Consider the following 115,343-nt stretch of genomic DNA (forward strand, 5'->3'; position numbering starts at 1 on the left):
AGTTGCCTTGCTCTATTTTGGCCTTCAGGAGCCGAAAACTCCCCTCGAACATAAACGTACTAATCCCATTAAACGAGAGAATTTGAGGCGGCTGGGTAGAGCTTGCTGGTGGGTGATTGGCCTTGGTGCAGTGTTCACGCTTGCCCGGTTTAGCGAGGCTTTTCTCGTCCTTCGTGCGCAGCAGTCGGGCGTTCCTCTGGCCCTTATTCCGCTGGTGATGGTGGTCATGAACGTACTCTATTCCCTTTCCGCTTACCCTTTTGGCAAACTTTCTGATGGCATGAGCCACACCCGGCTTCTGCAGTGGGGGCTAATGGTGCTGATTGTTGCAGATATTGTTCTGGCACTGAGCAGCCACTGGATGGGGGTCATTTTAGGCGTCGCGCTTTGGGGAATACATATGGGTATGACCCAGGGACTACTGGCGGCAATGATCGCTAAAACCGCACCGTCCGATCTGCGCGGTACGGCTTTCGGTATTTTTAGTCTGGTCAGCGGCGTAGGATTGTTAATCGCCAGCGTGGGAGCCGGCGCGATATGGGAAACGTTTGGCGCGGAATATACGTTTTATGCCGGAGCGGTGATTTGTCTGACTACGCTTGTGTATCTGCGCAAAACGCCGGACGAGGCGAAATAAAAAAACCAGCCATCAGGCTGGTTTTCAATATGTTTTTGGTCGGCACGAGAGGATTTGAACCTCCGACCCCCGACACCCCATGACGGTGCGCTACCAGGCTGCGCTACGTGCCGACGCATAAAAAGAATACTACTCGATTCCGTTTTGAATGCAAGGGAATCTGTCGCTAACTGGTTTATTATTAATCAGTTAGCGATGAAGCGCTTCTCATCCGTCAGGACCTGCAGCAGCAGGCTCAGCTGCGGTTTCTGGTCTTTCAACCGTTCACCCTGCAGATTATACGTCTGATAATTCCCGTTGCTGTTCAGCACCAGCGTCAGCTTCGGCGTGGTCACCACCAGCGTATTATTCCCTGCCGCCGTCACCCAGCTGTGGCGGCGCGCGGCGCTGAAGAGATCCTGCCCCTGCGAATACTCGTTTGCTGGCGTGCTGACGTGCAGCAGGCGTTGCATCAGGGTGGTCATCACATCTTTATGCTCGGTGAGCATATTGATGCGCTGCGCCGGGGTGCCTGGCCAGTGGATCACCAGCGGAACCTGCAGATTCGGGCGAGACCAGCTCATACTCTTCGTCTCGTCACCTAGCGGGATGCCATGGCCCGCGGTCACGATCACCACGGTGTTGTCCAGCTTGCCCGACTCGCGAAGCGCGTCAAGCACGCGGCCTATCTGCGCATCAACATCGCCAGCCGCGCGGCCGTAGCGGCGCGCAAAGTCACTCTTATTGCTGTTGGCAAGCGTTGTGCCGTTAAAGGCAACCCATGAGAACCAGCGATTATCTTCCTGGGCGTAGCGCTGCAGCCAGTTTATCCATTGGCTGGCGGTCTGCGCGTCGGACTGATTTTGCGCCGTCGGCAGTGAGAAATCGGACAGCAGCGCCTGACGGTAAAGCGGGCTGTTAAAGCCATCGGAGGAGAACAACCCTAACTGATAGCCTTGCTGATTCAGCCCGGTGATCAGCGCCGCAGGCGTGCGGGTAGACAGTACGCCGTCCATGTAGCCGGCTGAAATGCCATAGAAGAGGCCAAAGATGCCCGCATCGGTGGTGTTACCGGAACTCATATGCTGAGTAAACGAGACGTTCTGACTCGCGAAAGCGGCCAGCGCCGGCATCTGCTTCTCGAAACGGGAATAGTTCAGGCCATCGACGGTGATCAGCAGGACGTTTTGCCCGCGCCCCATATCGCGGTAGTTCAGGTCGCTGAGAGGATACTGAACGCTGACGGCTTCCGGATTACCCTGCTCGATAAGACGGCGCTGGTACTCCTGCGCATCGAGCAGGCCGTGTTTCTCGAGGAAGCGACGGGCCGTCATCGGGTACGAGAGCGGCAGGTTCGCGCGCTGCATGGTAATAGGGCGATAGAAGTTCGCATCCGCCCAGATATACATGATGTGCGAACTGATAAAGGAGACGAAAAAGAGCGCGGCGACGGGCTTCGCATAATGGCGTCGCCGGGTCAGGCTGCGGAGCTTTTGCCAGCTCCAGGTGGCGAACAGCATCTCAATCAGCAGGATCACCGGGACGCTGATAAACATCAGCTGCCAGTCACGGGCCGTTTCGTTCTGGTCGGGGTTAATCACCAGTTCCCAGACGATGGGGTTGAGGTGCAGGTGGAAGCGGGTGAACACTTCACTGTCGATAAGCAGCAGCGTCATCCCCACCGTCGCAAGGATGGCGGACAAGAACCGCATCAGACGCTGCGACATGACGATAAACGTCAAGGGGAACAGGATCAGCAGATAGGTGGCGAAAACCAAAAAGCTAAAGTGACCGACAACGCTTATCCAGGAGTAGATACGCCCGGTTAGCGTTGTTGGCCAGTCTGCGACAAACAGATAACGACAGCCAATGACCGTCGCCAGCAGAATGTTGAACAGGGCAAACCAGTGCCCCCAGCTGACCATCTGGGAGACTTTTTCACGGTAGCGCTGACGATTCGTCACCATAAACTGTTGTTCGTATCCCTTAATGGGCCGGGTCGTTGCTGACGGACGACTGTAAAGCCTGGGCGAAAGATTTTGCGATCGCCTGACGCTGAGCCGGAGCAACGCTGGTATTAATCAGGTTGGTGACCATATTTCCCAAAACCATCAGGGAGAGATCGGTCGGCGTTTTATGTTTTTCCAGTACGTTGACCAGCTCACTGAGCAGTTGTTCAACGTGTTCATCACTGTAGCGGGAATGTTGTGGCATAAATCAAAATCAGTTTGTTGATGAAAGGGCAACATATTACCGTAGCAACAGCTTTTTTTCCCCTTTTTTATCTGTTGTTGCACACATGTCCTGGTGGTGGTTGAATACCGCCCGGTCTAAAAGGAGAGTTTATCATGAGTCTGGAAATCAACCAGATTGCCTTGCACCAGCTTATCAAGCGTGATGAGCAAACCCTTGAAGTGGTGCTGCGCGATTCGTTACTGGAACCCACGGCGACCGTGGTGGAGATGATGGCAGAGCTGCATCGCGTCTACAGTGCCAAAAATAAAGCCTATGGCCTGTTCAGCGAAGAGAGTGAACTGGCCGATAGCCTGCGCCTGCAGCGTCAGGGCGAAGAGGATTTCCTGGCGTTTAGCCGCGCCGCCACCGGGCGTCTGCGCGACGAGCTGGCGAAATATCCGTTCGCCGACGGCGGGATCGTGCTGTTCTGCCACTATCGCTACCTGGCGGTCGAGTATCTGCTGGTTACCGTGCTGAATAACTTAAGCAGCATGCGTGTGAACGAGCAGCTGGATATCAGCTCAACGCATTATCTGGATATCAACCATGCGGATATCGTGGCGCGTATTGATTTGACCGAATGGGAAACCAACCCGGAGTCGACCCGCTACCTGACTTTCCTGAAAGGGCGCGTGGGCCGCAAAGTGGCGGATTTCTTTATGGATTTCCTCGGTGCCAGCGAAGGTCTTAACGCCAAAGCGCAGAACAAAGGGCTTCTCCAGGCGGTTGACGACTTCACGGCTGAAGCGCAGCTCGATAAATCTGAGCGCCAGACCGTGCGCCAGCAGGTTTACAGCTACTGCAACGAACAGCTGCAGGCAGGGGAGGAGATCGAGCTGGAGTCCCTGTCAAAAGAGCTGGCGGGCGTCAGCGAAGTCAGCTTCCAGGAATTCACCGCGGAGAAAGGCTATGAGCTTGAAGAGAGCTTCCCGGCGGATCGCAGTACGCTGCGTCAGTTAACCAAGTTTGCCGGCAGCGGCGGTGGGTTAACCATCAATTTTGACGCGATGTTGCTGGGTGAGCGCATCTTCTGGGATCCGGCCACCGATACGCTGACCATTAAAGGTACGCCGCCGAACCTGCGCGATCAGCTTCAGCGCCGCACCTCAGGTGGGAAATAACAGCCATAAAAAAACCCCGCAGAAGCGGGGTTTTTTTTCGACGTGTTTGCGATTACGCGCGAACGAAGTCGATGTGAGACAGTTTTGGCTTGAACGGGTGACGCTGAACAGCCTGAACTTTCACTTTTTCTTCTTTACCGCCAACAACGATGGTCAGAACTTCGCTGTAGAATTCAGCTTTGGTCTGCAGGTTCCAAAGTTTGTCGTGATCCAGTTCGATTGCAACTGGAGCAGCTTCGCCACCGTAAACGATAGCCGGGAACTTGTTAGCGTTACGCAGGCGGCGGCTCGCACCCTTACCCTGCACGTTACGTACTTCTGCTTCGATAGTGAACATTGATTTCTCTCTGTATTTAAAACCCTGCTACAGGCGACCCAGCAGCAGGTGAGTGTTCTGCCTCACGGATGTGAAGCGGGCGGCATTTTATACTCAAATGCCCCTCACATCAATGAAAAGTCCCGCTAACCGCGCAATTCGTTGGCGCGACGGAAGCGACCTTCGTAGTCAAAAAGTTTCTCGCGCACCTGCCAGAACTGGCCTTTCTTACGGGCGACGACAAAATCCGGATGGCGCAATAACACCTGCTGACGCACGATATCGGCTACGGTAATCCAGCGCAGGGGCACGCCTGGCGTGCGGGTATGCGGGCGGATAAACAGCTGTTCGAAGGCCATTCGCTGGGCAGGCGTCTGGACGCGGAAGCGCTCGCTGACGTCCGCCCCGTCTTCGTCGTAATAGGTGATTTTCAACCACTCACCTTTTTCATCGGCGCCGGGCTGCAGTGCCATGCCGGAACAGCGCAGCACCAGGGCATCTTTCAGCTTTAGCGCCGCTTTCAGCATGTCGTCCGGGTCAACCAGCACCGTGTCGCATTCCCGGCAGCGGCGAGCGGCAATGTCGTTTTCGGCGTTGCACTGCGGGCAGTTTTTGAACCGGAAGCGGAAATCGCACTGCTCGCGTTGCCCGTCATCATCTTCAAACCAGCCCTGACAGCGGCGGCCAAAGTGTTCGATCAGCGTACCGTCGGCGGTGGTTTTCCCCCAGAAGGTGTTGGCAAACCCGCAGGCAGGGCAAAAGACCTGTACGGGCACGTTGTCGCTTTTCCCTTTTGGCGCGCCGACCTCAGGCGTATAGAGATCGTGCGGGTTACCGGCATAATCCAGAATCAGGCAGTCGGTTTTTCCCGGGGCCAGGCGCAGGCCGCGGCCAACAATTTGTTGATACAGACTGACCGATTCGGTCGGGCGCAAAATGGCGATCAGGTCGACGTGCGGGGCGTCAAAGCCGGTGGTCAATACCGACACGTTTACCAGATAGCGGAACTGCTGGGCTTTAAAGGCGTCAATCAGGCCGTCGCGCTCCGGGCCGGGCGTTTCGCCGGTGATTAACGCCGCGTCACCGGCGGGCAATAATCCGGTGATTTCTCGCGCGTGCTCAACGGTGGCGGCAAAGATCATCACCCCTTTGCGCGTCGCGGCGAACTCCTCAATCTGGCTGATGATATGCGGCGTAATACGCTTTTGCTTTTTCAGCTCCTGGTTGAGATCCGCTTCGCTGAATAAGCCGTTGCTCTGCGCCTGCAGACGGCTGAAATCGTACTGCACCACCGGCATATCCAGCCGTTCAGGCGGCGTCAGGTAGCCATGTTTGATCATGTAGCGCAGCGGAAGTTCGTAAATGCAGTCGCTAAACAGGGCCTTGTCATCGCCGCGTACCATGCCGTGATAATGGTAGCGATAGATCCAGCCTTTCCCCAGGCGAAACGGGGTCGCCGTCAGGCCCAGCAGGCGCAGGTGAGGGTTCACCGCTTTCAGGTGAGCCAGGATTTGCTGATACTGGCTGTCGTCGTCATCGCTGATGCGGTGACACTCGTCAACAATCAGCAGCGAAAATTCGCTGCGAAACAGGTCCAGATTGCGCGCCACCGACTGCACGCTGCCGAAGACCACTTTGCCGTGGCTCTCTTTGCGCTTCAGCCCGGCGGCGAAGATATCGGCTTCCAGCCCAAGCGCACAATACTTGGCGTGGTTTTGCGCGACGAGCTCTTTGACGTGCGCCAGCACCAGCACGCGACCGCGAGCCAGACGCGCCAGTTCGGCGATGACAAGGCTTTTGCCTGCGCCGGTCGGGAGCACAATCGCCGCTGGCTCGCGATGTTTACGGAACCAGGCGAGGGTGGCGTCAACGGCTTCCTGCTGATAGGGACGAAGTGTAAAAGTCATGGGGTCTCGGTTTCGTTATTCCGCACATAGTATGCCACGAAACTTTTTCCCTTGAGTGGCGCAACCAGACCATTATACTGAACCGTTCCAGACTGCTTCTTTTTTCGGACCTGTTGTCCGACTTCCAGCACCATTAAGGCTAAAAAGATTTCATGCGACTTGATAAGTTTATCGCTCAGCAACTCGGCGTAAGCCGCGCTATTGCCGGGCGCGAAATTCGCGCCAGCCGCGTTACCGTGGATGGCGACATTGTGAGAGACAGCGCGTTCAAACTGCAACCTGACCATCAGGTGGAGTATGACGGCAATCCGCTGACCCAGCAGCACGGTCCGCGCTACTTCATGCTGAATAAGCCGGAAGGCTACGTCTGCTCAACGGAAGATCCCGATCACCCGACGGTGCTCTATTTCCTCGACGAACCGGTGGCGCACAAGCTGCACGCCGCAGGCCGCCTCGACATCGACACCACGGGTCTGGTGCTGATGACCGACGACGGGCAGTGGTCGCATCGCATTACTTCCCCGCGTCACCACTGCGAGAAAACCTATCTGGTCACGCTGGAGTCGCCGGTGTCGGATGACACGGCAGAGCAATTCACGAAAGGCGTTCAGCTGCATAATGAAAAAGATCTGACCAAACCCGCCGTGCTTGAGGTGATCACGCCGACGGAGGTCCGTCTGACCATCAGCGAAGGGCGCTACCATCAGGTGAAACGTATGTTTGCCGCGGTGGGGAACCACGTTGTTGGCCTGCATCGTGAGCGGATTGGTGCGATCGAACTCGATCCCGACCTGGCGCCAGGCGAATATCGCCCGTTAACGGAAGAAGAGATCGCCAGCGTCGGTCTGCCTTCGCACTAATTTCAGGAGAGCTCTGTGACCACCAGGCCACACTCGTCGTTCAAAATCGTCTTCATTCTTGGCCTGCTGGCCATGCTGATGCCGCTGTCTATTGATATGTACCTGCCCGCGCTGCCGGTCATTTCCGCGCAGTTTGGCGTTCCGGCGGGCAGCGCGCAGATGACGCTCAGCACCTATATTCTCGGCTTTGCCCTCGGCCAGCTGTTTTATGGCCCGATGGCGGACAGCCTTGGACGCAAGCCCGTTATTCTGGGCGGGACGCTGGTCTTTGCAGCCGCAGCGGTTGCCTGTGCGCTGGCGCAGACCATCGATCATCTGATTATCATGCGCTTCTTCCACGGTCTGGCGGCGGCAGCGGCAAGCGTGGTGATTAACGCCCTGATGCGCGATATTTACCCGAAAGAAGAGTTCTCCCGCATGATGTCGTTCGTGATGCTGGTGACGACGATTGCGCCGCTGGTGGCCCCGATGGCCGGTGGTGCGGTGCTGGTGTGGTTTAGCTGGCATGTGATTTTCTGGATCTTGGCCCTGGCCGCGCTGCTGGCCTCGGCGATGATCTTCTTCTTTATTGATGAAACGCTTCCCGTCGAGCGCCGCCAGAAATTCCACATCCGAACCACAATAGGCAACTTTGCCTCGCTGTTTCGCCACAAGCGCGTGCTCAGCTACATGCTGGCAAGCGGGTTCAGCTTTGCCGGGATGTTCTCCTTCCTGAGCGCCGGGCCGTTTGTCTACATTGAACTGAATCACGTTTCGCCGCAGCACTTCGGCTACTATTTCGCGCTTAACATCGTCTTCCTGTTCATCATGACCATCATCAACAGCCGTTTTGTCCGGCGGGTGGGGGCGCTGAACATGTTCCGCGCCGGGCTGTGGATCCAGTTTGTGATGGCTATCTGGCTGGTGGTGAGCGCGTTTCTGGGCGTGGGCTTCTGGGCGCTGGTGGTCGGCGTAGCGGCCTTTGTCGGCTGCGTGTCGATGGTGTCATCTAATGCGATGGCGGTGATCCTGGATGAGTTTCCGCATATGGCGGGCACCGCCTCTTCCCTGGCGGGGACGTTCCGCTTCGGCATCGGCGCTATCGTTGGGGCGTTGCTTTCAATGGCTACATTTACGACGGCATGGCCCATGCTGTGGGCGATGGCTTTTTGCGCAACCAGCTCGATACTCTTCTATCTTTACGCCAGTCGACCGCGAAAAGCGGCCCACTAAAATACAGAGAAGGCCCGACAGGGCCTTTTTTGTTGATGCATATCAACCAAACCCCCGTTCGTTTATTCCGTGTTTGTTTATTTTATGTAAAATCTATTTATGTAAAAAGTCACATCATTGTATTCAAAAAGGTTGAGTTAGATCGCAGAAACGGGTACATATAGCGCCGACGCGAGCCTGGATATCGATAAAAAAGCGCTGAATAGTGCAGGCTGGCGATGATGTGTTACTATAAATGTAAATAAATTGTGAAGTAAATTTTGCTTCCGGGGAACGAACGTGAATACATTACAACTCTCCATTGTCCATCGCTTGCCCCAGAGCTATCGCTGGTCGGCGGGTTTTGCAGGTTCGAAAGTTGAACCGATTCCGCAAAGCGTCGCGGGCTGTGAAAACTGCCTGGTGGCACTCAAGCTGCTGAGCCCGAGCGACGAAAATGCATGGCGGGTGATGGAGCGTCTCAGTCAGGCCCTGACGGATATCGAAGTGGACAGCTCCGTGCTGGAGTGTGAAGGTGAGCCGTGCCTGTTCGTGAAGAGCCAGGACGAGTTTGCCGCCACCTGCCGTCTGAAGAATTTTGGCGTTGCCATCGCGGAGCCTTTCTCCGGCCAGTACCCGTTCTGACCGCTAGTCTGCCGACAACAGCTGGCGCGTGTAGCGCTGCGTTGGCGCGCTAAATACGCGCTGGCACTCTCCCTGCTCGACCACTTCTCCCTGTCGCAACACAATCACCTGATGGCATAGCGCCCGCACCACCTGAAGATCGTGGCTGATAAAGATATAGGCCAGCCGGTGTTTTTCCTGAAGCCCTTTCAGCAGCGCCAGGATCTGCGCCTGAACGGTTCTGTCCAGCGACGACGTTGGTTCATCCAGAATAATCAGCTCCGGCTTCAGGATCAGCGCGCGGGCAATGGCGATACGCTGGCGCTGCCCGCCGGAGAATTCAGCCGGATAGCGGTGGCGCGTCCCGGCATCTAAGCCCACTTCGGCCATCACCCGCATAACTTCCTCCTCGCGCTGCTGAGCGCTCAGGCCGGGCTGATGCACGCGCAGACCTTCCTCGATAATCTGTAACACGCTAAGCCGTGGGTTAAGCGAAGAGTTGGGATCCTGAAACACCACCTGCATGCGGGGCCGCACGGGCAGCATCTGGCGGCGGTTCCAGCGGTGCAGCGGCATATCGTCAAAGAGGATCTCGCCCTGCGAGGCAATTAAGCGCAGCAGCGCCAGACCGGTGGTGCTTTTGCCGGAACCGGATTCGCCCACCAGCCCCAGGGATTCTCCCGGGCGCAGCGAGAAGCGGATGTTTTTCAGCACCGGATTCTGGTCGACGATGCGCCGCAGAATACCTTTGCGGATCGGGAACGAGACGGACAAATCCTCAACGCGCAGCAGCGGTGTGCTGTCAGCCGCGAGCGGAACCGGGTCGCCGGAGGGTTCGCTGTCGAGCAAACGCTGCGTATAGGGGTGCTGCGGCGCGCTCAGCAGCGTGGACGCGCTATTCTGTTCAACGCATCGTCCGTTTTGCATCACCGCGACGCTGTCGGCCAGCTTTCTCACAATGCTCAGGTTGTGCGTGATAAACAGCAGGCTCATGTTCAGCTCGTCACGCAGTTCCCGCAGCAGCGTCAGTATTTGCGCCTGTACCGTCACGTCCAGCGCCGTTGTGGGCTCGTCGGCAATCAACAGCTCGGGTCGCGTGAGCAGGGCCATAGCGATCATCACGCGCTGTCGTTCGCCGCCGGAGAGCTGGTGCGGAAAATCATTCAGCCGTTTGGCCGCATTGCGTATGCCCGTTCGTTCCAGACAGTCCAGAATTTCTCCCCGCGCGGCCTCTTTGCGCATCCCCCGGTGCAGGGAGAGCACTTCATAGAGCTGTTTCTCGAGGCTGTGCAGCGGGTTGAGGGAAACCATCGGCTCCTGGAAGATCATCGCGATTTTGTTGCCGCGAATGCCGCGCAGGGTATGTTCGTCGGCATGCAGCAGCGAGCTGCCGTGAAACAGAATATCCCCTTGCGGGTAGCTCACCGGCGGAGACGGCAACAGGCGCAGGATGGAGAGTGCCGAAACGCTCTTGCCTGAACCCGACTCGCCCACCAGGGCCAGCGTTTCACCGGGCTGGATCTGCAGCGACAGGTCGGTGACCACGGTGCGCGTCTCGTCCTGCTTAGAAAAAGCAATCGACAGGTTATCAATACTGAGAAGAGGCTGGGTCATTTTATACCGCCTTGTTCGGATCGAAGGCATCGCGCACGGCTTCGCCAATAAAAATCAGCAGCGACAGCAGCACGGCCACGGAAAGAAAGGCGGCGATGCCTAACCACGGCGCCTGCAGGTTGTTCTTACCCTGCAGCAGCAGTTCGCCGAGCGACGGGGAACCCAGCGGTAGCCCGAAACCAAGAAAATCCAGTGAGGTGAGGGTGGTGATGGAGCTGCACAGAATAAACGGCAGGAAAGTGAGCGTTGCCACGACCGCGTTGGGCAGCATGTGGCGGAAGATGATCCCCCGGTCGCTCACGCCAAGCGCCTGCGCGGCGCGAATGTAGTCGAAATTGCGGGTGCGCAGGAACTCCGCGCGCACCACGCCCACCAGCGCCATCCAGCCGAACAGGACGGTGATGCCTAACAGCCACCAGAAGCCGGGCTGCACCACGCTGGAAAGCAGGATGATCAGAAACAGCGTTGGCATGCCTGACCAGACTTCAATAACCCGCTGACCCCACAGGTCGATTTTCCCGCCGTAGTAGCCCTGAACGGCGCCCGCCACGACGCCCATTACGCTTGAGAAGATCGTCAGCATCAGCCCAAAGAGAAGAGAAATTCGCGTGCCATACAGGATGCGCGCCAGCACGTCGCCGCCGTTAGCATCCGTTCCCAGCCAGTTCTGCGCGGAGGGCGGGGAAGGGAAGGGCGTCGTGGTGGCGAAGTTAATGCTGTTTGCGCCAAAGCGTACCGGCGCCCAGAGCGCCCAGCCGTGCTGCTCAATCTGCTGGCGAAGCCACGGATCCTGATACTCCGCCGGTGTTGCAAACGGGCCGCCAAAGTCGCTTTCGCTGTAACTGGCGATAACCGGCACGTACCAGCGGTCGTTAAAATGCACCAGCAACGGCTTGTCGTTGGCGATCAGCTCCGAACACATGCTTAAGGCAAACAGCACGGCAAAAATCCACAGCGACCAGTAGCCGCGGCGGTTGTGGCGAAAGCGGGCCCAGCGGGCCTGGTTGACGGGGCTTAAACGCGGCATCAGCGGCCCTCAAAATCAATTCGGGGATCGACCAGCGTATAGCTGATATCACTGATGATATTCAGCAGCAGGCCAATCAGGGTGAAAATATAAAGTGTGCCAAACATCACCGGATAATCGCGCGAAACGGTAGCCTCATAGCCCAGCAGCCCCAGGCCGTTGAGCGAGAACATCACCTCTATCAGCAGCGAGCCGGTAAAAAACATGCCGATGAACGTGGCCGGAAATCCGGCGATCACCAGCAGCATGGCGTTGCGGAACACGTGTTTCCACATGATCTGCTTCTCGCTTACGCCCTTGGCGCGGGCAGTCACGACGTACTGCTTACGAATTTCATCGAGAAAGGCGTTTTTGGTCAACATGGTCAGGGCCGCAAACCCGCCGATGACCGTGGCCAGCACCGGCAGCGTGATATGCCAGAGATAGTCGGTGATTTTCTGATACCACGGCAGGGAGCTGAAATCGGCGGAGACCAGCCCCCGCAGCGGGAAGAGGTCGAAATAGCTTCCCCCGGCAAAAAAGACAATCAGCAGGACGGCAAACAGAAACGCCGGTATGGCGTAGCCGATAATGATGAACGTGCTGCTCCAGATATCAAACCGGCTGCCGTTATACACCGCTTTGCGGATCCCGAGCGGTATAGAGACCAGATAGATAATCAGCGTTCCCCACAGCCCCAGCGTTATCGAAACCGGCAGGCTTTGCTTGATCAGCGTTAATACTGACGCACTGCGAAACAGGCTATCGCCAAAATCAAAGCGGATGTAATCCCAGAGCATCTTGAAATAGCGTTCGTGAATCGGTTTGTCAAAGCCGTAGCGGCGGGTGATCTCGGCGATCACCTCCGGATCCAGCCCGCGTCCGCCGCGATAATGGCTTTCGCTGATATTCCCTACGCCGGTTCGCGCATGGCTCGCGCCCATCCCTTCACCGCCGCCGCCGGGCATGCCGCCGCTGTTGCCAAATTCAATGGCGGCAATCGCCTGATCGACCGGGCCGCCGGGGGCGATTTGCACGATAAAAAAGTTAATCGTGATGATGGCCCACAGGGTGGGGATGACCAGCAGAAGACGGCGGAGAAGATAGGCACCCATGATGATTCCTTATCGCCGCTCAGCGGGAAGTCTGGCGGCTTTGTTAACGTCATACCACCAGGTATCAAAGCCCAGGGAGTAGACAGGGCGCACGGCAGGCACGGAGAACTTGTCCCAGCGCGCAAGGCGATCTTCGCCCATATACCACATCGGCAGCATGTAGTAGTTCCAGGTCAGGACCCTGTCGAGGGCGCGCCCGAGCGGCAGGAGCTTTTCTTTATCCCCCTGCGCCGCCACTATTTTCGCAATCAGCACGTCAATTGCCGGGCTTTTTACCCCCGGCGCATTGTAGGAGGAGTCAATGTAGCTGGAGGCCCAGGAGATTTGCAGGTCCGAGCTGGGCCACGGCTGCGCGGGCCACAGGCGCTGCATCATGTCGTAATCACGGCTGCGCATGCGGCTGGTGATCTGCGCGTTATCGACCTGGCGAATGTTCATGGTCACGCCCAGCCGCTCAAGGTTGTGCTTAAACGGCAGTACCCACTGATCGTTGCCCCCGGACGAGAGCAGCAGCTCAAAGCTGAGAGGCTTGCCCGTTTTGGCATCCACACGCTTTTGATTTTTCAGGTGCCAGCCCGCGTCATCCAGCAGCTTGCTGGCTTTCAGCAGGTTGTCGCGGTCGTAACCGTCACCGTTCGACGCGGGCGGCTGAAACACGGTGGTGAACACCTGCGGCTGCAGCTCCGCTTTCAGCGGCGCCAGCAGTGCCAGCTCGTCGGCTTTCGGGTAATCGCGCGCTGCGTATTCGGTGTTCTGAAAGTAGCTGTTCGCACGGCTGTAAGCCCCGTAAAACAGCGCTTTGTTCATCCACTCAAAATCAAAGGCCAGGGAAATGGCTTCGCGCACCCGGCGGTCATTAAATACCGGACGCTGAATATTAAACGCCAGCCAGCGGGTGTCCTGGGCAGACTCATTTTTGTGCTCGTCTTTGACGATATAGCCTTTGGCGAAATTTTTGCCGATATAGCGGGTCGCCCAGTTTTTGGCGCTGCTTTCTACGCGTAAATCGAAGGCGCCGGCTTTGAACGCTTCAAACGCCACGTTATCGTCGAGGTAGTAATCATAGCGAAGGGTGTCGAAATTCCAGCGCCCGCGGTTTACCGGCAGGTTGGCCGCCCAGTAGTCCTTAACGCGAGAGTAAACGACATATTGCCCCATGCGCCAGTCGGTGATGCGGTATGGGCCGCCTGCCAGCGGCGGCGTGGAAAGCGGGTCGCTTAGCTTATGATTTTTCCAGAACGATTCCGGCATCACCGGCAGCGAGAACAGGCTGAGCATGTTTTCTTTGTTCGGTTCGCTCAGCTCGATGCGCACGGTGAGCGGCGCGATGGCTCTGACGGAAGCCCCTTTATACACGATGCGGAACTGGGGGACGCCTTCGGTCATGAATTTATGGAAGGTGAACGCGACGTCGCTGGCCTTCACCGGCGTACCGTCGTGAAAACGCGCCCGCGGATTCAGCGAGATTTCCGCCCAGGCGAAGTTATCGGCGTAACGCACGTTCTCGGCAATCAGCGGATAATAGCTGCCGGGCTCATCATCCGAGGTGACGAAGAGCGTATCGTAAAGCGATTCCGTTCGCGCGGCCGCCACGCCGCGCAGGGCGAAGCGGTTGAAGTTGTCGAATGTTCCCGTGGCGGAAAGCGTGACCTTTCCGCCCTTCGGCGCGGCAGGGTTAACGTAATCGAAGTGCGTAAAATTGACCGCATATTTCGGCTCGCCAATCACCGCGAAGGCGATATTTTCTTTGATGGCCTGCGCCTGGCTGGACAGGCTCGTTAGTGCCAACATCAGCAACATGAAGCGCATAAGCATCTCGCGGCGGCTCCCTCTTTTACAGACCGGCTCGGTTAAGCTGAATAATAAGTGACGTCACGGGCAATGTGAAATTAATCACCCTCGGGCGAAATATCAGGCCGCCATTCGCGGAACTGCGCCAGCGGCATCGGGCGGCTAATCCAGTATCCCTGCAGGAAATTAACGCCGTGTTCGCGCAGCCAGGCGGCCTGTTCCGGCGTTTCCACCCCTTCGGCGACGGTCGACATATTCAGTCGTCTTGCCAGCGTCAGGACGGCATCCAGCACCGGCGACGTCACGGTCTCAGTGCCAATCGCATTAACAAAGCCGCGGTCAATCTTGAGGTAGTCCATGGTGAAATGCTCAAGATAAATCAGCGCGCTGTGGCCGGTGCCAAAATCATCAATGGCTATCTCAAACCCTTCGTTATGCAGCCATTCGAAAAGGCTGTTGGCTTCCCGATGATTGAGCATGTCGCGCTCGGTAATTTCCAGCACGATCTGGAAGTAATCCTGCGGCAGTAGCGCTTTGAAGGTGCGCATATCGTCTTTGAAGCTTTCCGCATGCAGATGCCCCGGCGCAATGTTGATGCCCACCTTTGCTCCCGGAGGTAACAGCGTTTGTAACACGGGCGCATCGTGAATGATAAGGTCAAAGAGATGCAGCGTCAGCGGGACAATCAGCTTCTGCGCTTCGGCAAAGTTGATAAACGCGTCCGGCGGAATTTCCCCCATTGTCGGGTGTTTCCAGCGCATCAGCGCTTCAAGCCCGGTCATCTGGAGCGATTTAGCATCGACGACGGGCTGATAAACCACATAAAACTGACCACGCTTAATGGCGCTTAAAATCTCTTTACCCGGGTTGAGGCGAATGCTGAGGATATAGTAGTTGAGCGATCCGGCACAAATGCCGCATACCAGCCCGAAGAACAGGGCGTAGAGAATTTCATCGCTGGTCCAGGCGTCAGCATACAGGTTGATGGTCAGGGGCACATCTTTCAGCGTCGCGGTACGGGCCGGCGTTTCATGTAGATCATGCGCAAGGACCAGCGTGCTGGAGCGCGTTGACAGCGCATGGTCGCCAATAATGATGGCAATACCGGCAAATTCGTCCTGGCGCGCGGTGTAGAGCAGGTAAGGCGTCAGATTGAGGTTCACCGAGGTAAATACGCCGCCGTCCTTCACTAGCGGGTTACGGTACCAGATGGCAATCGCGGGCTTGTTGGGCAACATCGGGGTGCCGGGAAGTAATGCCATATCAATCTGTTTGTCGATGTGCAGCTCGGGGATCAGCTCCTCCATGGGGACATTCATCGGCCCCGTGGCAGAAGAGCAGAACGCCATTTTGTCTCTGACCAGCAGGAATGCGCGAACGTTAACGCTAAAGGCAGCGCGCGAGGTAAGTTCCTGATTGACGTCGTGGCAGTTGTTTAACGTGAGCGGCTGGAGCACATCGATAGAATTTTTTAACTCATCGAAGTAGCTCTCCATATAGATGCTCACATCGTGGATCAGGGTGTCGAATTTGACTTCCCGCTTGTGGTAGCTCCAGAAAAATTGCAACGAACCCAGGAGCAGGGCGGCGATCAGGCCTGTGATGATGCTGAGGATCAGTATTTTGCGATTGCTGGAGAAATAGCGGGTGAACATAGACGTCGTGATTCCTGAAATGCCGCTGGATGTATTCAGTGTAACGGGCAAAAAAAAAACACTGCCGAAGCAGTGCTTTTTTTCATCATATCGTCAGCCAAGGGATAACCAACGATACAATAGTCATATTAACTGCGGGTCAGTACGCGGCGTGCTTCGTTGTAGCGCTTCTTCCAGTACGGTTCATTCATGCTGGAAATGGTCACACCGCTGCTGGTGGAGGCATGTACAAACTGGTCATTACCAATGTAGATGCCAACATGTCGACCTGTAGAACCGGCACGGAACAGGACTAAATCACCGGTGCGCAGTTTGGTACGTGAAATCGACTTGCCCATCTCCTGCTGTTCATAGGTTGAACGCGGAAGATCTAACCCAAATTGCTCACGGAAAGTACGCTGTACAAAACCGGAACAATCAATACCTGTTTTTGTGCTGCCGCCAAGGCGATAGCGCACGCCTTTCCAGTCAGCATACTGGTCCATAATGCGGGACTTCACGTCCAGATTACGTACCATATTTTCAAATTCATCCTGAGAGGCTTGCAGTGACGAGGAATCTTCCATTCCCACAACACGCGTCTCAGGATGCATATTCTTTGCGGTGTTCGATGTACTACATGCAGACAACAGTACCGCGACTGCTATCGCCGGGATCCCCCGTAAGATATATCTCAGAAACGGTTGAGATTTGACCATTTTGTTTATTATCCCTTGAAGTCCTTAACGACAAATATCGTTATAAAAATGCCAAACGTGACGAGACTAATTATCTGTTCACATTGAGACAATTCTTTCTGGTCACATTTGTGGCACAGCGCACAAAATTATTCGCCAGTGAAATAATTATCTCTATGGGGCAAAACGAGTTCGAGATTAACCGATTGCCTGGGGTATTGCGAGAAAAAAAAGCCTTTTTTTTATAAGAAAATGTGATACAGAAAGTAAAAACATAGAATTGCTCAAAATAGCGACGGATCCGCTGCGCCAGTATGCAATTGCTTCATTTTTATCATGAATATGATGACGAGAATATGACAGTGGGGAAAGATCGCGGCGAGAACGCTATCAGGGATCATGTCGATCCCTGATAGCTCACGTTAATTTAGGTTAGTTATTTGTTTAATTATTGTTGCGCTCTGCCGGGAAGATAGCGATCGAACAGCGCTATTATCCTGTCGCTCAGTGGGGTCATTAAACACCACGGCAGCGCAATCAGCGCCACGGAGAGCGAACCGACGGCAATATCGGTAAACCAGTGAGCGCCAATCATTACGCGCGGGAAGGCAAAAACCACAAAAATAATCAGGGCTATGGCAAAGGCTTTTCTGCCAAAATAGCGAAGCATAATTGCGGAAAAAATAAGCAGCATCATACCGTGATCGCCGGGGAAACTGTCCTTCGACGCATCTTTTGTTGGAATATGCAGCAGTTCGCTGACGCGATAAATATCGGTGAAGAATAGCGTTGGGCTTGAGCGCTTAACCGGAATAATCGCGGTTGCCAGCTGGTTAATGGCGACGGCAAACAGCAGCATTACCAGACCGATAATGAGAATACGCCGACGCCCGGCTTTATCCTCTTTCAGCCAGAAAGAGAGCATCAGGCAGCCCATGGCCAGCAGCGAGAAGCCGTCGAAGGCGCGGTTGTTGGTAATTGCCACCAGCCACAGGAACGCGTTGCTCTTCACCAGCTCCTGGTTGAAGAAGTGAAAAATGGCAGAATCCAGCGGGAACCAGAAACCATGATCCGCCGGGATATACCAGGAGAAGAAAAGCGCCAGACCGGCGACATTAAGCAGTAATATCAGGGGAAATCGAGTTGTCATAACGTTCTGCATAGAGTGAAAACTGGGGCAACGTTAGCCGCCCGAACTTAAACGAATCCTCAACAGGCTGGACTGGAGGGCATTCCAGTCGGCGTTAACCGCACTAATTAACTCTATTCGGCTGTCAGGCGGCGCCACATTCTGCGTTTCAATAAAGAAATCGTCACCCTGACGGTTGATCCGCACCAGCCCGTCTGGGGTGCGCATGATCCCTTTCACGCGATCGACGGGAGCAAGTCGGGCCCACTCCAGGATCCCGATGGTGTCGAAAACGGTTTCAGCATCAAATATCCATCCGCAGGCCTGATATCCCTGGCCGCTGTTCAGGTTACGACGCCAGCGCTGATGTTCCGGCAGGCTGAGAGCGGCTAAACCCTGCTTAACCGGATGACTGTGCGAATGAGCCGCACTGGCAGGCAGCTCGGTGAGGTTCAGACGAGGAAGATCAAGCAGGGCGCTATCAATATTCCCCTGTGTGGTCTGCACCCGCGTGCGGTTGCCGCCGAAATGTTGCCACCACGCGTCCAGCGCGGCCTGGCTTTCAGCCGTGGCGCGATCTGCTTTATTCGCGACAATAACGTCAGCCGAGGCGAGCTGATCGCGGAAGTTCTCATTGGCCACCGCTTTGTCATCCAGAAGCTGACGCGGATCGAGCAGACACAGGGTGGCGCGCAGGTCGATCCACGGCTCGTAAACCGGGGCGGTCAGTAAATCGAGGATCTGCTTCGGATGGCCCAGCCCGGTGGGCTCAATCAGCAGGCGGTCGGGTTTGCCCTGACGCAGCAGCGTATTGAGCCCGACCTGCATCGGCAGGCCATTGACGCAGCACATGCACCCGCCGGGGATCTCTTTAATCATCGCGCCGCTGGATGACAGTAACGCGCCGTCAATGCCTACCTCGCCAAATTCATTGACCAGCACGGCCCATTTCTCGGCAGGATCTTTATTCGCCAGCAGGTGGAGAATTGAGGTGGTTTTACCGCTGCCGAGAAAACCGGTGATGAGGTTGGTTTTGGTCACGTGCGCTCCAGATGAGGATTGTGATGCTATAACACTAATCTCTCTATCCTGGCGAAAAACGTGACCGGTGAGAAGGGGGAGGGCGAACGGAGGCTTCATCCGTTCGCGTTAAGCGCAATAATCGTTAAATATTTAACGTCTCAATAACAGCCTGACGCGCGCCGTGGCGGGTGATGCGCTGGTATGCCTGGCTGACAGCCTCCACAAACGCGCTGTTTTGCGCGAGATCGTGACCAAAGACCTCGCTCAGCCCCAGCAGGGCGTTAACGCGGTCGGCGTCGCTGCTGGCATTGACCATCGTGCGAATTTTATCGCTGAGGGGATCGCGAACATCAATCGCATTGCCATGGTCGTCGGTACCGCTGACGTAGCGTATCCAGCCGGCCACGCCCAGAGCCAGCAGCGACCACGGTGTTTTTCGCTCGAGATGAACGCGGATCCCGTCCAGCATTCTTTGTGGAAGCTTCTGGCTACCGTCCATCGCGATTTGCCAGGTCCGATGCTGAAGTGCCGGGTTGGCAAAGCGCTCGAGCAGGCTATCGGCGTAGGCGGTGAGGTCGACATCCTTAATGCGTAATGTGGGCGCCTGCTCGTCCAGCATCAGCCGACGGGCGGCTTCGCGGAACGCAGCGTCCTCCATGCATTCATTAATATGGGCGTAGCCCGCGAGGTACCCCAGATACGCCAGGAAAGAGTGGCTGCCGTTGAGCATGCGCAATTTCATCTGCTCCCAGGGCAGAACATCCTGCACCATCTGAACGCCCGCGACTTCCCACTCCGGACGGCCGGCAATAAAATTATCTTCCACCACCCACTGAATAAACGGTTCACAGCTGATGGCGCACGGATCTTCAACGCCGAGCGCGTCGGTAATTTCCGCCAGCGAGGCTTCCGTCGCGGCGGGAACAATTCTGTCGACCATCGTCCCCGGGAAGCTTACGTGGCTGTCAATCCATTCAGACAGCGCTGCGGAACGCTTTTGCGCCATGCCCAGTACCGCGTTTTTCACCACGTGCCCGTTATCAGGGATATTGTCGCAGGAGAGCACGGTAAACGCAGGCAAGCCGCGCTCGCGGCGGCGGTGAAGCGCTTCGACCAGGATCCCGGGTGCGGAATGCGGCTCTGAGGGGTTTTCAAGGTCATGGATTATCCGGGCGTTGTGCAGATCGAGTTTCCCCGTAGCGGGATCGATGCAATAGCCTTTCTCCGTGATGGTGAGCGACACAATTGCGACCTGAGGCTCGCAAAATTTCTCAATAATGGCGGGCAGAGAGTCCAGCTTTGCGTTAAGGCATTCATGGACGGCACCGACGATAATCGCCTCATTGCCTTCTGCCCCTTTCTCCAGCACGGTGAACAGATGATCCTGCGCGCGCAGCTGGCTCATCAGCACGTCGCCGCTGAAAAGACTAATCTCACAAATACCCCAGTCGCCGCCTTTTTCATTAAGCACCCGGTTTGTTAACAATGCCTGGTGCGCACGGTGAAACGCGCCAAAGCCAAAATGGACGATGCGGGAGCGCAGTTGCTGACGATCGTAGCGAGGCTGATGAACCCGGGCAGGAAGGGCGGTGGAGGCAATTGTCTTCATGAGATACACACCTGATTAACCATTAATTAACAATGCCAGTGTAAAGTTATATGACAGCAAATAAAATTGGTGAGCCGTAAATATCCCCGTTCTGTGAGTTTGATCAATCAATGTGTGGCGGTATGTTGACCCTTAGCGGTAAACATGTATGGTAGTCGTCATTGCAGTAACGCATATTGGTATAACAACTTAAGAGGGTGAGGCAATGGAACAAACCTGGCGTTGGTACGGGCCGAACGATCCGGTTTCTCTTGATGATGTGCGTCAGGCAGGCGCAACGGGTGTCGTCACGGCGCTGCATCATATTCCAAACGGTCAGGTATGGCCGGTTGAAGAAATTCAACAGCGTCAGGCGCTGCTGGCGGAGAAGGGGTTAACCTGGTCTGTGGTAGAGAGCATCCCGGTTCACGAAGACATCAAAACCCATTCCGGGGAGTACCAGACCTGGATTGCTAACTATCAGCAGAGCATTCGCAACCTGGCGGCCTGCGGCATTGATACGGTTTGCTATAACTTCATGCCTATCCTCGACTGGACGCGTACCGACCTTGAATATCAGATGCCGGACGGCTCGAAAGCCCTGCGTTTCGACCAAATCGCCTTTGCGGCGTTTGAGCTGCACATTCTGAAACGCTCCGGCGCCGAAGCGGATTACACCGCGGAAGAGCAGCAGCAGGCGCTCGCGTGGTTTAACGCCGCCAGTGACGCAGACATCGAAAAGCTGACCCGTAATATTATTGCGGGCCTGCCGGGGGCGGAAGAGGGGTATACGCTGGATCAGTTCCGCGCGCGCCTGGCGGAATACGGCGATATTGATAAGCAGCAGCTGCGTGAAAACATGGCGTACTTCCTGCGCGCTATCGTGCCGGTTGCTGAAGAGGCAGGCGTACGCCTCGCGGTACACCCGGACGATCCACCGCGTCCTATCCTCGGCCTGCCGCGCATTGTTTCCACTATTGAAGATATGCAGTGGCTGAAAGAGACGGTAAACAGCATCTATAACGGCTTTACTATGTGTACCGGCTCCTACGGCGTGCGTGCGGATAACGACCTGGTGCGGATGATTGAAACCTTTGGCGATCGCATTCACTTTACGCACTTGCGTGCGACCTGCCGCGAAGAGAACCCAAAAACCTTCCACGAGGCGGCGCACCTGGGCGGCGATGTGAACATGGTAGCGGTGGTAGACGCCATTCTGGCGGAAGAGGCGCGTCGCAAGCAGGCGGGCGATGTGCGTCCTATTCCATTCCGTCCGGATCACGGCCACCAGATGCTGGACGATCTGCGTAAGAAAACCAACCCGGGCTATTCGGCGATTGGCCGTCTTAAAGGGATGGCGGAAGTGCGCGGCGTCGAGCTGGCGCTGAAGATGACGAAGTATCCGGAGCTTCTGTAAGCGCTGTTGCCCGGTGGCGCCGCTTACCGGGCCTATAAAAAAACCGGCCTGAGAGCCGGTTTTTGTGTTTTTGCAGGTCAGGTAAGGCGAAGCCGCCACCCGACAAACGCCGCAATCAGTCAGCGCGACCCATATAGCGTTTTTCTTCGATATGGATGCGGATTTTCTCGCCAGCGGAGAGGTATTCCGGCACCTGCACAACCAGGCCGGTGGTCAGGGTAGCCGGTTTGTTGCGCGCACTTGCGGATGCGCCTTTGATGCCGGGTGCGGTTTCCACGATTTCCAGATCGACAGTCTGTGGCAGCTCCAGCGCCAGCAGCACGCCGTCCCAGGTCAGAACCTGCATGTCAGGCATGCCGCCTTCAGGGATGAACAGCAACTCTTCTTCAATCTGATCTTTGGTAAAGATGTACGGGGTGTAATCTTCTTTGTCCATGAACACGTATTCGTTGCCGTCGATGTAGGAGAAATCAACGTAGCGACGGGTCAGGGTCACGGTATCGACGATATCGTCACCTTTAAAGCGCTCTTCCACCTTCAGGCCGGTACGCACATCGGCGAAACGCATTTTATACAGCGTTGCTGCACCACGGGCGCTGGGTGCCTGAATGTCGATATCTTTCACAATCAGCAGTTTGCCGTTGTAATTCAGCACCATACCTTTCTTAATTTCGTTCGCTCTTGGCATTGCAGTAATCCTGTTTACGGGAGGTAAAAAATATCGCGCCAAATTACTCGCGCGCGGCCTTTCAGGCAAGAGGAATTCGTGGCTTTTGCTATCAATACGCAAAAGGTGTTACTGTGCGCGCGATGCCCGACTGCGCGGGCGATCGTCAGCGAAAGAGAGCATTTATGGATTGTCGTCCCGATTGTGGCGCGTGCTGTACTGCACCGTCCATTTCAAGCCCCATTCCAGGAATGCCGGAGGGCAAGCCTGCCAATACCCGCTGCGTTCAGCTCTCGGAAACGAACCTGTGCATGATCTTTGGCTCACCGCTGCGCCCGAAAGTCTGCTCCGGGCTTCAGCCCACGGCCGAAATGTGTGGCAGCACGCGAGGGCAGGCGATGACGTACCTTCTTGAGCTGGAAGCGCTCACCGCGCCCTAAACGTCTTTAATCCTCGCCAGACAGCCGATCGTCAGCGTGCACATCACCAGCGCAATCCAGAACACCGTGTGATAGTTCCAGATTTCTGCAACGACACCGGCCATTGAGCCCGCGATAATCCAGCCCACGCGGGTGGTATTAGTATAAAGGGTGGTGGCAGAGCCTGCCTGACCCGGCATCAGATCCTGGAAATAGAGCATCCCTATCCCGGCGAGAATGCCTATATAAATGGCGTTCAGCAGCTGTAAAGCCAGCAACAGCCCCGGCGTATGTACCGTCAGCATACCGATATAAAACAGCAGACCGGCGATGGCGGCGATGCGCATTAAAAAACGCTTTCCGAAGCGCTTTGCGTAATAGCCCGCAATGAGCATCGTCGGGATCTCAAGCCCGGCAGCGGTGCCCATCATGATGCCCGCCAGCTTCTCCGACAGGTGCAGTTCATCAATAATAAACAGCGGCATATTGATGATATACAGGCTGTTGGTGCCCCACATCAGCGTGCAGATAGCAAACAGGAGCAGGGCATCGCGGCGGTTGCGGCGCGGCGCTTCCAGCACGCCCGTTGCCACTTTCGGCTCTTTGCGCATGGACGGCAGGAAGAACCACACCAGCGCGCCGCACACCACAAACGCGACGGCCGCGCTCAGGTACATCACCGTAAAGCCAAAACCCATCGCCAGCGCGTAGGCCAGCGGCGGGCCAATCACCCACGCCAGCGACACCTGAGCGCGCAGGAGAGAGCTGAACATCACCGCTTCACGTCCGGTATGGTCGGCGTGTTCGCGGGCAAGGGCGAACAGCTGAGGGTTCGCCGTTGAGCCAAAGCTGCTCAGGAATACCCCGACGAAGAGCAGAATGAAATAGTTGCGGTTCCAGGCAAACAGAACGCAGGCCATGACCCCCAGCAGACAGCAGAAAACGATCAGGCTTTTACGATCGCCTTTTCTGTCGGAGCGTCCCGCCAGAAACTGGCTGACCAGGATGCCGATGATGGCGCTTCCGGTAAAAAAGAAGCCGACCATTGCCGGACGAACGTGAACCTCATTTGTCAGGAATAAGCTTAATGTCGGCGTCTGTAACGCACCGGCAATGCCCGTGAAGAAGGCAACAACCAGGAACGCCGCGGAGGTCAAATCAAAGGGCTTCGGCGAGACGGCCGCAGGGGTGTTATGCATGTTTTATAATTAGCGAGTAGCAGAGAGGGGCGGAGTTTACGCCGTCAGCTAAAAAATAAACAGTGGGCGCGGTCAATGATGCCACGAAAAATCAAAATAGCATTTCAACTTACGTCCCACCTGGCTGACCTTAGCTGAAACTGTATTGCTGAACTTCAGCAAAATTCAGCTGAACGAAGAAGAAATGTGCTGTATCTCTAAATTCTGAGATCGGAAATACGAGTTTACTTGCAAGACATTGCAGAAAGCGCAAGACTTTTTGAAACGTTTCAGCGCTATCTTGTTTTAACAAACGGAGCAGGCTAGCGCATTTTTTCTCATTAAAGCTGAAACGATTCAAGTTCAGCAGGAGTGGAGAACCATGTTCCAGTTATCTGTTCAGGATATCCACCCGGGCGCTCAGGCCGGGGATAAAGAAGAGGCTATTCGCCAGGTTGCCGCTGCGCTTGTGCAGGCGGGTAACGTCGCGGACGGCTATGTAAACGGCATGCTGGCCCGCGAGCAGCAGACCTCAACCTTCCTCGGCAATGGCATTGCCATTCCGCACGGCACAACCGACACCCGCGATCAGGTGCTGAAAACCGGCGTTAAGGTTTATCAGTTCCCGCAGGGCGTGCTCTGGGGCGACGGTCAGGTGGCGTATGTGGCTATCGGTATCGCGGCCAGCAGCGACGAACACTTAGGCCTGCTGCGTCAGCTGACGCATGTCCTGAGCGATGACGATGTGGCTGAACAGCTGAAGTCCGCGACCACGGCTGAAGAGCTGCGCGCCCTGCTGATGGGCGAAAAACAGAGCGAAGCGCTGAAGCTGGATAATGAAACGCTGACGCTGGACGTGGTTGCCTCCGATCTGGTAACGCTGCAGGCGCTGAACGCGGGTCGTCTGAAAGAAGCCGGCGCGGCGGATGCCACGTTTGTGACGCGCGTGATTAACGATAAGCCGTTGAATCTGGGTCAGGGTATCTGGCTGAACGACAGTGCTGAAGGCAACCTGCGCAGCGCTATCGCCGTGAGCCGCGCGGCTAATGCGTTTGACGTAGAAGGCGAGCGCGCGGCCATGCTGGTGACCGTGGCAATGAACGATGAGCAGCCGGTTTCCGTGCTGAAGCGTCTTGGCGATCTGCTGCTGAACAACAAAGCTGAAAAACTGCTGAACGCTGATGCCTCCACCGTGCTGGCACTGCTGACCAGTGATGATGCGCCGACCGAAGACGTGCAGACCGCGGAGTTCGTGGTACGCAACGAGCACGGCCTGCATGCCCGTCCGGGCACCATGCTGGTGAATACCATTAAACAATTCGAGAGCGAGATTACCGTGGCGAATCTGGATGGCACGGGCAAACCGGCCAACGGCCGTAGTCTGATGAAAGTTGTCGCGCTGGGCGTGAAGAAAGGCCACCGTCTGCGTTTCACCGCGCAGGGTGCTGATGCTGAACAGGCGCTGAAAGCGATTGGCGACGCCATCGCGGCAGGTCTGGGGGAGGGCGCATAATGAGCAGACGTGTTGCGACTATTACGCTGAACCCGGCTTATGACCTGGTAGGATTTTGCCCGGAAATTGAGCGCGGCGAAGTCAACCTCGTGCGTACCACCGGCCTGCATGCTGCGGGCAAAGGGATTAACGTCGCGAAAGTGCTCAAGGATCTCGGTATCGACGTCACCGTGGGTGGATTCCTCGGTAAAGATAACCAGGATGGTTTCCAGCAGCTGTTCAGCGAGCTGGGCATTGCCAACCGTTTTCAGGTTGTTCAGGGCCGTACCCGCATCAACGTCAAGCTGACGGAGAAAGACGGTGAAGTGACCGATCTTAACTTCTCTGGCTTCGAAGTGACGCCGTCTGACTGGGAGCGTTTTGTTAACGACTCTCTGACCTGGCTTGGTCAGTTTGACATGGTCTGCGTCAGCGGCAGCCTGCCGTCCGGCGTGAGCCCGGAAGCGTTTACCGACTGGATGACGCGCCTGCGCAGCCAGTGCCCGTGCATTATTTTTGACAGCAGCCGCGACGCGCTGGTTGCCGGTCTGAAAGCCTCGCCGTGGCTGGTGAAGCCGAATCGCCGCGAGCTGGAGATCTGGGCGGGTCGTAAGCTGCCGGAATTAAAAGATGTGATTGACGCTGCCCATGCGCTGCGCGAGCAGGGTATCGCTCACGTGGTTATCTCGCTTGGTGCAGAAGGCGCGCTGTGGGTTAACGCTTCTGGCGAATGGATCGCCAAACCGCCGTCGGTTGACGTTGTCAGCACCGTTGGCGCAGGGGATTCGATGGTTGGCGGCCTGATTTATGGTCTGCTGATGCGTGAATCCAGTGAACATACTTTACGTCTTGCCACTGCCGTTGCTGCCCTGGCCGTAAGCCAGAGCAATGTCGGTATTACCGATCGTACCCAGTTAGCCGCGATGATGGCGCGCGTTGACTTAAAACCTTTTAACTAACAGCAGGAGAGGAATAATGAAAACGCTGCTGATCATTGACTCCGGTCTCGGACAGGCTCGCGCCTATATGGCGAAGACCTTGCTGGGAGCGGCGGCGAACAAAGCACATCTCGAGATCATTGATAACCCGGGCGATGCCGAACTGGTCATTGTCCTGGGCGACAACATCCCGGCTGACAGTGCGCTGAACGGCAAAAAAGTGTGGCTGGGCGATATTAATCGCGCGGTGGCACATCCGGAACTGTTCCTGAGCGAAGCGAAAGGGCACGCGTCTGTCTACAGCGCGCCTGTCGCGACGGCACCGGCTGCGGCCACGGGTCCGAAACGCGTTGTTGCAGTGACGGCCTGCCCGACGGGCGTGGCTCACACCTTTATGGCGGCTGAGGCCATTGAAACCGAAGCGAAAAAACGCGGCTGGTGGGTTAAAGTTGAAACGCGCGGCTCCGTCGGTGCCGGCAACGCTATCACCCCTGAAGAAGTGGCTGAGGCCGATCTGGTGATTGTGGCGGCGGATATCGAAGTGGACCTGGCGAAATTTGCCGGTAAGCCAATGTACCGCACGTCTACCGGCCTGGCGCTGAAAAAGACCGCGCAGGAGTTTGATAAAGCGCTGGTGGAAGCGAAGCCGTATCAGGCAACCGGCGCGCGTCAAACCGCGACGGAAGGTAAGAAAGAGTCTGCAGGCGCCTATCGCCATCTGTTGACCGGTGTGTCTTACATGCTGCCGATGGTGGTTGCGGGTGGTCTGTGTATCGCCCTCTCGTTCGCATTTGGTATTACCGCGTTTAAAGAGCAGGGCACGCTGGCCGCTGCGTTAATGCAGATTGGCGGCGGTTCCGCGTTCGCACTGATGGTTCCCGTTCTGGCAGGCTTTATTGCCTTCTCCATCGCTGACCGTCCTGGCCTGACGCCGGGTCTTATCGGCGGTATGCTGGCCGTGAGCACCGGTTCTGGCTTTATCGGCGGTATCATCGCGGGCTTCCTGGCCGGTTACGTCGCGAAGCTCATCAGCTCGAAGCTCAAGCTGCCGCAGAGTATGGAAGCGCTGAAGCCGATTCTGATCATCCCGCTGATTTCCAGCCTGGTGGTCGGTCTGGCGATGATTTACCTGATTGGTAAGCCGGTTGCGGGCATCCTGGCGGGTCTGACCCACTGGCTGCAAACCATGGGCACCGCGAACGCGGTTCTGCTGGGCGCAATCCTCGGCGGCATGATGTGTACCGACATGGGTGGTCCGGTGAACAAAGCGGCGTACGCCTTTGGTGTTGGCCTGCTGAGTACCCAGACCTACGCACCGATGGCAGCGATCATGGCGGCAGGTATGGTGCCTCCTCTGGCGCTCGGCCTGGCGACGATTATTGCCCGTCGTAAGTTCGATAAAGCGCAGCAGGAAGGCGGTAAAGCCGCGCTGGTTCTGGGTCTGTGCTTCATCACCGAAGGGGCGATTCCGTTCGCGGCTCGTGACCCAATGCGCGTACTGCCGTGTTGTATCGCGGGTGGGGCAGTGACCGGGGCGATCTCCATGGCGATTGGCGCGAAGCTGATGGCACCACACGGCGGTCTGTTCGTGCTGCTGATCCCTGGCGCCATCACGCCGGTCCTGGGCTACCTGCTGGCCATCGTTGCTGGTACGCTGGTGGCGGGTCTGTCATACGCGGTGCTGAAACGTCCTGAAGTGGAAGTTGTGGCGAAAGCAGCGTAAGCGATAAACCACAAAAAAGCCGGGTTGCATTTCGCACCCGGCTTTTTTTATGCCGCCTGTTCAGCGGTTTGCTGTGCCTTCAGCCAGGCAATCTCTTCTGCCCAGATGTCCGGATTAATGGTTTCCAGCACCATCGGAATACCGTCGAAGCGGGCGTCCTGCATAATGAAGCGGAACGCATCTTGACCAATGTTGCCTTCACCCAGGCTGTGGTGGCGGTCAACGCGGCTGCCGAACGCACTTTTCGCATCGTTCAGGTGCATGCCCCGCAGGTACTTAAAGCCCACAATGCGCTCGAACTCATCAAACGTGTTTTTCGTTGCCTCGGTGGTGCGCAGGTCATATCCGGCGGCAAACGCGTGGCAGGTATCAATGCACACGCCAACGCGGGATTTATCCTCCACGCCGTCGATGATCGCCGCCAGATGTTCGAACCTAAAGCCGAGGTTGCTGCCCTGACCGGCGGTATTCTCAATCACCGCGGTGACGCCTTTGGTCTTGTCCAGCGTGATGTTGATGGATTCGGCAATGCGCGCCAGGCAGGCATCTTCATCGATTTGCATCAGATGGCTGCCCGGATGGAAGTTCAGCAGCGTCAGCCCCAGCTGTTCGCAGCGCTGTACTTCATCAAGAAACGCCTCGCGGGATTTTTCCAGCGCTTCTTCAACCGGGTGACCGAGGTTGATCAGGTAGCTGTCGTGGGGAAGGATCTGGCCTGGCCCGTAGTGGTACTTCTCACAGGCGGCTTTGAAATCATCAATCACGTCGGCGGTGAGCGGCGCGGCGCGCCACTGGCGCTGGTTTTTGGTGAACAGGGCGAAAGCGGTCGCCTCGATTTCGGCGGCGCGAATGGCGGCATTCGCAAGGCCACCTGCAGCGCTGACGTGCGCTCCAACATATTTCATAAAAAAACTCCTGCTAACCCGAAACGCTTATGATAGCGGGTTAGCAGGAGAAGGACGAGATGGTTTATGCCATCAGGCTGTGCACCGCGAGGTTAATCGCACCGCCGCCGACAATCAGCCAGATAAAGAGCACCAGCGCCATCAGCAGCGGTTTCGCCCCGGCTTTTTTCAGCGCGCTGACGTGTGTGGTCACCCCCAGCGCCGCCATGGCCATCGCCAGCAGCACGGTATCCAGCGTCACCAGCATATCCACCACCGCTTTCGGCAGCAGGTGGAAGGAGTTGAAAATCGCCACCACGATGAACAGGATCGCAAACCACGGAATGGTGATTTTGCTTTTCTCGCTGCCGCCTGCCGGTGCCAGCTGCTTAACCCGCGCCGCGAGGAAAATCAGGAACGGTGCCAGCATCATCACGCGCAGCATTTTGGCAATCACCGCCGCGTTTTCGGCTTCCGGGTTAATGGCATGTCCTGCCGCCACCACCTGCGCTACTTCGTGCATGGTCGAACCGATATAGATGCCGTAGGTTTCCGGGCTGAACCAGTGGGCCACCAGCGGATACATGGCCGGGTAGAGGAAGATTGCCAGCGTACCGAAGATCACCACCGTCGCCACCGCCACGGTCACCTTGCTGGCTTCGGCTTTAACGACGGGCTCTGTTGCCAGCACCGCCGCGGCTCCGCAGATACTGCTCCCGGCACCGATCAGCCAGCTGGTTTGCTTATCCAGGCCTAATATTTTCTGGCCAATAAAGCAGGCCAGTAAAAAGGTGCTGGTCAGGGTCAGGACGTCGATGGCAATTCCGCTCACGCCCACGTCCGCAATCTGCGAAAAGGTGAGACGGAAGCCGTAAAGGATGATCCCGAGACGCAGCAGGTGCTGTTTGGCAAAGATCACGCCGCCGTCGCAGGATTTCCAGATATGTGGGTAAACCGTATTTCCCACGACCATGCCCAGCAAAATGGCCAGCGTCAACGCGCTAAAACCTGCGCCTGCGATAGCCGGGATGCTGCCGCCCCATAGCGCTACGGCGGTCACTGCTGCGCTAAGCGCGAGGCCCGGCACGAAGTGCCACACTGTACGATGATGTTGTAAGGTGATTTCTGACATAACCTTCTCCTTTGTCTGGCTAAAGGTTACGGCGCTCTGGCTTAAAAATAAAATTGATTATATACTTATAATCAATCTATATAAGTGGTAAGCAACCATGCACATTACATTGCGTCAGCTGGAAGTGTTTGCCGAGGTGCTGAAAAGCGGCTCGACGACCCAGGCGTCACAAATGCTGGCGCTCTCGCAGTCTGCGGTCAGCGCGGCGTTGACCGATCTTGAAGGACAGCTGGGCGTGCAGCTGTTCGACCGGGTAGGGAAGCGTCTGGTGGTCAACGAGCACGGTCGTCTTCTTTATCCACGCGCGCTGGCGCTGCTGGAGCAGGCTATCGAAATCGAACAGCTGTTCCGCGAAGACAACGGTGCGATCCGCGTCTACGCCAGCAGCACCATTGGGAACTACATTCTGCCGGAAGTGATTGCCCGCTACCGCCGGGATTTCCCGACCCTGCCGCTGGAGATGAGCGTGGGTAACAGCCAGGACGTTATCAACGCGGTGATCGATTTCCGCGTGGATATCGGCCTCATCGAAGGGCCCTGCCATAACGTCGATATCATTGCCGAGCCCTGGCTGGAGGATGAACTGGTGGTGTTTGCGTCCCCGGCCTCGTCGTTATTGCAGGGCGAGGTGACGCTGGAGCGCCTGGCGCAGGCGCAGTGGATCCTGCGCGAGCAGGGCTCCGGCACGCGTGAAATTGTCGATTATCTGCTGCTTTCCCATCTGCCGCATTTCCAGTTAGGGATGGAGCTTGGGAACTCTGAGGCTATCAAGCACGCGGTGCGTCATGGCCTGGGGATCAGCTGTCTTTCCCGGCGCGTCATTGCCGAACAGCTTGAGACGGGGTCGCTGGTTGAAATCCCGGTTCCGTTGCCGAAACTGGTGCGCACGCTATGGTGCATCCATCATCGTCAGAAACACCTTTCCAGCTCTCTGCAGCGTTTTCTGCGCTACTGCGCCATTTAACGTTCCCCGGTGGCGCTTCGCTTACCGGGGCTACGCGCGCCTGTCACCCTACATTTTTATGCTTTACTTATAATCCTGGCCGAGTCATGAAGCTCTCTTATAACTGAGTATTTCTGCCGGAAGGAACGCGGATCGTCTGCTACAATCGCGCCTCATTTATTGAATGGACAGCATTTTCATATGGTTTCAGAAATTAAAACCACAGAAGCGCCCACGCTACGTCGTGAACTCAAGGCGCGTCACCTGACGATGATCGCCATTGGCGGCTCAATCGGAACAGGTCTTTTCGTTGCCTCTGGCGCAACGATTTCGGCAGCCGGCCCGGGTGGGGCACTCTTCTCTTATATCCTGATTGGCCTGATGGTGTACTTCCTGATGACCAGTCTCGGCGAACTGGCCGCGTACATGCCGGTATCCGGTTCGTTCTCGACCTACGGTCAAAAATACGTTGAAGAAGGCTTCGGCTTCGCGCTGGGCTGGAACTACTGGTACAACTGGGCGGTCACTATCGCCGTTGACCTTGTCGCCGCACAGCTGGTGATGAACTGGTGGTTCCCGGATACGCCGGGCTGGATCTGGAGCGCCCTGTTCCTCGCCGTCATCTTCCTGCTGAACTACATCTCCGTGCGCGGTTTCGGCGAAGCGGAATACTGGTTCTCTTTGATCAAAGTGGCAACCGTCATCATCTTTATCGTCGTCGGTGTGGCGATGATCGTTGGTATTTTCAAAGGCGCAGAACCTGCGGGCTGGAGTAACTGGGCGATAGGCGATGCGCCGTTTGCCGGTGGCCTTTCGGCGATGATTGGCGTGGCGATGATTGTCGGCTTCTCGTTCCAGGGTACCGAGCTGATTGGTATCGCCGCCGGTGAGTCAGAGAACCCGGAGAAAAATATTCCGCGTGCGGTCCGTCAGGTCTTCTGGCGTATCCTGCTGTTCTATGTGTTCGCGATCCTGATTATCAGCCTGATCATCCCGTACACCGATCCAAGCCTGCTGCGTAATGACGTAAAAGACATTAGCGTCAGCCCGTTCACGCTGGTCTTCCAGCACGCCGGTCTGCTTTCAGCTGCGGCGGTGATGAACGCCGTTATCCTGACCGCTGTGCTTTCAGCCGGTAACTCCGGGATGTACGCGTCCACCCGTATGCTCTACACGCTGGCATGCGACGGTAAAGCGCCGCGTATCTTCGCGAAGCTGTCCCGTGGCGGTGTACCGCGTAACGCGCTTTACGCAACAACGGTGATTGCCGGTCTGTGCTTCCTGACCTCCATGTTTGGCAACCAGACGGTGTACCTGTGGCTGCTTAACACGTCCGGGATGACGGGCTTTATTGCCTGGCTGGGGATTGCTATTAGCCACTACCGTTTCCGCCGCGGTTTCGTCAAGCAGGGTCACGATATTAACTCGCTGCCGTATCGCTCCGGCTTCTTCCCACTGGGTCCTATTTTCGCCTTCATTCTGTGCCTGATCATTACGCTGGGACAGAACTATGAAGCGTTCCTGGCGGACACCATTGACTGGGGCGCCGTGACGGCGACCTACATTGGTATTCCGCTGTTCCTCGTCATCTGGTTTGGCTACAAGCTGACGAAAGGAACAAAATTCGTTCGCTACAGTGAAATGGAATTCCCGGAACGATTTAAACAATAACCGCAGTTCCTCTCTTTTAACCCGCTCAATCGAGCGGGTTTTTTTATTCCCGAATTCTGACACAAAGATATATTTCTTAACAATTTAATTGATAATAATTATCGTTTGCTTTATCGTTATCAAAAATAAGCGTGTCACCGACCCACCGCAGATGTGGGCGGCAGGGAAGACGCTGTGAGCAATGATGATTTGATTTAGTTGTATTTACCTCATGGAGATATGGAATGTTTAGGTTGAATCCCTTCGTCAGGGGAGGACTTTGTGCGTCCGCAATGTCCCTGGCCCTGCCTGTTATCGCAGCGGAATCCGGCGACACAATGGTTGTAACGGCCTCCGCGACCGAGCAAAACCTGAAAGACGCCCCGGCAAGCATCAGCGTGATTACCCAGGAAGATTTGCAGCGCAAACCCGTTCAGAATCTGAAAGATGTGTTACGGGAGGTGCCGGGCGTTCAGCTCACGAGCGAAGGGGACAACCGTAAAGGGGTAAGTATTCGTGGACTGGACAGCAGCTATACGCTGATCCTGATCGACGGCAAGCGCGTTAACTCGCGTAACGCGGTATTCCGCCATAATGATTTCGACCTCAACTGGGTGCCGGTTGACGCCATCGAACGAATCGAAGTGGTGCGCGGACCGATGTCTTCTCTGTACGGTTCCGATGCGCTGGGCGGCGTGGTGAACATTATCACCAAAAAAATCGGCCAGAAATGGACGGGCACCCTGAGCGCCGATTCCACGATTCAGGAGCACCGGGACCGTGGAGACACCTACAACGGGCAGTTCTATACCAGCGGTCCGCTGGTGGACGGCCTGCTGGGGCTGAAAGCCTACGGTAGCCTCGCGAAGCGTGAGAAAGACGGTCAGCAGAAGTCCTCTACCACGGCGAGCGGTGAAACGCCGCGCATTGAGGGCTTCACCAGCCGCGATGGGAATGTGGAGTTCGCCTGGACACCGTCTGAAAACCACGACTTTACGGCGGGCTACGGCTTCGATCGTCAGGATCGCGACTCGGATTCCCTCGACAAAAACCGCCTTGAACGTCAGAACTACTCTCTCAGCCACAACGGCCGTTGGGGCGTCGGCAACAGCGAGCTGAAGGTTTACGGCGAAAAGGTGGATAACAAAAACCCGGGCAACAGCAATCCGATCACCTCCGAGAGCAACGCGGTGGACGGGAAATACGTGCTGCCTCTGGGCGAAATCAACCAGCTGCTGACCTTCGGCGGGGAATGGCGTCACGATAAGCTGAAGGATCCGGTCAACCTGACGGGCGGTTCCAGCAGCAGTACCTCGACAAGCCAGTATGCCCTGTTCCTTGAAGATGAGTGGCGTATCTTTGAACCTCTGGCGCTGACCACCGGCATCCGTATGGATGACCATGATACCTACGGTGACCACTGGAGCCCGCGAGCCTATCTGGTTTACAACGCGACCGATACCGTAACGGTGAAAGGGGGCTGGGCTACCGCGTTTAAAGCGCCGTCACTGCTCCAGCTGAGCCCGGACTGGGTCACCGGCTCGTGCCGCGGTGCCTGTGAGATTGTCGGTAACCCGGATCTGAAACCGGAAACCAGCGAGAGCTTCGAATTCGGTCTGTACTACAGCGGGGAAGAGGGCTGGTTAGAGGGCGTGCAGGCCAGCGTTACCACCTTCCAGAATAATGTGGATGATCGCATCAGCATCAGCCGTACGGCCAATGCGAAACAGGCGCAGGGCTACCCTAACTACGTTGGCCTGAATGCGGACGGTGAGCCGATTTTCCGCTACTACAACGTTAACAAGGCGCGCATCCGCGGGGTGGAGACCGAGCTGAAGCTCCCGCTGGCGGACGACTGGAAACTGACCCTGAACTACACCTACAACGACGGCCGTGACATCAGCAACGGCGGCAACAAGCCGTTGTCCGATCTGCCGTTCCACACCGCCAACGGTACCGTTGACTGGAAGGCGACGCAGGACTGGTCGTTCTACGTTCAGGGCAACTACACCGGTGAGAAACGCGCGCTGACCAGCAGTGCACCAACGCCGGGTGGCTATGTCATCTGGAATACCGGCGCCGCGTGGCAGGCGACGAAAAGCGTGAAGCTGCGCGCGGGAGTGCAGAACCTGCTGGATAAAGATCTGAGCCGCGACGATTACAGCTATACGGAAGATGGCCGTCGCTACTTTGTCGGTGTGGATTACAAGTTCTGATGCGGCCAGGGTAAAAGCAAAACGGCAACGTAAGTTGCCGTTTTTAGTATTTGTTCCCTCTCCCTGTGGGAGAGGGCCAGGGTGAGGGCATCAGAGCGCACGTAGCCGCACTTACCCAAAAAAATGCTCCGCATGGAAGCGGAGATGATCCTCAATAAAGGATGCGATGAAGTAATAGCTGTGGTCATACCCCGGCTGGATGCGCAGCGTCAGCGGCCAGTCCTTCTGGCGTGCCGCTTCTGCGAGCACCGCAGGCTGTAGCTGTCCGGCGAGGAACTGATCCGCATCGCCCTGATCGACAAGCATCGGGATCGCATTTGCCGAGCTGCTGGCCAGCATCAGCGCACAGCTGTCCCATTCCTGCCATTTTGCTTCATCTTCACCCAGATAGTTCGTGAAGGCTTTTTGCCCCCACGGCACCTGCGTTGGGTTCACAATTGGCGCAAATGCCGACACGCTGACGTATTTTCCCGGATTTTTTAACGCCATGATCAGCGCCCCGTGACCGCCCATAGAATGTCCGCTGATGGCGCAGCGGTCGCTTACCGCAAACCCGGACTGAATCAGCGCGGGCAGCTCGTCGCGAATGTAGTCATACATGCGGTAGTGGCCTGCCCACGGCTGCTCGGTCGCATTGAGATAAAACCCGGCGCCTTTACCCAGGTCGTATCCTGCATCGTCGGCCACATCATCGCCACGCGGGCTGGTATCAGGCATCACCAGCGCAATACCCAGCTCGGCGGCAAGTTGCTGCGCGCCCGCTTTGGTGGTGAAGTTTTCGTCGTTGCAGGTCAGGCCCGAAAGCCAGAACAGAACCGGCGGGTTTTCCGTCGGCGGCAGGAAAATGCTGAACGTCATCGCACAGTTCAGGACGGTGGAGTCATGCCGCCAGCGCTGCTGTCGACCTTCAAAACAACGGTGCTCTTCGAGCAGTTCCATGCAGGGCTCCTTAATGAGAATGCGTATTCATAAAAACCATAATACAGCCTTTTCATTGACCTGTGAGTAACTTTCACTTTCGCCAGACGGCGAGATGCTGCATCATAAATTTACTTTTCTTTAACAATTGGAGCGGTCATGGCGCTGCGTATTGCGCTCAGTGGATTTGTCGTTCTGGTGGTGGCGATGGGAATAGGGCGCTTTGCCTTTACGCCTCAGGTGCCGCTCATGATTGCTGCCGGGCAGCTTACGCTGACCAGCGCGGGTCTGGTGGCGGCGATGAATTATCTGGGCTATCTGGTGGGCGCATGGGATGCCATGCGCGCGCACCGCTTTGTGGAAACGCGCCTCTGGCTTGGCATCACCGGCGCGGTTGCGCTGACGCTGCTCTCCGCGGCGGCGGATAACGCCGTCGTACACGGCCTGCTGCGCTTCGTGATTGGCTGCATGAGCGGCTGGTCGATGGTACTCATTGCCGCCTGGACCAACGAACGGCTGGGGCAGCTGGGTAAACCGGGCCTGAGCGCCGCCGTGTTTGCCGGGCCAGGGGCGGGCATTGCCCTGAGCGGGCTGCTCGCCGTCTATATCCAGGCGAAATCCCTTTCGGCCGGGGCGGCATGGCAAATCTACGGCGTGCTGGCGCTGGTGCTGATTGCGCTGGTGGCGCGCTACCTGCCGCGATCCGGGCAGCTCCATCGCCCCGGCACCGCGCCGGAGCCGCTGGTGCTGACGGCGGATTTAAAGCGCCTGGTCTGGAGCTACAGCCTGGCCGGGTTTGGCTATATCCTCCCGGCGACATTTCTGTCGCAAATGGCTGCGGTGCGTTTTCCCGGCAGCCTGTTCGCCCAGTTTGTTTGGCCGATTTTTGGTATCGCCGCCGTGGTGGGCATTGCGCTCAGTATTCTTTTACGCCACGCCTCAACGGCGAACCGCAGGCTGGCTATCGTGCTGTGGTTACAGGGGGCTGGCGTGCTGGCGGCCTGGCTGCTGCCGGGGATTGGCGGTTTGCTGACGGGCGGGCTGCTGGTGGGCGGCGGTTTTTTGTGTGCCGTCCAGCTCTCTCTTTTATACGGCCGCGAGCTGGCGCCAAACCATACGCGCTATATGGCAGGCTTGCTCACCACCGGGTATGCGATTGGTCAATTGATTGGCCCGATGACCTCGGCGTTATCAACCTGGCTTACCCACCGGCTGGAGCCCGCGCTGGGGCTTGCGGGCGTTGCGCTGTTCGTCGGCGGAGCGCTGGTCTGGAATCGTCACGCTGAAAGGCAACAGCAATTGCAATAATTATCGTCGTGAATACTGGATTATGTGCGCCGCCTCACGCACAATGAGCGCATACTTTTGCCACAACGAGGGCAAAAGACGCCACACCTGCAGGAGAACAAAATGTCATCACTCAGTAAAGAAGCTGCCCTGGTCCACGAAGCCCTGGTTGCGCGCGGTCTTGAAACGCCACTGCGTCCGCCCGTACAGGATTTGGACAATGAAACCCGCAAGCGTCTGATTGCCGGTCATATGACCGAGATCATGGAGCTGCTGAATCTCGATCTGAGTGACGACAGTCTGATGGAGACGCCGCACCGCATCGCGAAAATGTACGTCGACGAAATTTTCTCCGGGCTGGATTACGCCAATTTCCCGAAAATCACCGTCATTGAAAACAAGATGAAAGTGGACGAGATGGTGACGGTACGCGATATCACGCTGACCAGCACCTGCGAACACCACTTCGTGACCATCGACGGTAAAGCGACCGTGGCGTATATCCCAAAAGATACGGTGATTGGCCTGTCGAAAATCAACCGCATCGTGCAGTTCTTTGCTCAGCGTCCGCAGGTGCAGGAGCGTCTGACGCAGCAGATCCTGACCGCGCTGCAAACGCTGCTGGGCACCAATAACGTGGCCGTCTCTATCGACGCGGTTCACTACTGCGTGAAGGCGCGCGGCGTGCGTGATGCAACCAGTGCAACGACCACCACGTCGCTGGGCGGCCTGTTTAAATCGAGCCAGAATACCCGCCAGGAGTTCCTGCGCGCCGTACGTCACCACAACTAAGACTTACAGGGCAGGAACCATGGAGCGAAACGTCACGCTCGATTTTGTTCGCGGCGTCGCCATTCTCGGTATCCTGCTGCTTAATATCAGCGCCTTCGGCCTGCCGAAGGCGGCTTATCTCAATCCTGCCTGGTATGGCGACATCACGCGCAGTGATGCATGGACCTGGGCTGTCCTCGATCTCTTCGCGCAGGTTAAATTCCTCACGCTGTTTGCCCTGCTGTTTGGTGCAGGTCTGCAACTCCTCCTCAAACGCGGTACGCGCTGGATCCAGTCGCGCCTGACGCTGCTGGTTCTCCTAGGCTTTATCCACGGCCTGTTCTTTTGGGACGGCGATATTCTTCTCGCGTATGGGTTAGTCGGGCTCATCTGCTGGCGTCTGATTCGCGATGCGCACAGCGTAAAAAGCCTGTTTAACACCGGCGTGATGCTCTATGTCATGGGGCTTGGGGTCCTGCTGCTGCTGGGGATGATCTCCGGCGAGGCGACGAACCGTTCCTGGATCCCGGATGCTGCTAACCTGCAGTACGAACAGTACTGGAAGCTGAAGGGCGGTACGGAAGCGATAAGCAACCGCGCGGATATGCTGGGGGATAACCTCCTTGCGCTGGGGGCGCAATACGGCTGGCAGCTGGCGGGCATGATGCTGATGGGCGCGTCACTGATGCGCACCGGCTGGCTGAAAGGGGAGTTCAGCCTGCGTCACTATCGGCGAACGGGTATCGGGCTGGTGCTGATCGGCGTGCTGATTAACCTCCCGGCGATAATCACGCAGTGGCACATCCACTGGGATTACCGCTGGTGCGCGTTCCTGCTCCAGGTGCCGCGCGAACTGAGCGCGCCGTTCCAGACCATCGGCTACGCGGCGCTGATCTATGGCTTCTGGCCAACGCTTTCCCGCCTGTGGATCGTCAGCGCTATCGCCTGCGTGGGCCGCATGGCGCTGAGCAATTACCTCCTGCAAACGCTTCTCTGCACCACGCTTTTCTATCGATTTGGCCTGTTTATGAAATTCGACCGCCTCACGCTGCTGGCGTTTGTTATTCCGGTCTGGGTGATTAACCTGGCGTTTTCTGTTCTCTGGCTACGTTATTTCCGCCAGGGACCGCTAGAGTGGGTGTGGCGTCAGTTAACCGCACATGCTTCAGGGGTATCATTGAGGAATACATCCAGATAACGATCTGGATCACAATCATTAACAAAACGGATGTAAGCGTTTTCATGAGTGTGAGCTTCTTCACGTAGTCCCCTTTCTCTCGCTGCCAAAATAGCCACCTTGCTAAACACAGGGGGTGTCTGTGAGTTGCTGCAATCCTTTGAAGGATGGTGAATATGATCACCATTCGTGACGTCGCCCGTCAGGCGGGCGTTTCTGTGGCTACCGTCTCACGCGTGCTGAACAATAGCGCGCTGGTCAGCCCTGAAACCCGTGAAACCGTAATGAAAGCCGTGACCCAGCTCGGGTACCGGCCAAATGCCAATGCCCAGGCGCTTGCGACGCAGGTCAGCGACACCATCGGCGTGGTGGTGATGGATGTATCGGATGCCTTTTTCGGCGCGCTGGTCAAAGCGGTCGACGTGGTCGCCCAGCAGCATCAGAAATATGTCCTGATCGGCAATAGCTATCATGAGGCGGAAAAGGAGCGCCATGCCATCGAAGTGCTGATCCGCCAGCGCTGTAACGCCCTGATTGTCCACTCAAAAGCCTTGAGCGATGAAGAGCTAACCGGCTTTATGGATCAGATCCCGGGCATGGTGCTGATCAACCGCATCGTCCCCGGCTATGCCCACCGCTGCGTCGGGCTGGATAACGTCAGCGGGGCCATGATGGCGACGAAAATGCTCATCAACAACGGGCATCAGCGGATCGGCTATCTGGCCTCCAGCCATCATATTGAAGATGACGACCTGCGGCGCGAGGGGTGGCAAAACGCCCTGAAAGAGCACGGCATTAAGCCGTCAGAAAGCTGGACAGGCACCGGTACGCCTGACATGCAGGGCGGTGAGGCGGCGATGGTGGAGCTGCTGGGCCGCAATCTGCAGCTTACTGCGGTGTTTGCCTATAACGACAGCATGGCGGCAGGCGCCCTGACGGCGCTGAAAGATAACGGCATTGCGGTGCCACAGCATTTATCACTCATTGGTTTTGATGATATCCCGATTGCCCGTTACACCGACCCGCAGCTGACAACGGTGCGTTACCCCATTGCCTCTATGGCGAAACTGGCGACTGAGCTGGCGTTACAGGGGGCGGCAGGGCTGCTGGATCCGGGCGCAACGCACTGTTTCATGCCGACTTTAGTGCGTCGGCACTCCGTCGCGGCCCGGCAAATTGTGGTTCCGATCACTAACTGATTACTTGAGGTGATGTAACCGTTTTCAATCTGTGAGTAAATTCACAGTATCTTAACAAGACGCTGACTATGATGTCAGCGTTTTAGGGGCTGAAACGCTATGTAACGGTGATTATTCACTTTCACTATAGCCAATGTGCCGCAAACAACGAATAAAACGCATTTCTGGAGCGTTACCGAACACGGAAGATAGAAATTTTATAAGTGAACTTCGGCTGTCAGTAACGTTTTATTAACACCTGCCCGCCGATCGTTATTCACAAGAACTACCCTGCATAAAAAAAACCGGAGATACCATGAATAAGAAGGTGTTGACCCTGTCTGCCGTAATGGCAAGCATGCTTTTTGGTGCAGCAGCGCACGCTGCGGATACCCGTATTGGTGTGACCATCTATAAATACGACGACAACTTCATGTCTGTTGTACGTAAAGCGATTGAGAAAGATGCGAAAGCAGCGCCAGACGTTCAGCTGCTGATGAACGACTCCCAGAACGACCAGTCCAAACAGAACGACCAGATCGACGTTCTGCTGGCGAAAGGCGTGAAAGCCCTGGCCATCAACCTGGTTGACCCGGCTGCAGCAGGCACGGTTATTGAAAAAGCGCGCGGCCAGAACGTGCCAATCGTCTTCTTCAACAAAGAACCTTCCCGTAAAGCGCTGGATAGCTACGACAAAGCGTATTACGTCGGTACCGACTCCAAAGAGTCCGGTATTATTCAGGGCGATCTGATCGCGAAACACTGGGCGGCGAACCCGAACTGGGACCTGAACAAAGACGGTCAGATTCAGTTCGTGCTGCTGAAAGGCGAACCCGGCCACCCGGATGCTGAAGCCCGTACCACCTACGTTATCAAAGAGCTGAACGACAAGGGTCTGAAAACCCAGCAGCTGGCGTTAGATACCGCGATGTGGGATACCGCTCAGGCGAAAGATAAGATGGACGCGTGGCTGTCCGGCCCTAACGCGAACAAAATCGAAGTGGTTATCGCCAACAACGATGCGATGGCAATGGGTGCGGTAGAAGCGCTGAAAGCACACAACAAATCCTCCATTCCTGTGTTCGGCGTGGATGCACTGCCAGAAGCGCTGGCGCTGGTTAAATCCGGTGCGATGGCCGGTACCGTTCTGAACGATGCCAACAACCAGGCGAAAGCGACCTTCGATCTGGCGAAAAACCTTGCCGATGGCAAAGGCGCGGCTGATGGCACCAGCTGGAAAATTGAAAACAAAATCGTTCGCGTACCTTACGTGGGCGTAGACCAGTCCAACCTGGCTGAGTTTATCGGTAAATAAGTTAGCGGTACTGTCTCCACTGGGCGCAATTCGTTGCGCCCTTTTATAACGCGATATGCGAGGCCAACAAGGTATAATTATGGTCAGCACAAATACTCAGTCATCCGGTGAATACCTGTTGGAAATGAGCGGTATCAACAAGTCATTTCCCGGCGTTAAGGCACTCGATAATGTTAATTTAAAAGTTCGTCCTCACTCTATTCATGCCCTGATGGGGGAGAACGGTGCGGGTAAATCAACATTATTAAAATGTCTTTTTGGGATCTATCAAAAAGATTCTGGCAGCATTCTTTTTCAGGGGAAAGAGATCGATTTCCATTCAGCGAAAGAAGCACTGGAAAACGGTATCTCGATGGTTCACCAGGAATTAAACCTGGTGCTGCAGCGTTCAGTCATGGATAACATGTGGTTGGGGCGTTATCCGACCAAGGGTGTCTTTGTCGATCAGGACAAAATGTATCGCGACACCAAAGCGATTTTTGATGAGCTGGATATTGATATCGACCCGCGCGCCCGCGTGGGAACATTATCCGTCTCCCAGATGCAGATGATCGAAATCGCCAAAGCGTTCTCCTATGATGCGAAAATCGTCATCATGGACGAACCGACATCGTCATTAACGGAAAAAGAGGTTAATCACCTTTTTACCATTATTCGTAAGCTAAAAGATCGCGGCTGCGGCATTGTGTATATCTCCCACAAAATGGAAGAGATCTTCCAGCTGTGCGATGAGATTACCATTCTGCGCGACGGTCAGTGGATTGCCACGCAGCCGCTGGAAGGGCTGGACATGGACAAGATCATCGCCATGATGGTCGGCCGTTCCCTTAACCAGCGCTTCCCGGACAAAGAAAACAAGCCGGGCGAAGTGATCCTGGAAGTGCGCAATCTGACCTCGTTGCGTCAGCCGTCTATTCGCGACGTCTCCTTCGACCTGCATAAGGGCGAAATCCTGGGGATTGCCGGTCTGGTCGGGGCAAAACGTACCGATATCGTGGAAACCCTGTTCGGTATCCGTGAGAAAGCCGAAGGCACTATTACGCTGCACGGTAAGAAAATTAACAACCACAACGCCAACGAAGCCATTAATAATGGTTTTGCGCTGGTGACGGAAGAGCGTCGTTCGACCGGTATTTATGCCTATCTGGATATTAACTTTAACTCGTTAATTTCTAACATTCGCAATTACAAAAACAAAGTCGGACTGCTGGATAACTCCCGCATGAAGAGCGATACCCAATGGGTTATTGACTCCATGCGCGTGAAAACGCCAGGACACCGCACCCAAATTGGTTCTCTGTCAGGCGGTAACCAGCAGAAAGTCATTATCGGACGTTGGTTATTAACCCAGCCAGAAATTCTGATGCTGGATGAACCGACCCGCGGTATTGACGTCGGCGCGAAGTTTGAAATTTATCAGCTGATTGCCGAGCTGGCGAAAAAGAATAAAGGGATCATTATTATTTCTTCCGAAATGCCGGAATTGTTAGGGATCACGGATCGTATTCTGGTTATGAGCAATGGTCTCGTTGCCGGTATTGTTGACACCAAAACGACAACGCAAAACGAAATTTTGCGTCTTGCGTCTTTGCACCTTTAAGATCAGGGGCTCCTCATGAGTGCGTTAAATAAAAAAAGTTTTCTCACTTACCTGAAAGAAGGCGGTATTTACGTTGTTCTTTTAGTACTGCTGGCTATCATCATTTTCCAGGACCCTACGTTCTTAAGCCTGCTGAACCTGAGTAACATTCTGACCCAGTCCTCCGTGCGTATTATCATTGCGCTGGGCGTGGCGGGCCTGATCGTGACCCAGGGGACGGACCTTTCTGCCGGTCGTCAGGTGGGTCTGGCGGCGGTTATCGCGGCAACCCTGCTGCAGTCGATGGAAAATGCCAACAAGGTCTTCCCGGAAATGGCCACCATGCCGATTTTCGTGGTGATCCTGATTGTCTGCGCCATCGGTGCGGTGATTGGTCTGATCAACGGTATCATCATCGCCTACCTGAACGTGACGCCGTTTATCACCACGCTGGGTACGATGATCATCGTTTACGGTATCAACTCCCTGTACTACGACTTTGTCGGTGCTTCACCTATCTCGGGCTTTGACAGCGGCTTCTCGACCTTTACGCAAGGGTTTATCGCGCTGGGCAGCTTCCGCCTGTCGTATATCACCTTCTATGCGCTGATCGCAGTGGCCTTCGTCTGGATCCTGTGGAACAAAACGCGCTTTGGCAAAAACATCTTCGCAATCGGCGGTAACCCGGAAGCGGCGAAAGTCTCCGGCGTAAACGTTGCCCTGAACCTGCTCTTCATCTACGCGCTGTCCGGCGTGTTCTACGCCTTCGGCGGGATGCTGGAAGCGGGCCGCATCGGCTCTGCAACCAACAACCTCGGCTTCATGTACGAGCTGGATGCAATCGCAGCCTGCGTGGTGGGCGGCGTCTCCTTCAGCGGCGGTGTGGGTACGGTACTGGGCGTGGTGACCGGTGTGATCATCTTCACCGTCATCAACTACGGCTTGACCTATATCGGCGTGAACCCGTACTGGCAGTACATCATCAAAGGCGCCATCATTATCTTCGCGGTTGCGCTGGATTCACTGAAGTACGCGCGTAAGAAGTAATTGCTCCTCGCGTTATCCGGCCCGCTCATCGAGCGGGCTTTTTTATGCCTTATGCCAGCTGTGACTCCTCTCGGGTCACAATGCGCTCAAACCAGTCGAGTTCGGAGAGCTTGCAGGCGACCCACTGTTCGGAAAAAGCGTCGCCCAGGCTGTCGGTGAGGTACTGACAGCGGGCAAAGGTCTCAATCGCCTCCTGCTGAAACAGCGGCAGCTCGGGACGATCGTGCTGCGGTTCGGGCAAATCCTCGTCGTCGGTGTTTTCCAGCCCGTACAGCATGCCGGTCAGGATAGTGGCTGCCACCAGATACGGATTGGCATCGGCCCCGGCCAGCCGGTACTCGATACGACGGTTGTGGTCATCCGAGCAGGGAATACGCAGGGCGGCGGAGCGGGTGTTATAGCCCCAGGAGTTAAATACGGGCTCCGTCAGGTTTTTACGCAGACGACGAAACGCGTTAACGCCCGGCGCAAGAATGGCGACAGAGGCGGGCATCAGCGCCAGCTGCCCCGTGATGCACAAACGCATCATGCTGTTAAGCGCGTCCACCGGGGAAGCAAAGACGTTTTCGCCGCGACTGTTATTCAGGCTGAAATGGAAGTGCAGGCCGCTGCCGGAAAGCTGGCTGAAAGGCTTAGCCATAAAGTTGGCCTGCAGGCCGTGCTTTTCGGCAACGTATCGGGTCAGGCGACGAAGCGCCAGCACGTTATCGCAGACCTCAACGACGCGATGGCTGTGCTTCAGGTTTAATTCGTACTGACCGGACTCGGCTTCCGCCACGATCCCGCACATCGGGATGCGCTGCAGGTGCGCCAGCTGTTCCAGCTCGTCAAACAGCGCCGCGTGGGCTGTCGTAGTATCCATGTGAAAACAGCCCTGATTTTGCGGATCCCGATCGTCATGCCCCGTCAGATAGAACTCGATTTCCGGGGCAATCACCGGGAAGAGGCCGTGCTGGTGGAAGCGGGCCAGCACGTTCTGCAGTATCACGCGCGGCTCAAGCGGGCAGGGATTATCGTCGCTGTCTTTCATCGTCAGCAGGATCTGCGCGTTGTGCTGCGGATCTTGCGGAGAGGGGCGCAGGGAACCGGCGACCGGAACGCAGACTCGGTCCGGCTCATCATGAAGCGGGGCGGCGATTTTTCCTTTCTGATCCATCGAGTAGACCGAAAGGGGAAAATAACAGCCTTTTTCCAGGCTTAGCATGCTCTCCACCGACAGACGCTTGCCGCGCATCGTGCCGTTGATATCGTTCAGGTAAACGTCTACATGTTTCGTCTGCGGGTAACGTTCCAGATAATCTGCCACTTCCACTGAAATGTTGTGCTGCAGGGCGTCAATTTTTTCATCAAGCCAGAGACCGGAATTGAGTGCGCCAGGAAGTGATAAACCGGGAAAGTTAAAATACGGGCGGAGACTTTTGAGGAAAAACGCATTCATTATTGAGTTCATAGTTATTCTTCAATGAAGCCGTAGCGGCAGTGAACTCAGCTTAAAAGAGCCGACGTAAAGGGGGGATAAAAAGCGTCAGGCCCGGCGTAAAGAAAGTATAAAGGCGGCCCTGTTATTTCTCTTTTTTCTGCATATCCAGCAGCTGCTCGGGCGTGACGGCCGGGTAACCCTGCGCATCTTCCGGCACTTCGTGCATCGCCGGAATCGGCACCAGCGGGCCTAAAAAACGCGGTTCGCGTTTGAAGATATACAGATCGGCCAGGGCGCCAAAACGCGCGCCGAACTCGCGCACGCGCACGCTCAGCATGTCTTTTGGCGACGGCACCGCGTAACACTGCGCCTGAATGCCCATATGCAGCGCGATAAACAGCGCGCGCTCGCAGTGGAAGCGCTGGGTAATGATGATGAAGTCGTTGGTATCGAAGACTTTACGCGTGCGCACGATGGAGTCCAGGGTGCGGAATCCGGCGTAGTCGAGCACGATATCGGCAGGATCCACGCCCGCGGCAATCAGGTCCTTACGCATCGTCACCGGTTCATTGTAGCTTTGCAGGGCGTTATCCCCGCTCAGCAGCAGGTAGTTCACCTTGCCGCTGTTGTAGGCGTTCAGCGCGCCCTGAATGCGGTAACGGTAATACTGGTTGATCACGCCGGTGCGGTAATACTTGGCGGTGCCGAGCACCACGCCAACCTGACGATAGGGCAGGTCCTGCAGGTCATCAAAGATGTAGGGGGCGGTTTTCCAGCTCATCCAGCGGTCGAGACCCAGCACGATCAACAGCAGTATGCCGACCAGGACAGACAGGCTGTAAAAAACGCGCTTTAACATGGAGATGGCTCGTTCGTGGATGAAATTTAACTCAGGCTACTTTACCCGCCTGGTTAGCGCAAGAAACAGCGACTCAACTGAGGGGTTTTTCAGCAAACTGGCGGGCATTTCTGCCCGCCGGAAGGATTACGCAAGCAGTACGCGGTCAATCGTCGTGCAGCCCAGCGCTTTAAGCGTCGCGGCGGTGGCATCCCACTGGATCAGCGGCGCATCGGCAATTTCTGCCAGAATAGCGCGCTGAATGTCCGGATAGTCATAGCCGTTCAGGCTCAGCAGGTTAAGCGCGCCCTGTAGCGGTGGCAGGGTTGGGTTAAACGCGGCGTTTTCCGCGTAGCTGCCGCTAAAGATCCGGCCATCGCGGCACTGCAGCGCCACGCCGCTCGGGGACTTGCTGTACGGCGTGTGGCTCTTGTTCGCCGCACGAATGGCCGCCTGGCTCAGGTCATCGCCTGACAGGGCGTAACCGTGGTCCTGCTCGTCCATCAGCAGCGTTTTGATTTCCAGATCTTTCGGGCCAAACGCGTCAGGCAGATAATCCCCCAGCGTATGCGGCGCGCGGCCTGGCAGATTGATGCGCAGCTGCAGCCCGCTGTTCAGCTCGTTCATAAACTGACGGCAGTGGCCGCAGGGGGTGTAGTTAACGGTAATGGCGCTCAGGGCTTTTTCACCGCGCAGCCAGGCGTGGCTGATGGCGCTCTGCTCGGCGTGAACCGTTTGCTGCATGGTCGCACCCAGGAACTCCATATTGCCACCGAAGTACCAGGTTCCGCTGATGCCGCGCGCAATGGCCCCGACGTTAAAGTGGGAGAGATCGGCCCGCGCGCAGGCGGCAGCCAGAGGAAGCAGTGCGAATGCCAGCGCGTCTTCGTCCAGTCCCGTTGCCTGTTTCAGCATCGTGACCTGCTCCGCGGTCAGCAGGGCGGGGAAGTGTGCATCTGCCAGAACGGGAGCCAGGGCTGACTGCAAATTCTCTGCAAGCTGGGCGAAAGCAGCTTGAAAACGTGGGTGCATGGCGTTTGCCTCATAAAGGTTAATGGATCGGTAGTTTACGGAGCCGTCAGGGCTTTATATGTGATCCACTTCTCATTATGTATGCAACTTATGAAATCAAAATGAAATTTGCGCGACGCATCGCAAATTTTAGCCCATCACCGCCAGAATCAGCGGGAAAATGAACGGGGCCAGCAGGGAGGTGATAATCCCGCAGATCACCAGCGCCAGCGAGCTAAACGCCCCTTCCTGATAATCCAGCTCCGCGCAGCGGGCAGTGCCCAGGGCGTGGGAAGCTGTTCCCATCGACAGCCCCCGTGCCGCTTTAGTGTGAATACGCATCCCGTTCAGCAGGGTGTGACCAAACACCGCACCCAGAATACCGACGAAAATGACGCACATCGCGCTGATGGCCGGGATCCCGCCGAGGCTGCCGCCGACCGCCATCGCGATAGGCGTGGTTACCGATTTAGGCAGGATAGAGGCGGCGATCTGCGGGGAGGCCCCCATCAACAGCGCTACCGACGTGCCGGTGATCATTGCCACCAGGCTGCCCACAAAACAGATGGTAATGATGGATTTCCAGCGGGCGCGGATCTGGTGGAGCTGCTCATATAAAGGAAAGGCAAGCGCCACAACGGCAGGCTGCAGCAGATCGTTTAAAATTTTGCTGCCGGCAAAGTAGCGTTCGTAGGGAATGCCGGTGAGAAGCAGGAACGGAATAATTACCACCATCGCCACCAGCAGCGGGTTCAGCAACGGCATTTTGAAACGTGCGGCAAGCTTGCGCGCGGCGAAGAACACCGCCAGGGTTAACGGCAGCGACCACCAGATATTGGCCATCATTTTTTTGTTTTCTCCCCGACCACGTTACGTTCGCCATGCACCAGATGCGAACTCCAGCTCACCACAAGGAAAACCACCAGCGTACTGACCGCGCAGGAGACCACAATCGGGCCGAACTGGGCTTTGAGCAAATCAAAATACTGCATGACCCCGACGCCGATAGGCACGAAAAGCAGCGCCATATAGCGAATAAGGACGAAGCAGCCGGGATTGACCCATTTTGCGGGCAGGATTTGCAGCGCCAGCAAAACAAAGAGGATCAGCATACCGATAATGCTGCCGGGAATGACGATGGGCAGCAGCGACGCGATGAATATCCCGGCATACAGGCAGGCGTATATCAGAACGAATGCGCGCAGATATTGCCAGATAATGTTCAATGATTTGCTCATGGTGATAGTCCTTGCTGAAACGCATTCATCATACAATTAAACCTAAAAATGTGCCACGGATCACATCATGAAATTTGAGCATACCAGACATTCCAGAATGGAACGTCTGGTATCACCGCACAGGGGCAGGCTACAGTTTAGAGGAAAGGGCGTGCGGTGGCGAAGTGACGAGCCAGAGAATGCATCAGCGCGAGGCGGTCAGTTTATCCAGAAAAGAAAACAGCACCTGGTTCATTTCGCGATAATCATGCGAGCGAAGTTTTTCCGCCGTATCGACAAAACGAAATTCAGCCGCGTGGCGGAGATCGTTCTGCGAATGTTCAATCAGCAGCTCAACCACCTCCGGCGTCAGTTCCATATGACACTGAAAACCGTAAACCCGTTCGCCATATTGCACGATCTGACGGGGGCAGCCCTCGCTGTAAGCCAGCACCTTAGCCTGCGGCGTCAACCCTGGCATGTCGTTATGCCAGTGACCGACGTTCAGCTCGTGGCCAAAATCCTCAAACAGCGGGTTCGCCTTGCCTGCATCTGTGAGCCTGACGGGAAATGTGCCGATCTCTTTTTCCGGGCTATGGCAAAACGCGGCGCCCAGCGCTTCACCGATAAGCTGCGAGCCCAGACAAACGCCAATCACCGTTTTACCTGCCTCAATTGCGCGGCCTATGAGTGCCTTTTCCGCCTGCGCATCAAACCATGGGCACTCCTTAAGCGTGGTGGCAGGTGACTGCGGGCCTCCCATGATGATAAGCACGTCCGTGCTCTCCAGGTCTTCGGGTAACGGATCGCCCTGATAAACTCTGGAGTAGCTCATACTACAGCCGCGCTTTTTCCCCCAGATTTCATATGCGCCAGGCGCTTCGAAATGTTCATGAATGATAAAATGAATGTGCATTGCGTCTCTCTCCGGTTACGTGTACAAGCAGCATCATAAGAGGAAGGGAGGAATGTGAAATGCCAACCGTTATCGATAAAACGCCAATTCATGACGATGCCATCGGATGGTCCAGAGGGGCAATTAGCTATACGCGCGGCGAAGTGGATCCCCCTCACCGGCATCCACAGGGGCAGCTTTTGTTTGCCATCAAAGGGGTGATGCTGGTCGAAACCGGCAATAAGCGTTGGGTCATACCGCCACAGCGCGCGCTGTGGATCCCTCCCTTTCAGGAACACACCTACAGCGTGTTATCCGCAACGGAGCTTCGCGCGGTCTGGTTTAGCCCCACGCTGATATCGCAATGCGGATCTTTTAAACGGAAAGAAGAGGTTCACGTGATTATGGCGACGGCGTTGTTCAAAGAGCTGATTGCCGGGCTGTTCAGTGCGCAATACCGGCCAGCCAGCCAGCGCAGCATGGCCGTTTTGCTGCTTGAAATCCTCAGCGAGGCGCAGCAGATTTCGGCCGAATTACCGATGCCCTTGGATGAGCGCTTACATCGCGTTGCCTGTGACATCATTGCCAGCAATCTCTGGGACGTTTCGATGGACAGGCTGGCGGAACAGGCCGCGATGTCTGAACGCACCTTCTCACGCGCGTTTATTAATGATACCGGCTTTAGCTTCCGGGCCTGGCGACAGCGAGCAAGGATTTGTGCCTCGCTGGACCTGCTCGCCAACGGATACCCGGTTAAGCAGGTGGCCTGGATGCTGGGGTTTTCTGGCCCGGCGGCATTTGCGGCGGCGTTTCGCGCCATTGTCGGGGCAACGCCGGCTGACTTTCTCCCTGAACAGAAGCGCTTCCCAGCGATATAGAGAGCGGCTACTATAGCGCGTCTTTTTTCACAGGTACTGCTATGCGTGTTTTACTGGCCCCAATGGAAGGCGTGCTCGACTCCCTCGTGCGCGAGCTTCTGACCGAGGTGAACGATTACGATCTCTGCGTGACGGAGTTTCTGCGCGTGGTCGATATGCTGTTGCCGGTAAAATCTTTCTTCCGCCTGTGCCCCGAGCTGCACAACCAGAGCCGGACCTCTTCCGGCACGCTGGTGCGTATTCAGCTGCTCGGCCAGTACCCCGAATGGCTGGCGGAAAACGCCGCCCGCGCGGTTGAGCTGGGCTCTTACGGGGTGGATCTCAACTGCGGCTGTCCGTCGAAGCTGGTGAACGGCAGCGGCGGCGGGGCGACGTTGCTGAAAGATCCTGAGCTGATTTACCGCGGCGCGAAGGCCATGCGTGAGGCCGTGCCTTCGCATTTGCCGGTGACGGTGAAGGTGCGCCTGGGGTGGGACAGCGACGCGCGGCAGTTTGAAATCGCCGATGCGGTGCAGCAGGCCGGGGCCACCGAGCTGGTGGTGCATGGCCGCACCAAAGAAGATGGCTACAAGGCCGAGCGCATTAACTGGCAGGCGATCGGTGAGATCCGCAAGCGCCTCACCATTCCGGTCATCGCCAACGGTGAAATCTGGGATTACGAGAGCGCGCAGGCCTGTCTGAAGGCCACCGGCTGCGATGCGGTAATGATCGGTCGCGGTGCCCTGAATGTGCCCAACCTTAGCCGGGTGGTGAAATATAACGAGCCGCGAATGCCGTGGGCAGACGTCGTCACGCTGCTGCAAAAATACAGCCGACTGGAAAAGCAGGGCGACACCGGTTTGTATCACGTCGCGCGAATTAAACAGTGGCTGAGTTATTTACGCAAAGAGTACGATGAAGCGCTGGGATTATTTCAGGAGATTCGGACATTACAGACTTCGTCTGATATTGCCCGGGTAATTCAGTCAAAATAATAAGCGTTAAATTGCTCACACTTTTTTAAACCAGAAAACCGTTCTGGTTTTCAACGTGGCGCGACGGTGTTAAGGTGCCACTGTTTTCAACGCAGGATTGTTACTGGTTAACAGGCAAAACCTAAGCGTTTCACAGCATTTTCGCTGTGGAGCGCTTAGGTTTTTTTTTGCCTCTCGTTTACGCAGGAGAGAAATTTGGCTTAGCGCTTTTTACTGATTTTAAAAAAATGAAATATCGACAGGAAATAGAAAAATTTCCTGCGACCGGTTACGCACAAAATACTCAATCACAGGTTGTTATTATGGCATATAAAAATAAACTCTATGCGCTCGCCTTATTAGCGATATCCCCGCTGTCGTTGGCGCAGGACTGGAACGGAACGGTATTAGGCTTTGAAGCTCCGCCGGAGCCTGCTCTGGGCGAAATGCTCGGCATACGTAAAATCCTCAACGATAACGGTTTTACCTGGAACCTCGGATATCTGAATGAAATTGGCTGGAACGGAGGCGGTGGCTATAACCACGACTCCCACGTGGCCTATATCGACCAGTTTGCGCTGACCTTCAGCCAGGATCTTGAGCGCTGGACCGGTATCCCGGATGCGCGTATCGAAGGGAACATCGTCAACCGTAACCACAATGACGACCTCACCACCAAACGCGTGCAGGACCCTCGCGTCAACTTTAACGACCTGACCCAGGAGAGCTGGGGCGGACAGTCCATTACCCGCCTGGGCTGGCTGACCTTTGCCCGCAGCTTTGACGACCGGCGTCTGACCTGGCGCATCGGGATGATGAACAAGGTGCAGACCTTCGATCAAATCATCCCCTGTGATTTCCAGCTGCTTTCGCAGTGCGGCGGGAAGTCAGCCAACTCGCTGACGTGGAACAACTGGAACGTTCACACTTGGGGCACCACGCTTGCGTATAAATTAACGCCGACGCTGACCCTGAAGGGCGGCGTGATGGAGCAAAATCCCGAGGCCTCCAGCCGCAGCCACGCGTGGAGCTGGTCGACGAAGGGCAGCAAAGGGGTCTTACTGCCGGTTGAAATCGAAGCGCGTCCGCTGATTAACGGCCTGCCGGGCGCGTATAACCTGGGCGTGGTGTTTACCAACGCGCCGCAAACCGATCTCTATCGCGGCAAATCCGGCGGTGCGGGCGCGACGGATCCGGACGGGTTTGAAACCCACAGCCGGACCTGGTTCATGTACGCCGGGCTAAACCAGCAGCTTACCCAGCATCAGGATGACCCGAATCGCGGGTTGAGCACCTCTTTCAGCATGAGCCTTGCGGATCAGAGCACTAACTACATGCACCAGGTTTACGCCGCCTCGCTGCGCTACCGCGGGCTGTTTGACGCCCGTCCGGAAGACTGGATTGGCTTCGGGCTAACCTGGATTGATATGAGCAGTCAGTACGCCCGCAACCAGCGCTATATGAACAGCCTGAGCGGCGTGTCGGACTATAACGATCCGGCGTATCACCCGGAGCCAGGCCACTCCCTGAACGGCGAGTTTTACTACCGTTTTCGTCCAGTGCCGTGGCTGGAGCTGCAGCCGGGCATTCAGTACTGGCACCATCCCGGCGGGGTCAGTCGCACCCAGGATGCCTGGGTTACCGAGCTGAAAACGGTGGTGAGCTTCTGATATCACCGTAGCAAGTTCGATCCGCGTCACGTTTCTGACGCGTGACGCATTGAGGCTATGAATGAAACTGATAGAGTGCCAGAACTGGATTGTTACTGCTTAGGCAGGCAAAACCTGATTTTCTGGCATCTGCCGGAGGTCAGGTTTTTTTGTTTCTGGGGTTCAGATGAAAATCGCCAAGATACTCAATAATAACGTGGTGGTTGTTCAGGATGAGCGCGGGCGCGAACAGGTGGTGATGGGCCGTGGGCTGGCCTTTCAGAAGCGCGTCGGCGAAGCGCTGGATACCGCGTTGGTTGAAAAGGTGTTTGCGTTACAAAGCGATGAACTGGTGCGTCGACTCGGGGAGTTGCTGAATCAAATTCCGCTGGAGGTAATGACCACCTGCGACCGCATCATCGGGCTGGCGGCGCAGCGGCTGGGCAAGCTGCAGGAGAGTTTGTATATCACCCTCACCGACCACTGCTACTTTGCGATTGAGCGGCAGAAGAACGGGCTGGCCATCAAAAACGTGCTGCTGTGGGATATTAAACGGCTGTATCCGAAGGAGTTCGAATTAGGGCAGGAGGCGCGGGCCATTATCGCCAGACGCCTGAACGTCGAGCTGGAGGAGGATGAGGCCGGATTTATCGCGCTGCATCTGGTCACCGCGCAGCTCAACAGCGAAATGCCGGAAGTGATGCACGTGACGCGGGTGATGCAGGAGATCCTGCAGCTGGTGAAGTATCAGCTGCAGCTTGAGTATGATGAAGACTCGCTCAGCTATCAGCGTTTTGTCACGCATCTGAAGTTTTTTGCCCAGCGGATGCTGACCCGCACCGTGGTGGAAGATGACGACGTCTCGCTGCATACGGCGGTAAAAGACAACTACGCGAAAGCGTGGAAATGCGCCGAGAAAATCGCCCAGCACCTGAACAAAAGCTATCAGCGTGAGCTGACGACCGAAGAAATTATGTTCCTCGCCATTCATATTGAGCGGGTGAGAAAAGAGGGGCGTTAAGCCTCAAAACAGGATTGTTACTGCATCTCGCAGGCAAAACCTGAGCGCGGCCTTCGTCAGAAGGTCGTTCTCGGGTTTTTTTATTTTTTATACTCAGTCAACAGGTGCCTGCAGGCATCGGATGTAAGGAAATCGAGATGGAATACCAGGCTTTAGCGAAGGATATTCTCGGCCACGTTGGCGGAAAAGAGAACATCGTCAGTCTTGTACACTGCGCGACCCGGCTTCGCTTCAAACTGAAAGAGAACCAGCGGGCGGATGCGGAAGGGCTCAAGAAAAACCCGGGCGTCATCATGGTGGTCGAAAGCGGGGGCCAGTTTCAGGTAGTGATTGGCAACCACGTCCACGACGTCTGGCAGGCGGTGCGCCATGAGGCAGGCCTTACCGATGACGCGCCCGTCGTGGAAGAGAGGGGCGAAAAAGGGAATCTGCTGGGCCGCCTGATTGACATCGTCTCCGGGATCTTCACCCCGTTTATCGGCATTCTGGCCGCGTCCGGTATTCTGAAAGGGCTGCTGGCGCTGGCCGTTGTGTGCGGCTGGCTCAGCACCGAGAGCGGCACCTATAAAATCTGGTTCGCCGCCAGCGACGCGCTGTTCTTCTTCTTCCCGCTGGTGCTGGGCTATACCGCCGGGAAAAAATTCGGCGGCAACCCGTTTATTACCATGGTCATCGGCGGGGCGCTCACCCATCCGATGATGATTGCGGCGTTTAACGCCAGCCAGCAGCCGGGCGCGGTATCGGACGCCTTTTTGGGCATTCCCGTCACCTGGTTTAACTACAGCTCGTCGGTGATCCCGATTATTCTCGCCGCGTGGGTCAGCTGCTGGCTGGAAAAACAGAGCACCAGGCTGCTGCCTTCCTCGATGAAAAACTTCTTCGCGCCGCTGATCTGCTTAGGATTAACCGTGCCGCTGACCTTCCTCGTTATCGGGCCGCTGGCGACCTGGCTGAGCCAGATGCTGGCGAACGGCTATCAGAGCATTTACGTTCTGGCACCGTGGCTGGCGGGCGCGGCGATGGGCGCGCTGTGGCAGGTCTGCGTTATTTTTGGCCTGCACTGGGGGCTAGTGCCGCTGATGATCAACAACCTGGCGGTGCTGGGGCATGACTCCATGCTGCCAATGCTATTGCCCGCAGTGTTTGGCCAGGTGGGGGCAGCGCTGGGGATCTTCCTGCGTACCCGCGATGCCCGTCAGAAGATGCTGGCGGGTTCATCGGTAACGGCCGGGATATTTGGTATCACCGAACCCGCTGTGTATGGCGTAAACCTGCCGCTGCGCCGCCCGTTTATCTTTGGCTGCGTGGCGGGAGCTATCGGCGGCGCGATTGTCGGCTTCAGCGATACCCACGTTTACTCCTTCGGCTTCGCCAATATCTTTACCATCGCCCAGATGATTCCGCCGGGTGGGGTAAACGCCACGCTGTGGGGCGGCGTGATCGGCACCGCGGTAGCGCTGGTGCTGAGCTGCGGGTTGACGCTGGCGGCGGGCATGCCGGGACGCGCAGCGGCGGAAGCTGCGGTTACGGCAGGGGAAAACGAAGTCTTATCCCCGATGACCGGGACCGTTCTGGCGCTCGACCAGGTGCCGGATACCACGTTTGCCAGCGGCCTGCTGGGCAGCGGTGCCGCCATTATTCCCTCCGATAACAAAGTGGTGGCCCCGTTTGCCGGCGTGGTGGCCTCGCTGTTTCAGACCAAACACGCCATCGGCCTGCTCAGCAACAGCGGGATTGAAGTGTTAATCCACGTGGGTATCGATACCGTGAAGCTAGACGGCAGGCCGTTTACCGCCCACGTGAAGGTGGGCGACAGGGTACAGCCCGGCGATCTGCTGCTGGAGTTTGACCGACAGGCGATTATCGATGCCGGATACGACCTGGCGACCCCGATCATTATCAGTAACAGCGATGAGTATCGTGACGTGGTGACCGTGGCGGCAACGTCCGTCAGCGCCGGTGCGCCGTTACTCAGCGTAAGCCATCAATAACAGGAGAACGTGATGAAAATTTTCCCGGACGATTTTTTATGGGGCGGCGCGGTTGCCGCGAATCAGGTAGAAGGCGCGTATCTGGAGGAGGGGAAAGGGCTATCCACCTCAGACGTTCAGCCGCAGGGTGTTTTCGGTCCGGTGGTTGAGCGCGTGGCGGGCGACAGCGGCATCAAGGACGTCGCCATCGACTTCTATCACCGCTACCCGGAAGACATCAAACTGTTCGCTGAGATGGGCTTTAGCTGCCTGCGCGTCTCCATTGCCTGGACCCGCATTTTTCCGAACGGCGACGAGCAGCAGCCTAACGAGGCGGGGCTGGCGTTTTACGACCGGCTGTTTGACGAGCTGGCCGCGCACAGCATTACCCCGCTGGTGACGCTCTCGCATTACGAAATGCCGTGGGGGCTGGTGAAGCAGTACGGCGGGTGGGGGAGCCGCCAGACCATTGGGTTCTTCGAGCGCTACGCCCGTACCGTGTTTGCGCGCTACAAGGAGAAGGTGAAGCTCTGGCTGACCTTCAACGAGATCAATATGTCTCTGCACGCGCCGATGACCGGCGTGGGCCTGCCGGAAACCAGCAGCAAAGGGGAGGTGTACCAGGCGATCCACCACCAGCTGGTGGCCAGCGCGCTGGCCGTGAAGGCCTGCCACGAGATTATCCCGGATGCCAGAATCGGCAACATGCTGCTGGGCGGCCTGATGTATCCGCTGACCTGCAAGCCGGAAGATGTTCTGGAGACGCTGCAGGAAAACCGCGCGTGGCAATTCTTTGGCGACGTGCAGTGCCGTGGCGCCTACCCGGGCTATATGCAGCGCTTCTTCCGCGACAGCGGGATTCAGCTTGAGGTAACGGATGACGACCGCGAGGCGCTGAAATCGACCGTCGATTTTATCTCGTTCAGCTACTACATGACGGGCTGCGTCACCGCGGATGAGGCCCTCAACCAGCAGGCGCGCGGCAATATCCTGAGCATGGTGCCAAACCCGCATCTGGCAAGTTCCGAATGGGGCTGGCAGATTGACCCCATCGGCCTGCGTACCCTGTTAAACGTGCTCTGGGATCGCTATCAGAAGCCGTTGTTTATTGTGGAAAATGGCCTCGGGGCGAAGGATAAACCGGATGCGGACGGCGTGGTGCAGGATGACTATCGCATCAGCTACCTTAACGACCACCTGGTACAGGTGCGTGAGGCCATTGACGATGGCGTTGAGGTGATGGGGTATACCAGCTGGGGGCCAATCGACCTGGTGAGCGCGTCTAAAGCTGAACTCTCCAAGCGCTACGGCTTTATTTACGTCGATCGCGATGACAGCGGAAAAGGCACGCTGGCGCGCAGCCGTAAGAAAAGTTTCTACTGGTATAAAGAGGTGATTGCCACGAAAGGGGCTTCGCTGAAAGCCTGATATTAATGACGTTGCCCGGCTCTGAGCCGGGCAAATAGATCAGAAAATCATCTTGAATACGCCGGTAACCACTAAGAGCCCTATCAGAAATATAATTAAAATAACCCACAGTAATATTTTCATTCCTTTCTCCCGCTCATGTATGTCCTGAATAAGTGTAGCAGCGTATTTATATTTGGCGTGAATGCATTGAATTTAATCATTCTTTTTGGGAATAAATTTCCGGGTATTAAAATGTATGACAATTTGCGGATTGCCACGCGTTACTAAAAAAATGAACGATATCGAGCGTAACGTGCGCCTTTATTTTTTGAGTGTATGGCGTCATGAAACGTTCTCTTATTTTATCTCTGAGCGCACCCTTCGCTTTTATTCTGGCAGCCTGTGCGCCTGAACATGCCACGGTGTCTCCCATTAAAACGCAAACCGCTGCGGCGTCGGTGAATACGGTTCTGAATCATCAGGACTGGCCGAAGAATGAGTGGTGGAAAGCGTATAACGATCCCCAGCTTAACGGGCTGATTGCGAAAGCGTTGAGCGATGCGCCGGATATGCAGATTGCCCGTCAGCGCATTACGCTTGCCGAAGCCCAGGCCAAAGCCGCAATGGCCGCTGACGGTCCGCAGATTGATTTTTCCGCCGATGCGGAACGCCAGAAAATGTCCGCCGAAGGGCTGATGGGGCCTTTCGCCCTTACCGACCCGGCTGCAGGCACCACCGGGCCGTGGTACACCAACGGCACCTTTGGGCTGACCGCAGGCTGGGATCTCGATCTGTGGGGAAAAAATCGCGCCCGGGTCGAGGCCCGGATTGGCAAAGTGAATGCGCAAAAAGCGGAGCTGGAGCAGACCCGCCAGCTGCTGGCCAGCAGCGTGGCGCGGCTTTACTGGGAGTGGCAAACTCAGGCCGCCGCAGGGGAGGTTCTCGCGCAGATCAAACATGAGCAGGACAACATAATCGGCGCCGATCGCGAACTGTATCAGCACGGGATCACCTCCTCCGTTGAAGGGGTGGAAACCGATATCGACGCCAACAAAACCGAAGAACAGCTGGCAGAAGTCAACGGGAAGATGAAAGCCGTTGAGGCGCGTCTGGTCGCGCTGACGAATTCTTCCTCCGTAACGCTTACGCGGCATGCGCTGCCGACGGTTGACGCCGCGCTACCGCCGACGCTCGGTTATGAACTGCTGGCACGCCGTCCGGATCTTCAGGAGGCGCACTGGTATATCGAAGCCTCCATGAGCGAGGTGGAGGCCGCCAGAGCGGCTTTCTATCCTGACGTGAACCTGATGGCGTTCTTACAGCAGGATGCCCTCCATCTGAGCGATCTGTTTCGCGCTTCAGCGCAGCAGATGGGCGTGACCGCCGGGCTGACGCTGCCGATCTTCGACAGCGGCAGGCTGAACGCCAGCCTGGATATCGCCCAGGCGCAGAACAATCTCTCGGTGGCGAACTACAACAAAGCGGTGGTCGAAGCGGTCAATCAGGTGGCGCGCACGGCCAGCGAAGTCGAAACGCTGACGGCGAAGAACCGCCATCAGCAGCAGGTCGAAAAAGATGCGGCGCGGGTTGTGGCGCTGGCGCAGGCGCGTTTCAGCGCGGGGATCGTTGCGGGCTCGCGGGTCAGTGAAGCCAGGATCCCGGCCCTCAGGGAAGACCTCGCCGGATTGTTGCTGAAAGGCCAGTATGTCGACGCCACGCTGCAGCTGACGTCGGCGCTGGGCGGTGGCTATCATCATGGCTAAAAAAGGTCATTATCTATACTTACCTCTTTGCAGTTTTTCAGGAGGTGAGTATGACCAGAGTAGCGATAGTGACCGCATCGGATTCCGGGATTGGTAAAACCACGGCGCAGATGCTCGCAGAGCGCGGGTTTGATATTGGCGTCACCTGGCACTCGGATGAAAAAGGGGCGCTGGAAACCTGCCGCGAAGTTGAAGCGCAGGGGCAGCGCGCAGAGGCTATCCATCTTGATTTAAGCACGCTGCCGGAAGGCGCAGAGGGCATTGAAACGCTGATTGCGCGTTTTGGTCGGCTGGACGTGCTGGTTAACAATGCGGGTGCGATGACCAAAGCGCCGTTCCTTGAGATGCCGTTTGACGACTGGCGGAACATTTTCACCGTCGACGTGGACGGCGCGTTTCTCTGTTCTCAAATTGCCGCCCGACAGATGGTGAAGCAGGGGGAAGGGGGGCGGATTGTGAACATTACTTCGGTGCATGAGCACACGCCGCTGCCGGAGGCCAGCGCCTACACGGCGGCAAAACACGCGCTCGGCGGGTTAACCAAATCCATGGCGATGGAACTGGTTAAGCACAACATTCTGGTGAACGCCGTCGCGCCGGGCGCCATTGCCACACCGATGAACGACATGGACGACAGCGAAGTGAAGGAAGGCTCAATGCCGGAAATCCCGCTGGCGCGGCCGGGCCACACCAAAGAGATTGCCAGCCTGGTCGCGTGGCTGTGCGACAGCGACGCCAGCTACACGACGGGGCAATCGTTTATTGTCGACGGGGGCTTTATGCTGGCGAACCCGCAGTTTAAGCCGGAGGGGTAGTTTTCCCTCACCCTAACCCTCTCCCAAAGGGAGAGGGAACTAAAAACACCCTCTCCCTTTGGGAGAGGGCCGGGGTGAGGGGAGGAGACCGCACTCACTCCTCATCCCGCGTCTTATCCCGGTGCTTCAGCCACAGCCTGACCCCGATCACCGCCGCAACCACCAGAATCAGCCACGCCCAGTGCTTCAGGTGCTGGTCGAGATTATGCAGCCACGGGCCAATCACTTCGCCCCCTACGTAGCCGAGCGTCGTAAAGATCAGCGCCCAGGCAATCGCACCAAGAACATTGAGCGGCAGGAAAATTTTTGGCGGCAGATGGCTGGCGCCAATCAGTATCGGCCCGATAATGCGAAAGCCATACATAAAGCGCGTGCCGATGACGAACAGATAGGGATGACGTTGAATGAGCCGTTGAGCGCGGCGGATTTTCTTCTGATGCTTTGCGAAACGCTTAAGCAGCGTGGGCCCGAAGCGCAGCCCGAGAAAGTAGAGCAGCTGATCGCCAATCATTCCGCCGAGCGCGACCGCAGCGACGACCAGCGGGAATTTCAGTAAGCCCTGATGCGCGGCGACGCCGCCTAACAGCGTGATGGTTTCACCTTCTGCCACGCTACCGACGACCAGCGCGGCATATCCATATTGTTCAATAAGTGCGTTAATATCCATTACGTGAATGTTATCTCCCTCTGCTTACCTCGTTTAATCATATACCCCATGAATCAACAGCGGGGAAATCAACGGAAATTTCCCACTGTACATAAAATAATCTAAAGCCTGCATTATACTTAAGGTATCGCTGACGGGCCGACAACAAGGGGGCGCTATGAACCATGTCTGGGGACTTTTCTCCCATCCCGATCGTGAGATGCATGTCATTAAAAGTGAGAACGAAACGGTCTCGCATCATTACACGCACCACGTGCTGCTGATGGCTGCGGTGCCGGTAATATGCGCCTTTATCGGAACAACACAAATCGGCTGGAACTTCGGTGACGGCACCGTGGTTCAGCTTTCCTGGTTTACCGGGCTCTATCTGGCCATCGTTTTTTATGGCCTGATGCTGGCGGGTGTGGCGGTAATGGGGCGCGTCATTCACTGGATGGCGCGTAACTACCCGCAACGTCCATCGCTGGCGCACTGTATGGTCTTTGCCGGATATGTCGCGACCCCGCTGTTCTTAAGCGGGATTGTTGCGCTCTATCCACTGGTCTGGCTGTGCGCGCTGATCGGTACTATTGCCCTCTTTTACACCGGGTATCTGCTGTATCTGGGGGTTCCAACCTTCCTGAATATCAATAAAGAAGAAGGCCTGAGTTTTTCCAGTTCAACACTCGCCATCGGGGTGCTGGTGCTGGAGGCGCTACTGGCGCTGACGGTTATTCTTTGGGGTTACGGATACCGTCTCTTCTGAGTTCACTGCATTGCTGGCGTAAATGCCAGCAATGCAGCATCTGTTCACGATTATCCGCTGGCGACAACGCCCGGTGACCGCTATGATGCCGAAGCCAGCCTGTGTTTATCCGTTGATACAGGCGGTGTACGTCATGACGTGCGTGAATAATTATCAGAAGTCTCACCATGCTGAAATTCCGAGTCTCTTTACTTAGCCTGGCGCTGCTGCTGGGCGCGTCCGCTGCCGTGCCGACCGTCGCTAAAACGCCTGCGGTGACCGCCGCCGCCGCTCAGCCGCAAATTGCGTCCGGCAGCGCGATGATTGTCGATCTCAACACCAATAAGGTGATCTACGCCAGCCATCCGGACCTGGTGCGCCCGATCGCCTCAATAACCAAATTAATGACCGCGATGGTGGTGCTTGATGCACATCTGCCGCTGGACGAAAAATTGAAGGTGGATATCAGCCACACGCCGGAGATGAAGGGGATCTACTCTCGCGTGCGTCTGAACAGTGAAATCAGCCGTAAAAATATGCTGCTGCTGGCGCTGATGTCGTCTGAAAACCGTGCGGCGGCGAGCCTGGCGCACCACTATCCGGGCGGCTACGACGCCTTTATCCGCGCGATGAACGCGAAAGCCAAAGCGCTGGGGATGACCAATACGCATTATGTTGAACCGACGGGACTGTCGATCAACAACGTCTCCACGGCCCGCGATCTGACGAAACTGCTGATTGCCAGCAAGCAGTATCCGCTGATTGGTCAGCTCAGCACCACCCGTGAAGAGATGGCGACCTTTGCGAACCCGGCCTATACGCTGCCGTTCCGCAACACTAACCATCTGGTATACCGCGATAACTGGAATATTCAGTTAACCAAAACCGGCTTTACCAACGCGGCAGGACACTGTCTGGTGATGCGCACCGTGTTTAACGGTAAGCCGGTGGCGCTGGTGGTGATGGATGCTTTCGGCAAATATACCCACTTCGCGGACGCGAGCCGCCTGCGTACCTGGATTGAAACCGGGAAAGTGCAGCCCGTTCCGGCCGCAGCATTGACGTATAAAAAGCAGAAAGCGGAACAGATGGCGACGGCGCAGAACGACTGAGTCGTTTGTGCGCGATGATGCCCTCACCCCGACCCTCTCCCACAGGGAGAGGGAGAAAACACTAAAAACGGTAACCCAGGTTACCGTTTTGCGTTTATTCCGGCAGCGTCCAGTCCCCATCGTTGAGCGAGCGCTGCATAATCACCGTATCCCGCCAGTCACCTTTCTTATAGCCTACGCTGCGCAGCTGACCGACAATCACGAAGCCGTGCTTTTTATGCAGCCGCAGCGAGCCGGAATTATTGTTGCCATCGCCCACAACGGCAATCATCTGCCGCCACGGGCCTTGCTCGCAGCGGGCGATCAGCGCATCCATTAATGCCGAACCAAAACCGCGCCCGGTGATGCTGGCATCCACGTAAATCGACTCTTCCAGGGTATAGCGGTAGGCGTGTCGCGGGCGGTAAGGCGTGGCGTAGCAGTAGCCTACCACGATGCCGCGATACAGCGCGATCAGCCACGGCAAACCGCTCTCAGCCACGCTTTTCATACGCTGACGCATTTCGTCGATGGTAGGGGGGACTTCTTCAAATGACGCGCGCCCGTGCAGCACATGCCAGGCATAGATGGCGGCGATGGCATGCACATCATCGGGAAGGGCATCGCGCACTTCCAGTTCGGTCTCGGATAAAACATCAATAGCCGACATGATGTGCCTGCTCCTCGTTATAGAATGCCGGAGAAACGTTCCTCCGGCGTCAGAGCGTCACTCTATTACGATTAAGGCACGCTAAACAATCTCTCAAATTTGGCTGTAGGAATTAATCAGACGCTTGCGTTACGCGCTGCTCCGCATCTGCCTCTTCTTTCCAGTATTTCTTCCGCGTTGTTTTACCAATGCCGGGATTCATGCTGTTTGTAGGGTCATTCTCGCGATAAAACTGCTTAAGTGCGTCAGGGGCTTTATAAAGATGCCCGACGTTATGTTCCGCAGGATATTGTGCGCCGCGTTCACGCAGCAGGGCGAGCATCTGCTCCTTCAGTTCGTGCGCATCGACCCCTTTTTTGACGATGTAATCCTGATGGAAGACATAACACATAAAGTGGCCGTAATAGAGCTTATGCACCAGCTTGCTGTCGATTTCCGGCGGGAGGTGCTCAAACCACTCGGTGTCGTTACGTCGGAGGGCGATATCCAGCGCCAGAATATCTTCCACCTCTTCGGAATGCACCGCCTGATAACGGATGGCGGCGCCCGCGGCGGCAAAACGGTGCAGGAACGCTTTGCTGCCCTCTTCAGGCGTACAGGCAAAGAAATCCCCTTCGGCGGTTTTGAAGAATTCGGTCAGCCAGGACTGCGCTTCGGCAATTCCGTCCCCGGCCATTTTCAGCAGCAGGTGATGCTCGTACTTATCGCGCCAGGTTTTCATTCGCTCCGGCAGATGCGCCGGGAAAACGTTGCCCAGCTTCTGCATAAAGCGGTCGGTGAAGTGGGGTTTGAACAGCGACACTTTCTCCAGCATCGCGTCGGTGCGGCCCTTCATGGTGAAGAAGAACGGCATTTTGTCGGTGCCGAGCTTGTCGATCATCAGGAACGTATCTTTTCCGTAACGCTCGGCGATGTCGTAAATGTCCCGGTGCATGTACTCGCCCGCCACCGGCAGATGGGTGAATTCGCCCAGAATATGACGACGAATTTCGGTCAGAACCTCAGGCTGATTGGTACCGATGTAGAACACCTGCTGCTTTTTCTCCGCCGGGAAGGTATCCAGACGTACGGCAAACACGGCCAGCTTCCCGGCGCAGCCGGAGGATTCAAACAGGCGGTCCGGGTCGGCGTTGTAGCGCGCCGGCGTATCGGCGTCGATATCCCGCACGCGGGTCACGTAGTCGTGATCGTGCGCGTGGCGGCCGTCGTGCTGCACGTCTTCGTCCTTCACGCGATCGTCGTCGAGCTTGCTGAGGATTTGTTCCGGCGTTACGCCGAGATCGATACCCAGATGGTTCACCAGCGTCAGCTTGCCGTTTTCGTCAATACGGGCAAACAGCGACATCTCGGTGTAGGCCGGGCCGCGCTGCACCAGCGAACCGCCGGAGTTGTTGCAAATCCCGCCAACCACCGAGGCGCCAATGCAGGAGGAGCCAATCACCGAGTGCGGCTCACGGCCCAGCGGCTTAAGCGCTTTTTCCAGGGAGTAGAGCGTCGTGCCGGGGAACGCGAGCACCTGCTCGCCTTTATCCAGCAGGTGCAGCTTGTCGAGGCGCAGGGTGCTGATAATCACGATGTCGCGATCGTAATCGTTGCCGTTCGGCGTGGAGCCTTCGGTCAGGCCGGTATTGGCGGCCTGCATTAAAATAATCTTGTCGGCGGCGACGCAGGCGCTCAGCACGCGCCACAGCTCCAGCAGCGTGCCGGGGAAGACCACCGCCAGCGCTTCGCCCTGACCGGAGCGGAAACCTTTGCGGTAGCGGGCGGTTTTGGCCGGGTCGGTAAGCAGGTGAGAGGAGCCAACCAGGCGCGACAGTTCGTTAATAAAAGTCGTGTTATCGTTTGTTCGAACAGAAGTCATCTTCCACTCCTTGTGGTGGGGCAAATTTCTCGCTGTAAAGCATAGCGCGATTAACTGTTAAGCGGTCGAGTATTCACGAGAAAAATCAGAGAATAACCCTGCAACGTTTCGAGGGTTTGTGGCACACTGCGCTTTTCGCACGGTATGGCCGAGATCGTCCGGCGGTTATTGATGAGAGAGTAAAACGACATGAAATGGCTATGTTCTGTAGGTGTCGCCGTCAGCCTGGCGCTGCAACCTGCGCTGGCAGAGGATTTGTTTGGTAATCACCCGCTCACGCCTGAAGCACGGGATGCGTTTGTCACGGAATTGCTCAAAAAAATGACGGTTGATGAGAAAATCGGCCAGCTGCGTCTTATCAGCGTCGGCCCGGATAACCCGAAAGAGGCCATCCGCGAGATGATCAAAGACGGGCAGGTTGGAGCCATCTTTAATACCGTCACCCGCCAGGATATCCGCAAGATGCAGGATCAGGTGATGGATCTCAGCCGCCTGAAAATTCCGCTGTTCTTTGCCTATGACGTGGTGCACGGTCAGCGTACCGTTTTCCCGATTAGCCTCGGTTTAGCCTCCTCCTTTAACCTCGACGCGGTGAAAACCGTCGGGCGCGTGTCGGCTTATGAAGCGGCGGACGACGGCCTGAACATGACCTGGGCGCCGATGGTGGACGTCTCGCGCGATCCGCGCTGGGGCCGCGGCTCGGAAGGCTTTGGTGAAGACACCTATTTAACCTCCACGATGGGTAAAACCATGGTGGAAGCGATGCAGGGCAAAAGCCCGGCGGATCGCTACTCGGTGATGACCAGCGTCAAACACTTCGCGGCCTATGGCGCGGTTGAAGGCGGGAAAGAGTACAACACCGTCGACATGAGCCCGCAGCGCCTGTTCAACGACTACATGCCGCCGTACAAGGCAGGGCTGGATGCGGGCAGCGGTGCGGTGATGGTGGCGCTGAACTCGCTGAACGGTACGCCTGCGACGTCCGATTCATGGCTGCTGAAAGACGTCCTGCGCGACCAGTGGGGCTTTAAGGGCATCACCGTTTCCGACCACGGCGCGATTAAAGAGCTGATTAAGCACGGTACCGCCTCCGATCCGGAAGACGCGGTGCGCGTGGCGCTCAAGTCCGGCATCAACATGAGCATGAGCGACGAGTACTACAGCAAATACCTGCCGGGGCTGGTGAAGAGCGGCAAGGTCACGATGGCGGAGCTGGACGATGCCGCGCGCCACGTGCTGAACGTGAAATACGACATGGGGCTGTTTAACGATCCGTACAGCCATCTGGGGCCGAAGGATTCTGACCCGGCAGATACCAACGCTGAAAGCCGTCTGCACCGCAAAGAAGCGCGTGACGTGGCGCGTGAAAGCCTGGTGCTGCTGAAAAACCGCCTCGACACGCTGCCGCTGAAAAAATCCGGCACCATTGCCGTGGTGGGCCCGCTGGCCGACAGCAAGCGCGACGTGATGGGCAGCTGGTCTGCGGCAGGCGTGGCCGATCAGTCCGTGACCGTGCTGACCGGGATTAAGAGTGCCGTGGGTGATAACGCGAAAGTGGTGTACGCCAAAGGGGCGAACGTCACCAACGATAAAGACATCGTCACCTTCCTCAACCAGTACGAGGAAGCGGTGAAGGTCGATCCGCGCACGCCGAAGGAGATGATCGACGAGGCGGTGAATACCGCGAAACAGTCTGACGTCGTTGTCGCGGTCGTGGGCGAAGCGCAGGGTATGGCGCACGAGGCCTCCAGCCGTACCGACATCACCATTCCGCAGAGCCAGCGCGATCTGATCGCCGCCCTGAAAGCCACCGGCAAGCCGCTGGTGCTGGTACTGATGAACGGTCGTCCGCTGGCGCTGGTGAAAGAGGACCAGCAGGCTGACGCCATTCTGGAAACCTGGTTCGCTGGTACCGAAGGCGGTAACGCCATCGCCGACGTGCTGTTTGGTGATTACAACCCGTCGGGCAAGCTGCCGATGTCCTTCCCGCGCTCCGTTGGGCAGATCCCGGTCTACTACAGCCACCTGAACACCGGTCGCCCGTATAACGCCGACAAGCCGAACAAGTACACGTCCCGTTACTTCGACGAAGCTAACGGCCCGCTGTATCCGTTTGGTTACGGTCTGAGCTACACCAGCTTCAAGGTTTCTGACGTGAAAATGTCGGCGCCGACCCTGAAGCGTGACGGCAAAGTTACCGCCAGCGTCGAAGTGACCAACACCGGCAAGCGCGAAGGGGCAACGGTGATCCAGATGTACGTGCAGGATGTCACCGCCTCGATGAGCCGTCCTGTTAAGCAGCTGCGCGGCTTCGAGAAGGTCAATCTGAAGCCTGGCGAAACCCAAACCATCAGCTTCCCGATTGACGTGGACGCGCTGAAGTTCTGGAACCAGCAGATGAAATACGATGCGGAACCGGGCAAGTTTAACGTCTTTATCGGGGTGGATTCTGCCCGCGTGAATAAAGGCGAGTTCGAGCTGCTGTAACCTTCCCTTCTTTGCATCCCCCGGCTTCCGGGGGATGCGTCTTACGTTATGCTAAAAAGGCATTTTGCCGGGTAAATCCGCTGTTTTAAGCTACGCTTTTCTCTCAAGCCTCTGAAAAAGGCGATAAAAAAATGAGGATAGCGGAATGACGATTGCAAAGGGGATGTTGGGATCTGCGGTGCTGCTGGCGGCGCTAAGCCTGCCGTTACAGGCGGCGGAGCCGGTAAAAGTGGGCTCAAAGATCGATACCGAAGGCGCGCTGCTCGGCAATATTATTTTGCAGGTGCTGGAAAGCCACGGCGTGAAAACCGTCAATAAAGTTCAGCTGGGCACCACGCCCGTCGTGCGCGGGGCGATCACCTCCGGCGAGCTGGATATCTATCCGGAATACACCGGCAACGGGGCATTCTTCTTCAAAGATGAAAACGATCCGGCATGGAAAAACGCCAAAGCCGGGTATGAGAAAGTCAAAAAACTCGACGCGGAACAGAACAAGCTGGTCTGGCTGACGCCTGCCCCGGCCAACAACACCTGGACTATCGCCGTGCGCAAGGACGTGGCGGAGAAAGGTAAGCTGACGTCTCTGGCGGATCTCAGCCGCTATCTGAAAGAGAAGGGTGACTTTAAGCTGGCAGCGTCGGCGGAGTTTATCGAGCGTCCTGACGCGCTCCCGGCGTTCGAAAAAGCCTACGACTTCAAGCTCGACCAGGAGCAGCTGCTCTCGCTCGCGGGCGGGGATACGGCGGTAACCATCAAGGCGGCGGCGCAGCAAACTTCCGGCGTTAACGCGGCAATGGCCTACGGCACCGACGGCCCGGTGGCGGCGCTCGGCCTGCAAACCCTGACCGATCCAAAAGGCGTACAGCCGATTTACGCCCCGACCCCGGTCGTGCGCGAGGCGGTGCTGAAAGCCTATCCGGATATTGCAGAATGGCTCAAGCCGGTCTTCGAAAAACTGGATGAAAAAACGCTGCAACAGCTGAATGCCAGCATTGCCGTCGAGGGGCTGGATGCCAAAAAAGTGGCCGCCGACTTCCTGAAACAACAAGGGCTTGTGAAGTAACGGGAAAGGGCCGTGCCAATAAAATGTCATAACCGCGTACTGCTGCTGCTGGCCTGCGTGGCCATCGCGGCGATCGCGCTGCCGTTTGTGAATGTCGCCCCTAACCGCCTGATGTCAGGGGAAGGGCGCTATCTCTGGGAAGTGTGGGCGTTCACGCCGTGGTGGCTGGCGGCGGCGCTGGGCGCGTGGGTTGCGCTATCGCTCTGGCAAGGCCGCACGGCGCAGTGGCTGACGCTGCTCCTCGCTGAAGGGCTGTTTATCATCCTGTTCTGGGGGGCCGGGCAGGCGGCGACGCATATGGCCTCAGCGGAAAGTCCGCTGGCGAGAACCACGGTGGGCAGCGGCCTCTGGCTGTGGCTGGCGCTGTGTCTGCTGGCCAGCAGCGACGCCATTCGTCGACTCATCTCCAGCGCCGTCTGGCGCTGGGTGCTCAACGCGCAGATATGGTGCATTCCCTTGTTCCTGCTGTTCAGCGGTGAGCTGAACAATCTCTCGCTGCTGAAAGAGTACGCCAACCGTCAGGAGGTGTTTGATGATGCCCTGACGCAACACCTGACGATCCTTTTTGGCACGCTGATCCCGGCTCTGCTGGTCGGGATACCGCTCGGCATGTGGTGCTATCGCCATCCTTCACGCCAGGGCGGGGTGTTTGCCGTGCTCAACGTGATCCAGACCATACCTTCCGTCGCGCTGTTTGGCCTGCTGATTGCCCCGCTGGCGGGGCTGGTGAAGTCATTTCCGGTGCTGGGTACGCTCGGCATAGCCGGAACGGGGTTAACGCCCGCGCTTATTGCGCTGGTGCTGTATGCGCTGCTGCCGCTGGTGCGCGGCGTGGTCGCGGGGCTGGGCCAGGTCGCGCCGGATGTACTTGAAAGCGCCCATGCGATGGGGATGAGCGCGCGGCAGTGTTTCTGGAAAATTCAGCTGCCGCTGGCGCTGCCCCTGCTGCTGCGCAGCCTGCGGGTGGTGGCGGTACAAACCGTCGGCATGGCGGTGATAGCGGCGCTGATTGGTGCTGGCGGCTTTGGCGCGCTGGTGTTCCAGGGGTTGCTCAGCAGTGCCCTCGATCTGGTGTTGCTGGGCGTGGTGCCCACGATTGCGCTGGCGGTTGTCGTCGACGCGCTGTTTGCCTTATGGCTCGCGCTGCTCAGGAGAAGAGCCAATGATTGAATTTCATGATGTCAGTAAAACCTTTGCCGGTCGCCCGGCGGCGAGCCACCTGAACCTGAACTTTGCCGAGGGGGCGTTTTCCGTGCTGATTGGCACCTCGGGCTCGGGAAAATCCACCACCCTGAAGATGATCAACCGGCTGGTGGAGCATGACAGCGGGCTGATCCGCTTTGCCGGGGAAGAGATCCGCTGCCTGCCGGTGCTGGAGCTGCGCCGCCGGATGGGCTATGCCATTCAGTCTATCGGCCTGTTTCCCCACTGGACGGTGGCGCAGAACATCGCCACCGTGCTGCAGCTGGAGAAATGGTCGCGGGCAAAAATCGCCGACCGGGTGGATGAACTCATGTCTCTGCTGGGGCTGGAGCCATCGCTGCGCGACCGCTATCCGCACCAGCTTTCCGGAGGCCAGCAGCAGCGCGTGGGCGTGGCGCGCGCGCTGGCGGCTAACCCGCAGGTGCTGCTGATGGATGAACCCTTCGGCGCGCTGGATCCGGTCACGCGCGGGGCGCTGCAGGCGGAGATGACCCGCATTCACCGCATTCTCGGACGCACGATCGTTCTCGTGACGCACGATATTGATGAAGCTCTGCGCCTGGCCGACCATCTGGTGCTGATGGATCATGGCGAAGTGGTGCAGCAGGGCTCGCCGCTTGAGCTATTAACATGGCCGAAGAACGACTTTGTGCGCGAGTTTTTTGGCCGCAGCGAGCTGGGCGTGAGGCTGCTTTCCCTGCGGACGGTCAGCGACTATATGCGTCGGGAGGAGGTACCGGTGAGCGGCGAACCTCTACAGGCGCAGATGAGCCTGCGGGATGCCCTCTCGGCGTTTGTCGCGCGCCAGTGCGAGGTATTGCCCGTCTCGGACTCCCGCGGTACGCCGTGCGGAACCTTACATTTTCGCGATTTGCTGGCCGGGGAGGTGACGCGTGAAGGCACTGCGTGATCCGCTCCTCTGGCTGGTAGCGCTCTTTGTCGCCTTACTGTTTCTGATGCCTCACAGCGCGGCGCTGTTTAACGCTCTTTTCCCGGGGCTGCCGCGGCCGGTTTATCAGCAGGAAAGCTTTATTAATCTCGCCCTGGCGCATCTCTGGCTGGTGGCGCTCTCAAGCGCCATCGCGGTTGTGTTGGGAGTTGGGGCAGGCATCGCGGTCACGCGGCCTGCGGGCAAAGAATTTCGTCCGCTGGTGGAGACGATAGCGGCGATTGGCCAGACGTTTCCCCCGGTGGCGGTGCTGGCGATAGCGGTGCCGGTGATGGGCTTTGGTCAGCAGCCCGCCATTATTGCGCTGATTTTATACGGCGTATTGCCGGTGCTGCAGGGCACGCTGGCGGGCCTCGCGGCGGTACCGGCGTCGGTGCTGAGCGTGGCAGAAGGGATGGGGATGAGTCGCGGCCAGCGGCTGCGCAAGGTTGAACTGCCGCTTGCGGCACCGGTGATTATTGCCGGGATCCGCACGTCGGTGATTATTAACATCGGGACGGCGACCATTGCGTCAACGGTCGGTGCCAATACGCTGGGAACGCCGATTATTATCGGCCTGAGCGGGTTTAATACGGCTTATATCGTGCAGGGGGCGGTGCTGGTCGCGCTGGCGGCAATCGTCGTCGATCGCCTTTTTGAGCGGCTGGCGCTGTACCTCAGCCGACACCGCCGCGAACAATAAACGAGTATCCTGCCAGCATCACGCCGCCGATACCGCTCACGGCCATCAGGACAAAAAGGGTAATAATGGCCAGTTTGGTTGCCTTCATCATGTGCTCCTGTTGTTAACGGAACAATTATACGGTGAAGCGCAGCTGTTAATGAACCATTAAATGCCGTTATGGCTCATCCGGGCCAAGGGAATAAACCGGGTAACCATTCTCTCGCCATTCCGTCAGCAGCTGTTGCTGCGTGGCGGACGGCACTTCTCCACACCAGACCAGCAGGGTCTGACCGTCGAAAAACTCGGGCTTAAGCTGCGCCAGCGAGTGCGCCAGGACATCCACGCGCCAGCCCTTCTGGGTCGCAATCCACGCTTCCAGCCACAGGCGGGTGGTATCGTGCACGTTCCAGCCGACCACCAGCGCATCTTTTCCGGCCTTGTTCTTCGCTGAGGCAAGGCAGACGGCAATATAGTTGATCAGCACCCCGTCGAGTATGCTGAGCAGCGCCTGCAGGGTGGACTGCTGGCATTGCAGACGTCGACGGAGCGGAATGAAAAGATGGGAGATCAGCGTCTGTGCCGGATAGTCGCGGCCCTGCTCTTTTATCCACGCGCGCAGGCGCTGAAGATTCCCCGCCTGCAGAAGCCGCAGCAGGGTTTCCTGTTGTTCGCGCCAGAGGTGTTGCGTGTCCGGGTCATCATGGCTCAGCAGGGACTTCACTTTGCCGACCTGCACTCCGTTGTCGATCCAGCTTTTAATTTCGCGGATGCGGTCGATATCGGCCTCATTGAAAAGGCGATGCCCACCGTCGGTCCTCTGCGGTTTAAGCAATCCATACCGTCGCTGCCACGCCCGTAGGGTAACGGGATTGATATCACAAAGGAGTGCCACTTCACCTATCGTGTAAAGCGCCATATTCGCCCCCTGGCTTACGCGTTCCCAGCTTAACTGTAGACCCACTTTGGCGAACCAGGAAGGATTGATTGATTTTTGAACAAACAATGCGAAGCATGCGCGATATTCAGAAAAAGGTGTGATAACGGACACGATTTTGCGCTTTTTTGGGATGCTTCAAAGAAAGTAAACCCGCATCAGTGTATGTTACGCGTTTTTAGCGTGTGCGGTTTTGAGTATGTACGAGTTTAATCTGGTGCTGCTGTTGCTTCAGCAGATGTGCGTGTTTCTTGTCATTGCCTGGCTGATGAGCAAAACGCGCCTGTTTATCCCGCTGATGCAGGTTACCGTACGTCTGCCGCATAAGCTGCTCTGCTACGTTACCTTCTCTATTTTCTGCATTATGGGGACCTATTTTGGCCTCCATATCGAAGACTCTATTGCCAACACGCGCGCTATCGGCGCGGTGATGGGCGGGCTGCTGGGCGGTCCCGTCGTCGGTGGCCTTGTGGGCTTAACCGGGGGGCTGCATCGCTATTCCATGGGCGGGATGACCGCGCTCAGCTGCATGATCTCCACGATCGTGGAAGGGCTGCTCGGCGGGCTGGTGCACAGCTACATGATCAAACGCGGCCGCCCGGATAAAGTCTTTAGCCCGCTTACCGCCGGCGCCATTACCTTTGTGGCCGAAGTGGCGCAGATGGCGATCATTCTGCTCATTGCCCGTCCGTTTGAAGATGCGCTGCACCTGGTCAGCAGCATTGCCGCTCCGATGATGGTCACCAACACCGTGGGTGCGGCGCTGTTTATGCGCATTCTGCTCGACAAGCGCGCCATGTTTGAGAAGTACACCTCGGCGTTTTCCGCCACGGCGCTGAAGGTCGCCGCCTCGACCGAAGGGATCCTGCGCCAGGGGTTTAACGAAGAAAACAGCATGAAGGTCGCGCAGGTGCTCTACAAGGAGCTGGATATCGGCGCGGTGGCCATAACCGACCGCGAGCGGCTGCTGGCCTTTACCGGCACCGGGGACGATCACCATCTGCCGGGTAAACCGATCTCCTCAGCCTATACGCTGCGCGCCATTGAAACCGGTGAGGTGGTGTATGCCGACGGTAACGAACTGCCTTACCGCTGCTCGCTGCATCCGCAGTGCAAGCTGGGCTCCACGCTGGTGATTCCGCTGCGCGGGGAAAATCAGCGGGTGATGGGGACTATCAAGCTGTATGAGGCCAAAAACCGTCTGTTCAGCTCCATCAACCGCACGCTGGGAGAGGGGATAGCCCAGCTGTTGTCCGCGCAAATCCTGGCCGGGCAGTATGAACGGCAGAAAGCCCTGCTGACGCAGTCTGAAATTAAGCTGCTGCATGCTCAGGTCAACCCGCATTTCCTGTTTAATGCCCTCAACACGCTCAAAGCGGTGATCCGCCGCGACAGCGATCAGGCCGCGCAGCTGGTGCAGTTTCTGTCGACCTTTTTCCGTAAGAACCTGAAACGGCCGTCTGAGATCGTGACCCTCGCCGATGAGATTGAGCACGTGAATGCCTATCTGCAGATCGAGCAGGCGCGTTTCCAGTCGCGCCTGCAGGTGTCGCTCTCCGTTCCGGACGAGCTGGCGTATCAGCATCTCCCGGCCTTTACCCTGCAGCCTATTGTCGAAAACGCCATTAAACACGGCACGTCACAGCTTCTGGGAACGGGGGAGATAACCATTGCCGCCAGCCGTTTCAACCACCATCTGGTGCTGGATATTGAAGATAATGCCGGGCTTTACCAGCCTTCCGCCTCGGGCGGTTTAGGGATGAGCCTGGTGGATAAACGCCTGCGCGCCCATTTTGGCGACGACTGCGGCATTACCGTCGCCTGTGAGCCAGACCGATTTACCCGTATTACCGTACGACTGCCGCTGGAGGAAAACGCATGTTAAGAGTGCTGATTGTGGATGACGAGCCGCTGGCACGAGAAAACCTGCGCGTTCTGCTGCAGGAGCAGCCCGATATTGAGATTGTGGGGGAGTGCGCGAATGCCATTGAGGCCATCGGCGCGGTGCACAAGCTGCGCCCTGACGTGCTGTTCCTCGATATTCAGATGCCCCGCATCAGCGGGCTGGAGATGGTCGGCATGCTCGACCCGGCGCATCGCCCCTATATCGTGTTTCTGACGGCGTTCGACGAATATGCCGTTAAGGCCTTTGAGGAGCACGCGTTTGACTATTTACTCAAGCCGATCGAAGAGAAGCGTCTTGAAAAAACGCTCACCCGTTTACGCCAGGAGCGAACCGTACAGGACGTCACGCTGCTGCCGGAAAACCAGCAGCCGCTGAAGTTTATCCCCTGCACCGGGCACAGCCGAATTTATCTTCTGCAGATGGATGATGTGGCGTTTGTCAGCAGCCGCCTGAGCGGGGTGTTTGTCACCAGCGCCGAAGGGAATGAAGGATTTACCGAGCTGACACTGCGCACGCTCGAGAGCCGCACGCCGCTGATCCGCTGCCACCGCCAGTATCTGGTGAACATGGCGCACCTGAAGGAGATCCGCCTGGAAGATAACGGCCAGGCCGAGCTGGTGCTGCGTGCCGGGCAAACGGTACCCGTCAGCCGTCGCTATCTCAAGAGTTTGAAAGAGGCGATTGGCCTGTAAAACTGGTACACTGCGCGCCATTGCATCATCGACATTCGAAGGCTCTATGCTAAGTAACGACATTCTTCGTAGCCTGCGCTACACCCTGAAAGCAAACAACAACGACATGGTGCGCATTCTTGCGCTGTCGGACATGGAATCCACGTCTGCCGGTTTCGATACCTGGATGACCAAAGAAGACGAAGAGGGCTTCGTTCGCTGCCCGGACATCATTCTGTCGGGTTTCCTGAACGGCCTGATTTACGATAAGCGTGGCAAAGATCCGGCCGCGCCGGAGCTGGCGCTGGAGCGTCGCGTGAACAACAACACGGTGCTGAAAAAGCTGCGCATCGCGTTCTCGCTGAAAACGGACGATATTGTGGCGATCATGACGGAGCAAAAATACCGCGTATCCGTGCCGGAAGTGACCGCCATGATGCGCGCGCCGGACCACAAAAACTACCGCGAGTGCGGCGATCAGTTTCTGCGTAATTTCCTGCGCGGGCTGACCCACCGGGTGCATCACCCTAAACCATAAAAAAAGCCGGAGATTATCTCCGGCTTTTTTGTTATTTCACCTGCTGGCCAGGCTTCGCGCCTTCATCAGGGCTTAACAGGAAGATATCTTTCCCGCCAGGGCCTGCGGCCATCACCATCCCTTCAGAGATGCCGAAGCGCATTTTGCGCGGCGCCAGGTTCGCCACCATCACGGTCTGACGACCGATCAGCACCTGCGGGTCCGGGTAGGCTGAACGGATGCCGGAGAAGACGTTACGCTTCTCGCCGCCCAGATCCAGCGTCAGGCGCAGCAGCTTGTCAGAACCTTCCACGAATTCCGCGTTTTCGATCAGCGCCACGCGCAGGTCGACTTTGGCGAAATCGTCAAAGGTAATGGTTTCCTGAATCGGATCGTCTGCCAGCGGGCCGGTCACCGGTGCCGCAGCCGCTTTAACCTCTTCTTTAGACGCTTCCACCAGGGCTTCAACCTGCTTCATCTCGATGCGGTTGTACAGCGCCTTGAAGGTGTTCACCTTGTGGCCGAGCAGCGGCTGCGCCATGGCATCCCAGGTCAGTTCGGTGTTCAGGAACGCTTCTGCGCGGGCTGCCAGCTGCGGCAGAACCGGCTTCAGGTACGTCATCAACACGCGGAACAGGTTGATGCCCATGGAGCAGATGGCCTGCAGATCGGCATCGCGCCCTTCCTGTTTCGCGACAACCCACGGTGCCTGTTCGTCCACATAGCGGTTTGCCAGGTCGGCCAGGGCCATGATTTCGCGCACGGCTTTACCGAACTCACGGGTTTCCCACGCGTCGCCAATGGTGGCTGCCGCGTCGGTAAAGGTTTTGTACAGGGCAGGGTCAGCCAGTTCAGCCGCCATCACGCCGTCAAAACGCTTGGCGATAAAGCCCGCGTTACGGGAGGCCAGGTTCACCACCTTGTTGACGATATCCGCGTTCACACGCTGCACGAAATCTTCCAGGTTCAGGTCGATATCGTCGATGCGGGAAGAGAGCTTCGCGGTGTAGTAGTAGCGCAGGCTGTCCGCGTCGAAGTGGTTCAGCCAGGTACTGGCCTTAATGAACGTCCCGCGAGACTTGGACATCTTCGCGCCGTTCACCGTCACGTAGCCGTGTACGAACAGGTTGGTTGGCTTGCGGAAGTTGCTGCCTTCCAGCATCGCCGGCCAGAAAAGGCTGTGGAAATAAACGATGTCTTTACCGATGAAGTGATACAGCTCGGCCGTGGAATCTTTCTTCCAGTATTCGTCGAAGCTGACGGTGTCGCCACGCTTGTCGCACAGGTTTTTGAAGGAGCCCATGTAGCCGATTGGCGCGTCCAGCCAGACGTAGAAATATTTGCCCGGCGCGTTCGGGATTTCAAAGCCGAAGTACGGCGCATCGCGGGAGATATCCCACTGCTGCAGGCCGGATTCGAACCACTCCTGCATTTTGTTCGCCACCTGCTCCTGCAGCGCGCCGCTGCGGGTCCACGCCTGCAGCATTTCGCTGAAGGACGGCAGGTCGAAGAAGAAGTGCTCGGAGTCACGCATGACGGGCGTGGCGCCGGAAACCACGGATTTCGGCTCGATAAGCTCGGTCGGGCTGTAGGTCGCGCCGCACACTTCGCAGTTATCGCCGTACTGGTCCGGGGATTTACATTTCGGGCAGGTGCCTTTGACGAAACGGTCCGGCAGGAACATGCCTCTTTCCGGATCGTACAGCTGAGAGATGGTGCGGTTTTTGATAAAACCGTTCTCTTTCAGACGGGTGTAGATCAGCTCCGACAGTTCGCGGTTTTCGTCGCTGTGCGTGGAGTGATAGTTGTCATAGCTGATGTCAAAGCCAGCAAAATCAGTCTGATGCTCCTGACTCATTTCGGCAATCATCTGCTCCGGGGAGATCCCCAGCTGCTGCGCTTTCAGCATGATCGGCGTGCCGTGAGCATCGTCCGCACAGATGAAGTTAACCTCGTGGCCGCGCATTCGCTGGTAACGGACCCAGACATCAGCCTGGATATGCTCCAGCATGTGGCCGAGGTGGATTGAGCCGTTGGCGTACGGGAGTGCGCACGTTACCAGAATTTTCTTCGCGACTTGAGTCATAGTAGGCATTACTTCTTTTAACTGTGAAAAGGGTTTTTGATGTTACCCGAAAGGTAATAACTACGCCAAGTGATAAGGGCATTAATCCATAAATGAATAATTGTTACCTCTGGGGTAAACTTGGTAATTACACGTCTTTTTTCAGAACAACTACAAAGGAGTCGGGATGAGTTCTCAATCCCAGGCCAAATCACCGGAAGCCTTACGAGCAATGGTCGCCGGGACGCTGGCTAACTTTCAGCATCCAACCCTGAAGCACAATCTCACTACGCTGAAAGCGTTACACCACGTTGCCTGGCTGGACGATACCCTGCACATTGAGCTGCAGATGCCGTTCGTCTGGACCAGCGCCTTTGACGCGCTGAAAGAGCAGACCAGCTCTGAGCTGCTGCGTATTACCGGTGCGAAGGCGATCGACTGGAAGCTGAGCCACAGCATCGCCACGCTGAAGCGCGTGAAAAACCAGCCTGGCGTGAACGGCGTGAAAAATATCATTGCCGTCAGCTCGGGCAAGGGCGGGGTAGGGAAATCTTCTACCGCCGTTAACCTGGCGCTCGCGCTGGCAGCGGAAGGGGCAAAGGTCGGTATTCTGGATGCGGATATCTACGGTCCGTCTATTCCTAACATGCTGGGCGCGGAAAACCAGCGCCCCACCTCGCCGGACGGGACCCACATGGCGCCAATTATGGCGCACGGTCTGGCGACCAACTCCATCGGTTACCTGGTGACTGACGATAACGCCATGGTCTGGCGCGGCCCGATGGCCAGCAAAGCGCTGCTGCAGATGCTGCAGGAGACGATGTGGCCTGATCTGGATTATCTGGTGCTGGACATGCCGCCGGGCACCGGTGACATTCAGCTGACGCTGGCGCAGAACATTCCGGTCACGGGGGCGGTCGTCGTGACTACGCCGCAGGATATCGCGCTGATCGACGCCAAAAAAGGCATCGTGATGTTCGAGAAGGTGGAAGTGCCGGTGCTCGGTATCGTCGAGAACATGAGCATGCACATCTGCAGCAACTGCGGTCACCACGAACCTATCTTCGGTACGGGTGGTGCAGAAAAACTGGCCGCGAAGTATCACACCCAGCTGCTGGGGCAGATGCCGCTGCACATTACCCTGCGTGAAGATCTGGACAGCGGAAAGCCAACGGTGGTCAGCCGTCCGGACAGCGAATTTGCGGAAATGTATCGCCAGCTGGCGGGACGCGTTGCGGCGCAGCTCTACTGGCAGGGCGAAATCATCCCGGGGGAAATCGCGTTCCGCGCGGTGTAATTCCTCAGCTCCTAATTGCCGGGTGGCTTCGCTTACCCGGCCTACAAATGGCACCATCACGTAGGTCGGGTAAGGCGAAGCCGCCACCCGACTTTAACCCAACCGATAGTGCATCAAATAATACTCTCCGTCCGGAGAATTACCCGTCGCCTCTATGTGCCAGCCGTGTCGCTGGTAAAACGCAATAGCCCGCGCATTCTTCACCAGGCACTTAAGTGAACCCGTACTGGTAAACGTCTTCTGTACGTGTTCAAGCAACTCATGCCCGACGCCCAGGCTCTGATACTGCGGATCGACAAACAGGTTGTGCAGGAAATTATCGTTCGTCCAGACGGAGGCAAAACCCAGGCGATGACCGTTCTGAACAGCAACCCAAATCACTTCGTCACGGGTTGCCGCGTCAAAGTCTTCAAGCTGCCAGTCCGCGTTGTCCAGCCATGGCCAGGCTTCACGCCGGGCGTGGAGGTAGAGCGTGCGCAGGAAAGGACGGTCGCTTTCCTGCCAGGGGCGAATCAGAATTGCGTTAGCGGTGATAGAAAATATCTCCATTGTAGGCTTTGTAGATCTTGCCATCAGCATCGCCGATCAGCACGTAGTTCTCACCCATGTAGGTCCAGTGGGTTCCGGCATCCGGAGCCGGCAGGTTACGCAGCTGGTACTGTTTGATGGTGTACTCCGGCGTTTGATACTGCGCCGGCGCCGTGTCGCCAATCTTGAATTTCGTAAAGTCAGCGATGAACTCTTGTTCTTCATAGGCCTTGATGCCCGATGGCGCAGCGGCCGTTTGCGGGGCAGCGAATGCAGATCCCGCCAGAGACAGTAATACACCCAGAAGCAGCAATTTACGCTTAGCCATTTTTTCTCCAGTGATATCGTTACAGATACTTTTCGTCTGCAGGTCGTGCAAAGCGGAGCAGACAGTCCATTTTAAGTATCAACGCAGGGTATGTTTGAGAAAAAATGTAACAAAAGTGGACGGTTTTGTGTAGTCAAACTGGATGATGCTTATCATTGTGGTGAATATTGTCTGTGCTTTATATTTTTAATATTTATTATTTCGATACTCAAACCTGAAAATAACTTTTTACGTCAAAATTGGACTGTAATACGAATGCTTTCCCACTGAAGGACATTTAATATTGTCTTCGGGCGAAGCGCGCTTACTACCTTTTTTACAAGATCAATCGTTGTTTTTTTAGAGGCCAGGTGGCTTGCGCTTTATCATGCCGAAATTACATGCCGAAGTTGAATAAATAATTAAATTTCATGAGCTTATGTTGGGTTTATTTGCAAGCTTTACGATAAGCGCAACGTTAAAAAGAAATAGTTATATAAATGAAAAGTACAACTGCATTTTCGCTGTTATTTCTCACCATTAGTCAGTTAACGGGATGTGTATTTTCCCCCGGACAGAACTTGAGCGTGTACGGGAAAAAAGTCAATACGGCGGAAGATGTTAATTATCAGCTTGATAAGCACGTGGAAATTTTTCCACTAACGCCGGGGTTGATTGAAAAGCTGCGTCCAACCGTATCGAAATCTCAGGCAAATCCTAATCTGGATGAGCAGATCAAAAACTGGGAATACCGTATTGGTACAGGCGACATCCTGACGGTCACCGTCTGGGATCACCCTGAATTAACAACGCCCGCAGGACAATATCGTAGTGCGAGCGATGCCGGCAACTGGGTCAATGCCGATGGTACGCTCTTTTATCCCTACGTTGGTAAGCTGCGTGTAGCGGGAAAAACGGTTTCACAGGTACGTGAAGAGATTACATCTCGACTGGATAAAGTCATTGAGAGCCCGCAGGTGGACGTCAGCGTTGCCGCCTTCCGTTCCCAAAAAGCCTATGTCACCGGAGAGGTCGAAAAATCAGGCCAGCAACCCATAACCAATATTCCGCTGACGGTGATGGATGCGGTTAACGCCGCTGGCGGTCTTTCTGCGGATGCCGACTGGCGTAACGTCGTGCTGACGCATGATGGCAAGGACTCCCGCCTTTCGCTCTATGCACTGATGCAGCATGGCGATTTGACACAAAATAAGCTGCTTTATCCGGGCGATATCCTGTTTATTCCCCGAAACGACGCGCTGAAAGTGTTCGTGATGGGCGAGGTGGTTAAACAGAGCACGCTTAAGATGGATCGTAGCGGCATGACGCTGGCCGAAGCCCTGGGCAATGCCGGTGGGCTTAACCAAAATATGGCTGATGCAACCGGCATTTTTGTTATCAGGCAGGTAACGGAAAAAGGCGACACGGGCAAAATTGCCAACATCTATCAACTCAATGCGGAAGATACGTCAGCCATGGTGCTGGGTACGGAATTCCAGCTGGAACCGTATGACATTGTCTACGTCACTACGGCACCGTTATCACGCTGGAATCGCGTGATCTCCCAGCTGGTACCTACCATCAGCGGCGTCCATGACCTGACCGAAACCGTTCGTTATATCAAATCGTGGCCGCAGTAATGTTTCAGTCAATCTTAGTGGTCTGCACCGGCAATATTTGCCGTTCACCGATTGGTGAGCGGCTGTTGCGTCAGCAATTGCCCGGCAAGCAGGTGTCCTCGGCAGGTATTTTTGGACTTGAAGGGTGCCCGGCGGATGCGGCTGCGCAGTCTGTCGCCTGGTGTCATGGCGTTTCGCTGGAAGGGCATGTTGCCCGCAAGGTGACGCGCAGCCTGTTGCAAAAATCCGATTTGATTCTGGTAATGGAGCCGGAACACCTCCGTTTCATTGCCACAATGGCCCCGGAGAACCGGGGAAAATCGCTGCTCTTTGGACAATGGCTTGAAACAAGGCACATTCCCGACCCGTATCACAAAAGTCGCGAAGTCTATGAATATGTTTTCGAGCAATTGGGGAAAGCCAGTCAGGAATGGGCTCGTCGTTTGAGTCAACAAGGAATGAAGCCGTAATGTCGTCTTCTAAATCAGACAAATATAGTGCTGCGACACCGCAGAATAATGATATCGATCTTCTTCAGTTGTTTGCTGAGATGTTTGATCACCGGGTGACGATCGCGTGTGTCACGCTCTTGCTCACGGTATGTGCAGGGATATATGCGTTCAGCGCCACGCCAGTTTATCAGGCTGATGCCCTGTTACAGGTTGAAGAGAAGCAGAATAACTCGCTAATCAAGAACCTGAACCCGTTCGGGTCCGATCTCTCACCCGATGTCGCGCCGGAACTTTTACTCCTTAAATCACGGATGATCCTGGGAGAAACCGTTGATCAATTAGGGTTGACGTACAACGCCAGGCGACGCGTGTTTCCTGTCGTCGGGCCTTTGTGGGAACACGTGCGGGGACGTAAATCCGCTGAAATAACGATTGGCGCGCTGACTATTCCCCTTCTGAAAGGGCAGCCACAAACGCTTTTACTCACCGTACGGGAGAAAGGGCGATATCGTCTTGAGGGAAAAAAGCTTGAAGCAGACGGCATAGTGGGGAAAACGCTGGTTAAAGACGGAATGTCGCTTCTGGTGACATCCCTCAGCGCGGAACCTGGCACCCAGTTTACCCTCGAAACCGTCACAAGGCTTGACGCGATCAATGTCATTCAGAACAGGCTTACGGTTGTGGAGTCGGCGAAACAGAGCGGTATGATCTCCTTAATGTTAACGGGTGAAGACCCCGCCAGGATCGCCACGATACTTAATGCCATTGCTGAAAATTACCTCAGCCAGAATATTGCGCGCCAGGAAGCGAAAGATTCCCGCAGCCTCACGTTCTTACAGGAGCAATTACCTAAGATCAGCCGGGAGCTGGATGAAGCCGAAGCGAGACTCAATGCCTACAGAGAGCAACGCGATTCTGTCGACTTATCTCTGGAGGCTAAGTCAGTACTTGATCAGGTGGTTAACGTGGAAAACCAGCTTAACGAGCTGACGTTTCGCGAAGCAGAGGTTTCCCAGCTTTTCAAAAAAGACCATCCCACCTACCGTGCCTTGCGGGAGAAGAAACAAACGCTTGAGCGGGAGCGTGCGCGCCTGAACAATCGCGTTTCATCCATGCCTTCCACGCAGCAGGAAATCTTGCGCCTGAGTCGTGACGTTGAATCCGGGCGTACCATATATCTGCAGCTGCTGACGCGTCAGCAAGAGCTGAGTATCTCTCGCTCCAGCGCTATCGGGAACGTGCGGATCATTGACCCGGCCGTGACGCAGCCAGATCCGATCAAACCGCGCAAAGCGCTCATTATCGTACTGGGTATGCTGATGGGGTTGATGCTCTCTGCCGGCATGGTTTTAGTGCGCTCAGCCTTTAATCGGGGCATTACCTCGCCTGAACAACTGGAAGTGCAGGGGATACCGCTTCTGGCGACGCTTCCGCGCTCGGTGTGGCTCTGGAAAAAAACGCACCTGCGCAGGAAAACCCTGTTTGCTTCCCGATGGAAGCACAGGACATCAAACGTTCCTTTTTTGCCCATTGACCGTCCGGCAGATATATTTGTCGAGGCGCTGCGCGGGCTGCGCACCAGTCTGCATTTTACCATGATGGATGCCACAAACCGGATCGTCGTGGTGTCTGGCCCCACGCAGGACTGCGGAAAGACGCTGGTCAGTACTTCACTGGCGTCGATTGCCGCTCAGGCCGGACAGCGAGTGCTGTTTATTGATGCGGATATGCGCAAGGGATATGTCCACAATGTTTTCCAACTGAGCAATCATCGGGGATTATCCTGCGTACTCGGAGGAGCCGTTGAGTGGCAGGAGGCGGTTCAACGCGCCGAGAAAGGCGGTTTTGATGTATTGACCTGCGGACCCCAACCTTCACATCCCGTTGAGCTGCTCATGAGTGAACGCTTCCAGGCCGTAATGTCGCAGATAGACAAACTGTATGACATCGTGATTGTCGATACCCCACCCGTGCTTGCCGTAACGGATGCCTTGCTGATAGCCAGAGCAGCGGCTACCACGCTTCTGGTCGCCCGCTTTGGTAAAACCAGCGTCAAGGAGATCGAGAACTGCCTGAAGCGTCTGCAGCAAATGGGTGTGCAGGTGAATGGCGCGATCCTCAATGATATCGTGAAATCGGCTGCGCTCTATTACAACTCGGGATATAGCCATTACGACTACGGCTATACACAGGAGTAAACCTGGCGCGACACTTCTTTACAGCGTGATGGCGTATTGCCCGTTAAGATGACCTTCGTTGAAACATGAGGTCACAATGGATAACCGCAAAATCAGTCGACTGCGCCGCTGGGCGCGGGAAGGGATCATATTCGTTCTGCTGACGCTGGCCGTGGTGTGGGGTGTTGATCGGTACCGAAAACCGACACTCCCCGCCAGTTTTAGTGCAACACCGATGCAGAGCATCGACGGCAATATTCACGATATCGCGGCACTGAGCCAGGAACGGCCGCTTCTGATTTACGTCTGGGCCACCTGGTGCAGCATATGCCGTTACACGACGCCTTCCGTTAATCAGCTGGCAGAAGAAGGCGGGAACGTGGTGAGTATTGCCATGCGTTCCGGCGATAACGCAAAGCTTGCGCGCTGGGTTGAAAAGAAACAGCTGAAAATGCCGGTGATCAACGATGAAAACGGTGCGTTGTCGCAGCAGTGGCAGGTGAGCGTCACGCCGACGCTGGTCATTGTGTCGAAGGGTAATGTGGTTAGTACCACGACGGGCTGGACGAGTTACTGGGGATTAAAATTAAGGATGTGGTGGGCAGGCGTATAAAAATAACCCCTCTCCCGGCGGAAGAGGGGTGTTGTATTACTTAGCCAGAACTTCCTGCGCGGTGCGCTCAACCAGAGACAGCAGGATTTTAATATCTTCCAGCGTCACGGTTGGGTTCAGCAGCGTCAGCTTCAGGCAGGTGACGCCGTTGTGCTCGGTCACACCAACGTTCGCACGGCCGGATTCCAGCAGCGCATCACCAATTTTCTGGTTCAGCAGGGCGATGCCCGCGTCATCCATCTGCACCTGTCCGCGGAAGCGGAACAGAACGCTTGCCAGCTGTGGCTGCATAACCAGTTCCAGAGCAGGCTGCTCTTTCACGTAGGCCGCAACCTGCTGCGCCAGGGTCACGCCGTGATCGATGATCGCCGCGTATTGCTCCTGCCCCAGCGCTTCCAGGCTCATCCACAGCTTCAGCGCGTCAAAACGACGGGTGGTCTGCAGAGATTTGGACACCAGGTTAGGCACACCCGCTTCTTCGTCGAACTCAGAGTTCAGGTAGGCCGCCTGATAGCGCATCAGCTCATAGTGGCGCGCTTCTTTCAGCAGGAACGCGCCGCAGCTGATGGTCTGGAAGAACTGCTTGTGGAAGTCCAGGGTGACGGAATCCACCAGCTCGATGCCGTCCAGGTAGTGACGATACTGCTCAGACATCAGCAGCGCGCCGCCCCAGGCCGCATCAACATGTACCCAGATGTTCTGCTTCGCGGCCAGCTCTGCAATCGCACGCAGCGGGTCGATAGCACCGGCATCGGTGGTACCTGCCGTTGCGACGATCGCCAGAATCTGTTCGCCGTTCGCGTTGCACTGTTCGATTTTCGCCGCCAGATCGGTCAGATCCATGCGGGAGAATTCGTCCGTTTTCACCTGCACGACGGACTGGTAGCCCAGCCCCATCAACGCCATGTTTTTCTGCACGGAGAAGTGTGCGTTTTCAGAGCACAGCACGCGAATTTTGCGCAAATCGCCGACCAGGCCGTCCTGCTGAACGGAGTGACCCTGACGCGCGAAGAACGCATCGCGAGCCAGCATCAGGCCCATCAGGTTGCTCTGGGTGCCGCCGCTGGTGAAGACACCGGCGTCGCCGGCCTGATAACCCACGCGGGTACGCAGCCACTCGATCAGTTTGATCTCGATAATGGTTGCGGACGGGCTTTGATCCCAGGAGTCCATACTCTGGTTAGTGGCGTTGATCAGCACTTCCGCCGCCTGGCTTACGACCAGGCTTGGGCAGTGCAGGTGCGCCACACACTGCGGGTGATGAACGGACAAGCTGTCTTTCAGGAAGAACTCCACGGCGCGTTCAATCGCCGCTTCGTTGCCCAGCCCTTTCGGGTTGAAATCCAGCTTAATGCGGTCGCGCAGTTCCGCGACCGTTTTGCCCTGGTACATCTCAGGCTGTTTCAGCCACTGCATCACAGCCTGAGTGCTTTGTTCGATCGCCTGCTGGTAAGCTTCAATGCTCTGCGCAGAGGAGAACAAAATTGGGTTTGAATCAGACATCGTAATCAATAACTCCGGTTACGCCGGGCGAACGCCCGCAGCAAGCAGTGCCTGCTCAAATTTATCCAGGAAGATTTTCAGCTCTTCGTCGCTGATCAGCAGAGACGGCAGCAGACGCAGAACGATACCGTTACGGCCGCCGCGCTCCAGAATCAGACCGGCTTCGAAGCACTTCTTCTGAATCAGTGCAGACAGCTCGCCGTCGCCCGGGAAGCAGCCCATGTGGTCAGCGGCTTCGTGTGGCTTAACGATCTCAATACCGATCATCATGCCCAGACCGCGCACGTGGCCGATAACAGGATAGCGTTTCGCCATCTCTTTCAGCTGGCCTTTCAGCCATTCGCCCTGAGCGGCAACTTTGCCCGCGATGTTCTGATCTTTCAGGATTTTCAGCGTGGTCAGGCCGGTGGCCATCGCCAGCTGGTTGCCGCGGAAGGTACCGGTGTGGTGGCCTGGCGCCCATGCGTCGAACTGTTTTTTGATACCGAGAACGGCCAGCGGCAGACCGCCACCTACGGCTTTAGACATTACGATGATGTCTGGCTCAATGCCCGCGTGTTCGAAGGCGAAGAATTTACCGGTACGGGCAAAGCCAGCCTGAACTTCGTCGAGGATCAGCAGAATGCCGTGTTCCTGAGTCACTTTACGGATGCGCTGCAGCCACTCTGCCGGAGCCGGGTTCACGCCGCCTTCGCCCTGAACGGCTTCCAGAATCACCGCAGCAGGTTTACGCACGCCGCTTTCAACGTCGTTGATCAGGTTATCGAAGTAGTACGTCAGCGCTTTCACGCCCGCTTCACCACCGATACCCAGCGGGCAACGGTACTCGTGCGGGTAAGGCATGAACTGCACTTCTGGCATCATACCGTCTACCGCTTCTTTCGGAGACAGGTTGCCGGTCACGGACAGCGCGCCGTGGGTCATACCGTGGTAACCACCAGAGAAGCTGATGATACCGCTACGACCGGTCACTTTTTTCGCCAGCTTCAGCGCCGCTTCAACGGCGTCAGCACCGGATGGACCGGTGAACTGCAGGCAGTACTCTTTGCCCTGACCAGGCAGCAGAGAGAGCAGGTATTCAGAAAACGCGTCTTTCAGAGGCGTAGTCAGATCCAGGGTATGTAACGGCAAGCCGCTGGTAATGACATTTTGGATGCTTTTCAGCACATCAGGATGGTTATGGCCAAGCGCAAGGGTTCCCGCGCCTGCTAAACAGTCAAGGTATTCTTTATTATCTGCATCGGTGATCCACACGCCTTCTGCTTTAGTGATGGCTAAAGGCAGTTTGCGCGGATAACTCCTGACGTTAGATTCAAACTCGGCCTGACGGGCCAGATAGGTTTCGTTGCTTTTGTGGGCATCTACGGTGTCAATACGGACTTTATCCGTCATCATATCACTCCTACAACCGCCGCTTCGTTATGAGCCACGATTGAATAAAAAGTTAAAAAACAGATGGGGGCCTGAAAAAAACGCCGCCAATATAGAGCCTTTTGCCACGGGGCTCAATGGTTAATTTGTTTACTGTTTTGTGACATGGCGCTCAGGGGAGGGGATATCCCCTTTTTAAGAAAGAAAATTGCACTTTATGGTAAAGAAAAACAGACTGTTACGTGTGTTCTGCCCTGACTGTAAATTCATAAAAAAGAGTGTGACAAATCGTGCCATTCGCTGACCGAAAAGGAGGCAGACTGCCTCCTTGTTCGCTTTATTTCTGCGACACCTGCAAAATGCCGTGGTTACGCCCCGTCGTCTTATTCCAGGACGCCGCCGTAATGCCGTTCTCATCAATGCTTAGCGATATAACAAAACCATTACCGTGGATCTCATAGAAATGAGCATTCAGACGCTTAACGGTGGCCTTTTTGCCGTTAATGGTGGCGTTAAAAAAGCCGTTTGAAATCGTGGCGTTAACCGCATCCGATGTAAAAGTGGCTTCACGCAAAGGGTCGTGGCCCGCAGCTGTTGAGTGCTGCGCCGCATTTTGGGCTTTTGTTTTGTGGATATCACAAGAGCCGTCATTCGCGTTCATCTCAGTACATCCTGAACGTTCTAATTGAGCACGATAGTGCGCGTTAATCGCATGAGCCGGTGTTGTCGCTACCGTTAACATCAGTGCAATCCATATTAATTGAGTTTTCATGGCTAAACTTTTGTCCACCTTATAAAACGCACAGATAATAGGAGACGTACATCATGCCGATCCAAATACCGACGCCAATGAGCATCAGATACAGGGTCGCTGAAATAATGATATGTCTGAGCATGTTTTTTCTGTCATCGCTATTCTTGCCGGAGGCAAGCAGGTTATTAACTTAATGGTGTAAGTTAATAATGCTTAAGTTGTATTTCGTTAAAAGCCCATTCCGACGCCAACTGACGCTCCCATATTATTGGCGGTATCATCAGAGAAGCTCATTTTCGCGATCACATGTGAACTAAAGTTAACGGATGCCCCAACGGCAAGGGCGCTTTCACTATTGTATGTGGCTCCGCCAGCAGAGAACATAACTTGCTGATTCGTTTGTACCTGCGGTAATCCTGCCATCGCCATGGCACCTGAAATGCCGGCATTAGCTTGCTTCTTATTATTATCTACTTCATCGTGCAGTGATTTAAATTGCTGGTTGGTATTATTATTCATTGCCTGTAACGTCTGTTTCGTTGCCAGCAGATCCTGAGCGGTAGCGGTAACCGCCTGGGTATTATTAGCCACTTTAGTTTGTGTTGCTGCGTCTACCTGCATGTGCGTCACGGTGGTCGTCACGCCATCTTTACCATCTTTGCCATCTACGCCATTAGTGGGTTTAGGGGCATTTTCCAGGCTATCAAGACGGTTATCTTGCACTTTGTTAACGTTTTCCATATTGATAATTTCTGTGCCGTTCGTCATAACGCCCTGTAAAGCCGCATCGCTTTTTTGATTGGCAGTATCTGCAAGCGCGCCAGCAAGCAAGGCTTTTTGGTTAGCGTCATTTGTGGCTTGCTCAATAACCAAAACACCTAATTTAGTGGATTGAAGGTCGCTATCCACCTGCGTTAAGCGGTTTTCAGTTGAGAGATCGCGAGCAATACTATCGACCCTGTTTTGCGTAATTTGGTCTTGATGGTCATTCACAATATCTGTGATTGATGCGTCATCCCAAACGGCAGCAGCAGCGTTGGTAATATTCATGGCGCTACCGGCGACCACCCCAAATATAAAAACAGAAATAACAGATTTATTGAAAAGTTTCATTCGAAGGACTCACATCATTAACGTATTAAAAAACAAAATTAAGCAGAACAGTTTTGGCTTTAGTGGTATGTGGATATCTGTATTTCCATATCTCAATACAGGATATTCAATGCCCGGACCTTTTTTAGTGGCGTGAATAAACTATCGATTAAACCCAAATTGATGATTTTGATCTAAATCATAAATGATATGAATAAATGAAAGGGCAGGTTGCTGTAACGAGGAGGTTTATTTAATGTATACATTAACTTATGGATTGTGCGATAAATCAAGGGAAGCGTTAAGCTATTGATGAAAGTACAAATGTTTAATAGAGTTAAATAAATTAATACTGCCTTATTCTTTCATGCGAAAGAAGTTTATCTATCTTATAAAAGCGGAATGAGCACGTAATAAAAAATAAAAATAATAGTCTCAGCAAAAGTACGTAATAAAGTTTTTCAATAACGTATTAACAATTACTGAACCAGAATTAACTAAAGCGTAATAAATGTTGGCAAATGACGGGAAAGAGCGCCTGGAGATTTCCGCGGTGACAACGGCGTGATAAATCGAAACTCCTTGCGCCTGGCCTGGGGCCGCAGTTACACTACATCACGTTAATGAGTTTCATAACTCAATGTTTTAAATGTATTTTGACTCGGGGTGCCCTTCTTTGTGAAGGCTGAGAAATACCCGTATTACCTGATCTGGATAATGCCAGCGTAGGGAAGTCAGATGCCTTCCCGGTCATCGCTTCTTCACGCAAGGCAGGAGCGAACCCATGCAGCCTGACCTGCTCGATTTACACGTTTTACACCACTTCCGAACCCGTTCTCCGCTGACCCACTGTATGACCAACGATGTCGTACAGACCTTTACGGCCAACGTTTTGCTGGCGCTTGGCGCCTCACCCGCGATGGTGATTGAAGCCGAAGAGGCTGAACAGTTTGCCGCCATCGCCGATGCGCTCCTGATTAACGTTGGCACGCTGACCTCGCCGCGCGCGCAGGCGATGCGTCGGGCAATAGAAAGCGCGGTGGCTGCAGGCAAGCCCTGGACGCTGGACCCGGTTGCCGCGGGCGCCCTGACGTTCCGCACCCGTTTTTGCCATCAAATCCTTGCCCTGAAACCGGCCGCCATTCGCGGCAATGCCTCCGAGATTCTGGCCCTTGCCGGAATGAGCGCGGGCGGGCGCGGCGTCGATACGACCGACTCCGCAGCCAGCGCGGTACCCGCTGCACAGGCGCTGGCTCGCCAGACCAATGCCGTTGTGGTCGTCACCGGCGAGGTGGATTACATCACCGACGGGCAACGCACCCGCACGGTAACGGGCGGCGATCCGTTGATGACGCGCGTAGTGGGAACGGGATGCGCGCTTTCTGCCGTTGTGGCGGCGAGCTGCTCGCTGCCGGGCGACCGGATGGATAACGTCGCTGCTGCCTGCGGATGGATGAAGCAGGCCGGAACGGTGACCGTTGCGCAGTCGCGTGGGCCTGGCAGTTTTGCCAGCGCGTTTCTGGATGCGCTCTATACGCTGGAGGAGCAGGCATGAAGCGGATTAACGCCCTGACCATTGCCGGCACCGATCCCAGCGGCGGCGCGGGTATCCAGGCCGATCTCAAAACCTTCTCGGCCCTTGGCGCGTACGGCTGCTCGGTCATTACCGCGCTGGTGGCGCAAAACACGCGCGGCGTGCAGTCGGTCTACCGTATCGAGCCGGATTTTGTTGCCGCGCAGCTGGATTCGGTATTCAGCGATGTGCGCATCGATACCACCAAGATCGGCATGCTGGCGGAGACGGATATTGTGGAGGCGGTGGCCGAGCGGCTTAAACGCTATCAGGTGCAAAACGTGGTGCTGGATACCGTCATGCTGGCAAAAAGCGGCGACCCGCTGCTCTCCGCCTCCGCCGTGGAGACGCTGCGTACAAAGCTACTGCCGCAGGTGGCGCTTATCACGCCCAATCTGCCGGAAGCCGCCGCGCTGTTAGGCACATCGCATGCGCAAACTGAACGCGAGATGAAAGCGCAGGGAAACGCGCTGCTGGCGATGGGCTGCGGGGCGGTGCTGATGAAGGGCGGTCATCTGGATGACGCTGAAAGCCCGGACTGGCTCTTTACCCGCGACGGCGAAGTACGCTTTACCGCGCCGCGCGTGCAGACCAAAAACACCCACGGCACGGGCTGCACGCTCTCCGCCGCGCTGGCGGCGCTGCGCCCGCGGCATGAAGGCTGGGCCGATACGGTGCGCGAAGCGAAAACCTGGCTCTCGGCGGCGCTGGCAAAAGCCGATACTCTGGAAGTGGGTCACGGTATTGGGCCGGTTCATCATTTTCATGCATGGTGGTAACCCAGTATACTGGCAGGAAACACCACGCCTGAGAAAACAGAGATGGAACAAGCGCATACCCGGTTAATCGCTCAACTGAATGAACGGATCGCCGCGCCTGACAACACGCCGCTGTACCTGAAATTTGCCGAAACGGTAAAAAACGCGGTGCGCAGCGGGGTGCTGGAGCACGGGAATATTTTGCCCGGCGAGCGCGATTTGAGCCAGTTAACCGGGGTGTCGCGCATCACCGTGCGAAAGGCGATGCAGGCGTTGGAGGAAGAGGGTGTGGTGACGCGCTCCCGTGGCTATGGCACGCAAATCAATAACATCTTCGAATATTCGCTGAAAGAGGCGCGCGGTTTTTCCCAGCAGGTGGTGCTGCGCGGCCAAAAGCCTAATACGCTGTGGGTCAACAAGCGGGTGGTGAAGTGTCCGGAAGAGGTCGCAAACCATCTGTCGATCCCGCCGGACAGCGAGGTCTTTTTGCTCAAGCGCATTCGCTATGTGGATGACGATGCGGTGTCGATTGAAGAGTCCTGGGTGCCGGTTGGCCTCATTCCCGATCCCGATGCGATTGGCATTTCGCTGTACGATTACTTCCGCAGTCAGAATATTTTCCCGCAGCGCACCCGTTCACGGGTTAGCGCCCGCATGCCGGACAGCGAGTTTCAGGCGCACATTAAGATGGACGAAAAAATACCGGTGCTGGTGATCAAGCAGGTCGCGCTTGACCAACAGCACCGGCCGATTGAGTACAGCATCAGCTACTGTCGCAGCGATCTATACGTCTTTGTGTGCGAGGAGTAGCGCCTCGCGAGTCGGGGCGCAGTCCCCGCCGCGGTGGCTGACTACCCAGGACGCCACGGCATTCCCCAGCAGAACGGCGTCTGCCAGTGACCATCCCGCCGCCAGCCCGGCAAGCGTGCCGCCCGCGTGGCTGTCGCCAGCGCCAATGGTGTCCACAACCGTCGCCGGGAACGCCGGAACAACGCCCGCATCGTCGCCGTCATACCACGCGGCGCCGTCTTTATCATGACGCACAATCAGCGCGGCGCCGAAGCGCTGCTGCCACTCCGCACCCAGGTTTTCAGCCGCTACGCCCAGTCGTTCGGCTGCGATCTCTGCTTCCTGACGATTAAGCGACACGATCGGCCTGCAGGCCATAATCCGCGCCATCAGCGCGTCGGGGATATCCGCGATGCGGGGACCGAAATCGATAAAGGCCGTCACGTCCTGCAACCCCTCCAGCCAGCGCGTCAGCAGCTCGCCGCACGGCGAGGCCAGCTGATAGCCGGATAAGTAGACCAGGCTGTTCGACGGGATGTTAAGCACATCAAGCCAGCTCTGCTGCCACTGGTTCTCCACGCCGCTAAAGGACATGAAGGTGCGCTCTCCGTCTGGCTCCACCAGCGCCAGGCACCAGCCGTTATCGCCGGTTTCGGCCGCAATGGCGCTGTGCAGATCCTGCTTCGCCATGGCGTTGCGAATAATATCCGCCCAGACGCCGTGACCGACGGGCAGGGCGTTTTGCGACGCAATGCCGAGCCGCTTCAGGGCGATGGCAATGTTTAGCGCGCAGCCGCCGATATTCACGCCCTGCTGTTTGAGTTCGATATCGCACCCGCGCCAGGGCAGGGCGTAGGCGTCGGCGATGACGTCTATCACCGCCGCGCCCAGCACCGTCACCGGCCGCGCGGCGTGCAGGGTGTCGAGACGTTGGGCAAATGAATTCATACGCCCTCCCTTTGCTCCCGGTAGTGCAGCAGTTTCGCGCAATAGTGGCCGAAATCGAGCCGGTTGACGGCGTCGAGCTCGGCTTTGAGCGCCGGGTCAATCGCCTGCACGCCGTGGAGCGCGCCGCAGATGGCCGTCGCCATCGCGCCAATGGTGTCGGTATCGCCGCCCAGGTTGGCGCATAAAATGGCGCAGCGGTTTGGGTCGGTTCCCGCCAGTTCGACCATCGCAATGGCCGCCGGAACGGACTCAATGGTGCTGGTTCCGGCCCCCACGAGCTGGTACACCTGCTCGCTGGCGGACTCAACCCCGTTGGCTTCCCGCACGGTCTTAAGCGCCAGCTCAATACGTGCCGCCAGCGATGCGCTGAAGGTGGTGGTTTTCGCCTCCTGCGCATAGCGGGCGATACCCGGCAGCGCATCGACGATGTTCTGCCAGCTTTCGCCGTCGATAGCGCGGGAAACCGCCCAGGCAATCACCACCGCGCCGGCAATGGCGAGGTCCGATTTATGGGTCGGGCTGGAGGCCAGCGCCACCTGCTCAACAAAGTGTTCCAGGCGCGTGGCCGGAAGCAGGCAGCCCAGCGGGGAGGCGCGCATCGCCGCCCCGTTAGTCACGCCGTTGTTGTCCAGTTCGCTAACCGGCTTGCCGTCGCGAATCGCGTTAAGCGCGATTTTGGAGGTCGGGCCGAGCACGTTCTTATTAAACGCGTCAAAATCGAGCGCCCAGCGCAGAATATGCTTGCCGATAACGTCCGCGTTAATCTCCCCGTCGCACTCGACGATCGCATCCGCCAGGCACAGCGCCATTGAGGTATCGTCGGTGAACTCTGCCTGTTTGAAATAGCAGGCCGCATTGTTCTCTGCCGGGCCGGGTAAAAAGCGGTCGATCCAGCCGAAGTGCGCCTTGACGCGCTTTCTCGGCCACAGCTCCGACGGCATGCCCATCGCATCCCCTAACGCCTGCCCGTAAAGGGCACCGAGAACACGTTCTTGTTTCATTTAACTTCCCCTTGTGTCAGCGCGGCATCGCCATCAACCACCGCAATGGCGGCGATCTCTTTATCCGATTCGCGGAAAAACAGCATAAACAGCACGGCAATCACGGCAATCATGATTGCACCAAACGTCCACATTCCGGCCCAGTTGAAGGTCAGCCCATTCACCGGCTCTTTGTATGCGAACATTTTTTCCATCATCACGCCGCCCAGGCGGTAACCCAGCAGGCTACCAAAGCCCTGACAGCACAGCGTAATCAGGCCCTGCGCGGCGGTGCGCATGTGCACCGGCGCTTTTTTGTCCACGTAGATGTACGCGGTGACGTAATAGAAGTCGTAGCTCACGCCGTGCAGCAGAATGCCGAGGAACAGCAGGGCGTAGGTAAAGTACTGTTCCGCTCCGCCGTAAACAAAGAACCCGTAGCGGATGGCGGCGGTAATCAGGCCCAGCAGTAAGACCTTCTTAATACCAAAGCGTTTGGTAAAGAACGGCAGGGCGAGCATAAAGAAGATTTCGGAGAACTGGCCGAGCGTCATCCAGCCGGTGGCGTTTTTCATCCCCACTTCGGTGAGATAGCCGTTGGCGAAGATGTAATAGAAGGCCAGCGGCATGGCGAACAGGAACGAGCAGAAGAAGAATACCAGGAAGTTTCTGTCGCGCAGCAGGATTAACGCGTCCAGCCCGAGCATCACTTTGAAATCCAGCTTGCCGGTACTTTTCGGCGGCGTATTCGGCAGGAACAGGGCAAATACGCCGAGCAGGGCGGAGCTGGCTGCCGTCATCAGCAGCGGGATATTGGTATCGGAAATATCGCTGTAGCCCAGCATCTGCGGCAGGAAACCGCACGCCAGCCCGGAGGCGATCCAGCCGATGGTACCCATCACGCGGATGCGCGGGAAATCGGCCTCAACGTCGTCCACGTTGGCAAAGGCGATACTGTTGGTCAGCGCGATGGTCGGCATATAGGTCAGGGAGTAAACCAGCAGCAGCGGGAAGAAGGTGCTGAACTGGGTTTGCTGCGCGGCGAAGTACATCAGAATGGCTCCGGCGAACATCAGCACTGACAGCACTTTCTGCGCGGCGAAGAAGCGGTCCGTCAGCGAGCCGACCAGAATCGGGGAGAGGATCGCGGCAATAGCGGTACAGGCGTAAGACCAGCCGATTTCCCCGGCGGTAAAACCGCTTTTGCTCAGCCACAGCCACAGCGGCACAAACCACGCGCCCCAGATAAACCATTCAACAAACATCATGAATGACAGTTGGACTTTCGTTTTCATTTTTTAATCCTGCATGTCAGAGAGGGTACGCCTTTAACATACCACTCAATAATACCTTTTAAATACCTTTGTGGCGATTGTTTGATCAATGTAACAGTTTTGTTGTACACGAATCGAGCCAGCAGATTGTGCTGAAAAAAAAAGCAAAGAGTGGAAAATCTGTTAAGTCGGTACCAGGCTTAGTCTGCCCATAAAAGATGGGACTGGATAAACACACACCGACACGACGTCGGACTTACGGGAGTATCACATGACTGATATTGCGCAGTTGCTTGGCAAAGACGCCGACAGCCTTTTACAGCATCGTTGTATGACCATTCCAGCCGACCAGCTGTATCTGCCTGGTCATGACTACGTTGACCGCGTGATGATCGATAACAACCGTCCGCCTGCGGTCCTGCGAAATATGCAGACGCTCTACAACACCGGGCGGCTCGGCGGCACCGGGTATCTCTCTATTCTGCCGGTGGACCAGGGCGTAGAGCACTCTGCGGGCGCCTCTTTTGCGGCGAATCCGCTCTATTTCGATCCAAAGAATATTGTTGAGCTGGCGATTGAGGCGGGCTGTAACTGCGTGGCGTCTACCTACGGCGTGCTGGCCTCGGTTTCGCGTCGCTATGCCCACCGCATTCCGTTCCTTGTGAAGCTGAACCACAACGAAACCCTTAGCTATCCAACCGAATATGACCAGACCCTCTACGCCAGCGTTGAGCAGGCGTTCAACATGGGTGCGGTGGCGGTAGGGGCGACGATTTACTTCGGCTCCGAACAGTCCCGTCGTCAGATTGAAGAGATCTCCGCGGCGTTTGAGCGCGCGCACGAGCTGGGCATGGTCACCGTACTGTGGGCATATCTGCGCAACAACGCGTTCAAGAAAGACGGCGTGGATTACCACGTGTCTGCCGACCTGACCGGGCAGGCGAACCACCTGGCGGCGACCATCGGCGCGGATATCGTGAAGCAGAAAATGGCCGAGAATAACGGCGGCTATAAAGCGGTGAACTTTGGCTACACCGACGATCGCGTTTACAGCAAACTGACCAGCGATAACCCGATCGACCTGGTGCGTTACCAGCTGGCGAACTGCTACATGGGCCGTGCGGGGCTGATCAACTCCGGCGGCGCGGCGGGCGGTGATACCGACCTGTCAGACGCGGTGCGTACGGCGGTTATTAACAAACGCGCGGGCGGTATGGGGCTGATCCTTGGCCGCAAGGCGTTTAAGAAATCGATGGCCGACGGCGTGAAGCTGATCAATGCGGTGCAGGACGTCTATCTGGACAGCAAAGTCACGATTGCCTGACGGCTCCACCTCCACCTCCACCTCCACCTCCATCTCCCTCTCCCTGTGGGAGAGGGTTGGGGTGAGGGCATCATTGCGCACCGAGTGAAACATCAGCGCAAAAGCACGCAGTCCGGCGGCAGCCGGCACTGCAGCGCGCCGGGCAGTACCTCAATGCGGAACTGCGTCCCGCTCAGCGGCTCTCCGTCGAGGTTAAAGGTCATCCCGTGCGGAGCATTCACTTCAAACCACGCCGATTTCCCGGCGATGATATTTGGGCTCTCTTCCGGCTGCGTCAGCGTGGTAAACAGCGCGGGCAGCAGGCCGTCGCCCGTGAAAATACGCAGCTGGAGCTGACCGTCATTAATCAGCGCCTCCGGGCACAGCTGCTGTCCGCCGCCCGCCTGACGCCCGTTGCCGATGCCAATTACCAGCGCGTCACCCTGCCACTGAAAATCCTCGCCGCGAATTTCGCAGCGGTCGGGCTTGAGGGTGTCCATGCGCATCAGGCCGTGGATCAGGTACGACACGCCGCCCAGCGCCGCCTTCAGCTTTTCCGGCGTTTCGCTGGTGATGCGCGTGCCAAACCCGCCCGTCGCCATATTGATAAAGCAGGTTTTATCATTCACCTGCGCAATATCCACAGCGGTGGCCTTGCCGAGGATCGCCAGCTGGAGCGCTTTCTCCAGCTCTTCCGGGATCCCTGCGCTGGTGGCAAAATCATTGGCGGTGCCGAGCGGTAAAATGCCCATCACCGGCCGATTTGCCGGGGGCAGGTCGATAAGCGCTGACGCAATCTCATTAATGGTGCCATCGCCGCCGCCAGAAATGATGGTGCTGACGCCAAGCCCGAGGGCTTCATTGATATAGCGTGCCGCGTCGCCTTTTTCCCATGTCACCCTGACGTGAATGCGCGCGCCATCTTCACGCAAACCCTGAATTGCCTGACGCAACAGATCGTTGCCCGCGCTTTTGCCATTGAGAATCAATAAACTGTCTGAATAGGTTGCCATCCGCGCTGCTCCCTTTTTTAGCGTTAGTAAGAGTGTATAGCAGAGAGGAAAAAAGCGGGTAAGAACAGGATGAAAGGAACAAAATATGCCCGAAAGCGCGTTACACTCCAGCGATGATAGTAACGTAATCACAGGAAAGTGATGATGAATAAAATTTTGGTAAGCGCGTGCCTGATGGGCTTTAAGGTTCGTTATAACGGAAGTGAAAAAGCGCGAATGAACGAGCAGCTCAAGCGCTGGCAGCAGGAACAGCGTCTGGTTACCCACTGCCCTGAACTCGCGGCCGGGCTGCCTGTCCCTCGTCCTCCGGCAGAGATTATGTCCGCTGATGGCAAAGACGTAATGCGCGGACAAGCCAGAATAATTGAAAATACAGGGCAGGATGTGACTGAGCATTACCAGCTTGCAGCCTGGCTCGCGCTACGCGCTGCTCAGGAGTCGGGGTGTAGCGCAGCACTATTAACCGATGGCAGCCCAACGTGCGGCAGTCAGTTTATTTATGACGGATCTTTTCGCGGGATCCATAAAGCGGGGAGGGGTGTTGCTGCATCGTTGCTCGCAGAGCATGGGGTAGCCGTGTTCTCTGAGGGGCAAATCGACGAGCTTATTGCCTGGGTTGAGGAGAGAGAAGGCAAAAAATAAGCCCGCGTAAGGGAGATTACGCAGGCTAAGGAGGTGGTTCCTGGTACAGCTAGCATTTATGGGTTATGTTTTTCAGCGGGGGGATAATACCCGTATTGAACGAAGCGGTATGTGATCCGATTCTAAGAATTATCCCAGCGCGAAAAAATTTCCCTGATTAACTATTTGCCGTGTGGGTTTCGGGTGCTTTCACCGTTGAAGTTACGCATCAGCAGCGCAAACTTCAGCTCCACCTCTTCCGGAACCGGCAGCCAGACGGTGTGCCCGTCGCCCGGCGCCACATCAATCGCTTCGCCTTTGCCGTTTTCCAGATGCTCCAGCGTGAAGTTCATGTTGCCCTGCGGGGTCATCAGCTCCAGGCTGTCGCCTTTGGTGAATTTGTTTTTCACCGCGACGGCCGCCAGCGCGCCTTTGCGCTCGCCGGTAAAGTCGCCGACAAACTGCTGGCGCTCGGAAACGGAGTAGCCGTGCTCGTAGTTCTGGTAGTCGTCATGGGTATGACGACGCAGGAAGCCCTCGGTGTAGCCGCGGTGCGCCAGGCCTTCCAGGGTTTCCAGCAGGCTGGTATCGAACGGTTTACCGGCAGCCGCATCGTCGATGGCTTTGCGGTACACCTGAGCGGTACGCGCGCAGTAGTAATAGGATTTGGTGCGCCCTTCGATCTTCAGGGAGTGCACGCCCATCTGGGTCAGACGCTCAACGTGGGCGATGGCGCGCAGATCTTTCGAGTTCATGATGTAGGTGCCGTGCTCGTCTTCAAAGGCGGTCATGTACTCACCCGGACGTTTGGCTTCTTCAATCATAAACACGCTGTCGGTTGGCGCGCCGATGCCCAGCGTCGGCTCAACGTTGGTTACCGGAATAGGCTCGTGCTTGTGCACGATATTACCGACGTCATCCTCTTTGCCTTCCTGGACGTTATATTCCCAGCGGCAGGCGTTGGTGCAGGTGCCCTGGTTCGGGTCGCGCTTGTTGATATAGCCGGAGAGCAGGCAGCGGCCGGAGTAGGCCATGCACAGCGCGCCGTGAACGAAGATTTCGATTTCCATATCCGGCACCTGGGTGCGGATCTCTTCGATCTCTTCCAAAGAAAGTTCGCGGGACAGGATGACGCGGGTCAGCCCCATCTGCTTCCAGAATTTCACCGTCGCCCAGTTGACGGCGTTAGCCTGTACGGAGAGGTGAATATCCATCTCCGGGAAATTCTCCCGAACCAGCATGATTAAACCCGGGTCCGACATGATCAGCGCGTCCGGCCCCATATCCACCACCGGCTTCAGGTCACGGATGAACGTTTTCAGCTTGGCGTTGTGCGGCGCGATGTTCACGACCACGTAGAATTTTTTGCCCAGGGCATGCGCTTCGTTGATGCCGAGCTGCAGGTTCTCGTGGTTGAATTCGTTGTTGCGCACGCGCAGCGAGTAGCGCGGCTGGCCCGCATAAACGGCGTCGGCACCATAGGCGAAAGCGTAACGCATATTTTGCAGCGTTCCCGCCGGGGAAAGGAGTTCCGGTTTAAACATGTTTGTTCTCGTTCTGATGACAGGTCAGATCCGCGTGCACCAGGTGCAGCGGTAAGGGGAGATCCCCCACTTTAAGGGCGGGCATTGTAGCGCTGCGGGGCAGGGAGGTAAAGCGTCGAGTCGTATCACCGCCCATCCGGCGTGTACGCATATTTTTAGGTATTGTCTTTACCATCTGGCTTGAAAGACCGAGGCAATGCCGTTTCCCGCTTTCAGTACAAGCGTGGACTGAACGTCATTGCTTTTGCTTAATTCGAATCAACCAGATACAGGAAAACTAACTGATATTGAGATCGTGTATAACTTTTGAGCGTCATCAAGTCGTCTGTTCAGGAACCTATCTGAATACGTAGCTTGATTAATGAAGAGAAAAAGACGGAATCTGTTTATGAACCGTTACCATTTGTCAGGGGAAGAGTATGGCGAGGCTGGATTTCTGTGAACTTGCTTCTGCAAGCGCAGATACTGCAGATAGCGACCAATTTGAGAAGTTCGCAAAAATATTCATGGAAAAAATTTTGGGAGGGATTGTAACTAAAGGCCCAAGCCGGGGGGCGGATGGTGGCATAGATATACGGGTTGAGTTTGATATTGCCGGATGTCGAATTGCCAAACTTGTTAGCTGCAAACACTACGCTCCTTCTAAAAAGTCCGTTGGTCGCAGTGATGAAGAGGACATTCAGGACAGACTTGCTGAATTTGAATGTGATGAGTTTGTTGGATTTTATTCCACCATTGCATCGTCCGGACTTGAGCAAAAACTGGAGCGACTGAAAGCTAAAAAAGGGATTTTGTACCAGATTTATAATTCAGAGGATATTGAAACCTTATTACTGGAAAATCATGCGGGCTTTCAGTTAGCAAAGCGTTTTTTTCCTCGTTCAGTACAAAATATATTACCACAATTTATTGCTCTACTGCCCACCTTCACATCCTGTGACGCAGTGCGTCATTCTTCAGGTTGGATAGTCCCGGATGTTTATAGTGACTACGAGCCACGGGTCTACGCCTGTAATGCTAATTTAGCTGCACAGTATGCAAATGAGAAAGCGATGAATGATATCCATGAACCTATGTTCTTGCAGGCATGGAAAGATGCCGTCCATATGTTTTCAGATTATTTCATTATTCCTGCTGCCGGTATTAACAGTGTAAGCAATATTAATGAATTACCACCGGACTGGGATACTTCAGACGATATAATAAATTTATCCGCCGGGAAACGATGGGCACTTTTGGCTATCTGGAGTTTTTTTGATGATAAAAAGGTTAATGCTATTTTGAAGAAAATGCATAAACATCCTTCTCAGCAAGATTTGAACGTTATTAGCTTCGCTTTCCTGGCGATGATAACTGGCACCGAGCGTCGCGATGTATTAGCGCGACTTTTTGCTTATGCTACACCTTTTCGTTCCTGGTAAGGCCACAGTTTTAATGTCTGGAGTCTCTGCCCCGCAGTGCTGCGGGGCAATATTCTCACATTATCCTGCACGCATCCGCTTCCCAGCGATACCCCACGCCGTACACCGCGCGGATAAACGACTGCTCGGCGTCCAGCGCCTCCAGCTTGCGGCGCAGGTTTTTGATGTGGCTGTCGATGGTGCGGTCGGTCACGACGCGGTAATCGTCATACAGGTGGTTCAGCAGCTGCTCGCGGGAGAACACTTTTCCCGGCTCGTGGGAGAGGGTTTTCAGCAGGCGGAACTCCGCAGGCGTCAGGTCCAGCAGCTTGCTGCGCCAGCTCGCCTGGAAGCGGCTTTCGTCGACAATCAGCGGGCTTTCGGCATCGAGCACCTGAAGCTCGCGCTGCGGCCTGCAGCGGCGAAGAATGGTTTTCACGCGGGCGACCACTTCACGCGGGCTGTAGGGCTTGCAGATGTAATCGTCCGCGCCAATTTCGAGCCCCAGCAGGCGGTCAATCTCTTCAATTTTGGCGGTGACCATGACGATCGGCACGTCGGAGAAGCGACGAATTTCCCGGCACAGGGTCAGCCCGTCAATGCCCGGCAGCATTAAATCCAGCAGGATCAGATCCGGCGGGGTCTGGCGCACGTATGCCAGCACTTTATCGCCGTGGCTGATCAGCGATGGAGCGTAGCTGGCCGCACGTAAATAGTCGATCAGCAGCTGCCCAAGCTTCGGCTCGTCTTCCACAATCAAAATGCGCGGCGTGTTTTCGTCAATCGGTAACTCGGTCATACTTCTCTCGATAAATCCCGTTCCAGAGGTAACTCTACTGTAATGCTAACCCCGCCAAAAGGCGAATGGGCGGCGCGGATCGTGCCATTATGCGCCTCGACGATGTTAACGCAAATCGCCAGCCCCAGTCCGGAACCGCCGCTGGCGCGGTTACGGGAGCCTTCGGTACGGTAGAAACGTTCAAACAGTTTTTCCAGCTGCGCGTCCTGCACGCCGGGGGCGGAATCCGCGAAGGTGAGTGCAAAGCGTCCGTTTTCCTGCCTGCCGGAGATGTGCAGCCCGCCGCCGCTGTCGGTGTAGCGCAGGCTGTTTTCCAGCAGGTTATTGAACAGCTGCATCAGCCGGTCTTTGTCGCCAAACACCACCGCGCTGTCCGGCAGGGAAAGGTCGATTTTCAGGTTGCGGCTGGCAAACCGCTCGCGGAAGGCGCCGCTGATCACTTCCAGAATATTAATCACGTCCACCGGCGCCTTCTGGTAGGCCAGCGCGCCTTCGTCGGACATGGAGAGCTGGTGGAGATCGTCCACCAGCTTGGTGAGCGTGCCCACCTCCGCCTGCAGAGAGGCCACCGATTCAGGCGTAAACTGGCGCACGCCGTCCTGGATGGCCTCCAGCTCGCCGCGCAGCACCGCCAGCGGCGTGCGCAGCTCGTGGGAGATATCGGCCATAAAGTCGCGGCGCATCTGCTGGTTCTTCTCCAGCGTGCTGGCGAGCTGGTTAAAATCCTGCGCCAGCTTGCCCAGTTCGTCCTGGCTGCGGGTATCGACGCGGGTGGTGAAATCCCCGGCGGCCAGCTTGTGCGTGCCTTCCACCAGCCTTTTCACCGGGGCGAGCAGACCGCGCGCCAGGGGGAAGGTGGCGAGCGCGGCGAGCAGGGTGGAGAGGGCGACAATCAGCCAGCTTGTCCGGCGCTGCTGGCGGTCAAAGTTGATGTCGGTGTTGCGCGTCAGGCGCTCCACAGGGGAGGCGATAACCCAGCCGACAGTCGCATTGTTGACTTTGATCGCCCGACGGGTGCCGTCCGGCGGGATCGGCGCACGCGGACCCACCAGCGTGCGCATGTCCTGATCAATCACCCAGAACTGGGTGCGCCAGCCGTGCGGCGGCATGCCTGGCCCCGGGCGATCGTCACCGGTATCGTGCTCCAGCGAGCGCAGGATCTGGAAAATAAAGCGGTCGTTATTGCGCAGAAAACGCCAGTTGCCGTGCTGGGCGTACTGTTCACTCAGCGCATCGCTTAAGCCCTGTAAACGCTGTTCATTGCCATGCTTGATGTAATCAATAAAACCGCGCTCAAAGCTGATCCGCACCGCCCAGTGCATGGTGATCAGCAGGACGATACAGGTGGCAAATATCGCCACGAAGAGCTTGCCGGTAATGCCCGGACGCCAGAATTTCATGAGCCACTCCTTTTGCCGCGCCTAATCACGACGTTCTTGCTGGTATCATCCGGCACTCTGGCGAAGATGAAAGCGGGCAGGGCGATGATGACCGCCATGCTGAGATAGGTATACAAAAAGACCTGATGCGCCACCGGCGTGTCGACGCTGAGATGGTGCTGGCCGTACATGCCGAGCAGTAAACCCGCGATGGTTACCCCGACGCTCATCGAGAGCTGCATGATCATCGACAGCAGGCTATTGCCGCTGCTCGCCAGATCGTCCGGCAGATCCTTCAGCGTCAGGGTATTCATCGACGAGAAGCGCATGGAGTTGACGATCCCCTGGCAGAACAGCACCAGCGGCAGAACGTAGTACCAGCCCATCAGCGCCACGGCCATAAACAGCAGGCTCACCAGCGCCAGCCCCAGCGTGGCGGTTACCAGCACGTGACGATAGCCAAAGCGGTTCACCACCTGCACCACGATGCGCTTCATTCCCATGCTGCCGAGCACCATCGGGATCATCATCAGGCCCGCGTGGAACGGCGAAAATCCCATTCCGATTTGCAGGAAAACGGGCGTCATAAACGGCAGCATGCCGCTGCCGACACGCCCGGCGAAGCTGCCGAACAGGCCAAGGCGATAGGTGGGGTTTTTAAACAAGCTAAGGCTGAACAGCGCCTTATCGTTACCTCTGGCATGCCGCAGATACCACAGTATGGCGGTAACGCCGAGCGCGATCAGGAGCCCAAGCGTCAGGGGCGAAATCCCCAGCCCTTTTTGCCCGTCGAGCGCCAGGGTAAGCGTGGCCATGCCCGCCGCCAGCAGGATAAAGCCGAAGAAATCAAAGCGCCGCGTCTGCATTTTGTAGTTCGGCATCAGCGTCAGGGTGGCGATGGCGCCGATGATGCCAACCGGGAGGTTGATTAAAAAGATCCAGTGCCAGGAGGCGTACTCCACCAGAATGCCGCCGAGCGCCGGGCCCAGCAGCGGCCCCACCTGACCGGGCAACGTCACAAAGGTCATCGCCGCCATGTACTGCTCGCGCGGCACGATCTTCATCACCGTTAGCCGCCCGACGGGCACCATCATCGCCCCGCCGACGCCCTGCAGCACGCGCGCCATCACCAGCTGGTCGAGGGTGTTGGCCTGGGCGCAAAACAGCGAGCCGGTGGTAAACAGCACGATGGCGGTAAAGAAGATGTTCCGCACGCCCACTTTGTCCGCCAGCCAGCCGCTGGCTGGCAGCATGACGGCCACCGTCAGCACGTAGGAGACAATCACCATATGCATATGCAGCGGGCTCTCCCCCAGACTTTTCGCCATGGAGGGGAGGGCGGTGTTGACGATGGTCGTATCCAGCGACTGCATAAAGAAGCCGAAAGCGACTATCCATAGCTGCCAGCGAACGTTAGCGGGGAGATCGGTCATTTACTCGGTCACCGTGGTTCTGTTTTTACGCGAAAAGCGCAGCCGCAGGCGGTCGAAGAACAGATAGACCACCGGCGTGGTGTACAGCGTCAGCAGCTGGCTCATGACCAGGCCGCCGACGATGGTGATCCCCAGCGGCTGGCGCAGCTCTGAGCCGTCTCCGCCGGAGATAACCAGCGGCAGTGCGCCAAACAGCGCCGCCAGGGTGGTCATCATGATCGGACGAAAACGCAGCAGGCAGGCCTGGAAGATGGCCTCTTCCGGCGACAGATTGCCGTTGCGCTGGGCGTCCAGGGCGAAATCCACCATCATGATCGCGTTTTTCTTCACGATGCCGATTAACAGCATGATCCCAATGAGCGCGATCAGGCTGAACGGCGCGCCGAACAGCTCTAGCGCCAGCAGCGCCCCCACGCCCGCCGACGGCAGCGTCGAGAGAATGGTCAGCGGGTGAACGTAGCTCTCGTACAGCACGCCCAGCACAATATAGACCGTGGCGATGGCGGCCAGAATCAAAATCACCTGCGAGTTCATCGTCTCCTGGAACACCTGCGCGGTGCCGGCAAAGCTGCCGCGTACGGTGGACGGCACGCCAAGCTGCGTCATCGCGCGGTTGATTGCGTCGCTGGCTTCTGAAAGCGACGAACCGGCGGGCAGGTTAAAGGAGATGGTCGACGCCGCCGAAAGGCCCTGATGGTTCACCGACAGCGGCGCGTTGGCAGGCCGCCAGCTGGCAAAGTAGGAGAGCGGAATCGCCTTGCCGTCGTTGTTAATCACAAACATTTTGTCCAGGGCACTGATGTCCTGGGTGTAGCGCGGGTCAACCTCCATCACCACCTTGTACTGGTTCATCGGCTGGTAGATGGTGGAGATCTCGCGCTGGCCGAAGGCGTTGTTCAGCAGGCTGTTGGCGGCCTCAACGTTAATGCCCAGACGCGACATGGTTTCGCGGTCGTAGGTCAGGGCCATCTCGGCGCCGTTGTCCTGCTGATCGGAGTTGACGTCCGCCAGCTCCGGCAGGGCGGCCAGCGCCTTGCGGATCTTCGGCTCCCACTCGCGCAGGGCGGCTAAATCGTCCGAGAGCAACGTGTACTGATAGCTGGCGTTCGCCTGACGGCCGCCGACGCGGATATCCTGAACGGCCATCAAAAACAGGTTTGCCCCCGGCTCTTTGGCGAGCTTCACCCGCAGGCGGTCAATCACCTGCTGGGCGGTTTCGTTGCGCTCGCCGCGCGGTTTCAGGGTAATAAACATCATCCCGCTGTTAACGCGTGACCCGCCGGTAAAGCCGGTGACATTATCCACGGCTTTGTCTTCACGAATGATCTTCATAAAGTCCTGCAGCTTGCCGCGCATCGCCTGGAACGAAATGCTCTGGTCCGCCTGAATCCCCCCCATCAGCACGCCGGTGTCCTGCTCGGGGAAGAAGGTTTTCGGGATGGTGATGTACATCCAGACGTTCAGCCCAATGGTGGCGATAAGCACCAGGCCGACCAGCCGGGTATGGTTCAGCGCCCACTTCAGCGATTTGCCGTAGCCTTCCTGCATGGCCATCAGGAAGCGACCAAAGCCTTTACGGCGCGGCTGCGAATGGGGCTTGCTGCGCTTGAGCATCCAGCCGCACATCATTGGCGTCAGCGTTAAGGAGATCGCCAGCGAAATGCCGATGGCGACGGAGAGGGTGACGGCAAACTCGCGCAGCAGCCTGCCCGGCAGCCCGCCCATCAGCAGCAGCGGCAGGAATACCGCCACCAGCGACAGGCTCATGGAGAGCACCGTAAAGCCCACCTCGCGCGTGCCCTGCAGCGCGGCCTGCAGCGGCTTCACGCCCGCTTCCAGGTGGCGGGAAATGTTTTCCAGCACCACTATGGCGTCATCCACCACGAAGCCCGTCGCTATCGTCAGGGCCATCAGCGACAGGTTGTTGAGGCTAAACCCGCACAGGTACATGGCGGCAAAGGTACCGATCAGCGAGACCGGCACGGCCACCGCCGGAATAAGCGTCGCGCGGCCGGATCGCAGGAACAGGAAGACCACCAGGATCACCAGCGCGACGGAGATAATCAGCGTTTGCTCCACCTCTTCAAGCGAGGCGCGAATGGTCGGGGAGCGATCCTGGGCAATTTGCAAATCGATTGCTGCCGGGATGGTCTCCTGCAGGTCCGGAAGACGGGCGCGAATGCTGTTCACCGTCTCAATAATGTTCGCTTCCGGCAGCTTGCGGATCATCAGCAGAATGGCCGGCTTCGCGTTGGTCATCCCGGCGTTGCGCACGTCCTGCACCGAGTCGGTGACGCTGGCAACGTCGCTTAAGCGCACCGCCGCGCCGTTGTTGTAGTGAATAATGAGCGGCTGATATTCCGCGGCGGTTTTCAGCTCGTCGTTAGTGTGGATCTGCCAGCGGTGGCTGCCGTCCTCAATCGCCCCTTGCGGCTTGCGGACGTTGGCCGTGCTGATGGCGGAGCGCACGTCATCCAGCGACACGCCCTGGTTGAACAGCGCCTGCGGGTTTAGGCCCACGCGCACGGCGGGCAGAGAGCTCCCGCCGACGCTCACGTCACCGACGCCGTTAATTTGTGAGATTGTCTGCGCCAGCTGGGTAGACGCAAAGTCGTAAAGCTGCCCCTGCGAATACGTATCCGAGGTCAGCGTCAGGATCATGATCGGCGCATCGGACGGGTTGGCCTTGCGGTAGGTTGGGCGGCTCGGCATCCCGCTCGGCAGCAGGCTTTGTGCGGCGTTGATGGCCGCCTGCACATCGCGAGCCGCGCCGTTAATATCCCGGTCGAAGCTGAACTCCAGAATGATGCGCGTGCTGCCCAGCGAGCTGCTGGAGGTCATCTCGTTGACCCCCGCAATCCGCCCGAGCGAGCGCTCCAGCGGCGTGGCAACCGACGAGGCCATGGTCTCCGGTGACGCGCCCGGCAGCGAGGCGCTGACCATGATCACCGGGAAATCCACCTGCGGCAGAGGCGCTACCGGCAGCAGCCGGAAGCCCAGCATGCCGCAGAGGGTAATGGCGAGCGAGATTAAAATCGTCGCCACCGGGCGATAAATGAAGAGGGCGAAAAACTTCACTTATGCCTCCTCTTCACGTTTCGGGAAGCGGCTTTTGGTCCACAGCGCCAGGCGGTCAAACAGCAGGTAGATAACCGGCGTAGTGAAGAGCGTTAGCACCTGGCTTACCAGCAGACCGCCGACCATGCCGATACCCAGCGGACGGCGCAGCTCCGCGCCGACGCCGGTGCTGAGCATCAGCGGCAGCGCGCCCAGCAGGGCGGCCAGCGTGGTCATCAGGATCGGGCGGAAACGCAGCAGACAGGCCTGGAAGATGGCGTCGCGCGGCGACATGCCCTGCTCGCGCTCGGCGGCCAGGGCGAAGTCGATCATCATGATGGCGTTTTTCTTCACGATCCCGATAAGCAGGATAATGCCGATGATGGCAATGACGTCCAGCTCGCTGCCCGCCAGCATCAGTGCCAGCAGCGCCCCCACGCCCGCCGTCGGCAGGGTAGAGAGGATGGTGATCGGGTGGATAAAGCTTTCGTATAGCACGCCGAGCACGATGTACATCGCCACGACCGCCGCGACGATAAGCCAGATGGTGTTACCCAGCGCGGCCTGAAACGCCAGCGTGCTGCCCTGGAACTGGGTCTGAATATCGGACGGGAAGCTGAGCTCTTTTTCAGCAGCCTGAATGGCCTCCACCGCTTCGCCGAGAGAATAATTGTCCGGCACGTTGAAGGAGATGGTGGTGGACGGGAACTGATCCAGATGGTTAATCGACAGCGGGGTATAGCGTTCTTCCACCGTGGCGATAGCGCTCAGCGGCACAATGCCGCCGTCTTTGCTGGTCAGGCGCACCGAGTCCAGCCCCGCCAGTCCTGGCGTGTTCTCTGTGTTGTGCTCCAGCACCACGCGATACTGGTTGGCCTGGGTGTAGATGGTGGAGATCAGGCGCTGACCGAAGGCGTTGTATAGGGCGTTGTCCACATCCGACATGGTAATGCCCAGACGGCTGGCGGTATCGCGGTTGACGTTCACGTATGCCGCCAGCCCTTTGTCCTGCCAGTCGCTGCTGACGTCGGCGAGCTGCGGCAGGGTGTTAAGCTTATTCACCAGCTGCGGTACCCAGGTGCTGAGGGCATCCAGCGTGGTGGCCTGAAGCGTGAACTGGTACTGCGTGCGGCTGACCTGGGTATCAATGGTCAAATCCTGAATCGGCTGCAGGTAAAGCTCAACGCCCGGCACGCGCGCGACGGCGTTTTGCAGACGCTCAATGACGGCGTTGACGCGATCGTCGCGTTCATCCAGCGGCTTGAGGTTGATCTGCAGACGCGCGCTGTTGAGCGACGGGTTGGTGCCGTCGACGCCCACGTAGGAGGTCAGGCTCTCCACCGCCGGATCCTTCATGACGATCTCAGACACCTGCTGCTGGCGCTGGGCCATGTTCGCGAAGGAGACCGACTGCGGGGCCTGAAGCGTGCCCTGAATAATGCCGTTGTCCTGAATCGGGAAGAAGCCTTTCGGAATGAAAATCCACAGCATCACGCTGAGCGCCAGGGTTCCCAGCGCCACGCCGAGGGTGGCCCACGGATGGTTCAGAACTTTCGCCAGCACGCGGCCGTAGGCGGCAATAATCCGCTCGAACATGCGCTCGGAGGCGCGCGAGAAGCGGTTTTGCTTGCGCAGGGACTCGTGGCTCAGCATGCGGGCGCACATCATCGGCGTCAGGGTCAGCGACACCACGGCGGAGATCAAAATGGCGACCGCCAGCGTCACGGCAAACTCGCGGAACAGCCGCCCGACGATATCGCCCATAAACAGCAGCGGGATCAGCACCGCAATCAGCGAGAAGGTCAGCGAGATAATGGTAAAGCCGATTTCGCCCGCGCCCTTCAGCGCGGCCGCCAGCGGCTTTTCGCCTTTCTCGATATAGCGCGAAATGTTCTCGATAACGACGATGGCGTCATCCACCACGAACCCGGTGGCGATGGTGAGCGCCATCAGCGTCAGGTTGTTAATCGAAAAATCGAGGAACACCATCACCGCAAAGGTCCCGACCAGCGAGAGCGGCACGGCGACGGCGGGAATAACGGTTGCCGGGACGTTACGCAGGAACAGATAGATGATCATGACCACCAGCGCAATCGCCAGCATCAGCTCAAACTGGGTGTCGGTGACCGACGCGCGAATGTTGGTGGTACGGTCGGAAAGCACCTTCACGCTGACCGATTTCGGCAGGCTTTCGATCAGCTGCGGCAGCATGGTGCGGATGCTGTCGGCGGTTTCGATGATGTTAGCGCCCGGCTGGCGCTGCACGTTCATCACGATCGCCTGCTGCCTGTTGGCCCAGGCGCCGAGCCAGCTGTTTTCGGCACCTTGCTCCACGGTCGCCACGTCGCCCAGACGCACCGGGGCGCCGTTCTGGTAAGCAATAATCAGCTGACGGTATTCATCGGCGGACTGCATCTGATCGTTGGCAGAGAGCGTCACGGCGCGGGTGGGGCCGTCCAGCGAGCCTTTTGCCGAGTTAACGTTGGCGCTGCTGATGGCGGTGCGGATGGTTTCGCTGGTCAGGCCCAGCGCGGCAATTGCCTGCGCGTTAAGCTTCACGCGCACGGCGGGGCGCTGGCCGCCCGCCAGCGTGACGAGGCCGACGCCGGAGACCTGTGAAATTTTCTGCGCCACGCGCGTTTCGACCATGTCTTCGACCTGGGTCATCGGCATGGCGGAGGAGGTGACGGCCAGCGTCATGATCGGCGGATCCGCCGGGTTAACCTTGCTGTAGACCGGCGGGTTGGGCAGGTCGGACGGCAGCAGGTTGGTGGCGGCGTTAATCGCGGCCTGCACCTCCTGCTCGGCGACGTCCAGCGACAGCGTCAGCTGGAACTGCAGCGTCACGACGGATGCCCCGCCGGAGCTCTGGGAGGACATCTGTTTTAGCCCCGACATCTGGCCGAACTGGCGCTCCAGCGGCGCGGTAATGGCGGACGTCACCACGTCCGGGCTGGCCCCGGGATAGAGAGTGACAACCTGAATCGTTGGGTAATCCACCTCCGGCAGCGCCGACACGGGCAGGAAGCGATAGCCGATAATCCCGGCGAGCAGGATCGCCACCATCAGCAGCGTGGTGGCGACAGGACGAAGGATAAACAGGCGTGACGGCCCGCCTGTAGAGCCTGGAGGCATCACCTGCATCAGGATTTCGCTCCCTGTTTCGCAGGTTCAACCACTTCCACTTTGGCCCCTTCGGTCAGACGGTCAATGCCGTCGGTGACCACGCGGTCGCCTGCGGAAAGGCCGGCGGCGATGACCACCGTCTGGCTGTCCTGGATACCGGTTTTCACCAGGTGCTTGCTGACCTTATTGTCACCGTTAAGTATCCAGACGAAATTACCTTCGTTACCCATCTGCAGCGCAGCGGTGGGGATCACCACCGCGTTCTCTTCGGTGGCGACCAGCATGCGCGCGTTGACGAACTGGTTCGGGAAGAGGGCATCGTCCTGATTGTTAAAGCGCGCCTTCAGCTTGATGGTGCCGGTGGTGGTGTCGATCTGGTTATCCAGGCTGAGCAGAGAACCTTCGCTCAGCTTCTGCTTGTTGCTGCGGTCCCAGGCTTCCACCACCAGCCCCTTCCCGGATTTTTGCGCCTGCACCACGGTCGCGATTTCGCTTTCCGGCAGGGTAAAGACTAAATCAATCGGGTGAGTCTGGGTGATCACCACGATGCCCGTGGTGTCGCCGCTGGAGATCTGGTTGCCGATATCGACCTGCTTCAGGCCCACGCGTCCGTCAATCGGCGCGGTGATGCGGCTCCAGTCCAGCTGCAGCTGTGCGCTGGCGACGGCGGCCTCGTCGGCTTTGATGGTACCCTGCGTTTCGCTGACCAGCGACTGCTGGGTGTCCAGCTCCTGACGAGACACGAGGTTGGTTTTCACCAGCTGCTGGTAGCGGGCCAAATCGCGACGGGCGTTGGCGAGCGTGGCTTTGTCCTTCGCGAGCTGCCCCTGCGCCTGGGCGAGGGCGACCTTAAACTGGCTCGGGTCGATTTCCGCCAGCAGATCGCCCGCTTTAACCTGCTGACCTTCCTGGAAGTGAATGGCCTGAAGCTGACCGTCGACGCGGCTGCGTACCGTCACGGTGTTGGCGGCGGTAATGGTCCCAAGGCCCGTTAGATAGCGAGGAACGGCTTTATTCACTGCCGTCGCCGCCTGTACCGGCGCCAGCGCGCCGCCGCGCATGCCGTGACGCCCTCCGCCTGCCGGGCGCTGTGCCTGACTATTGGCACCGGCGGGGGCTGCGGTGTTCGCGGATTGACTGTGCCAGTACCAGGCGGCGGCAAGGACCACCACAATGATGCCAGCGGCGATTGCCCAGCGGGATTTGTTACTGCCTTTCATCGTTATACGTTCTCATCCTGAAGACTTCGGGGAATGATACTAGTTTAGTCAGCTAACACAGCGGAAAAATGGAGGAAATATGGAAGACTGTCAGGAATGGTCTGAATGGAGGTAAACGCAAAACGGCAACATCCGTTGCCGTTTTTTGTGTTTTCTCCCTCTCCCTGTGGGTGAGGGCACCAGACCGCACCGCAACAACGCTAGCTAAACATCACCTGAGCCCAGCGCGCCAGTCCGGCGGTGACGGAGCCAAAGTCATCGCCACCGGCAATCGGAATGCCCGGCAGCTGTTCCGCCAGCGCTTTCTTGATCAGCGGCGAACGGGCGCTCCCTCCGGTCAGGTAAATCACGTCCGGCTTCTCTTTGCCGTTCTCCAGCGCCAGCTGCACCTGCTCCAGAATACGCTGCAGCGGCTGCGCGAGCGCCGCCTCCAGCCCGTCCTGCGAAATCGCGGTGGCCAGTTCGTCGCTGATAAACGGCAAGGAAACCGCATGCTCAGCGCGATCGGAAAGGGCAATTTTGCTCTCTTCGGCAGTACGCACCACGCGGTAGCTCAGGCGCTGACGCCACACTTTATACAGCAGGGCAACTTTTTCGGCGTCCTGCGCGTCGCGCACCAGATCGTTCAGGAAGCGGCCGTTCGCGGTGCTGTAAAAATCACTCTGCGCAGGTACGTCGTTAATGGCAATCGCGTTCCACCACGGCAGGATCGGCAGGGCGATGCCTTTTTCCGTCTGACCGCCCATGCCGAGCAGCGGCATCAGGCTTTTGAATGCCAGGGCGATATCGAGATCGTTACCGCCTACGCGGCAGCCGCTGTGCCCCAGCAGGCTATTTTCACGGTCGCGACGGTTATGCCACTGCGGCCCCATCAGCAGCAGCGAGCAGTCCGTTGTGCCGCCGCCGATATCCACGACTAATACGCGCTTCTCTTCCGTCAGCGTGGCTTCAAAATCCAGCCCCGCGGCAACCGGCTCATACTGGAACACCACGTCGCGGAAGCCTGCGCGGTGCGCCGCGCGTTCAAGGATCCCCTGCGCCTGCTGGTTAGCCTCATCGCCGCCCAGCCCCTGGAAGTTGATCGGGCGGCCAATGACCGCCTGGGTAATCGCATCGGAGACCTGCGTCTGCGCCTGAGTGCGAATATGCAGCATCATCGCGCACACCAGGTCTTCGAACATCGCCACCTGCTGCGGCTTCAGGCCGCTGGCGCCGAGGAAGGATTTTGGCGACTTAACGAAGTAAACCTCTTCAGGATCTTCAATATAGTGCCCGAGCGAAGAGAGGCCGAACTGCACGCTGGAGGGCGTAACGTCGATGTCTTCCTCGCGGTTAAAGCTGACCGCCCGGCGCAGCAGCGCCTGGGTCTCCGCCGCCGTGGCCGGAACCTGATGGTGGCGGAACAGCCATTCGCTTACCGCTTCACGCGTCGGCGCGCAGAGCATTGACGGCAGCAGCGTGCTCTCTTTTTCCATTTTCAGAAGCTGTGGCTGCCCGTCTTGCATAACCGCAACCGAGCAGTTTGCCGTACCGTAGTCGAATCCAATAAACACGATTAATCCCCATGCCAGTGAGAAGGGGCGAGACTTTAACGAAATGTCCGCATGGCGACAACAGGAATATGAAAGCAAGGCGAAACAGGACCTTTCCGTTTATGCTGTGGAGAACCCAAAAGGAGAGACGATGTACACCCTGAACTGGCAACCCCCTTACGACTGGCAGTGGATGTTTGGCTTTCTCGGCGCGCGTGCGGTGACGGGCATTGAAACCGTCACCCACGACTACTACGAGCGCAGTTTTGCCTGCGAAGGGCATCAGGGGATATTTCGCGTAACGCCGGATATCGCCACCCATACGCTGACCGTGACGCTCAGTCCGGGATTAGTTCCGGTTGCGCAGACGTGCCTTGAACGCATCGAGCGCCTGTTCGATCTCGCCTGCAACCCGCAGCACATCGCGGATACGCTGGGCGATCTCGGTGCTGCCCGGCCAGGCTTGCGTTTGCCGGGGGCGATGGACGCGTACGAGCAGGGCGTCCGGGCGATCCTCGGGCAGCTGGTGAGCGTGGCGATGGCGGCGAAACTGACGTCGCGCGTGGTGGCGCTGTGCGGTGAGCCGATCGCGGATTGTCCGGGGTATCTCTGTTTCCCCACGCCGGACGCGCTGGCGGCAGCGGACCCGCTGGCGATGAAAGCGTTGGGCATGCCGGTAAAACGCGCGGAGTCGTTAATTCACCTGGCGCAGTCGGTCATCGACGGGACGTTTCCGCTTTTCCCACCCGAGAATATTGAGGCCGGGATGAAGGCGCTACAGCAGCGGCCGGGGATAGGGCGCTGGACGGCAAACTACCTGGCCCTGCGCGGCTGGCAGGCGAAAGATGTCTTTCTGCCTGATGATTATCTGATTAAGCAACGCTTTGCCGGGATGACGCCCGCGCAGATTCGGCGTTATGCCGAACGCTGGCAGCCGTGGCGCTCTTACGCGCTGCTGCATATCTGGTATACCGACGGCTGGACGCCGTCAGTTGATGGCGAAATAGCTGGTGTTGAGCAGTAGATCCAGCGGCTGCGGCTCGGCGATGGTGTCGCCATAGATGAAATCAATGCCGATGCCGGAGAGCGTATCCATCATGATGGGCTGATTGCACGGGCCCGCGATGGTTTTCATCCCCAGACGCTGGGCGTGGCCCTGAACAATGGTCA

At 56.8% G+C, this 115,343-nt stretch carries 98 protein-coding genes, 1 tRNA gene, 1 pseudogene and 1 riboswitch (2 of these 101 running past the window's edge); of the genes and pseudogenes, 50 read left to right on the top strand and 50 right to left on the bottom strand.

All coding sequences use genetic code 11. From position 1 onward, the window contains the following. Positions 1-637 carry the 3' portion of an MFS transporter gene (locus ACERY3_RS11730; protein WP_058841530.1) on the top strand. 551 nt of this gene lie to the left of the window's left edge, so only the last 637 of its 1,188 coding nucleotides appear in the window; its start codon lies off the left edge, out of view; it ends in the stop codon at positions 635-637. Positions 638-673: 36 nt separating this feature from the next. Here the strand turns inward: ACERY3_RS11730 and ACERY3_RS11735 are convergent. The 3 genes from ACERY3_RS11735 to ACERY3_RS11745 all read right to left on the bottom strand — a co-directional run bounded on the left by ACERY3_RS11735 (position 674) and on the right by ACERY3_RS11745 (position 2,830). Beyond that, a tRNA-Pro gene (locus ACERY3_RS11735) sits at positions 674-750 on the bottom strand. Positions 751-822: 72 nt separating this feature from the next. Further along, a complete protein-coding gene (yejM, locus tag ACERY3_RS11740; protein ID WP_047060568.1) occupies positions 823-2,583 on the bottom strand; it encodes an LPS biosynthesis-modulating metalloenzyme YejM in 1,761 nt (586 codons plus the stop codon). Between the two features lie 19 nt (positions 2,584-2,602). Next, positions 2,603-2,830 (bottom strand): YejL family protein, encoded by a 228-nt coding sequence (locus tag ACERY3_RS11745; protein ID WP_008500958.1) that lies wholly within the window; start codon positions 2,828-2,830, stop codon positions 2,603-2,605. 134 nt (positions 2,831-2,964) lie between these two features. Between ACERY3_RS11745 and yejK the strand changes: the two genes are divergently transcribed. Then, complete coding sequence (gene yejK, locus ACERY3_RS11750) at positions 2,965-3,972, top strand: nucleoid-associated protein YejK (protein ID WP_008500957.1); 1,008 nt, start codon at positions 2,965-2,967, stop codon at positions 3,970-3,972. Positions 3,973-4,024: 52 nt separating this feature from the next. Here yejK and rplY read toward each other — a convergent pair whose 3' ends face one another. Together rplY and ACERY3_RS11760 are read right to left on the bottom strand one after the other, a co-directional pair. Next, positions 4,025-4,309 carry a 50S ribosomal protein L25 gene (rplY, locus tag ACERY3_RS11755; RefSeq protein WP_029740955.1) on the bottom strand — a complete coding sequence of 95 codons (285 nt, stop codon included), beginning with the start codon at positions 4,307-4,309 and terminating at the stop codon, positions 4,025-4,027. Between the two features lie 125 nt (positions 4,310-4,434). Next, positions 4,435-6,195 carry a DEAD/DEAH box helicase gene (locus ACERY3_RS11760; RefSeq protein WP_058841528.1) on the bottom strand — a complete coding sequence of 587 codons (1,761 nt, stop codon included), beginning with the start codon at positions 6,193-6,195 and terminating at the stop codon, positions 4,435-4,437. A 152-nt stretch (positions 6,196-6,347) separates the two neighbouring features. Between ACERY3_RS11760 and rsuA the strand changes: the two genes are divergently transcribed. The 3 genes from rsuA (at position 6,348) to ACERY3_RS11775 (ending at position 8,891) form a co-directional block, all read left to right on the top strand. Continuing rightward, a complete protein-coding gene (rsuA, locus tag ACERY3_RS11765) occupies positions 6,348-7,055 on the top strand; it encodes a 16S rRNA pseudouridine(516) synthase RsuA (protein WP_058841527.1) in 708 nt (235 codons plus the stop codon). A 15-nt stretch (positions 7,056-7,070) separates the two neighbouring features. After that, positions 7,071-8,267 carry a Bcr/CflA family multidrug efflux MFS transporter gene (locus ACERY3_RS11770; RefSeq protein WP_008500953.1) on the top strand — a complete coding sequence of 399 codons (1,197 nt, stop codon included), beginning with the start codon at positions 7,071-7,073 and terminating at the stop codon, positions 8,265-8,267. Positions 8,268-8,546: 279 nt separating this feature from the next. Further along, positions 8,547-8,891 (top strand): YejG family protein, encoded by a 345-nt coding sequence (locus ACERY3_RS11775; protein ID WP_028013883.1) that lies wholly within the window; start codon positions 8,547-8,549, stop codon positions 8,889-8,891. A gap of 3 nt (positions 8,892-8,894) precedes the next feature. Here ACERY3_RS11775 and yejF read toward each other — a convergent pair whose 3' ends face one another. From yejF to ACERY3_RS11820, 9 genes are all read right to left on the bottom strand, one after another. Further along, on the bottom strand, positions 8,895-10,484 hold the full coding sequence (gene yejF / locus ACERY3_RS11780) for a microcin C ABC transporter ATP-binding protein YejF (protein ID WP_058841526.1): 1,590 nt from the start codon (positions 10,482-10,484) through the stop codon (positions 8,895-8,897). Between the two features lies 1 nt (position 10,485). Beyond that, the gene (locus ACERY3_RS11785) at positions 10,486-11,511 is read right to left on the bottom strand and encodes an ABC transporter permease (protein WP_033146047.1); all 1,026 of its coding nucleotides are present in this window, start codon (positions 11,509-11,511) and stop codon (positions 10,486-10,488) included. Beyond that, entirely contained in the window at positions 11,511-12,605 is a 1,095-nt protein-coding gene (locus ACERY3_RS11790) for a microcin C ABC transporter permease YejB (RefSeq protein WP_058841525.1), read from the bottom strand. The genes ACERY3_RS11785 and ACERY3_RS11790 overlap by 1 nt, the downstream gene beginning before the upstream one ends. A 9-nt stretch (positions 12,606-12,614) precedes the next feature. Next, complete coding sequence (locus tag ACERY3_RS11795) at positions 12,615-14,420, bottom strand: extracellular solute-binding protein (protein ID WP_058841524.1); 1,806 nt, start codon at positions 14,418-14,420, stop codon at positions 12,615-12,617. Positions 14,421-14,494: 74 nt separating this feature from the next. After that, complete coding sequence (locus tag ACERY3_RS11800; RefSeq protein ID WP_373225711.1) at positions 14,495-16,051, bottom strand: cyclic di-GMP phosphodiesterase; 1,557 nt, start codon at positions 16,049-16,051, stop codon at positions 14,495-14,497. A 128-nt stretch (positions 16,052-16,179) separates the two neighbouring features. Then, positions 16,180-16,749 carry a bifunctional murein DD-endopeptidase/murein LD-carboxypeptidase gene (mepS, locus tag ACERY3_RS11805; protein WP_008500946.1) on the bottom strand — a complete coding sequence of 190 codons (570 nt, stop codon included), beginning with the start codon at positions 16,747-16,749 and terminating at the stop codon, positions 16,180-16,182. Between the two features lie 427 nt (positions 16,750-17,176). Beyond that, the gene (locus ACERY3_RS11810; protein WP_169815238.1) at positions 17,177-17,878 is read right to left on the bottom strand and encodes a phosphatase PAP2 family protein; all 702 of its coding nucleotides are present in this window, start codon (positions 17,876-17,878) and stop codon (positions 17,177-17,179) included. A gap of 33 nt (positions 17,879-17,911) precedes the next feature. Next, the gene (locus ACERY3_RS11815; protein ID WP_373225713.1) at positions 17,912-18,898 is read right to left on the bottom strand and encodes a GTP-binding protein; all 987 of its coding nucleotides are present in this window, start codon (positions 18,896-18,898) and stop codon (positions 17,912-17,914) included. A gap of 124 nt (positions 18,899-19,022) precedes the next feature. Beyond that, positions 19,023-20,489, bottom strand: a complete 1,467-nt coding sequence (locus ACERY3_RS11820; protein ID WP_373225715.1) for a mannitol dehydrogenase family protein — start codon at positions 20,487-20,489, stop codon at positions 19,023-19,025. A 205-nt stretch (positions 20,490-20,694) separates the two neighbouring features. On the opposite strand from ACERY3_RS11820, the gene uxuA reads away from it, so the two are divergent. Beyond that, a complete protein-coding gene (gene uxuA / locus ACERY3_RS11825; RefSeq protein ID WP_373225717.1) occupies positions 20,695-21,885 on the top strand; it encodes a mannonate dehydratase in 1,191 nt (396 codons plus the stop codon). Between the two features lie 115 nt (positions 21,886-22,000). Here uxuA and yeiP read toward each other — a convergent pair whose 3' ends face one another. Continuing rightward, complete coding sequence (gene yeiP, locus ACERY3_RS11830) at positions 22,001-22,573, bottom strand: elongation factor P-like protein YeiP (protein WP_008500940.1); 573 nt, start codon at positions 22,571-22,573, stop codon at positions 22,001-22,003. A 164-nt stretch (positions 22,574-22,737) separates the two neighbouring features. On the opposite strand from yeiP, the gene ACERY3_RS11835 reads away from it, so the two are divergent. Next, entirely contained in the window at positions 22,738-22,992 is a 255-nt protein-coding gene (locus ACERY3_RS11835) for a YkgJ family cysteine cluster protein (protein ID WP_023312483.1), read from the top strand. Here the strand turns inward: ACERY3_RS11835 and setB are convergent. Then, positions 22,989-24,170, bottom strand: a complete 1,182-nt coding sequence (setB, locus tag ACERY3_RS11840) for a sugar efflux transporter SetB (protein WP_048975800.1) — start codon at positions 24,168-24,170, stop codon at positions 22,989-22,991. The genes ACERY3_RS11835 and setB overlap by 4 nt on opposite strands. A gap of 361 nt (positions 24,171-24,531) precedes the next feature. On the opposite strand from setB, the gene fruB reads away from it, so the two are divergent. The 3 genes from fruB to fruA are packed head-to-tail and all read left to right on the top strand — an operon-like array spanning position 24,532 to position 28,302. Then, a complete protein-coding gene (gene fruB, locus ACERY3_RS11845; RefSeq protein ID WP_039263167.1) occupies positions 24,532-25,662 on the top strand; it encodes a fused PTS fructose transporter subunit IIA/HPr protein in 1,131 nt (376 codons plus the stop codon). Then, on the top strand, positions 25,662-26,600 hold the full coding sequence (gene fruK / locus ACERY3_RS11850) for a 1-phosphofructokinase (RefSeq protein WP_014170919.1): 939 nt from the start codon (positions 25,662-25,664) through the stop codon (positions 26,598-26,600). The genes fruB and fruK overlap by 1 nt, the downstream gene beginning before the upstream one ends. 16 nt (positions 26,601-26,616) lie before the next feature. Beyond that, entirely contained in the window at positions 26,617-28,302 is a 1,686-nt protein-coding gene (fruA, locus tag ACERY3_RS11855; RefSeq protein WP_373225721.1) for a PTS fructose transporter subunit IIBC, read from the top strand. A gap of 47 nt (positions 28,303-28,349) precedes the next feature. Here the strand turns inward: fruA and nfo are convergent, their stop codons facing one another. Then, positions 28,350-29,207, bottom strand: coding sequence for a deoxyribonuclease IV (nfo, locus tag ACERY3_RS11860; RefSeq protein ID WP_182071297.1), 858 nt, complete (start codon positions 29,205-29,207; stop codon positions 28,350-28,352). Positions 29,208-29,271: 64 nt separating this feature from the next. Further along, positions 29,272-30,318 carry a YeiH family protein gene (locus tag ACERY3_RS11865; protein ID WP_373225723.1) on the bottom strand — a complete coding sequence of 349 codons (1,047 nt, stop codon included), beginning with the start codon at positions 30,316-30,318 and terminating at the stop codon, positions 29,272-29,274. A 97-nt stretch (positions 30,319-30,415) separates the two neighbouring features. Here ACERY3_RS11865 and yieE point away from each other — a divergent pair, with 97 nt between their 5' ends. From yieE to cirA, 3 genes are all read left to right on the top strand, one after another. Further along, positions 30,416-31,282, top strand: a complete 867-nt coding sequence (yieE, locus tag ACERY3_RS11870; protein ID WP_023312476.1) for a DNA-binding transcriptional regulator YeiE — start codon at positions 30,416-30,418, stop codon at positions 31,280-31,282. 180 nt (positions 31,283-31,462) lie between these two features. Then, complete coding sequence (locus ACERY3_RS11875) at positions 31,463-32,932, top strand: amino acid permease (RefSeq protein ID WP_023336352.1); 1,470 nt, start codon at positions 31,463-31,465, stop codon at positions 32,930-32,932. 224 nt (positions 32,933-33,156) lie between these two features. Continuing rightward, the gene (gene cirA, locus ACERY3_RS11880) at positions 33,157-35,127 is read left to right on the top strand and encodes a catecholate siderophore receptor CirA (RefSeq protein ID WP_087823034.1); all 1,971 of its coding nucleotides are present in this window, start codon (positions 33,157-33,159) and stop codon (positions 35,125-35,127) included. Positions 35,128-35,238: 111 nt separating this feature from the next. Here cirA and fghA read toward each other — a convergent pair whose 3' ends face one another. Next, positions 35,239-36,066: an S-formylglutathione hydrolase gene (fghA, locus tag ACERY3_RS11885; protein ID WP_373225726.1), complete on the bottom strand. Its 828-nt coding sequence runs from the start codon at positions 36,064-36,066 to the stop codon at positions 35,239-35,241. A 138-nt stretch (positions 36,067-36,204) separates the two neighbouring features. Between fghA and ACERY3_RS11890 the strand changes: the two genes are divergently transcribed. The 7 genes from ACERY3_RS11890 to mglC all read left to right on the top strand — a co-directional run bounded on the left by ACERY3_RS11890 (position 36,205) and on the right by mglC (position 44,399). Further along, positions 36,205-37,353: a YbfB/YjiJ family MFS transporter gene (locus ACERY3_RS11890; protein WP_373225728.1), complete on the top strand. Its 1,149-nt coding sequence runs from the start codon at positions 36,205-36,207 to the stop codon at positions 37,351-37,353. Positions 37,354-37,455: 102 nt separating this feature from the next. Continuing rightward, positions 37,456-38,124: a GTP cyclohydrolase I FolE gene (gene folE, locus ACERY3_RS11895; RefSeq protein WP_023312471.1), complete on the top strand. Its 669-nt coding sequence runs from the start codon at positions 37,456-37,458 to the stop codon at positions 38,122-38,124. 19 nt (positions 38,125-38,143) lie between these two features. Beyond that, positions 38,144-39,301: a DUF418 domain-containing protein YeiB gene (gene yeiB, locus ACERY3_RS11900; protein WP_373225730.1), complete on the top strand. Its 1,158-nt coding sequence runs from the start codon at positions 38,144-38,146 to the stop codon at positions 39,299-39,301. A gap of 155 nt (positions 39,302-39,456) precedes the next feature. Beyond that, complete coding sequence (gene galS, locus ACERY3_RS11905) at positions 39,457-40,479, top strand: HTH-type transcriptional regulator GalS (protein ID WP_047060539.1); 1,023 nt, start codon at positions 39,457-39,459, stop codon at positions 40,477-40,479. A 295-nt stretch (positions 40,480-40,774) separates the two neighbouring features. Beyond that, positions 40,775-41,773, top strand: a complete 999-nt coding sequence (gene mglB / locus ACERY3_RS11910; protein WP_023312468.1) for a galactose/glucose ABC transporter substrate-binding protein MglB — start codon at positions 40,775-40,777, stop codon at positions 41,771-41,773. Positions 41,774-41,852: 79 nt separating this feature from the next. Further along, a complete protein-coding gene (gene mglA / locus ACERY3_RS11915; protein WP_023312467.1) occupies positions 41,853-43,373 on the top strand; it encodes a galactose/methyl galactoside ABC transporter ATP-binding protein MglA in 1,521 nt (506 codons plus the stop codon). 15 nt (positions 43,374-43,388) lie between these two features. Beyond that, positions 43,389-44,399: a galactose/methyl galactoside ABC transporter permease MglC gene (gene mglC, locus ACERY3_RS11920; protein ID WP_029740401.1), complete on the top strand. Its 1,011-nt coding sequence runs from the start codon at positions 43,389-43,391 to the stop codon at positions 44,397-44,399. A 49-nt stretch (positions 44,400-44,448) separates the two neighbouring features. Here the strand turns inward: mglC and ACERY3_RS11925 are convergent, their stop codons facing one another. From ACERY3_RS11925 to ACERY3_RS11950, 6 genes are all read right to left on the bottom strand, one after another. Continuing rightward, positions 44,449-45,837 carry a glutamine synthetase family protein gene (locus ACERY3_RS11925; RefSeq protein WP_373225838.1) on the bottom strand — a complete coding sequence of 463 codons (1,389 nt, stop codon included), beginning with the start codon at positions 45,835-45,837 and terminating at the stop codon, positions 44,449-44,451. A gap of 124 nt (positions 45,838-45,961) precedes the next feature. Then, complete coding sequence (gene sanA, locus ACERY3_RS11930) at positions 45,962-46,678, bottom strand: outer membrane permeability protein SanA (protein ID WP_008500918.1); 717 nt, start codon at positions 46,676-46,678, stop codon at positions 45,962-45,964. A gap of 126 nt (positions 46,679-46,804) precedes the next feature. Next, entirely contained in the window at positions 46,805-47,689 is an 885-nt protein-coding gene (gene cdd / locus ACERY3_RS11935) for a cytidine deaminase (RefSeq protein WP_214538542.1), read from the bottom strand. A 129-nt stretch (positions 47,690-47,818) separates the two neighbouring features. Next, the gene (locus ACERY3_RS11940; RefSeq protein WP_029740398.1) at positions 47,819-48,514 is read right to left on the bottom strand and encodes a CidB/LrgB family autolysis modulator; all 696 of its coding nucleotides are present in this window, start codon (positions 48,512-48,514) and stop codon (positions 47,819-47,821) included. Next, complete coding sequence (locus ACERY3_RS11945) at positions 48,511-48,906, bottom strand: CidA/LrgA family protein (protein WP_023312463.1); 396 nt, start codon at positions 48,904-48,906, stop codon at positions 48,511-48,513. Before ACERY3_RS11945 ends, ACERY3_RS11940 begins: the two co-directional genes overlap by 4 nt. A gap of 184 nt (positions 48,907-49,090) precedes the next feature. After that, positions 49,091-49,801, bottom strand: a complete 711-nt coding sequence (locus tag ACERY3_RS11950) for a type 1 glutamine amidotransferase (protein WP_373225734.1) — start codon at positions 49,799-49,801, stop codon at positions 49,091-49,093. Between the two features lie 59 nt (positions 49,802-49,860). Here ACERY3_RS11950 and ACERY3_RS11955 point away from each other — a divergent pair, with 59 nt between their 5' ends. From ACERY3_RS11955 to ACERY3_RS11990, 8 genes and pseudogenes are all read left to right on the top strand, one after another. Continuing rightward, positions 49,861-50,658 (top strand): helix-turn-helix transcriptional regulator, encoded by a 798-nt coding sequence (locus ACERY3_RS11955; RefSeq protein ID WP_373225736.1) that lies wholly within the window; start codon positions 49,861-49,863, stop codon positions 50,656-50,658. Positions 50,659-50,699: 41 nt separating this feature from the next. Continuing rightward, the gene (dusC, locus tag ACERY3_RS11960) at positions 50,700-51,632 is read left to right on the top strand and encodes a tRNA dihydrouridine(16) synthase DusC (RefSeq protein WP_045888710.1); all 933 of its coding nucleotides are present in this window, start codon (positions 50,700-50,702) and stop codon (positions 51,630-51,632) included. A gap of 302 nt (positions 51,633-51,934) precedes the next feature. Further along, positions 51,935-53,281, top strand: a complete 1,347-nt coding sequence (locus tag ACERY3_RS11965; RefSeq protein WP_373225738.1) for a carbohydrate porin — start codon at positions 51,935-51,937, stop codon at positions 53,279-53,281. Positions 53,282-53,447: 166 nt separating this feature from the next. Then, on the top strand, positions 53,448-54,281 hold the full coding sequence (licT, locus tag ACERY3_RS11970) for a BglG family transcription antiterminator LicT (protein WP_373225740.1): 834 nt from the start codon (positions 53,448-53,450) through the stop codon (positions 54,279-54,281). Positions 54,282-54,305: 24 nt separating this feature from the next. Then, positions 54,306-56,272: pseudogene (gene bglF / locus ACERY3_RS11975) on the top strand (PTS beta-glucoside transporter subunit IIABC). A 12-nt stretch (positions 56,273-56,284) separates the two neighbouring features. Continuing rightward, positions 56,285-57,679, top strand: coding sequence for a glycoside hydrolase family 1 protein (locus ACERY3_RS11980; RefSeq protein ID WP_373225742.1), 1,395 nt, complete (start codon positions 56,285-56,287; stop codon positions 57,677-57,679). A 326-nt stretch (positions 57,680-58,005) separates the two neighbouring features. After that, positions 58,006-59,424, top strand: a complete 1,419-nt coding sequence (gene mdtQ / locus ACERY3_RS11985) for a multidrug resistance outer membrane protein MdtQ (protein ID WP_087823021.1) — start codon at positions 58,006-58,008, stop codon at positions 59,422-59,424. A gap of 50 nt (positions 59,425-59,474) precedes the next feature. Then, positions 59,475-60,239: an SDR family oxidoreductase gene (locus ACERY3_RS11990; protein WP_373225743.1), complete on the top strand. Its 765-nt coding sequence runs from the start codon at positions 59,475-59,477 to the stop codon at positions 60,237-60,239. A 94-nt stretch (positions 60,240-60,333) separates the two neighbouring features. Here the strand turns inward: ACERY3_RS11990 and ACERY3_RS11995 are convergent, their stop codons facing one another. Beyond that, the gene (locus ACERY3_RS11995) at positions 60,334-60,906 is read right to left on the bottom strand and encodes a DedA family protein (protein ID WP_039263154.1); all 573 of its coding nucleotides are present in this window, start codon (positions 60,904-60,906) and stop codon (positions 60,334-60,336) included. A 157-nt stretch (positions 60,907-61,063) separates the two neighbouring features. On the opposite strand from ACERY3_RS11995, the gene ACERY3_RS12000 reads away from it, so the two are divergent. Then, positions 61,064-61,651: a Yip1 family protein gene (locus ACERY3_RS12000; RefSeq protein WP_023312454.1), complete on the top strand. Its 588-nt coding sequence runs from the start codon at positions 61,064-61,066 to the stop codon at positions 61,649-61,651. A 167-nt stretch (positions 61,652-61,818) separates the two neighbouring features. Next, entirely contained in the window at positions 61,819-62,742 is a 924-nt protein-coding gene (pbpG, locus tag ACERY3_RS12005; protein ID WP_373225744.1) for a D-alanyl-D-alanine endopeptidase, read from the top strand. 94 nt (positions 62,743-62,836) lie between these two features. Here pbpG and ACERY3_RS12010 read toward each other — a convergent pair whose 3' ends face one another. Both ACERY3_RS12010 and dld read right to left on the bottom strand, forming a co-directional pair. Then, positions 62,837-63,391, bottom strand: a complete 555-nt coding sequence (locus tag ACERY3_RS12010; RefSeq protein WP_047647278.1) for a GNAT family N-acetyltransferase — start codon at positions 63,389-63,391, stop codon at positions 62,837-62,839. Positions 63,392-63,503: 112 nt separating this feature from the next. Continuing rightward, complete coding sequence (gene dld / locus ACERY3_RS12015; protein WP_058841504.1) at positions 63,504-65,252, bottom strand: D-lactate dehydrogenase; 1,749 nt, start codon at positions 65,250-65,252, stop codon at positions 63,504-63,506. A gap of 189 nt (positions 65,253-65,441) precedes the next feature. Here dld and bglX point away from each other — a divergent pair, with 189 nt between their 5' ends. The 5 genes from bglX to ACERY3_RS12040 all read left to right on the top strand — a co-directional run bounded on the left by bglX (position 65,442) and on the right by ACERY3_RS12040 (position 71,636). Continuing rightward, positions 65,442-67,739, top strand: a complete 2,298-nt coding sequence (gene bglX, locus ACERY3_RS12020; RefSeq protein WP_047060524.1) for a beta-glucosidase BglX — start codon at positions 65,442-65,444, stop codon at positions 67,737-67,739. A gap of 145 nt (positions 67,740-67,884) precedes the next feature. After that, positions 67,885-68,802, top strand: coding sequence for an ABC transporter substrate-binding protein (locus ACERY3_RS12025; RefSeq protein WP_058841503.1), 918 nt, complete (start codon positions 67,885-67,887; stop codon positions 68,800-68,802). 12 nt (positions 68,803-68,814) lie between these two features. Further along, positions 68,815-69,972 carry an ABC transporter permease gene (locus tag ACERY3_RS12030; RefSeq protein WP_058841502.1) on the top strand — a complete coding sequence of 386 codons (1,158 nt, stop codon included), beginning with the start codon at positions 68,815-68,817 and terminating at the stop codon, positions 69,970-69,972. Beyond that, complete coding sequence (locus ACERY3_RS12035) at positions 69,965-70,915, top strand: ABC transporter ATP-binding protein (RefSeq protein WP_058841501.1); 951 nt, start codon at positions 69,965-69,967, stop codon at positions 70,913-70,915. Before ACERY3_RS12030 ends, ACERY3_RS12035 begins: the two co-directional genes overlap by 8 nt. Then, positions 70,899-71,636, top strand: coding sequence for an ABC transporter permease (locus ACERY3_RS12040; RefSeq protein WP_033146011.1), 738 nt, complete (start codon positions 70,899-70,901; stop codon positions 71,634-71,636). The genes ACERY3_RS12035 and ACERY3_RS12040 overlap by 17 nt, the downstream gene beginning before the upstream one ends. On the opposite strand, the gene ACERY3_RS12045 is transcribed toward ACERY3_RS12040, so the two are convergent. Together ACERY3_RS12045 and mlrA are read right to left on the bottom strand one after the other, a co-directional pair. Further along, positions 71,611-71,724 (bottom strand): protein YohO, encoded by a 114-nt coding sequence (locus ACERY3_RS12045; RefSeq protein ID WP_008500895.1) that lies wholly within the window; start codon positions 71,722-71,724, stop codon positions 71,611-71,613. The genes ACERY3_RS12040 and ACERY3_RS12045 overlap by 26 nt on opposite strands. 69 nt (positions 71,725-71,793) lie before the next feature. Continuing rightward, positions 71,794-72,534 carry an HTH-type transcriptional regulator MlrA gene (gene mlrA / locus ACERY3_RS12050; protein WP_029740179.1) on the bottom strand — a complete coding sequence of 247 codons (741 nt, stop codon included), beginning with the start codon at positions 72,532-72,534 and terminating at the stop codon, positions 71,794-71,796. Positions 72,535-72,751: 217 nt separating this feature from the next. On the opposite strand from mlrA, the gene ACERY3_RS12055 reads away from it, so the two are divergent. From ACERY3_RS12055 to ACERY3_RS12065, 3 genes are read left to right on the top strand one after another with little or no spacing between them, the layout of a single operon-like run. Next, complete coding sequence (locus tag ACERY3_RS12055; RefSeq protein WP_194304615.1) at positions 72,752-74,437, top strand: sensor histidine kinase; 1,686 nt, start codon at positions 72,752-72,754, stop codon at positions 74,435-74,437. Beyond that, positions 74,431-75,150: a two-component system response regulator BtsR gene (gene btsR / locus ACERY3_RS12060; protein ID WP_023312443.1), complete on the top strand. Its 720-nt coding sequence runs from the start codon at positions 74,431-74,433 to the stop codon at positions 75,148-75,150. The genes ACERY3_RS12055 and btsR overlap by 7 nt, the downstream gene beginning before the upstream one ends. Before the next feature lie 46 nt (positions 75,151-75,196). Beyond that, positions 75,197-75,667, top strand: a complete 471-nt coding sequence (locus ACERY3_RS12065) for a DUF1456 family protein (protein ID WP_045888720.1) — start codon at positions 75,197-75,199, stop codon at positions 75,665-75,667. A gap of 31 nt (positions 75,668-75,698) precedes the next feature. Here ACERY3_RS12065 and metG read toward each other — a convergent pair whose 3' ends face one another. Continuing rightward, positions 75,699-77,732 carry a methionine--tRNA ligase gene (gene metG / locus ACERY3_RS12070; protein WP_058841500.1) on the bottom strand — a complete coding sequence of 678 codons (2,034 nt, stop codon included), beginning with the start codon at positions 77,730-77,732 and terminating at the stop codon, positions 75,699-75,701. Positions 77,733-77,898: 166 nt separating this feature from the next. On the opposite strand from metG, the gene apbC reads away from it, so the two are divergent. Beyond that, positions 77,899-79,008, top strand: a complete 1,110-nt coding sequence (apbC, locus tag ACERY3_RS12075) for an iron-sulfur cluster carrier protein ApbC (RefSeq protein ID WP_029740176.1) — start codon at positions 77,899-77,901, stop codon at positions 79,006-79,008. A 93-nt stretch (positions 79,009-79,101) separates the two neighbouring features. On the opposite strand, the gene ACERY3_RS12080 is transcribed toward apbC, so the two are convergent. Both ACERY3_RS12080 and ACERY3_RS12085 read right to left on the bottom strand, forming a co-directional pair. Continuing rightward, positions 79,102-79,557 carry a GNAT family N-acetyltransferase gene (locus ACERY3_RS12080; protein WP_231926990.1) on the bottom strand — a complete coding sequence of 152 codons (456 nt, stop codon included), beginning with the start codon at positions 79,555-79,557 and terminating at the stop codon, positions 79,102-79,104. Then, on the bottom strand, positions 79,532-79,864 hold the full coding sequence (locus tag ACERY3_RS12085) for an RcnB family protein (RefSeq protein WP_023336316.1): 333 nt from the start codon (positions 79,862-79,864) through the stop codon (positions 79,532-79,534). The genes ACERY3_RS12080 and ACERY3_RS12085 overlap by 26 nt, the downstream gene beginning before the upstream one ends. A 479-nt stretch (positions 79,865-80,343) precedes the next feature. Here ACERY3_RS12085 and ACERY3_RS12090 point away from each other — a divergent pair, with 479 nt between their 5' ends. The 4 genes from ACERY3_RS12090 to ACERY3_RS12105 all read left to right on the top strand — a co-directional run bounded on the left by ACERY3_RS12090 (position 80,344) and on the right by ACERY3_RS12105 (position 84,704). Then, a complete protein-coding gene (locus ACERY3_RS12090; RefSeq protein WP_058841499.1) occupies positions 80,344-81,483 on the top strand; it encodes a polysaccharide export protein in 1,140 nt (379 codons plus the stop codon). After that, positions 81,483-81,932, top strand: coding sequence for a protein-tyrosine-phosphatase (locus ACERY3_RS12095; protein ID WP_045887892.1), 450 nt, complete (start codon positions 81,483-81,485; stop codon positions 81,930-81,932). The genes ACERY3_RS12090 and ACERY3_RS12095 overlap by 1 nt, the downstream gene beginning before the upstream one ends. Then, entirely contained in the window at positions 81,932-84,112 is a 2,181-nt protein-coding gene (locus ACERY3_RS12100; RefSeq protein ID WP_058841498.1) for a polysaccharide biosynthesis tyrosine autokinase, read from the top strand. Before ACERY3_RS12095 ends, ACERY3_RS12100 begins: the two co-directional genes overlap by 1 nt. 76 nt (positions 84,113-84,188) lie before the next feature. Next, positions 84,189-84,704 (top strand): protein disulfide oxidoreductase, encoded by a 516-nt coding sequence (locus tag ACERY3_RS12105; protein ID WP_058841497.1) that lies wholly within the window; start codon positions 84,189-84,191, stop codon positions 84,702-84,704. A gap of 36 nt (positions 84,705-84,740) precedes the next feature. On the opposite strand, the gene ACERY3_RS12110 is transcribed toward ACERY3_RS12105, so the two are convergent. The 4 genes from ACERY3_RS12110 to ACERY3_RS12125 all read right to left on the bottom strand — a co-directional run bounded on the left by ACERY3_RS12110 (position 84,741) and on the right by ACERY3_RS12125 (position 89,445). Continuing rightward, on the bottom strand, positions 84,741-86,207 hold the full coding sequence (locus ACERY3_RS12110; protein ID WP_023312433.1) for an aspartate aminotransferase family protein: 1,467 nt from the start codon (positions 86,205-86,207) through the stop codon (positions 84,741-84,743). 18 nt (positions 86,208-86,225) lie between these two features. Next, positions 86,226-87,602 (bottom strand): diaminobutyrate--2-oxoglutarate transaminase, encoded by a 1,377-nt coding sequence (locus tag ACERY3_RS12115; RefSeq protein WP_014884533.1) that lies wholly within the window; start codon positions 87,600-87,602, stop codon positions 86,226-86,228. Between the two features lie 313 nt (positions 87,603-87,915). Continuing rightward, positions 87,916-88,350 carry a hypothetical protein gene (locus ACERY3_RS12120; RefSeq protein WP_045887888.1) on the bottom strand — a complete coding sequence of 145 codons (435 nt, stop codon included), beginning with the start codon at positions 88,348-88,350 and terminating at the stop codon, positions 87,916-87,918. A gap of 210 nt (positions 88,351-88,560) precedes the next feature. Then, the gene (locus tag ACERY3_RS12125) at positions 88,561-89,445 is read right to left on the bottom strand and encodes a YadA C-terminal domain-containing protein (protein WP_233423240.1); all 885 of its coding nucleotides are present in this window, start codon (positions 89,443-89,445) and stop codon (positions 88,561-88,563) included. Between the two features lie 631 nt (positions 89,446-90,076). Next, positions 90,077-90,173, top strand: a riboswitch (TPP riboswitch). A gap of 35 nt (positions 90,174-90,208) precedes the next feature. On the opposite strand from ACERY3_RS12125, the gene thiM reads away from it, so the two are divergent. From thiM to ACERY3_RS12140, 3 genes are read left to right on the top strand one after another with little or no spacing between them, the layout of a single operon-like run. Further along, positions 90,209-90,979: a hydroxyethylthiazole kinase gene (thiM, locus tag ACERY3_RS12130; protein ID WP_373225745.1), complete on the top strand. Its 771-nt coding sequence runs from the start codon at positions 90,209-90,211 to the stop codon at positions 90,977-90,979. After that, the gene (thiD, locus tag ACERY3_RS12135; protein ID WP_045887883.1) at positions 90,976-91,776 is read left to right on the top strand and encodes a bifunctional hydroxymethylpyrimidine kinase/phosphomethylpyrimidine kinase; all 801 of its coding nucleotides are present in this window, start codon (positions 90,976-90,978) and stop codon (positions 91,774-91,776) included. The genes thiM and thiD overlap by 4 nt, the downstream gene beginning before the upstream one ends. A 42-nt stretch (positions 91,777-91,818) precedes the next feature. Next, a complete protein-coding gene (locus ACERY3_RS12140) occupies positions 91,819-92,565 on the top strand; it encodes a GntR family transcriptional regulator (protein WP_023312428.1) in 747 nt (248 codons plus the stop codon). Here the strand turns inward: ACERY3_RS12140 and ACERY3_RS12145 are convergent. Genes ACERY3_RS12145 through ACERY3_RS12155 form a run of 3 tightly spaced genes read right to left on the bottom strand, consistent with a single transcriptional unit; the run spans position 92,539 to position 95,767 of the window. Continuing rightward, positions 92,539-93,492: a PfkB family carbohydrate kinase gene (locus ACERY3_RS12145; RefSeq protein WP_058841483.1), complete on the bottom strand. Its 954-nt coding sequence runs from the start codon at positions 93,490-93,492 to the stop codon at positions 92,539-92,541. The genes ACERY3_RS12140 and ACERY3_RS12145 overlap by 27 nt on opposite strands. Further along, on the bottom strand, positions 93,489-94,493 hold the full coding sequence (locus tag ACERY3_RS12150) for an ADP-ribosylglycohydrolase family protein (protein ID WP_058841482.1): 1,005 nt from the start codon (positions 94,491-94,493) through the stop codon (positions 93,489-93,491). The genes ACERY3_RS12145 and ACERY3_RS12150 overlap by 4 nt, the downstream gene beginning before the upstream one ends. Further along, positions 94,490-95,767 carry a nucleoside permease gene (locus ACERY3_RS12155; RefSeq protein ID WP_033145997.1) on the bottom strand — a complete coding sequence of 426 codons (1,278 nt, stop codon included), beginning with the start codon at positions 95,765-95,767 and terminating at the stop codon, positions 94,490-94,492. The genes ACERY3_RS12150 and ACERY3_RS12155 overlap by 4 nt, the downstream gene beginning before the upstream one ends. 250 nt (positions 95,768-96,017) lie before the next feature. Between ACERY3_RS12155 and fbaB the strand changes: the two genes are divergently transcribed. Continuing rightward, positions 96,018-97,070, top strand: a complete 1,053-nt coding sequence (gene fbaB / locus ACERY3_RS12160; protein ID WP_023312424.1) for a class I fructose-bisphosphate aldolase — start codon at positions 96,018-96,020, stop codon at positions 97,068-97,070. Between the two features lie 92 nt (positions 97,071-97,162). Here the strand turns inward: fbaB and yegS are convergent, their stop codons facing one another. Further along, the gene (gene yegS, locus ACERY3_RS12165) at positions 97,163-98,062 is read right to left on the bottom strand and encodes a lipid kinase YegS (protein ID WP_058841481.1); all 900 of its coding nucleotides are present in this window, start codon (positions 98,060-98,062) and stop codon (positions 97,163-97,165) included. 141 nt (positions 98,063-98,203) lie between these two features. Here yegS and ACERY3_RS12170 point away from each other — a divergent pair, with 141 nt between their 5' ends. Then, entirely contained in the window at positions 98,204-98,704 is a 501-nt protein-coding gene (locus ACERY3_RS12170; protein ID WP_058841480.1) for a DUF523 domain-containing protein, read from the top strand. Positions 98,705-98,865: 161 nt separating this feature from the next. Here ACERY3_RS12170 and yegQ read toward each other — a convergent pair whose 3' ends face one another. Further along, positions 98,866-100,227 carry a tRNA 5-hydroxyuridine modification protein YegQ gene (gene yegQ / locus ACERY3_RS12175; RefSeq protein ID WP_023312421.1) on the bottom strand — a complete coding sequence of 454 codons (1,362 nt, stop codon included), beginning with the start codon at positions 100,225-100,227 and terminating at the stop codon, positions 98,866-98,868. A 419-nt stretch (positions 100,228-100,646) separates the two neighbouring features. Between yegQ and ACERY3_RS12180 the strand changes: the two genes are divergently transcribed. Continuing rightward, positions 100,647-101,648, top strand: coding sequence for a hypothetical protein (locus ACERY3_RS12180; protein WP_048976170.1), 1,002 nt, complete (start codon positions 100,647-100,649; stop codon positions 101,646-101,648). 55 nt (positions 101,649-101,703) lie between these two features. On the opposite strand, the gene baeR is transcribed toward ACERY3_RS12180, so the two are convergent. The 7 genes from baeR to yegD form a co-directional block, all read right to left on the bottom strand. Next, positions 101,704-102,426 carry a two-component system response regulator BaeR gene (gene baeR / locus ACERY3_RS12185; protein WP_058841479.1) on the bottom strand — a complete coding sequence of 241 codons (723 nt, stop codon included), beginning with the start codon at positions 102,424-102,426 and terminating at the stop codon, positions 101,704-101,706. Then, the gene (gene baeS / locus ACERY3_RS12190; RefSeq protein ID WP_023312417.1) at positions 102,423-103,826 is read right to left on the bottom strand and encodes a two-component system sensor histidine kinase BaeS; all 1,404 of its coding nucleotides are present in this window, start codon (positions 103,824-103,826) and stop codon (positions 102,423-102,425) included. Before baeS ends, baeR begins: the two co-directional genes overlap by 4 nt. Then, positions 103,823-105,238, bottom strand: a complete 1,416-nt coding sequence (locus ACERY3_RS12195) for an MFS transporter (protein ID WP_058841478.1) — start codon at positions 105,236-105,238, stop codon at positions 103,823-103,825. Before ACERY3_RS12195 ends, baeS begins: the two co-directional genes overlap by 4 nt. Further along, a complete protein-coding gene (gene mdtC, locus ACERY3_RS12200; protein ID WP_373225746.1) occupies positions 105,239-108,316 on the bottom strand; it encodes a multidrug efflux RND transporter permease subunit MdtC in 3,078 nt (1,025 codons plus the stop codon). It lies immediately after the preceding gene. After that, positions 108,317-111,439: an MdtB/MuxB family multidrug efflux RND transporter permease subunit gene (locus ACERY3_RS12205; protein ID WP_373225747.1), complete on the bottom strand. Its 3,123-nt coding sequence runs from the start codon at positions 111,437-111,439 to the stop codon at positions 108,317-108,319. Next, positions 111,439-112,641 carry an MdtA/MuxA family multidrug efflux RND transporter periplasmic adaptor subunit gene (locus tag ACERY3_RS12210; RefSeq protein WP_373225748.1) on the bottom strand — a complete coding sequence of 401 codons (1,203 nt, stop codon included), beginning with the start codon at positions 112,639-112,641 and terminating at the stop codon, positions 111,439-111,441. The genes ACERY3_RS12205 and ACERY3_RS12210 overlap by 1 nt, the downstream gene beginning before the upstream one ends. Before the next feature lie 200 nt (positions 112,642-112,841). Further along, positions 112,842-114,194 carry a molecular chaperone gene (gene yegD / locus ACERY3_RS12215; protein WP_373225749.1) on the bottom strand — a complete coding sequence of 451 codons (1,353 nt, stop codon included), beginning with the start codon at positions 114,192-114,194 and terminating at the stop codon, positions 112,842-112,844. A 130-nt stretch (positions 114,195-114,324) separates the two neighbouring features. Between yegD and alkA the strand changes: the two genes are divergently transcribed. Continuing rightward, positions 114,325-115,197 (top strand): DNA-3-methyladenine glycosylase 2, encoded by an 873-nt coding sequence (gene alkA / locus ACERY3_RS12220; RefSeq protein ID WP_039263112.1) that lies wholly within the window; start codon positions 114,325-114,327, stop codon positions 115,195-115,197. Here alkA and ACERY3_RS12225 read toward each other — a convergent pair. Beyond that, positions 115,162-115,343 carry the 3' end of a diguanylate cyclase gene (locus ACERY3_RS12225; protein ID WP_373225750.1) on the bottom strand. The gene runs 3,148 nt beyond the window's last position, so 182 of the gene's 3,330 nt are visible here — the last part of the coding sequence; the start codon falls outside the window, past its right edge — the gene reads right to left on this strand; its stop codon occupies positions 115,162-115,164. The genes alkA and ACERY3_RS12225 overlap by 36 nt on opposite strands.

The sequence above is a fragment of the Enterobacter cloacae complex sp. ESBL7 genome, from assembly GCF_041679625.1.
GTDB classification, from domain to species: Bacteria; Pseudomonadota; Gammaproteobacteria; order Enterobacterales; family Enterobacteriaceae; genus Enterobacter; species Enterobacter asburiae_B.

What these genes read in the sequence shown, in the direction of transcription:
- baeR (WP_058841479.1), bottom strand. Translation starts at nt 102,426, where the DNA reads ATGACCGAGTTACCGATTGACGAAAACACGCCGCGCATTTTGATTGTG.
- ACERY3_RS11865 (WP_373225723.1), bottom strand. Translation starts at nt 30,318, where the DNA reads ATGTCAGAAATCACCTTACAACATCATCGTACAGTGTGGCACTTCGTG.
- ACERY3_RS12035 (WP_058841501.1), top strand. Translation starts at nt 69,965, where the DNA reads ATGATTGAATTTCATGATGTCAGTAAAACCTTTGCCGGTCGCCCGGCG.
- ACERY3_RS12155 (WP_033145997.1), bottom strand. Translation starts at nt 95,767, where the DNA reads ATGAAAACGAAAGTCCAACTGTCATTCATGATGTTTGTTGAATGGTTT.
- ACERY3_RS11995 (WP_039263154.1), bottom strand. Translation starts at nt 60,906, where the DNA reads ATGGATATTAACGCACTTATTGAACAATATGGATATGCCGCGCTGGTC.
- uxuA (WP_373225717.1), top strand. Translation starts at nt 20,695, where the DNA reads ATGGAACAAACCTGGCGTTGGTACGGGCCGAACGATCCGGTTTCTCTT.
- ACERY3_RS12210 (WP_373225748.1), bottom strand. Translation starts at nt 112,641, where the DNA reads ATGAAAGGCAGTAACAAATCCCGCTGGGCAATCGCCGCTGGCATCATT.
- yeiP (WP_008500940.1), bottom strand. Translation starts at nt 22,573, where the DNA reads ATGCCAAGAGCGAACGAAATTAAGAAAGGTATGGTGCTGAATTACAAC.
- ACERY3_RS12105 (WP_058841497.1), top strand. Translation starts at nt 84,189, where the DNA reads ATGGATAACCGCAAAATCAGTCGACTGCGCCGCTGGGCGCGGGAAGGG.
- fghA (WP_373225726.1), bottom strand. Translation starts at nt 36,066, where the DNA reads ATGGAACTGCTCGAAGAGCACCGTTGTTTTGAAGGTCGACAGCAGCGC.
- ACERY3_RS11875 (WP_023336352.1), top strand. Translation starts at nt 31,463, where the DNA reads ATGGTTTCAGAAATTAAAACCACAGAAGCGCCCACGCTACGTCGTGAA.
- yejM (WP_047060568.1), bottom strand. Translation starts at nt 2,583, where the DNA reads ATGGTGACGAATCGTCAGCGCTACCGTGAAAAAGTCTCCCAGATGGTC.
- mglC (WP_029740401.1), top strand. Translation starts at nt 43,389, where the DNA reads ATGAGTGCGTTAAATAAAAAAAGTTTTCTCACTTACCTGAAAGAAGGC.
- setB (WP_048975800.1), bottom strand. Translation starts at nt 24,170, where the DNA reads ATGCATAACACCCCTGCGGCCGTCTCGCCGAAGCCCTTTGATTTGACC.
- ACERY3_RS12145 (WP_058841483.1), bottom strand. Translation starts at nt 93,492, where the DNA reads ATGAATTCATTTGCCCAACGTCTCGACACCCTGCACGCCGCGCGGCCG.
- apbC (WP_029740176.1), top strand. Translation starts at nt 77,899, where the DNA reads ATGAGTTCTCAATCCCAGGCCAAATCACCGGAAGCCTTACGAGCAATG.
- ACERY3_RS11790 (WP_058841525.1), bottom strand. Translation starts at nt 12,605, where the DNA reads ATGGGTGCCTATCTTCTCCGCCGTCTTCTGCTGGTCATCCCCACCCTG.
- ACERY3_RS12085 (WP_023336316.1), bottom strand. Translation starts at nt 79,864, where the DNA reads ATGGCTAAGCGTAAATTGCTGCTTCTGGGTGTATTACTGTCTCTGGCG.
- bglX (WP_047060524.1), top strand. Translation starts at nt 65,442, where the DNA reads ATGAAATGGCTATGTTCTGTAGGTGTCGCCGTCAGCCTGGCGCTGCAA.
- yegS (WP_058841481.1), bottom strand. Translation starts at nt 98,062, where the DNA reads ATGGCAACCTATTCAGACAGTTTATTGATTCTCAATGGCAAAAGCGCG.
- ACERY3_RS12055 (WP_194304615.1), top strand. Translation starts at nt 72,752, where the DNA reads ATGTACGAGTTTAATCTGGTGCTGCTGTTGCTTCAGCAGATGTGCGTG.
- ACERY3_RS11980 (WP_373225742.1), top strand. Translation starts at nt 56,285, where the DNA reads ATGAAAATTTTCCCGGACGATTTTTTATGGGGCGGCGCGGTTGCCGCG.
- mdtQ (WP_087823021.1), top strand. Translation starts at nt 58,006, where the DNA reads ATGAAACGTTCTCTTATTTTATCTCTGAGCGCACCCTTCGCTTTTATT.
- fruA (WP_373225721.1), top strand. Translation starts at nt 26,617, where the DNA reads ATGAAAACGCTGCTGATCATTGACTCCGGTCTCGGACAGGCTCGCGCC.
- mepS (WP_008500946.1), bottom strand. Translation starts at nt 16,749, where the DNA reads ATGGTCAAATCTCAACCGTTTCTGAGATATATCTTACGGGGGATCCCG.
- ACERY3_RS11820 (WP_373225715.1), bottom strand. Translation starts at nt 20,489, where the DNA reads ATGAAGACAATTGCCTCCACCGCCCTTCCTGCCCGGGTTCATCAGCCT.
- ACERY3_RS11745 (WP_008500958.1), bottom strand. Translation starts at nt 2,830, where the DNA reads ATGCCACAACATTCCCGCTACAGTGATGAACACGTTGAACAACTGCTC.
- thiM (WP_373225745.1), top strand. Translation starts at nt 90,209, where the DNA reads ATGCAGCCTGACCTGCTCGATTTACACGTTTTACACCACTTCCGAACC.
- ACERY3_RS12000 (WP_023312454.1), top strand. Translation starts at nt 61,064, where the DNA reads ATGAACCATGTCTGGGGACTTTTCTCCCATCCCGATCGTGAGATGCAT.
- yejF (WP_058841526.1), bottom strand. Translation starts at nt 10,484, where the DNA reads ATGACCCAGCCTCTTCTCAGTATTGATAACCTGTCGATTGCTTTTTCT.
- ACERY3_RS11925 (WP_373225838.1), bottom strand. Translation starts at nt 45,837, where the DNA reads ATGAATGCGTTTTTCCTCAAAAGTCTCCGCCCGTATTTTAACTTTCCC.
- ACERY3_RS12125 (WP_233423240.1), bottom strand. Translation starts at nt 89,445, where the DNA reads ATGAAACTTTTCAATAAATCTGTTATTTCTGTTTTTATATTTGGGGTG.
- ACERY3_RS12100 (WP_058841498.1), top strand. Translation starts at nt 81,932, where the DNA reads ATGTCGTCTTCTAAATCAGACAAATATAGTGCTGCGACACCGCAGAAT.
- ACERY3_RS12110 (WP_023312433.1), bottom strand. Translation starts at nt 86,207, where the DNA reads ATGTCTGATTCAAACCCAATTTTGTTCTCCTCTGCGCAGAGCATTGAA.
- ACERY3_RS12095 (WP_045887892.1), top strand. Translation starts at nt 81,483, where the DNA reads ATGTTTCAGTCAATCTTAGTGGTCTGCACCGGCAATATTTGCCGTTCA.
- thiD (WP_045887883.1), top strand. Translation starts at nt 90,976, where the DNA reads ATGAAGCGGATTAACGCCCTGACCATTGCCGGCACCGATCCCAGCGGC.
- ACERY3_RS11890 (WP_373225728.1), top strand. Translation starts at nt 36,205, where the DNA reads ATGGCGCTGCGTATTGCGCTCAGTGGATTTGTCGTTCTGGTGGTGGCG.
- ACERY3_RS11950 (WP_373225734.1), bottom strand. Translation starts at nt 49,801, where the DNA reads ATGCACATTCATTTTATCATTCATGAACATTTCGAAGCGCCTGGCGCA.
- ACERY3_RS12080 (WP_231926990.1), bottom strand. Translation starts at nt 79,557, where the DNA reads ATGGAGATATTTTCTATCACCGCTAACGCAATTCTGATTCGCCCCTGG.
- cdd (WP_214538542.1), bottom strand. Translation starts at nt 47,689, where the DNA reads ATGCACCCACGTTTTCAAGCTGCTTTCGCCCAGCTTGCAGAGAATTTG.
- btsR (WP_023312443.1), top strand. Translation starts at nt 74,431, where the DNA reads ATGTTAAGAGTGCTGATTGTGGATGACGAGCCGCTGGCACGAGAAAAC.
- dusC (WP_045888710.1), top strand. Translation starts at nt 50,700, where the DNA reads ATGCGTGTTTTACTGGCCCCAATGGAAGGCGTGCTCGACTCCCTCGTG.
- cirA (WP_087823034.1), top strand. Translation starts at nt 33,157, where the DNA reads ATGTTTAGGTTGAATCCCTTCGTCAGGGGAGGACTTTGTGCGTCCGCA.
- rsuA (WP_058841527.1), top strand. Translation starts at nt 6,348, where the DNA reads ATGCGACTTGATAAGTTTATCGCTCAGCAACTCGGCGTAAGCCGCGCT.
- ACERY3_RS11800 (WP_373225711.1), bottom strand. Translation starts at nt 16,051, where the DNA reads ATGTTCACCCGCTATTTCTCCAGCAATCGCAAAATACTGATCCTCAGC.
- fruB (WP_039263167.1), top strand. Translation starts at nt 24,532, where the DNA reads ATGTTCCAGTTATCTGTTCAGGATATCCACCCGGGCGCTCAGGCCGGG.
- ACERY3_RS12010 (WP_047647278.1), bottom strand. Translation starts at nt 63,391, where the DNA reads ATGTCGGCTATTGATGTTTTATCCGAGACCGAACTGGAAGTGCGCGAT.
- ACERY3_RS11795 (WP_058841524.1), bottom strand. Translation starts at nt 14,420, where the DNA reads ATGCTTATGCGCTTCATGTTGCTGATGTTGGCACTAACGAGCCTGTCC.
- ACERY3_RS12150 (WP_058841482.1), bottom strand. Translation starts at nt 94,493, where the DNA reads ATGAAACAAGAACGTGTTCTCGGTGCCCTTTACGGGCAGGCGTTAGGG.
- galS (WP_047060539.1), top strand. Translation starts at nt 39,457, where the DNA reads ATGATCACCATTCGTGACGTCGCCCGTCAGGCGGGCGTTTCTGTGGCT.
- yeiB (WP_373225730.1), top strand. Translation starts at nt 38,144, where the DNA reads ATGGAGCGAAACGTCACGCTCGATTTTGTTCGCGGCGTCGCCATTCTC.
- mglA (WP_023312467.1), top strand. Translation starts at nt 41,853, where the DNA reads ATGGTCAGCACAAATACTCAGTCATCCGGTGAATACCTGTTGGAAATG.
- metG (WP_058841500.1), bottom strand. Translation starts at nt 77,732, where the DNA reads ATGACTCAAGTCGCGAAGAAAATTCTGGTAACGTGCGCACTCCCGTAC.
- alkA (WP_039263112.1), top strand. Translation starts at nt 114,325, where the DNA reads ATGTACACCCTGAACTGGCAACCCCCTTACGACTGGCAGTGGATGTTT.
- fruK (WP_014170919.1), top strand. Translation starts at nt 25,662, where the DNA reads ATGAGCAGACGTGTTGCGACTATTACGCTGAACCCGGCTTATGACCTG.
- ACERY3_RS12205 (WP_373225747.1), bottom strand. Translation starts at nt 111,439, where the DNA reads ATGCAGGTGATGCCTCCAGGCTCTACAGGCGGGCCGTCACGCCTGTTT.
- ACERY3_RS11835 (WP_023312483.1), top strand. Translation starts at nt 22,738, where the DNA reads ATGGATTGTCGTCCCGATTGTGGCGCGTGCTGTACTGCACCGTCCATT.
- ACERY3_RS12045 (WP_008500895.1), bottom strand. Translation starts at nt 71,724, where the DNA reads ATGAAGGCAACCAAACTGGCCATTATTACCCTTTTTGTCCTGATGGCC.
- fbaB (WP_023312424.1), top strand. Translation starts at nt 96,018, where the DNA reads ATGACTGATATTGCGCAGTTGCTTGGCAAAGACGCCGACAGCCTTTTA.
- dld (WP_058841504.1), bottom strand. Translation starts at nt 65,252, where the DNA reads ATGACTTCTGTTCGAACAAACGATAACACGACTTTTATTAACGAACTG.
- ACERY3_RS12195 (WP_058841478.1), bottom strand. Translation starts at nt 105,238, where the DNA reads ATGACCGATCTCCCCGCTAACGTTCGCTGGCAGCTATGGATAGTCGCT.
- ACERY3_RS11940 (WP_029740398.1), bottom strand. Translation starts at nt 48,514, where the DNA reads ATGATGGCCAATATCTGGTGGTCGCTGCCGTTAACCCTGGCGGTGTTC.
- mglB (WP_023312468.1), top strand. Translation starts at nt 40,775, where the DNA reads ATGAATAAGAAGGTGTTGACCCTGTCTGCCGTAATGGCAAGCATGCTT.
- ACERY3_RS12180 (WP_048976170.1), top strand. Translation starts at nt 100,647, where the DNA reads ATGGCGAGGCTGGATTTCTGTGAACTTGCTTCTGCAAGCGCAGATACT.
- ACERY3_RS12090 (WP_058841499.1), top strand. Translation starts at nt 80,344, where the DNA reads ATGAAAAGTACAACTGCATTTTCGCTGTTATTTCTCACCATTAGTCAG.
- ACERY3_RS11965 (WP_373225738.1), top strand. Translation starts at nt 51,935, where the DNA reads ATGGCATATAAAAATAAACTCTATGCGCTCGCCTTATTAGCGATATCC.
- ACERY3_RS12120 (WP_045887888.1), bottom strand. Translation starts at nt 88,350, where the DNA reads ATGAAAACTCAATTAATATGGATTGCACTGATGTTAACGGTAGCGACA.
- ACERY3_RS11955 (WP_373225736.1), top strand. Translation starts at nt 49,861, where the DNA reads ATGCCAACCGTTATCGATAAAACGCCAATTCATGACGATGCCATCGGA.
- ACERY3_RS12170 (WP_058841480.1), top strand. Translation starts at nt 98,204, where the DNA reads ATGATGAATAAAATTTTGGTAAGCGCGTGCCTGATGGGCTTTAAGGTT.
- ACERY3_RS12115 (WP_014884533.1), bottom strand. Translation starts at nt 87,602, where the DNA reads ATGATGACGGATAAAGTCCGTATTGACACCGTAGATGCCCACAAAAGC.
- folE (WP_023312471.1), top strand. Translation starts at nt 37,456, where the DNA reads ATGTCATCACTCAGTAAAGAAGCTGCCCTGGTCCACGAAGCCCTGGTT.
- ACERY3_RS11785 (WP_033146047.1), bottom strand. Translation starts at nt 11,511, where the DNA reads ATGCCGCGTTTAAGCCCCGTCAACCAGGCCCGCTGGGCCCGCTTTCGC.
- ACERY3_RS11945 (WP_023312463.1), bottom strand. Translation starts at nt 48,906, where the DNA reads ATGAGCAAATCATTGAACATTATCTGGCAATATCTGCGCGCATTCGTT.
- sanA (WP_008500918.1), bottom strand. Translation starts at nt 46,678, where the DNA reads ATGTTAAAGCGCGTTTTTTACAGCCTGTCTGTCCTGGTCGGCATACTG.
- rplY (WP_029740955.1), bottom strand. Translation starts at nt 4,309, where the DNA reads ATGTTCACTATCGAAGCAGAAGTACGTAACGTGCAGGGTAAGGGTGCG.
- ACERY3_RS12025 (WP_058841503.1), top strand. Translation starts at nt 67,885, where the DNA reads ATGACGATTGCAAAGGGGATGTTGGGATCTGCGGTGCTGCTGGCGGCG.
- yegQ (WP_023312421.1), bottom strand. Translation starts at nt 100,227, where the DNA reads ATGTTTAAACCGGAACTCCTTTCCCCGGCGGGAACGCTGCAAAATATG.
- ACERY3_RS11810 (WP_169815238.1), bottom strand. Translation starts at nt 17,878, where the DNA reads ATGACAACTCGATTTCCCCTGATATTACTGCTTAATGTCGCCGGTCTG.
- nfo (WP_182071297.1), bottom strand. Translation starts at nt 29,207, where the DNA reads ATGAAATATGTTGGAGCGCACGTCAGCGCTGCAGGTGGCCTTGCGAAT.
- mlrA (WP_029740179.1), bottom strand. Translation starts at nt 72,534, where the DNA reads ATGGCGCTTTACACGATAGGTGAAGTGGCACTCCTTTGTGATATCAAT.
- yieE (WP_023312476.1), top strand. Translation starts at nt 30,416, where the DNA reads ATGCACATTACATTGCGTCAGCTGGAAGTGTTTGCCGAGGTGCTGAAA.
- ACERY3_RS12065 (WP_045888720.1), top strand. Translation starts at nt 75,197, where the DNA reads ATGCTAAGTAACGACATTCTTCGTAGCCTGCGCTACACCCTGAAAGCA.
- ACERY3_RS11990 (WP_373225743.1), top strand. Translation starts at nt 59,475, where the DNA reads ATGACCAGAGTAGCGATAGTGACCGCATCGGATTCCGGGATTGGTAAA.
- pbpG (WP_373225744.1), top strand. Translation starts at nt 61,819, where the DNA reads ATGCTGAAATTCCGAGTCTCTTTACTTAGCCTGGCGCTGCTGCTGGGC.
- yejK (WP_008500957.1), top strand. Translation starts at nt 2,965, where the DNA reads ATGAGTCTGGAAATCAACCAGATTGCCTTGCACCAGCTTATCAAGCGT.
- ACERY3_RS11760 (WP_058841528.1), bottom strand. Translation starts at nt 6,195, where the DNA reads ATGACTTTTACACTTCGTCCCTATCAGCAGGAAGCCGTTGACGCCACC.
- baeS (WP_023312417.1), bottom strand. Translation starts at nt 103,826, where the DNA reads ATGAAATTCTGGCGTCCGGGCATTACCGGCAAGCTCTTCGTGGCGATA.
- ACERY3_RS12140 (WP_023312428.1), top strand. Translation starts at nt 91,819, where the DNA reads ATGGAACAAGCGCATACCCGGTTAATCGCTCAACTGAATGAACGGATC.
- licT (WP_373225740.1), top strand. Translation starts at nt 53,448, where the DNA reads ATGAAAATCGCCAAGATACTCAATAATAACGTGGTGGTTGTTCAGGAT.